Origin of the sequence: Streptomyces griseus subsp. griseus (assembly GCF_000720255.1) — a bacterium.
GTDB lineage: Bacteria > Actinomycetota > Actinomycetes > Streptomycetales > Streptomycetaceae > Streptomyces > Streptomyces griseus_I.
The window spans coordinates 339,169-453,985 of record NZ_JOJE01000003.1 but is presented as its reverse complement, the minus strand read 5'-3'; the positions used below and the strand labels follow the sequence as shown (position 1 = coordinate 453,985).

Annotated in this window: 103 protein-coding genes and 1 riboswitch (1 of these 104 cut by a window edge); of the genes, 22 read left to right on the top strand and 81 right to left on the bottom strand. The window is 71.0% G+C overall.

Annotated features, from left to right (window positions below; genetic code table 11):
* Nucleotides 1-10: 10 nt before the first annotated feature.
* Nucleotides 11-1,510 carry an SCO1417 family PLP biosynthesis transcription factor gene (locus tag IG99_RS07090; RefSeq protein WP_037670888.1) on the bottom strand — a complete coding sequence of 500 codons (1,500 nt, stop codon included), beginning with the start codon at nt 1,508-1,510 and terminating at the stop codon, nt 11-13.
* Nucleotides 1,511-1,540: 30 nt separating this feature from the next.
* On the opposite strand from IG99_RS07090, the gene yczE reads away from it, so the two are divergent.
* The 4 genes from yczE to IG99_RS07070 all read left to right on the top strand — a co-directional run bounded on the left by yczE (nt 1,541) and on the right by IG99_RS07070 (nt 5,100).
* A complete protein-coding gene (gene yczE, locus IG99_RS07085) occupies nt 1,541-2,275 on the top strand; it encodes a membrane protein YczE (RefSeq protein ID WP_234311761.1) in 735 nt (244 codons plus the stop codon).
* Nucleotides 2,272-3,039 carry a glycerophosphodiester phosphodiesterase gene (locus tag IG99_RS07080; RefSeq protein WP_037670884.1) on the top strand — a complete coding sequence of 256 codons (768 nt, stop codon included), beginning with the start codon at nt 2,272-2,274 and terminating at the stop codon, nt 3,037-3,039. The genes yczE and IG99_RS07080 overlap by 4 nt, the downstream gene beginning before the upstream one ends.
* Before the next feature lie 61 nt (nt 3,040-3,100).
* Nucleotides 3,101-4,447 (top strand): MFS transporter, encoded by a 1,347-nt coding sequence (locus tag IG99_RS07075; RefSeq protein ID WP_037670881.1) that lies wholly within the window; start codon nt 3,101-3,103, stop codon nt 4,445-4,447.
* Nucleotides 4,448-4,725: 278 nt separating this feature from the next.
* Complete coding sequence (locus IG99_RS07070) at nt 4,726-5,100, top strand: RNA polymerase-binding protein RbpA (protein ID WP_010357981.1); 375 nt, start codon at nt 4,726-4,728, stop codon at nt 5,098-5,100.
* A gap of 163 nt (nt 5,101-5,263) precedes the next feature.
* Here IG99_RS07070 and fxsA read toward each other — a convergent pair whose 3' ends face one another.
* The 4 genes from fxsA to IG99_RS07050 all read right to left on the bottom strand — a co-directional run bounded on the left by fxsA (nt 5,264) and on the right by IG99_RS07050 (nt 9,431).
* Nucleotides 5,264-5,836, bottom strand: coding sequence for an FxsA family membrane protein (gene fxsA / locus IG99_RS07065; RefSeq protein ID WP_037670878.1), 573 nt, complete (start codon nt 5,834-5,836; stop codon nt 5,264-5,266).
* 114 nt (nt 5,837-5,950) lie between these two features.
* Nucleotides 5,951-6,763: a polyprenol monophosphomannose synthase gene (locus tag IG99_RS07060; protein ID WP_037670876.1), complete on the bottom strand. Its 813-nt coding sequence runs from the start codon at nt 6,761-6,763 to the stop codon at nt 5,951-5,953.
* A 537-nt stretch (nt 6,764-7,300) separates the two neighbouring features.
* Nucleotides 7,301-8,920, bottom strand: coding sequence for an amidohydrolase (locus IG99_RS07055; protein ID WP_037670874.1), 1,620 nt, complete (start codon nt 8,918-8,920; stop codon nt 7,301-7,303).
* A gap of 70 nt (nt 8,921-8,990) precedes the next feature.
* The gene (locus IG99_RS07050) at nt 8,991-9,431 is read right to left on the bottom strand and encodes an Lrp/AsnC family transcriptional regulator (RefSeq protein WP_037670872.1); all 441 of its coding nucleotides are present in this window, start codon (nt 9,429-9,431) and stop codon (nt 8,991-8,993) included.
* 269 nt (nt 9,432-9,700) lie between these two features.
* Between IG99_RS07050 and IG99_RS07045 the strand changes: the two genes are divergently transcribed.
* Nucleotides 9,701-10,147, top strand: coding sequence for a uroporphyrinogen-III synthase (locus IG99_RS07045; RefSeq protein WP_037671016.1), 447 nt, complete (start codon nt 9,701-9,703; stop codon nt 10,145-10,147).
* Nucleotides 10,148-10,206: 59 nt separating this feature from the next.
* Here IG99_RS07045 and IG99_RS07040 read toward each other — a convergent pair whose 3' ends face one another.
* Nucleotides 10,207-11,322 carry an Rv3169 family protein gene (locus IG99_RS07040; protein ID WP_037670871.1) on the bottom strand — a complete coding sequence of 372 codons (1,116 nt, stop codon included), beginning with the start codon at nt 11,320-11,322 and terminating at the stop codon, nt 10,207-10,209.
* A 374-nt stretch (nt 11,323-11,696) separates the two neighbouring features.
* Nucleotides 11,697-12,869, bottom strand: a complete 1,173-nt coding sequence (locus tag IG99_RS07030) for an acyl-CoA dehydrogenase family protein (protein ID WP_037670867.1) — start codon at nt 12,867-12,869, stop codon at nt 11,697-11,699.
* A gap of 349 nt (nt 12,870-13,218) precedes the next feature.
* Between IG99_RS07030 and IG99_RS07025 the strand changes: the two genes are divergently transcribed.
* Complete coding sequence (locus tag IG99_RS07025; protein WP_037670866.1) at nt 13,219-14,451, top strand: glycoside hydrolase family 18 protein; 1,233 nt, start codon at nt 13,219-13,221, stop codon at nt 14,449-14,451.
* Nucleotides 14,452-14,502: 51 nt separating this feature from the next.
* Here IG99_RS07025 and IG99_RS07020 read toward each other — a convergent pair whose 3' ends face one another.
* From IG99_RS07020 to IG99_RS07015, 3 genes are all read right to left on the bottom strand, one after another.
* Nucleotides 14,503-15,162, bottom strand: a complete 660-nt coding sequence (locus IG99_RS07020; RefSeq protein WP_051864974.1) for a TetR/AcrR family transcriptional regulator — start codon at nt 15,160-15,162, stop codon at nt 14,503-14,505.
* A gap of 67 nt (nt 15,163-15,229) precedes the next feature.
* Nucleotides 15,230-15,364, bottom strand: a complete 135-nt coding sequence (locus IG99_RS47430; RefSeq protein WP_107055844.1) for an SCO1431 family membrane protein — start codon at nt 15,362-15,364, stop codon at nt 15,230-15,232.
* An 82-nt stretch (nt 15,365-15,446) separates the two neighbouring features.
* Nucleotides 15,447-16,871, bottom strand: a complete 1,425-nt coding sequence (locus IG99_RS07015) for a peptidase C39 family protein (protein ID WP_037670864.1) — start codon at nt 16,869-16,871, stop codon at nt 15,447-15,449.
* A 238-nt stretch (nt 16,872-17,109) separates the two neighbouring features.
* Between IG99_RS07015 and IG99_RS07010 the strand changes: the two genes are divergently transcribed.
* Together IG99_RS07010 and IG99_RS07005 are read left to right on the top strand one after the other, a co-directional pair.
* Nucleotides 17,110-17,733, top strand: coding sequence for a uridine kinase family protein (locus IG99_RS07010; RefSeq protein ID WP_078947568.1), 624 nt, complete (start codon nt 17,110-17,112; stop codon nt 17,731-17,733).
* 431 nt (nt 17,734-18,164) lie between these two features.
* Complete coding sequence (locus IG99_RS07005) at nt 18,165-20,027, top strand: AAA family ATPase (RefSeq protein ID WP_037670861.1); 1,863 nt, start codon at nt 18,165-18,167, stop codon at nt 20,025-20,027.
* A gap of 83 nt (nt 20,028-20,110) precedes the next feature.
* Here IG99_RS07005 and IG99_RS07000 read toward each other — a convergent pair whose 3' ends face one another.
* The 9 genes from IG99_RS07000 to IG99_RS06960 form a co-directional block, all read right to left on the bottom strand.
* Complete coding sequence (locus IG99_RS07000; protein WP_037670859.1) at nt 20,111-21,196, bottom strand: hemolysin family protein; 1,086 nt, start codon at nt 21,194-21,196, stop codon at nt 20,111-20,113.
* Nucleotides 21,193-22,521, bottom strand: a complete 1,329-nt coding sequence (locus IG99_RS06995; protein WP_037670857.1) for a hemolysin family protein — start codon at nt 22,519-22,521, stop codon at nt 21,193-21,195. Before IG99_RS06995 ends, IG99_RS07000 begins: the two co-directional genes overlap by 4 nt.
* 225 nt (nt 22,522-22,746) lie before the next feature.
* Nucleotides 22,747-23,202: a PH domain-containing protein gene (locus IG99_RS06990; protein WP_037670854.1), complete on the bottom strand. Its 456-nt coding sequence runs from the start codon at nt 23,200-23,202 to the stop codon at nt 22,747-22,749.
* Between the two features lie 19 nt (nt 23,203-23,221).
* The gene (gene hisG / locus IG99_RS06985) at nt 23,222-24,079 is read right to left on the bottom strand and encodes an ATP phosphoribosyltransferase (RefSeq protein WP_037670852.1); all 858 of its coding nucleotides are present in this window, start codon (nt 24,077-24,079) and stop codon (nt 23,222-23,224) included.
* Between the two features lie 54 nt (nt 24,080-24,133).
* Complete coding sequence (locus IG99_RS06980) at nt 24,134-24,406, bottom strand: phosphoribosyl-ATP diphosphatase (protein ID WP_031486114.1); 273 nt, start codon at nt 24,404-24,406, stop codon at nt 24,134-24,136.
* Nucleotides 24,407-24,439: 33 nt separating this feature from the next.
* Nucleotides 24,440-24,925 carry a 6,7-dimethyl-8-ribityllumazine synthase gene (gene ribH, locus IG99_RS06975; protein WP_037670846.1) on the bottom strand — a complete coding sequence of 162 codons (486 nt, stop codon included), beginning with the start codon at nt 24,923-24,925 and terminating at the stop codon, nt 24,440-24,442.
* A 21-nt stretch (nt 24,926-24,946) separates the two neighbouring features.
* Entirely contained in the window at nt 24,947-26,236 is a 1,290-nt protein-coding gene (locus IG99_RS06970) for a bifunctional 3,4-dihydroxy-2-butanone-4-phosphate synthase/GTP cyclohydrolase II (protein ID WP_037670845.1), read from the bottom strand.
* Nucleotides 26,233-26,874 carry a nicotinamide mononucleotide transporter family protein gene (locus IG99_RS06965; protein WP_037670843.1) on the bottom strand — a complete coding sequence of 214 codons (642 nt, stop codon included), beginning with the start codon at nt 26,872-26,874 and terminating at the stop codon, nt 26,233-26,235. The genes IG99_RS06970 and IG99_RS06965 overlap by 4 nt, the downstream gene beginning before the upstream one ends.
* Entirely contained in the window at nt 26,871-27,506 is a 636-nt protein-coding gene (locus tag IG99_RS06960; RefSeq protein WP_051864971.1) for a riboflavin synthase, read from the bottom strand. The genes IG99_RS06965 and IG99_RS06960 overlap by 4 nt, the downstream gene beginning before the upstream one ends.
* A gap of 141 nt (nt 27,507-27,647) precedes the next feature.
* Nucleotides 27,648-27,778: riboswitch (FMN riboswitch) on the bottom strand.
* Nucleotides 27,779-27,968: 190 nt separating this feature from the next.
* On the opposite strand from IG99_RS06960, the gene IG99_RS06955 reads away from it, so the two are divergent.
* Together IG99_RS06955 and IG99_RS06950 are read left to right on the top strand one after the other, a co-directional pair.
* Nucleotides 27,969-28,856: an RNA polymerase sigma-70 factor gene (locus IG99_RS06955; protein ID WP_037671010.1), complete on the top strand. Its 888-nt coding sequence runs from the start codon at nt 27,969-27,971 to the stop codon at nt 28,854-28,856.
* A gap of 91 nt (nt 28,857-28,947) precedes the next feature.
* Nucleotides 28,948-29,694, top strand: coding sequence for an SDR family oxidoreductase (locus IG99_RS06950; RefSeq protein WP_037670842.1), 747 nt, complete (start codon nt 28,948-28,950; stop codon nt 29,692-29,694).
* A 633-nt stretch (nt 29,695-30,327) separates the two neighbouring features.
* Here IG99_RS06950 and IG99_RS06945 read toward each other — a convergent pair.
* Nucleotides 30,328-31,731, bottom strand: coding sequence for an ROK family transcriptional regulator (locus IG99_RS06945; protein ID WP_037670841.1), 1,404 nt, complete (start codon nt 31,729-31,731; stop codon nt 30,328-30,330).
* 145 nt (nt 31,732-31,876) lie between these two features.
* Between IG99_RS06945 and IG99_RS06940 the strand changes: the two genes are divergently transcribed.
* Nucleotides 31,877-33,088, top strand: a complete 1,212-nt coding sequence (locus IG99_RS06940; protein WP_037670840.1) for an MFS transporter — start codon at nt 31,877-31,879, stop codon at nt 33,086-33,088.
* Here the strand turns inward: IG99_RS06940 and IG99_RS06935 are convergent.
* The gene (locus tag IG99_RS06935) at nt 33,048-33,506 is read right to left on the bottom strand and encodes an acyl-CoA thioesterase (RefSeq protein WP_037670839.1); all 459 of its coding nucleotides are present in this window, start codon (nt 33,504-33,506) and stop codon (nt 33,048-33,050) included. The genes IG99_RS06940 and IG99_RS06935 overlap by 41 nt on opposite strands.
* 177 nt (nt 33,507-33,683) lie before the next feature.
* On the opposite strand from IG99_RS06935, the gene IG99_RS06930 reads away from it, so the two are divergent.
* Nucleotides 33,684-35,105, top strand: coding sequence for a uracil-xanthine permease family protein (locus IG99_RS06930; protein ID WP_037670837.1), 1,422 nt, complete (start codon nt 33,684-33,686; stop codon nt 35,103-35,105).
* On the opposite strand, the gene IG99_RS06925 is transcribed toward IG99_RS06930, so the two are convergent.
* Nucleotides 35,087-36,229 (bottom strand): glycoside hydrolase family 6 protein, encoded by a 1,143-nt coding sequence (locus tag IG99_RS06925; protein WP_037671008.1) that lies wholly within the window; start codon nt 36,227-36,229, stop codon nt 35,087-35,089. The two genes, IG99_RS06930 and IG99_RS06925, sit on opposite strands and share 19 nt — an antisense overlap.
* Before the next feature lie 172 nt (nt 36,230-36,401).
* Between IG99_RS06925 and IG99_RS06920 the strand changes: the two genes are divergently transcribed.
* A complete protein-coding gene (locus IG99_RS06920) occupies nt 36,402-37,097 on the top strand; it encodes a DUF5995 family protein (RefSeq protein ID WP_037670835.1) in 696 nt (231 codons plus the stop codon).
* Nucleotides 37,098-37,199: 102 nt separating this feature from the next.
* Entirely contained in the window at nt 37,200-38,129 is a 930-nt protein-coding gene (locus IG99_RS06915; RefSeq protein ID WP_037670834.1) for an LLM class F420-dependent oxidoreductase, read from the top strand.
* 78 nt (nt 38,130-38,207) lie between these two features.
* Here IG99_RS06915 and IG99_RS06910 read toward each other — a convergent pair whose 3' ends face one another.
* Nucleotides 38,208-39,920 carry a flavin monoamine oxidase family protein gene (locus IG99_RS06910; RefSeq protein ID WP_037670830.1) on the bottom strand — a complete coding sequence of 571 codons (1,713 nt, stop codon included), beginning with the start codon at nt 39,918-39,920 and terminating at the stop codon, nt 38,208-38,210.
* A 62-nt stretch (nt 39,921-39,982) separates the two neighbouring features.
* The gene (locus IG99_RS06905; protein WP_037670828.1) at nt 39,983-40,771 is read right to left on the bottom strand and encodes a carbon-nitrogen hydrolase family protein; all 789 of its coding nucleotides are present in this window, start codon (nt 40,769-40,771) and stop codon (nt 39,983-39,985) included.
* A 230-nt stretch (nt 40,772-41,001) separates the two neighbouring features.
* Here IG99_RS06905 and IG99_RS06900 point away from each other — a divergent pair, with 230 nt between their 5' ends.
* Entirely contained in the window at nt 41,002-42,174 is a 1,173-nt protein-coding gene (locus IG99_RS06900) for a GDSL-type esterase/lipase family protein (RefSeq protein ID WP_037670826.1), read from the top strand.
* On the opposite strand, the gene IG99_RS06895 is transcribed toward IG99_RS06900, so the two are convergent.
* The 7 genes from IG99_RS06895 to rpe form a co-directional block, all read right to left on the bottom strand.
* Complete coding sequence (locus IG99_RS06895; protein WP_234311760.1) at nt 42,164-43,285, bottom strand: MFS transporter; 1,122 nt, start codon at nt 43,283-43,285, stop codon at nt 42,164-42,166. The genes IG99_RS06900 and IG99_RS06895 overlap by 11 nt on opposite strands.
* Nucleotides 43,286-43,417: 132 nt before the next feature.
* The gene (locus tag IG99_RS06890) at nt 43,418-43,870 is read right to left on the bottom strand and encodes an Lrp/AsnC family transcriptional regulator (protein ID WP_037670822.1); all 453 of its coding nucleotides are present in this window, start codon (nt 43,868-43,870) and stop codon (nt 43,418-43,420) included.
* A gap of 10 nt (nt 43,871-43,880) precedes the next feature.
* Nucleotides 43,881-45,350: an amino acid permease gene (locus IG99_RS06885; RefSeq protein WP_037670821.1), complete on the bottom strand. Its 1,470-nt coding sequence runs from the start codon at nt 45,348-45,350 to the stop codon at nt 43,881-43,883.
* Between the two features lie 225 nt (nt 45,351-45,575).
* A complete protein-coding gene (locus tag IG99_RS06880; protein ID WP_037670819.1) occupies nt 45,576-46,073 on the bottom strand; it encodes a GNAT family N-acetyltransferase in 498 nt (165 codons plus the stop codon).
* Between the two features lie 67 nt (nt 46,074-46,140).
* The gene (locus tag IG99_RS06875) at nt 46,141-47,583 is read right to left on the bottom strand and encodes a GuaB1 family IMP dehydrogenase-related protein (RefSeq protein WP_037671006.1); all 1,443 of its coding nucleotides are present in this window, start codon (nt 47,581-47,583) and stop codon (nt 46,141-46,143) included.
* Between the two features lie 243 nt (nt 47,584-47,826).
* The gene (locus tag IG99_RS06870; RefSeq protein WP_037670816.1) at nt 47,827-48,873 is read right to left on the bottom strand and encodes a sugar-binding transcriptional regulator; all 1,047 of its coding nucleotides are present in this window, start codon (nt 48,871-48,873) and stop codon (nt 47,827-47,829) included.
* Nucleotides 48,874-48,972: 99 nt separating this feature from the next.
* Nucleotides 48,973-49,659, bottom strand: a complete 687-nt coding sequence (rpe, locus tag IG99_RS06865) for a ribulose-phosphate 3-epimerase (RefSeq protein ID WP_037670815.1) — start codon at nt 49,657-49,659, stop codon at nt 48,973-48,975.
* Between the two features lie 92 nt (nt 49,660-49,751).
* Here rpe and IG99_RS06860 point away from each other — a divergent pair, with 92 nt between their 5' ends.
* Nucleotides 49,752-51,893: an MMPL family transporter gene (locus IG99_RS06860; protein ID WP_037670814.1), complete on the top strand. Its 2,142-nt coding sequence runs from the start codon at nt 49,752-49,754 to the stop codon at nt 51,891-51,893.
* A 345-nt stretch (nt 51,894-52,238) separates the two neighbouring features.
* Here the strand turns inward: IG99_RS06860 and IG99_RS06855 are convergent, their stop codons facing one another.
* Both IG99_RS06855 and fmt read right to left on the bottom strand, forming a co-directional pair.
* Nucleotides 52,239-53,657, bottom strand: coding sequence for an RsmB/NOP family class I SAM-dependent RNA methyltransferase (locus IG99_RS06855; protein ID WP_037670812.1), 1,419 nt, complete (start codon nt 53,655-53,657; stop codon nt 52,239-52,241).
* 110 nt (nt 53,658-53,767) lie between these two features.
* Complete coding sequence (fmt, locus tag IG99_RS06850) at nt 53,768-54,700, bottom strand: methionyl-tRNA formyltransferase (RefSeq protein ID WP_037670810.1); 933 nt, start codon at nt 54,698-54,700, stop codon at nt 53,768-53,770.
* A 264-nt stretch (nt 54,701-54,964) separates the two neighbouring features.
* Here fmt and IG99_RS06845 point away from each other — a divergent pair, with 264 nt between their 5' ends.
* Nucleotides 54,965-55,504 carry a hypothetical protein gene (locus tag IG99_RS06845; RefSeq protein WP_037670808.1) on the top strand — a complete coding sequence of 180 codons (540 nt, stop codon included), beginning with the start codon at nt 54,965-54,967 and terminating at the stop codon, nt 55,502-55,504.
* A 91-nt stretch (nt 55,505-55,595) separates the two neighbouring features.
* Here the strand turns inward: IG99_RS06845 and IG99_RS06840 are convergent, their stop codons facing one another.
* From IG99_RS06840 to pyrR, 14 genes are all read right to left on the bottom strand, one after another.
* The gene (locus IG99_RS06840; RefSeq protein ID WP_037670807.1) at nt 55,596-57,794 is read right to left on the bottom strand and encodes a primosomal protein N'; all 2,199 of its coding nucleotides are present in this window, start codon (nt 57,792-57,794) and stop codon (nt 55,596-55,598) included.
* A gap of 303 nt (nt 57,795-58,097) precedes the next feature.
* Nucleotides 58,098-59,306: a methionine adenosyltransferase gene (gene metK / locus IG99_RS06835; protein ID WP_037670805.1), complete on the bottom strand. Its 1,209-nt coding sequence runs from the start codon at nt 59,304-59,306 to the stop codon at nt 58,098-58,100.
* Nucleotides 59,307-59,542: 236 nt separating this feature from the next.
* Entirely contained in the window at nt 59,543-60,745 is a 1,203-nt protein-coding gene (coaBC, locus tag IG99_RS06830; RefSeq protein ID WP_037670804.1) for a bifunctional phosphopantothenoylcysteine decarboxylase/phosphopantothenate--cysteine ligase CoaBC, read from the bottom strand.
* A 94-nt stretch (nt 60,746-60,839) separates the two neighbouring features.
* Complete coding sequence (rpoZ, locus tag IG99_RS06825; RefSeq protein WP_003988945.1) at nt 60,840-61,112, bottom strand: DNA-directed RNA polymerase subunit omega; 273 nt, start codon at nt 61,110-61,112, stop codon at nt 60,840-60,842.
* A 51-nt stretch (nt 61,113-61,163) separates the two neighbouring features.
* A complete protein-coding gene (gmk, locus tag IG99_RS06820) occupies nt 61,164-61,757 on the bottom strand; it encodes a guanylate kinase (RefSeq protein ID WP_063768291.1) in 594 nt (197 codons plus the stop codon).
* A 60-nt stretch (nt 61,758-61,817) separates the two neighbouring features.
* Nucleotides 61,818-62,141, bottom strand: a complete 324-nt coding sequence (locus tag IG99_RS06815) for an integration host factor (protein WP_003977346.1) — start codon at nt 62,139-62,141, stop codon at nt 61,818-61,820.
* A 289-nt stretch (nt 62,142-62,430) separates the two neighbouring features.
* Entirely contained in the window at nt 62,431-63,276 is an 846-nt protein-coding gene (pyrF, locus tag IG99_RS06810) for an orotidine-5'-phosphate decarboxylase (protein ID WP_037670799.1), read from the bottom strand.
* Entirely contained in the window at nt 63,273-64,388 is a 1,116-nt protein-coding gene (locus IG99_RS06805; protein WP_037670797.1) for a quinone-dependent dihydroorotate dehydrogenase, read from the bottom strand. Before IG99_RS06805 ends, pyrF begins: the two co-directional genes overlap by 4 nt.
* 52 nt (nt 64,389-64,440) lie before the next feature.
* Nucleotides 64,441-67,749 (bottom strand): carbamoyl-phosphate synthase large subunit, encoded by a 3,309-nt coding sequence (gene carB, locus IG99_RS06800; RefSeq protein WP_037670794.1) that lies wholly within the window; start codon nt 67,747-67,749, stop codon nt 64,441-64,443.
* Nucleotides 67,742-68,899, bottom strand: a complete 1,158-nt coding sequence (carA, locus tag IG99_RS06795; RefSeq protein ID WP_037670793.1) for a glutamine-hydrolyzing carbamoyl-phosphate synthase small subunit — start codon at nt 68,897-68,899, stop codon at nt 67,742-67,744. The genes carB and carA overlap by 8 nt, the downstream gene beginning before the upstream one ends.
* Entirely contained in the window at nt 68,896-69,465 is a 570-nt protein-coding gene (locus IG99_RS06790) for a PH-like domain-containing protein (RefSeq protein ID WP_107055841.1), read from the bottom strand. Before IG99_RS06790 ends, carA begins: the two co-directional genes overlap by 4 nt.
* Nucleotides 69,462-70,748 (bottom strand): dihydroorotase, encoded by a 1,287-nt coding sequence (locus IG99_RS06785; protein ID WP_037670791.1) that lies wholly within the window; start codon nt 70,746-70,748, stop codon nt 69,462-69,464. Before IG99_RS06785 ends, IG99_RS06790 begins: the two co-directional genes overlap by 4 nt.
* 6 nt (nt 70,749-70,754) lie before the next feature.
* The gene (locus IG99_RS06780) at nt 70,755-71,744 is read right to left on the bottom strand and encodes an aspartate carbamoyltransferase catalytic subunit (RefSeq protein ID WP_037670789.1); all 990 of its coding nucleotides are present in this window, start codon (nt 71,742-71,744) and stop codon (nt 70,755-70,757) included.
* Nucleotides 71,745-71,831: 87 nt separating this feature from the next.
* Nucleotides 71,832-72,431, bottom strand: a complete 600-nt coding sequence (gene pyrR / locus IG99_RS06775) for a bifunctional pyr operon transcriptional regulator/uracil phosphoribosyltransferase PyrR (RefSeq protein ID WP_037670786.1) — start codon at nt 72,429-72,431, stop codon at nt 71,832-71,834.
* Between the two features lie 263 nt (nt 72,432-72,694).
* Between pyrR and bldD the strand changes: the two genes are divergently transcribed.
* Nucleotides 72,695-73,195 carry a transcriptional regulator BldD gene (gene bldD / locus IG99_RS06770; RefSeq protein WP_009313753.1) on the top strand — a complete coding sequence of 167 codons (501 nt, stop codon included), beginning with the start codon at nt 72,695-72,697 and terminating at the stop codon, nt 73,193-73,195.
* Between the two features lie 195 nt (nt 73,196-73,390).
* Here bldD and nusB read toward each other — a convergent pair whose 3' ends face one another.
* The 19 genes from nusB to IG99_RS06675 form a co-directional block, all read right to left on the bottom strand.
* On the bottom strand, nt 73,391-73,825 hold the full coding sequence (gene nusB, locus IG99_RS06765) for a transcription antitermination factor NusB (protein ID WP_037670784.1): 435 nt from the start codon (nt 73,823-73,825) through the stop codon (nt 73,391-73,393).
* Nucleotides 73,826-73,827: 2 nt separating this feature from the next.
* Nucleotides 73,828-74,394, bottom strand: coding sequence for an elongation factor P (gene efp, locus IG99_RS06760; RefSeq protein WP_037670783.1), 567 nt, complete (start codon nt 74,392-74,394; stop codon nt 73,828-73,830).
* Nucleotides 74,395-74,438: 44 nt separating this feature from the next.
* Nucleotides 74,439-75,545 (bottom strand): aminopeptidase P family protein, encoded by a 1,107-nt coding sequence (locus IG99_RS06755; protein ID WP_037670781.1) that lies wholly within the window; start codon nt 75,543-75,545, stop codon nt 74,439-74,441.
* 195 nt (nt 75,546-75,740) lie between these two features.
* Nucleotides 75,741-76,622: a Pro-rich N-terminal domain-containing protein gene (locus IG99_RS06750; protein WP_037670778.1), complete on the bottom strand. Its 882-nt coding sequence runs from the start codon at nt 76,620-76,622 to the stop codon at nt 75,741-75,743.
* Between the two features lie 217 nt (nt 76,623-76,839).
* Nucleotides 76,840-77,931 carry a 3-dehydroquinate synthase gene (gene aroB, locus IG99_RS06745; protein WP_037670777.1) on the bottom strand — a complete coding sequence of 364 codons (1,092 nt, stop codon included), beginning with the start codon at nt 77,929-77,931 and terminating at the stop codon, nt 76,840-76,842.
* A complete protein-coding gene (locus IG99_RS06740; RefSeq protein WP_037670774.1) occupies nt 77,928-78,443 on the bottom strand; it encodes a shikimate kinase in 516 nt (171 codons plus the stop codon). Before IG99_RS06740 ends, aroB begins: the two co-directional genes overlap by 4 nt.
* Entirely contained in the window at nt 78,440-79,624 is a 1,185-nt protein-coding gene (gene aroC, locus IG99_RS06735; RefSeq protein WP_037670773.1) for a chorismate synthase, read from the bottom strand. The genes IG99_RS06740 and aroC overlap by 4 nt, the downstream gene beginning before the upstream one ends.
* Before the next feature lie 182 nt (nt 79,625-79,806).
* The gene (locus tag IG99_RS06730; protein WP_037670771.1) at nt 79,807-80,199 is read right to left on the bottom strand and encodes a hypothetical protein; all 393 of its coding nucleotides are present in this window, start codon (nt 80,197-80,199) and stop codon (nt 79,807-79,809) included.
* 64 nt (nt 80,200-80,263) lie between these two features.
* Nucleotides 80,264-81,115, bottom strand: coding sequence for a shikimate dehydrogenase (locus IG99_RS06725; RefSeq protein WP_234311759.1), 852 nt, complete (start codon nt 81,113-81,115; stop codon nt 80,264-80,266).
* A 19-nt stretch (nt 81,116-81,134) separates the two neighbouring features.
* Nucleotides 81,135-82,877, bottom strand: a complete 1,743-nt coding sequence (gene mltG, locus IG99_RS06720; protein ID WP_078947563.1) for an endolytic transglycosylase MltG — start codon at nt 82,875-82,877, stop codon at nt 81,135-81,137.
* A gap of 123 nt (nt 82,878-83,000) precedes the next feature.
* Nucleotides 83,001-83,465 (bottom strand): Holliday junction resolvase RuvX, encoded by a 465-nt coding sequence (gene ruvX / locus IG99_RS06715; protein ID WP_037671001.1) that lies wholly within the window; start codon nt 83,463-83,465, stop codon nt 83,001-83,003.
* Between the two features lie 8 nt (nt 83,466-83,473).
* Nucleotides 83,474-86,146 (bottom strand): alanine--tRNA ligase, encoded by a 2,673-nt coding sequence (gene alaS, locus IG99_RS06710; protein WP_037670769.1) that lies wholly within the window; start codon nt 86,144-86,146, stop codon nt 83,474-83,476.
* Nucleotides 86,146-86,487: a hypothetical protein gene (locus IG99_RS06705; protein ID WP_037670768.1), complete on the bottom strand. Its 342-nt coding sequence runs from the start codon at nt 86,485-86,487 to the stop codon at nt 86,146-86,148. The genes alaS and IG99_RS06705 overlap by 1 nt, the downstream gene beginning before the upstream one ends.
* 8 nt (nt 86,488-86,495) lie before the next feature.
* The gene (locus IG99_RS06700) at nt 86,496-86,963 is read right to left on the bottom strand and encodes a DUF948 domain-containing protein (RefSeq protein ID WP_107055840.1); all 468 of its coding nucleotides are present in this window, start codon (nt 86,961-86,963) and stop codon (nt 86,496-86,498) included.
* 164 nt (nt 86,964-87,127) lie between these two features.
* Nucleotides 87,128-87,742 (bottom strand): 30S ribosomal protein S4, encoded by a 615-nt coding sequence (gene rpsD, locus IG99_RS06695; RefSeq protein ID WP_020138086.1) that lies wholly within the window; start codon nt 87,740-87,742, stop codon nt 87,128-87,130.
* A 280-nt stretch (nt 87,743-88,022) separates the two neighbouring features.
* On the bottom strand, nt 88,023-89,378 hold the full coding sequence (locus IG99_RS06690) for a replication-associated recombination protein A (protein WP_037670765.1): 1,356 nt from the start codon (nt 89,376-89,378) through the stop codon (nt 88,023-88,025).
* A gap of 43 nt (nt 89,379-89,421) precedes the next feature.
* Nucleotides 89,422-90,078: a vitamin K epoxide reductase family protein gene (locus IG99_RS06685; RefSeq protein WP_037670764.1), complete on the bottom strand. Its 657-nt coding sequence runs from the start codon at nt 90,076-90,078 to the stop codon at nt 89,422-89,424.
* Nucleotides 90,079-90,242: 164 nt separating this feature from the next.
* Complete coding sequence (gene hisS, locus IG99_RS06680) at nt 90,243-91,505, bottom strand: histidine--tRNA ligase (RefSeq protein ID WP_037670762.1); 1,263 nt, start codon at nt 91,503-91,505, stop codon at nt 90,243-90,245.
* Between the two features lie 13 nt (nt 91,506-91,518).
* Nucleotides 91,519-92,229, bottom strand: a complete 711-nt coding sequence (locus IG99_RS06675; RefSeq protein ID WP_037670761.1) for an MBL fold metallo-hydrolase — start codon at nt 92,227-92,229, stop codon at nt 91,519-91,521.
* Between the two features lie 167 nt (nt 92,230-92,396).
* On the opposite strand from IG99_RS06675, the gene IG99_RS06670 reads away from it, so the two are divergent.
* Both IG99_RS06670 and IG99_RS06665 read left to right on the top strand, forming a co-directional pair.
* Nucleotides 92,397-93,212, top strand: coding sequence for a peptidylprolyl isomerase (locus IG99_RS06670; RefSeq protein ID WP_037670760.1), 816 nt, complete (start codon nt 92,397-92,399; stop codon nt 93,210-93,212).
* 144 nt (nt 93,213-93,356) lie between these two features.
* Nucleotides 93,357-94,586, top strand: coding sequence for a DUF349 domain-containing protein (locus IG99_RS06665; RefSeq protein WP_037670759.1), 1,230 nt, complete (start codon nt 93,357-93,359; stop codon nt 94,584-94,586).
* A 95-nt stretch (nt 94,587-94,681) separates the two neighbouring features.
* On the opposite strand, the gene IG99_RS06660 is transcribed toward IG99_RS06665, so the two are convergent.
* The 15 genes from IG99_RS06660 to pgsA all read right to left on the bottom strand — a co-directional run bounded on the left by IG99_RS06660 (nt 94,682) and on the right by pgsA (nt 110,778).
* Nucleotides 94,682-97,252 (bottom strand): RelA/SpoT family protein, encoded by a 2,571-nt coding sequence (locus IG99_RS06660; protein WP_037670758.1) that lies wholly within the window; start codon nt 97,250-97,252, stop codon nt 94,682-94,684.
* A 189-nt stretch (nt 97,253-97,441) separates the two neighbouring features.
* A complete protein-coding gene (locus tag IG99_RS06655; RefSeq protein WP_037670757.1) occupies nt 97,442-97,981 on the bottom strand; it encodes an adenine phosphoribosyltransferase in 540 nt (179 codons plus the stop codon).
* Nucleotides 97,978-99,081: a protein translocase subunit SecF gene (gene secF / locus IG99_RS06650; protein WP_037670754.1), complete on the bottom strand. Its 1,104-nt coding sequence runs from the start codon at nt 99,079-99,081 to the stop codon at nt 97,978-97,980. The genes IG99_RS06655 and secF overlap by 4 nt, the downstream gene beginning before the upstream one ends.
* 2 nt (nt 99,082-99,083) lie before the next feature.
* Nucleotides 99,084-100,868 carry a protein translocase subunit SecD gene (secD, locus tag IG99_RS06645; protein WP_199815461.1) on the bottom strand — a complete coding sequence of 595 codons (1,785 nt, stop codon included), beginning with the start codon at nt 100,866-100,868 and terminating at the stop codon, nt 99,084-99,086.
* A 130-nt stretch (nt 100,869-100,998) separates the two neighbouring features.
* A complete protein-coding gene (gene yajC, locus IG99_RS06640) occupies nt 100,999-101,487 on the bottom strand; it encodes a preprotein translocase subunit YajC (RefSeq protein ID WP_037670752.1) in 489 nt (162 codons plus the stop codon).
* Nucleotides 101,488-101,721: 234 nt separating this feature from the next.
* The gene (gene ruvB, locus IG99_RS06635) at nt 101,722-102,792 is read right to left on the bottom strand and encodes a Holliday junction branch migration DNA helicase RuvB (RefSeq protein ID WP_037670749.1); all 1,071 of its coding nucleotides are present in this window, start codon (nt 102,790-102,792) and stop codon (nt 101,722-101,724) included.
* Nucleotides 102,793-102,817: 25 nt separating this feature from the next.
* Nucleotides 102,818-103,423, bottom strand: coding sequence for a Holliday junction branch migration protein RuvA (ruvA, locus tag IG99_RS06630; protein ID WP_037670747.1), 606 nt, complete (start codon nt 103,421-103,423; stop codon nt 102,818-102,820).
* The gene (gene ruvC, locus IG99_RS06625) at nt 103,420-103,968 is read right to left on the bottom strand and encodes a crossover junction endodeoxyribonuclease RuvC (RefSeq protein ID WP_037670745.1); all 549 of its coding nucleotides are present in this window, start codon (nt 103,966-103,968) and stop codon (nt 103,420-103,422) included. Before ruvC ends, ruvA begins: the two co-directional genes overlap by 4 nt.
* Nucleotides 103,969-104,103: 135 nt before the next feature.
* Nucleotides 104,104-104,856 carry a YebC/PmpR family DNA-binding transcriptional regulator gene (locus IG99_RS06620; RefSeq protein WP_037670744.1) on the bottom strand — a complete coding sequence of 251 codons (753 nt, stop codon included), beginning with the start codon at nt 104,854-104,856 and terminating at the stop codon, nt 104,104-104,106.
* 49 nt (nt 104,857-104,905) lie between these two features.
* On the bottom strand, nt 104,906-105,514 hold the full coding sequence (gene pdxT / locus IG99_RS06615; protein WP_037670741.1) for a pyridoxal 5'-phosphate synthase glutaminase subunit PdxT: 609 nt from the start codon (nt 105,512-105,514) through the stop codon (nt 104,906-104,908).
* A 14-nt stretch (nt 105,515-105,528) separates the two neighbouring features.
* On the bottom strand, nt 105,529-106,377 hold the full coding sequence (gene pdxS, locus IG99_RS06610; protein WP_234311763.1) for a pyridoxal 5'-phosphate synthase lyase subunit PdxS: 849 nt from the start codon (nt 106,375-106,377) through the stop codon (nt 105,529-105,531).
* A 200-nt stretch (nt 106,378-106,577) separates the two neighbouring features.
* On the bottom strand, nt 106,578-107,120 hold the full coding sequence (locus IG99_RS06605) for a LemA family protein (RefSeq protein WP_037670738.1): 543 nt from the start codon (nt 107,118-107,120) through the stop codon (nt 106,578-106,580).
* 816 nt (nt 107,121-107,936) lie between these two features.
* On the bottom strand, nt 107,937-109,106 hold the full coding sequence (locus tag IG99_RS06600) for a glycosyltransferase family 4 protein (RefSeq protein ID WP_037670736.1): 1,170 nt from the start codon (nt 109,104-109,106) through the stop codon (nt 107,937-107,939).
* Nucleotides 109,103-110,038, bottom strand: a complete 936-nt coding sequence (locus IG99_RS06595; RefSeq protein ID WP_037670733.1) for a phosphatidylinositol mannoside acyltransferase — start codon at nt 110,036-110,038, stop codon at nt 109,103-109,105. Before IG99_RS06595 ends, IG99_RS06600 begins: the two co-directional genes overlap by 4 nt.
* Nucleotides 110,035-110,778, bottom strand: a complete 744-nt coding sequence (gene pgsA / locus IG99_RS06590) for a phosphatidylinositol phosphate synthase (RefSeq protein WP_078947560.1) — start codon at nt 110,776-110,778, stop codon at nt 110,035-110,037. The genes IG99_RS06595 and pgsA overlap by 4 nt, the downstream gene beginning before the upstream one ends.
* Before the next feature lie 216 nt (nt 110,779-110,994).
* On the opposite strand from pgsA, the gene IG99_RS06585 reads away from it, so the two are divergent.
* Nucleotides 110,995-113,193, top strand: coding sequence for an elongation factor G-like protein EF-G2 (locus IG99_RS06585; RefSeq protein WP_037670731.1), 2,199 nt, complete (start codon nt 110,995-110,997; stop codon nt 113,191-113,193).
* Between the two features lie 250 nt (nt 113,194-113,443).
* Nucleotides 113,444-114,817 carry the 5' portion of a hypothetical protein gene (locus IG99_RS06580; protein WP_037670729.1) on the top strand. The gene runs 288 nt beyond the window's last position, so 1,374 of the gene's 1,662 nt are visible here — the first part of the coding sequence; it begins with the start codon at nt 113,444-113,446; the stop codon falls past the right edge of the window.

Sequence of the window (114,817 nt, the reverse complement as noted above, 5' to 3'; positions counted from 1 at the left end):
CGCCACTCCGCTATGCCACGAACGTCCGCGGCGCCTCCACTCCCGCGGTCCCTCCGCTCTCCACCACCCTCGCCGCGGCGGCCAACCGCACCGCCGCCTCCTCGGCCACCGCGCCCCCCACGGTGAACGGCAGCCGCACATACCCCTCGAAGGCCCCGTCGACCCCGAACCGGGGCCCGGACGGTACCCGTACCCCGACCCGCTCCCCCGCCTCGGCGAGGCGCGAGCCGGAGAGGCCGCCGGCCCGCACCCACAGGGTCAGTCCCCCCTTGGGCACCTCGAATTCCCACTCCGGCAACGTTCGCCGGACCGCGGCGACCAACGCGTCCCGGTTCTCCCGCGCCTGCCCCCGCCGCAGCTCCAGCGCCTGCTCCCACCCGCCGGTGCTGAACAGCCAGTTCACCGCCAACTGCTCCAGCACGGGGGTGCCCAGATCCGCGTACGCCCGCGCGGCGACCAGGCTGCGGATCACGTCGGGAGCCGCCCGCACCCACCCGATTCGCATGCCGGCCCAGAACGCCTTGCTGGCCGAACCGACGGTGATCACCGTCGAGCCGGCGGGATCGAACCCGCACACGGGCCGCGGCATCTCCACGTCGTCGTCCAGCCACAGCTCGCTCATGGTCTCGTCGGCGATGAGCACGGTCCCCGCGGAGCGGGCCGCCTCCACGAGCCTGCGCCGCTGGTCGTCGTCGGCCAGTGCGCCGGTCGGATTGTGGAAGTCGGCGACGACGTACGCGATGCGCGGCGCGGCCTCCCGCAGCACCTGGCGCCAGCGGTCGAGGTCCCACCCGGCGAGCCCCTCGGCCATGGCGACGGGCACCAGCCGTGCGCCCGCCTCCCGCATGAGCTGGAGGATGTTTGCGTACGACGGCGATTCGACGGCGATGCGCTCGCCCCGCCCGCCGAAGAGATGACAGATGGCGTCGATGGCGCCCATCGCGCCGGTCGTCACCATGATCTGCTCGGGCATCGTGGGGATCCCGCGCGCGGTGTAGCGCTCCGCGATCATCGCGCGCAGGGCGGGCAGTCCCGCCGGATAGTCGCCGTGCGTGTGCGCGTACGGCGGCAGTTCCTCCAGCGCGCCCCGCACCGCGCGGGTGAGCCACGGCTCAGGTGCGGGCAGTGCCGCGCAGCCCAGGTCGATCATCGAGCCGAGCGCCTCGGGCGGGAGCGGCTCCAGGCCGCGCGCGGGGAGGGGGTTTCCGGCCGGCACGGCGGTCCAGCTGCCCGCACCGCGCCGGGACTCCAGGAAGCCCTCGGAGCGCAGCGCCTCGTAGGCGGCGGCGACCGTGGTGCGGCTGACGGACAGGGACAACGCCAGCTCCCGTTCGGCGGGCAGCCGGGCGGCCACCGGAACGCGCCCCTCCAGCACCAGCAGCCGGATGCCGTCGGCGAGCGCCCGATAGGCGGGCGGGCGGCGCGTGCCGGGGCCCGCCGGGCGGTCCTGCTGGGAGGTGAGCAGCCGGGCGAGCTGCGCCGGCCCCACCGCCGAGGTCCACTGCGCCATGGTGATCAGTCCACCTTCCCCGAATTGGCCATGGATGCCATCACTTCTCAAGCCACAGAGTGGCATGAGCCAGGCCACTACCACCACCCGGGGGCCCACGTGTCCACGCAGAACTCCGCGCGGAGGCAGCTCCTCCGCCGGCTCGTCCAGCTCTACGCCGGTCTCGCCCTCTATGGGGCGAGCTCCGCGCTCCTCGTCGAGGCGGGCCTGGGTCTTCAGCCCTGGAACGTGCTGCACCAGGGGCTCGCCGAGCTCACCGGCATGTCGATCGGCGTCGTGTCCATCATCGTGGGCGCGGGCGTGCTGCTCCTGTGGATCCCGTTGCGCCAGCGCCCGGGCCTGGGCACGGTCTCCAACGTCTTCGTGGTGGGCGTCGCCATGGACGGCACGCTGGCCGCGGTCCCCGAGGCGCACGGCCTGGCCGTACAGGTGCTTCTGCTCGTGGCCGGCCTCGTGCTCAACGGTGCGGCCACGGGGCTCTACATCGCCGCGCGCTTCGGGCCGGGCCCACGGGACGGACTGATGACGGGGCTGCACCGGCGCACGGGCCGCTCGATCCGCCTGATGCGCACGGCGGTCGAGGTGGCGGTCGTCGTGACCGGATTCGTCCTCGGCGGCACGATAGGCGTCGGCACCGTCCTGTACGCGGTGTCGATCGGCCCGCTCGCACAGTTCTTCCTGCGGGTGTTCGCCGTGCCGAGGGCATCCGAGGGCAGCACGGTGGTTGCCGCGGGGACACCCGGGGGAGCGATACTGCGCAGGTGACCGCGCTGATACGCCACCCCTATCTAGACCATCCGGGCCCCATCGCCTTCGCCCACCGCGGCGGGGCGGCCGACGGACTGGAGAACACCGTGGCCCAGTTCCGGCGCGCGGTCGAGACGGGCTACCGCTACCTCGAGACCGACGTCCACGCCACGCTGGACGGCAGGCTCGTCGCCTTCCACGACGCCACGCTGGACCGGGTCACCGACGGCGCGGGCCGCATAGCGGACCTTCCGTGGAAGGACGTACGGCACGCGCGCGTGGCCGGCAAGGAACCGGTGCCTCTGTTCGAGGAGCTGCTGGAGACCTTCCCCGAGGTGCGCTGGAACGTCGACCTCAAGGCCGAACCGGCGCTGCATCCCCTGCTGGACCTGATCGGGCGGATCGACGCCTGGGACCGGATCTGCGTCGGCTCGTTCTCCGAGGCCCGCGTGATCCGCGCCCAGCGGCTGGCCGGCCCGCGCCTGGCGACGTCGTACGGCACCCGGGGCGTGCTCAACCTGCGGCTGCGGTCCTGGGGTGTGCCGGCGGCGCTGCGCCGCTCGGCGGTGGCGGCGCAGGTGCCCGAGGTGCAGTCCGGCATCCAGGTGGTGGACCACCGCTTCGTCCGGGCGGCGCACGCGCGCGGGCTGCAGGTGCACGTGTGGACGATCAACGAGCCGGATCGGATGCACCGGCTCCTGGACCTGGGAGTCGATGGCATCATGACCGATCACATCGACACGTTGCGCGGGGTCTTGGAGGACCGGGGCGTCTGGGTCTGAACACCCCGGCGGCCGCGCCCGACCCTTCGCACGGCACTTCGGCGGGGAAGCGAGGGCACGGGTGGGCACCGACACCGTGCGGACGGACGCGGCCGACGACGCCGCGGGGCGGCGGCGCGAGCAGCGCGGCTGGTACTTCTACGACTGGGCGTGCTCCGTCTACTCGACGAGCGTGCTCACCGTGTTCCTCGGCCCCTATCTGACGTCGGTGGCCAAGGCGGCCGCGGACGCCGACGGCTATGTCCATCCCCTGGGCATCCCCGTCCGGGCCGGATCCTTCTTCGCGTACTCGGTGTCCCTGTCGGTGATCCTGGCCGTGCTGGTGATGCCGGTGGTGGGTGCCGCCGCCGACCGCACGGGCCGCAAGAAGCCCCTCCTCGCGGCCGCCGCCTACACGGGCGCCGTGGCGACGACAGGCCTGTTCTTCCTCGACGGCGACCGATATCTGCTGGGCGGAGCGCTGCTGATCGTGGCGAACGCCGCGCAGTCGGTCGCGATGATGCTCTACAACTCCTACCTGCCGCAGATCGCCCCGCCCGAGGAACGCGACGCGGTCTCCTCGCGGGGCTGGGCCTTCGGTTACGCGGCCGGCTCCGTCGTCCTGATCGCCGATCTGGTCCTCTATCTCGCCCACGACACCTTCGGTGTGTCCGAAACCACAGCCGTGCGGATCTGCCTGGCCTCGGCAGGCCTGTGGTGGGGCGCCTTCACGCTCGTCCCGCTACGGCGGCTGCGCGACCGCCGCTCGCCGTCCCGGGAGGCCGCCCTGCCCGGGCTGCGGCAGCTCGCGGCGACCGTGCGCGACATGCGCCGACACCCCCTCACCCTCGCTTTCCTGCTGGCGTACCTCGTGTACAACGACGGCATCCAGACGGTGATCTCCCAGGCGTCGGTCTACGGCTCCGAGGAGCTGGGGCTGGGTCAGTCCACCCTGATCGCGGCCGTGCTGCTGGTGCAGGTGCTGGCGGTGGCCGGGGCGCTCGGCATGGGGCTGCTGGCCCGGCACTACGGCGCCAAGCGCACGATCCTGGGCTCGCTGGTGGCCTGGACGGTGACGCTCGGCGCGGGGTACTTCCTGCCTGCCGGGGCGCCGGCCTGGTTCTTCGTGCTGGCGGCCGGGATCGGACTCGTGCTGGGCGGCAGCCAGGCCCTGTCCCGCTCCCTGTTCTCGCATCTGGTGCCGCCCGGCAAGGAGGCGGAGTACTTCTCCGCCTACGAGGTGAGCGACCGAGGGATGAGCTGGCTCGGCCCGCTTCTGTTCGGACTCACTTATCAACTGACCGGAAGTTATCGGGACGCGATCATCTCACTGGTGATCTTCTTCGTCGTCGGGTTCGTGCTGCTCGCGCGGGTTCCGGTGCGGCGGGCGATCGGCGACGCGGGCAACCCCGTACCCGAAAGGATTTAGCACTCAGGGCGAAAGCGCTGTAGTGTACGCGTTTGGCCTGCCAGGCGTACCGTTACTGCGCGTCAAAGATGACGAAACGCTGGGTGACATCTGCTAGCAGACGTGACAAACCGGGCGACGGTGGGTACTGCACTGGTTGACAAGGCTGCGGCTACGACGGCGACGCATGACCCGAAACGGGACACGGGACGGGAATCTTTACCGCCGACCGGACGTTGACCGGATGACGACGACAGCGACACCTGTCCTGTGGGCGACAAGCCCGGGAGGCACGATTCATGAGTGAGCGAGCTCTTCGCGGCACGCGCCTCGTGGTGACCAGCTACGAGACGGACCGCGGCATCGACCTGGCCCCGCGCCAGGCCGTGGAGTACGCATGCGAGAAGGGGCACCGCTTCGAGATGCCCTTCTCGGTCGAGGCGGAGATCCCGCCGGAGTGGGAGTGCAAGGTCTGCGGGGCCCAGGCACTCCTCGTGGACGGCGACGGCCCTGAGGAGAAGAAGGCCAAGCCCGCGCGTACGCATTGGGACATGCTGATGGAGCGGCGCACGCGTGAGGAACTCGAAGAGGTCCTTGAAGAGCGGCTGGCTGTTCTCCGCTCCGGTGCGATGAACCTGGCGGTTCATCCCCGGGACAGCCGCAAGTCCGCGTAGCGGGAGACCGCGAGCAACGCGCCGACACAAGCGACCGTGGGCGCCGTACGTCCTCAGCACGTACGGCGCCCCCGGTCGTTTCGGCGTGCCCGCACCTCATCGGCTCCGCAACCGCCGAGATCCTCCCACCCGGCGTCGGGTGGGAGGATCTCGGCGTGCTCGATCAGTACGTCAGCGGCGGCCTGGGCTCCTGCGGCGCGTTGCCCTGGGCTCCCGGCTCGTCGCGGATGACCTCGCCCTGCACGACCTTGCCGTCGGGGCGGTGCATGCGGGCCTGCTGGAAGACGTCGCCCAGGCTTCCGGAGGCGGCCTCACGGAGCTTGCGGTCCACTGTGCGTTCCGCGTAACGGCTGACGGCCTTCTGGACCGGCGGGATCAGCAGGACCAGGCCCACGGCGTCCGAGACCAGGCCCGGGATCATCAGCAGCAGGCCGCCGAGCATCATCAGCCCGTTGCCGCCGCCGCCCTGCGGGGAGCCGCCGCGCTGCAGCGCCTCGTTCAGGTTCTGGAACGCGCGCCGGCCCGCCCGCTTGATGACGACCGAGCCGAGCACGAACCCGGCGAGCAGCAGCAGGAACACCATGAAGCCGCTCGTCGCGCCCGCGACCACGGTGAGCAGCCAGATCTCCAGCACCAGCCAGGCGGCGACGCCGAGCGGCAGGAAGGTGCGGATGCGGGAACGCCGGGGCCGGGCGGAGAAGGAGGGGGTCGAAGGGGTCGAAGCGCCTGTCGTCATGCGTCCAGTGTGCCCGGACACGGCTCAGCACCGCATAAGGGGTGTACGGCACTACGACTGCTGCGGCCTACCACTGCCGCGACCTTCGACCGGTACGGCCTACGCCCCCTGCGCCTACGACTCCTGCTGCGGTGCCGGTTTCGGCTTCTCCTTGCCCGTGATCCTGCCGACGCGCTCTCCCACGCCCCACGCAGTGACCCGCCACAGCGCCTCCACGAGGATGTCGCGGCTCATCTTGGAGTCGCCGTGTTCGCGCTCGACGAAGGTGATGGGGACCTCCACCACGTGAAAGCCGGCCTTGACCGCGCGGCGGGCCAGGTCGACCTGGAAGCAGTAGCCCTGGGAGGCGACCTCTTCGAGGCCCAGGCCTTCGAGGGTCTCGCGGCGGAAGGCCCGGTAGCCGCCGGTGATGTCGCGCAGCGGCAGGTCGAGGGCGAGACGGGAGTAGAGGCTGCCGCCGCGGGAGATGGCCTCACGGGACTTCGGCCAGTTCACGACCCGGCCGCCCGGCACCCAGCGGGAGCCCAGGACGAGGTCCGCGCCCTTGAGGGCGGTCAGCAGACGGGGCAGTTCCTCCGGCTGGTGGGAGCCGTCGGCGTCCATCTCGATCAGGACGCCGTAGCCCTCGTCGAGGCCCCAGCGGAAGCCCGCGAGGTAGGCGGCGCCCAGGCCCTCCTTGCCCTTGCGGTGCAGTACGTGGACGTGCTCGTCGTCGACCGTCAGCTCGTCGGCGAGCTTGCCGGTGCCGTCGGGGCTGTTGTCGTCGGCCACCAGGACGTGGGCCTCGGGGACCGCCTTCCGCACCCGGCCGACGATGGACTTGATGTTCTCCGCCTCGTTGTAGGTCGGGATGATCACCAAGGCCGTGCCGAGCGGGCCGAACTGCCTCCCCCGGTCCTGTGCCAGGGTCCCCTCGCCGTCGTTCACTGCTGCCCCTTCGTGTCCGTACGCACAGGACCACCATAGTGGCCACGGCCTGCGATGAAGCGACAAGACGTTCGTATGGTGGTGTCGTTGCCAGAAAACCGGGGTAAGAGTGTACTTTTCGCGTTGCATGAGTGCGGCGGATGGGGGCCCGGCGCCCTTCGGGCCGACCTGGGGCCCGCTGGCTGCGGGTCGACCGAAAGCCGTTGTCTACTGAGCGCCCGGGCCCCACCCGGGTCACACCTCCCCGACCGGCCGGAACGTTCGCTCGCCGCGGGGCGGGCGCTGTGCCTGGCTCCCAGTGACGGTGCCCCGGCGCGGCACACCGTCCCTGACCCAGCGGCGCCGCTGCGAGTGGGCGGACGTTCCCCGGTCGGGCGTCCAGTGGTGGACCCGGCCGAACCTACCGGCCTCCCGCAGTCGCCTGTCAACAGCCGCTTGACCTGCGGGTATGCGATCAAAGTCCTGGTCAGCGCAGAGGATGCGCAGGTAGCGCGGCAGCGGAGCGCCGGATGATCGGCGCCGCGCCACCCCGGTAGATCACTCGCCCGGCCGTACGAACACCGTCCGTCCGCCCACCACGGTGCGCAGACAGACGGGCAGGTCGTGGCCCGGAGTCAGGTCGGGAAGCCCCGGGGTGCCGGAGCGGGGGTCGGTGGACCAGCGGGCGACCCGGTCGTCGGGGGCCTGGACCACGAGCTCGTCGGTGCGCCACACCGCGTAGTCGGCGGGCGCGCCGGGCACCAGGATCCCCGCGTCGTCGCGTCCCACGGCCCGCCAGCCGCCGCGGGTGTGCGCGGTGAACGCGGCACGGACGGAGACGCGGTGCTCCGGGGTGCGGTGGAAGGCGGCCGCGCGGACCGTGCCCCACGGGTCCAGGGGGGTGACCGGGCTGTCGGAGCCGAAGGCGAGCGGGACGCCGGCGCGCAGGAGAGCCGCGAAGGGGTTGAGGGTCCGGGCCCGGGCCACGCCCAGGCGGTGGGCGTACATGCCCTCCTCGCCGCCCCACAGCGCGTCGAAGGCGGGCTGTACGGAGGCGGTCAGGCCGAGTTCCGCGAAGGCGGCGACGGTGTCCGGGGTGAGCATCTCGGCGTGCTCGACGCGGTGCCGGGCGGCGCGGACTCGGGCCAGGCCGACCTTCTCGGCGGCTGCCCGAACGCCCTCGGCCACGGCGGTCACGGCGGCGTCGCCGATGGCGTGGAAACCCGCCTGGAGGCCTTCCTCGGTGCAGGCGACGACGTGGGCGGCGATCGCCTCGGCGTCCAGGTAGGCGGTTCCGGAGTGGCCGGCGTCGGTGTACGGCTCGTGCAGGCAGGCGGTGTGCGAGCCGAGGGCGCCGTCGACGAAGAGGTCCCCGGCCGCGCCGGCCGCGCCCAGCTCCCGTGCCTTGCGGACGTCCCGCTCGGCCCAGTAGCCGACGACCCGTGGGCCGGACTCCTCGGCGGCGAGGCGCAGCAGTTCCGTGAAGTCGTCCTCGGAGGAGATCTGCGGGCCGGCGCACTCGTGGACGGAGCCGATACCGAGGGAGGCGGCGTGGGCGAGGGCGGCGCGCTGCGCTTCGAGGCGTTGTTCCGACGTCACAGCCGCGAAGGCCGCGGCGCGTACGGCGTGGTGGTCGTCGCGGGTGAGGGGGCCGTCCGTGCCCCGGGGGCCGGCCGTCGGGGCGAGGTCGGGGGTCATGTCGAGGAGCGCCGTCGTCACGACCGCCGAGTGGACGTCGATGCGGGAGAGGTACAGCGGGCGGCCGCCCGTGGCCTCGTCCAGCTCGGCGCGCGTCGGGGGACGGCCACCGGGCCAGCGGGCGGCGTCCCAGCCGTGTCCGAGCAGGACGCGGTCCTGCGGGCGGGCGGCGGTGAAGTCCCGGACGAGGGCGAGGGCCGCGTCCAGGGAGGGGGCGTCGGACAGGTCCAGGCCGGTGAGGGCGAGGCCCGTGGCGGTGGTGTGCACGTGGGCGTCGGTGAACGCGGGGGTGACGAGGGCGCCGTCCAGGTCGATCACCTCGTCGACGCCGTCCGCGAAGGCGTCCGCGGCGCCTTCCGAGCCGACCCAGGCGACTTGCCCTCGTTCCACGACCATCGCGGTTGCGAAGGGGTCTGCGGGGCTGTGGACCTCTCCGCGGCGGAGGAGGACGGTGGTGGGGTCGGGGGTGCGTGCACTCATGACGGACAGTGTGTCGTGCGGCGCGTGGCGAGCCGCACCTGGGCCGGGACCACCTCGTCCCGGGGGGCGGTCAGATCCGGGGCGGGCGGGCCTCGTAGGGCGTCGACAGGACGACCGTCGTGCGGGTGGACACACCTGCCAGGGTTCGGAGGCGTGCCAGCAGTTCTTCCAGCTCGTGCGGGGTGGAGACCCGGACCTTGAGGATGTAGTTCTCGTCGCCGGCGACGCTGTGGCAGGCCTCGATCTCGGGGACGCCGGCGAGGCGGTCCGCGATGTCGTCGGGGGCGCTCGGGTCGAACGGTTTCACCGAGATGAAGGCGGTCATGGGCAGCCCCACGGCCTCCGGGTCGACCACCGCGGCATAGCCGCGGATGACGCCACGCTGCTCCAGCCGTCGCACCCGTTGGTGCACGGCCGACGTGGACAGGCCCGTGGCCTTGCCCAGGTCTGTGTAGCTCATCCGCCCGTCCTTGACGAGCAGCTGCACGATCTGTCGGTCCAGCTCCTCCATGGCGCAAGAACCTACAGTGCGCCTGATCTCCTCCGGTACCCGAGCGGCCCAGGTCATGCCCGGTTTGTGATGTGGCTGAGAGTCGCTTGTGCGCCATCCGGGGGACAAAGCGGCCGCCAGGGGCATCTGCGATTGGCATGTGACGAACGCCACAGCTTTCGAAAAGGCTTCGTGATGCCCTCGTGATTACCGCCCAGACGGGACGGGAAGTGCTTGCTGTGGTCGAGGCCGCAGCAGCCTTCACGGCCCAGCCCGAGGGGGAGAAACCCATGCAGAGTCTTAAGCGCCCTGGTCGCACCGTGCCCAAGCGCCCGCAGTTGGTCGTCGAGCCCACGCCGGAGGGCGTCGAACCCGACGACCCCAACGACCTCGACGGCGAGGAACTGGACGCGTACGACACCTTCGAGATGTACCGGGTGATCTGCCCGGACTGCGCGCAGCCCATCGCCCTGCTGGCGGACGAGGAGGTCCTGCCGGAGCACGCGCTGTGCGCCTCGCCGTGGAACCCCTTCGGGCTCACGGTCTGCGCCGGTACGGGACGCCGGGCGTCCGAGGCCCGGCCCGCCGACGAGTCCGCGCATCCGCAGGAGCAGGACACCGCCCTGCTGTTGACGCTCCCTCAGGGACTCGACTGGCGGACTCAGCCCTTCTCGCACGTCGGCGGCCCGGGCTCGCGCCCAATGCGGGTGCCGACGATGCGACGCCAGGCCGCCTGAGCCGGCCTCCCACCCATCGAGCCGGCCGGGAGGGTGCCCGTCAGGGGCACCCGACTCCCCTACGGCGCGACCGAGTCGGCGTCCGTGAAGCCGCTCGGGTCATGGCGTCCGAACGAGCCGTGCTCGAAGATGCCGTAGCCGACCTGACCGTCCATTTGGAAGCGGGCGGTGTGGGCGGTGACCCCGGGGGCGGTCACGGGATGCCGTTCGGTGAGGGCGTAGGTGTGGCGGTCGGTCCGGCCGGAGGCGCGCCAGGTGCCGTACCGGCCGTCGTGGAACGGCGGTCGGCCGGTACCCGGGGTGAGCGGGGCGGAGGTGAGGATCTCCGCCTCCAGTTCCAGCGGCTTGCGGACGTCGCCGAGGTGAACGAGGGCGCGTTCGGGGTGCCGGGTGCCGGGCCGGTAGGTGATCTCCGTGTGCGGCCAGCCGAGTTGGCGGTCGCGCAGGCCGGGGCGTACGAGGGTCGCGTCGTTGAGCGAGCGGTGGCCGTCGGCGTCCTCCTGGGTGAGGACCATCAGGAAACGGTCGTCGAAGCGGACCGGACACCAGATGTGGTGGAAGCCCTCGGCAGGGCTGTCGTGCGCGGAAGGTCCGGCGTCCGCACCGGGGACGGGTCGCACGCCCCAGCCGCGACCGCGGGCACCCGACCACGCGCCGGGCGTGAGACGGATCCGCTCCCCGCCGGCCTGGATCCAGCCGACGCAGCGGCCGACCTGCACGAAACGCCTTTCCCGGACCGTGAGCCGCCCGCCGCGCCGCTGCTCGTGGTGCGGCTCCCACAGCGCCGGGAAGTCCGCCGACCACTGGATCTCGTACGACAGCCCGTCCGGGTCGTCCGGGTCCGCCGCGCAGCTCAGGACGATGTCCCGCAGCGGCCGCTCGACCGTGCTGCGCAGCGGTCCCACCTCGAGCCGGGTCCGGTCGTCGCCGAGCGCGTCCGAGGCCCGTACGGCGTGCACGGTGTCGCCGATGCGGAGGGTCGCGTAGGCGTCGATCACCCCGAGATTGGGGTACACGCCGAGCCCGGCGACCAGCAGGGCGCGGCCCTCGTGATCGAAGACGTGGAAGACGGAGCTGTCGTGGGCGTTCCGGTCGCCGGTCGCCACATGCCGCATCGACAGTGGCGCCTGGTGTACGGGGTACTCATCGAGCGGTATGGGACGGTCGTCGGACACGGGTGACACAATCCTCCCTGCCGGTAAGCGAGTTGACAGTACGTCAGCTGAGTGTCGGGTCACCAGACGCGGGTCGGACATCCCTCGGCTCAAAGCGGACATCCGTGAACTCACGCCCGATTAACGAGACCGGTGACCCGGCCGCATGTCGCCCCGTTGTCGCGGTATGACTTTCATTCATCCGGTGGAGGGGCGGCACAGGGTCTTCGTGCCGCCGCCCGTGGGATCGATGCCGTCGGCCGCTGCGCAGTCCCAGGACCCGCCGATCTACCGCTCTCTGATGCGCACCTGGGCCGACCGGGGGCGGACCCTGCCGGGCCGCCACGATGCGGAGTGGGTCAGGCTGGCGGCCCCGCAGGTGATGCTGGAGCAGCTCAGCGGCTCTCGGGACCCGCTACGTGACGGGCGATGACCATCCGCTGGATCTGGTTGGTGCCCTCGACGATCTGGAGCACCTTCGCCTCGCGCATGTAGCGCTCGGCCGGGAAATCGGCGGTGTAGCCGTACCCACCGAGGATCTGGACGGCGTCGGTGGTGACCTTCATCGCGGCGTCGGTGCAGTGCAGCTTGGCCATGGCCGCCTGCTTGGCGAAGGGCCGCCCGGCGTCCCTGAGGCGTGCCGCCGCGAGATACAGGGCACGGCCGGCCTCTATCTGGGTCGCCATGTCTGCGAGCATGAAGCGCAGCCCCTGGAAGTCGGCGATCGGCCGCCCGAACTGCCTGCGCCCGCTCGCGTACTCCACGGCCTCGTCGAGCGCCGCCTGGGCCACACCGATCGCGCAGGCCGCGATGCCCAGCCGCCCGGAGTCGAGCGCGGCCAGGGCGATCGCGAAGCCCTGACCCTCCTCCCCCAGGCGCCGGTCGTCGGAGACCCGTACGCCGTCGAAGTGGACCTGGGCGGTGGGCGAGCCCTTCATGCCCATCTTCTTCTCCGGCGCCGCCGCGCTCAGGCCCTCGGCGTCGCCGGGCACCAGGAACGCGGTGATCCCGCGCGAGCCGTCCTCGCCGGTGCGCGCCATGACGGTGTAGAAGTCGGCTACCCCACCGTGCGTGATCCAGGCCTTGGTCCCGGTGATCACCCAGTCTTCGCCGTCCCGGACCGCCTTGGTGCGCAGGGAGGCCGCGTCGGAGCCGGAGGACGGCTCGGAGAGGCAGTAGGCGCCGAGCATGCCGCCGCCGAGCATCGCGGGCAGGTGCTCGACCTGCTGCTCCTTGGTGCCGTAGGCGGCGAGCGCGTAGGAGGCGAGGGTGTGCACGCTGACGCCGAGGCCGACGGTGAGGCGGGCCGCGGCGAGCTCCTCCAGGACCTGGAGGTAGACCTCGTAGGGCTGGTCGCCGCCGCCGTACTCGGAGTCGTAGGGCAGACCGAGGAGCCCTGATTCGGACAGAAGGGTGAAGATCTCACGCGGGAAGCGTCCGGCGTCCTCCTCCTCGGCCGCCTTCGGGGCGATCTCGCGTTGCGCGATGTCCCGGACGAGCGAGATCAGATCCCGGGCCTCCTCCGTGGGCAGCTGACGGTCCACCGGCTGCGGGGCGCGGTCGGGCATGGCGACGCTCTCCTCCCTGTCGGGCGCATCGGCGGACGTGCGCCATGGGTTGGGGCGGCTCCGCCGGAGTCTCACTGGTGCCGGCCGAGGCCCGCCCTCCCGGGTCACGGAAGCGGCTGACCAGCGGCTCTGCGGTGAGTATGCCCGATGAGAGGCACCCCGTCACCGGTTAACGACCGCTTACTTCAAGAAAAGACGGAAGCCGCGAGAACCACAAACGCAACGCGCTCACCGGCATTGGTCCGAACCATTGACTCGACTGGTCTAGTCCTCCTAATCTCTCGCCCACTGCTTGACCGCGTCATGCCAATCGGCGCGCGTTCCCCTCACCCCCACGAGGAGACACCCGATGCAGACCCGTCACCGCCCCCGCGCCCTCTTCCGGGCGCTCCTGTCCGCAGTGTGTTGCGCCGTCCTCGGCGCCGGGCTGCTGGCCGGCGCAGGCACCGCCACGGCCGAGCCGACCCGGCAGCGGGCCGCCGGCTCCAAGGTCGTCGGCTACTTCACCGAATGGGGCACCTACGACCGCAAGTACTACGTCAAGAACATCGAGACCTCCGGCTCGGCGGCCCGGCTCACCCACATCAACTACGCCTTCGGCAACGTCACCGGCGGCAAGTGCGCGATGGGCGACTCCTACGCGGCGACCGAGCGCACCTACACGGCCGCCGAGTCCGTGGACGGCGTCGCCGACACCTGGGACCAGCCGCTGCGCGGCACCTTCAACCAGCTGCGCGAGCTGAAGAAGAAGCACCCCGGCCTCAAGGTCCTGTGGTCGTTCGGCGGCTGGACCTGGTCGAGCGGCTTCGGCGAGGCCGCGAGGAACCCGGCCGCGTTCGCCCGGTCCTGCTACGACCTGGTCGAGAACTCCAAGTGGGCCGACGTCTTCGACGGCATCGACATCGACTGGGAGTACCCGAACGCCTGCGGCAACACCTGCGACACCAGCGGCAAGGCGGCCTTCCGGAAGCTCATGGCCGCGGTGCGGGCCACGTTCGGCTCCACCGGTCTGGTCACCGCGGCGATCACCGCCGACGCCACGTCCGGCGGCAAGATCGACGCGACGGACTACGCGGGCGCGGCGCAGTACGTGAACTGGTACAACCCGATGACGTACGACTTCTTCGGCGCCTGGGACGCGACCGGCCCGACAGCCCCGCACTCCCCGCTGAACTCCTACTCCGGCATCCCGAAGGCGGGCTACTACACCTCCGCGACCATCGCCAAGCTCAAGGGCCTCGGCGTCCCGGCCTCGAAGCTGCTGCTCGGCATCGGCTTCTACGGCCGGGGCTGGACCGGCGTGACCCGGTCGGCGCCCGGCGGCACGGCGACCGGCCCGGCGGCGGGGACGTACGAGCAGGGCATCGAGGACTACAAGGTGCTGAAATCGAAGTGCCCGGTGACGGGGACGGTGGCCGGCACGGCGTACGCCAAGTGCGGCTCCGACTGGTGGAGTTACGACGCCCCGGCGACCATCGCGACCAAGATGACGTACAAGAACCAGCAGGGCCTGGGCGGGACGTTCTTCTGGGAGCTGAGCGGTGACACCGCCGGCGGTGAGCTGATCAAGGCGATCGGCTAGCCGGACCCACGGGGGGACTCGGGGCGGAGGACCACGAGCCTCCGCCCCTTGTCAGGCGTCCTGGCGGGCGGGCTCAGGGGCCGGATAGGAGGGGTCGAGGTCCTGGATGGCGCGCATGGTGCCGCCCAGGGTCCTCACCAGCAGTTCGCACATGGTGTCCCGGGAGAGCTCGGGGCGGTCGATCCAGTCGAGGGTGGCGCCCTCCACGCTGCACACCCAGCCGAGCAGGCCCATGCGGGCCACGGGCGCGATGTCACCGCGGCCGTAGGCGCCGTCGGCGATGGTGGCGACGATCGCCTCGCGCACCCCGTCCCGGATCGCGTGCACCTCGGTGTCGAAACCGACGCCCCCGCTGACGATCGTGCGGTACGCGGCCTGGTTGTGCTCGGCGTAGCGCAGGTAGCTGTCGATCGTGCGGTGGACGCGGTCCACGGCGGCCAGCTGGAGACCGCTCGCCGCGAGGGTGACCAGGTCGGCGACGGAGTCCTCGATGATCGCGAGGTAGTAGCCCCGTTTGGACTGGAAGTAGTAGTAGATCAGCCCCTTGGCGACATGCGCCTGCCGGGCGATGTCATCCATGGAGAGCGCGTCGTACGAGGTGTCTGCGAACAACCTCCGCCCGATGGTAATGAGTTCGGTACGGCGCACCAGGGAGCGCTCGGTACCGCGTGGCCGGGGGCGGGCGGCGTCGCGCTGTTGACTGATATTCAATTTCGACCCTGGTCTTCCAACGGGCGGCGGGACATCCGCAGTATGGCAGGTCGTAGCGAGAGTCAGGTCACAGCAGCCCCAGTCGCACCAAGAGCATCGCGACGACCACGACCAGAGTCCATCCCATGACGTGCTCGAGGATCTGCGGGCCGTCTTCCCGGGGGCCGCCGGTGCGGGCGGCGGTGGCTGCGTCTGTACTCATTGGCCCACCTTGCCACCGTCAGCGGCTTTTGCGGCCGAGAGCTTGGTCACAGGGCCCCGGCGGAGCGGGGCCCGGTGCCGGTTCAGCGCACGCCGACCGCCCCCAGCGCCGCCCGCTGGCGGGCGCTCGGGTGGGCCGGGAAATAGAGGTAGCAGACCCCGCCGGTGCCGGAGACGACCTTGCCGCTCGCGTTGTACCGCTTGGTCCGCAGCCAGATGTTCTCCCACTCCCGGCGCCTGTAGACGCGGCGCACCGTCGCGTCGTCCGGGGAGGCCGGGTCGTTGGCGATCACGTCGCCCTCGGTGGTGAAGCCGATCACGGTCATCAGGTGGCCGGAGGTGCCGTAGCCGGCTCCCGTGAGCTCCTCCTTGAGGAACGACTGGGACGTTATGGCCGGGATGCCCACCGCGATCAGTGTCTCCAGGTCGGTCAGGGAGCCGAGCCGGGTGACCACGCCCTGGAGGCCCTTGAAGGTGGCCGCGTAGGCGGCGTTGAACGGCCAGTTCCCGCAGCCCGCGTATTGGTAGTCGTATGTGTACCGGGCCGCGTGGCACACCTGCGGGTCGGCGTACGTGGGATCGACCCAGGCCGTCTGCTCCTTGCTGAGCCGGCCGCCCCAGTACTCGATGATCATCTGCGAGGAGGTGGGGCTGCACCAGGCCTCGCCGCCGTTGTCGTACTCCGGGTACTGGCCCGTATGGATCTCCTGCGAGTACCGCGGCACGGTCAGCTCCCGGGCCAGGCCGGGCACGGAGGCCGGGACGGTGAAGCGGTCCGGGACGTCGGAGCCCATCACGCCGAGCCGCCAGACGGTCGGCGTGAGCTTCGTGCCGGGCTTGCGGTAGAGGGTGAGGCGCAGCCGGTACGAGGCCAGGCGCAGCCCTGTCGCCGGGTCGTCGATCGCGAAGGTGTCCGTCCAGACCGCGCTCTTTCCGTCGGCCTGGTCGTCGACGGAGGTCCGCCTGATGTCCTGGTCGCCGGCCGCCCAGCGGCCCATCACGTACCACGGGGTGTCCGTGCCGTCGGAGTACGTTCCCGTGAGCTCGACCTGGATCCAGGTGCCGGCCGGGGTGCGCGCACTCCAGGAGGCGATCGCCTCGGTGGCGGGGACGGAGAGCCGGTGGACCGGGGACGTCCAGGTCGCGTACTCCCAGGTGGCGGTCCTCCCCGTGTGCGGGTCGGTGTACTCGCTGGTGCCGGCGGGCGCGCCGACCTCCACACCGGGACGCGCACCGGCGACGGCACGGGCGCCCCTGGCGGTGCCTCCGCGCCAGTCGGCGTACGTGGCCCAGGCACGGTAGTCGACCGGGCGGGCCGGTGTGTGGGCGGATGCGGCGGTGTCGGTCACGGCGTCGGGTGGGGTGCCGGGGGCGGCGGGATCGGGTGGGACGCTCGGGGTGATGCCGGGCGCGGTGGCGGCGACCGCCGGGCCGGCGCCGCCCGCCATCGTGGCGGCGACCGCGGCGGCCAGGACGGTTCTGCGGGACGGCTGTTCGGCTCTGCTCATGGGTGGAAGACCCCCAGGTGTCCGAGTCGGGGCAGGTCCTTTGCACGGCTGTGCGCCCACTATGGCGGCGACGACCCGCTCCTGCCAGCACTGCGGAGCCCGGGCGCGGCGAGCACCATGGGTCTCGGCCAGTGGCACGAGCCGCTTCCGCGGCGGCACGGCCCGGCCCCGAGTACGCGCACCCGCCTTCCAGGCCCGCCTAGAATCCCCCGCCCGCCCCGCCGCACCTCAGGGAACCATCATCGACGCCCTCGCCTCCCGGCTCCGCCGGCTCCCCCCGTCCTGCGGGCCGGTCCGTCTGATCGGCGTCGACGGGCATGCCGGGTCCGGAAAGAGCACGTTCGCGGAGGAGTTGGCGCGAAGGCTCGGCGACGCCCCGGTGCTGCACCTGGACGACATCGCCAGCCATGACGAGCTCTTCGCGTGGGACGCGCGCCTGCTGGCCCAGGTGATCAAACCGCTCACCCGGGGCGAGACCGCGTTCTACTCCCCCTACGACTGGCGGTCCCGCGACTTCGGCCCGAAGCGGGCGCTGCCACCGGCATCCTTGATCGTGATCGAGGGAGTCGGCGCCGGGCGCCGGGCCCTGCGACCGCACCTCGCGCAGCTGTTGTGGATGGAGCTGTCGCCGGAGGAGTCCTGGGAGCGCGGACGCGCGCGGGACGGGGAGGAACAGCGGGTGTTCTGGGAAGGCTGGGTCCGCGCGGAGCGACGCCACTTCACCGAGGACCCCTCCCGGCCGCATGCCGATCTTCTGGTACGTCAGTTGAAGGAGGGGTACGAGGTACTCGTGGGACCTGCTGGGGCCGTTGGACCGGACCAGATAATCACGTACGGTGACGACCCACCCGCATTGTGGTGAACCTGTGAAGGGACTTGCCGGACAACTTGCGGGAGTGCTCCAACTCGGCTTGACCGACGGCCCGTACAGGACTTACGTTCTGAATGTGCGGCAATCGAAGCCGCCCACAGACGCGAAGCCCCCGGTTGTTCCCCCGTGATCGGGGGCTTCGTTCTGTCTTCGTCCGGTTTTCCGGGCGCCGCGAGCTGCGATCCGCTCACCCTCGGTCACCGTGCCAGAGCCCCCGCCCCCGGGTCCCCACCTCGCCGAACGACCCGCACGCCACCCTTCGGCGGGCGACACCCCACGGGTACGATGCCCTCGGTGCGACCTACGGACGGCTGCTTCGCGCACTGTTGCAACTCCGCTCCGCGGTACGGCGGTTCGATCAAGGCGGCCGACGGGCGACGACCGGCGGCCTACCGACGGGGGCACGGTTTGTGGGGGACGTGATGGACTTCGGAACACAAGGCCCCGAGGCCCCGGCCGAGCTCGCCTGGCTGCGAGGCGTGGACGCCTACACCATGGGCGCCTATCCGCAGGCCGAGGAGGAGTTCCGCGCCGCGGTGCGGATAGACCCCGGGATGGCCGATGGCTGGCTCGGTCTGCACGCGCTGCGCGTCGACACGACGACCGCGCTGCTGCGGATGTTCCGCCACCGCGACCGCTTCGGCGAACAGCGCACCCGGCACCGTCGCACACTCAACTCCTGGTACTGGCTGGGCTGGTGGGTGCAGCCCGTGCTGGAACACCCGCGCGATCTGCTGCTCGCGCACGCCTCGCACTGGCTGGACGGCCGGCACGTCCCCGAGCTGGACCGGGCGCTCGCCGGTCTGCCACCCGTCGACACCGACCACCAGGTCCGCTTCCTGCACGCCTGCCGCGCCTACCTGGTCAAGGACTGGGAACAGCTCGTACGGCACACCGAATCGCTGCTCGACGATCCGCTGCTCGGCATCGAGGCCGGCCTGTTCGGCGGCATGGCCCGGGTCCGCCTTGAGATGTACGGGCAGGCCGAACCCCTCCTTTCGGCGGCGCTGATGCGCTGTCGCAGCGAGCAGCCGCAACGCAAGGAGCTGCGCTACTGGCTGGCCCGCGCGCACGAGGGCACGGGCCGCAGCGCGGCCGCACTGCCGCTCTACCGTGCCGTGCACCGCGTCGACCCCGCCTTCATGGACACCTCGGCGCGGCTCGCGGCGATAGCCGAGGGCGACGGCTACGACGACCCGGCCGGCCTCGCGGCGATCACGCTCACCGGAGTCGGACAGGACAGCGTGGACGGACCGGACACCCTCGACCCGCTGTTCGGCACGGAGGGGCGCGATCTGCGACTCCCCGAGGCCGAGCTGCCGCCGGCCACTCCCCTGCCGACGGTCACCGATCCGGCGGTACGCGAGAAGACCGTCGTAGCGTCGACGCTGCCCGCCGGGCCCACCGACCCCGAGTTACTGGAGGATGCGCTCGCCGAGCTGGAGCGCATGGTGGGGCTGGAGCCGGTGAAACGGCAGGTCAAAGCCCTGTCGGCGCAGTTGAACATGGCGCGGCTGCGGGCCGGGCAGGGGCTGCCGGTGCAGCCGCCCAAACGCCACTTCGTCTTCTCCGGCCCCTCCGGCACCGGCAAGACCACGGTGGCCCGCATCCTCGGCCGGGTCTTCTACGCCCTCGGTCTGCTGGGTGGCGACCATCTCGTGGAGGCGCAGCGGGCCGACCTGGTCGGCGAGTACCTGGGCCAGACGGCCGTGAAGGCCAACGAACTGATCGACTCGGCGCTCGGCGGTGTCCTCTTCGTCGACGAGGCCTACTCGCTGTCCAACTCCGGTTACGGCAAGGGGGACGCGTACGGGGACGAGGCGCTCCAGGTGCTGCTGAAGCGGGCCGAGGACAACCGCGACCACCTGGTCGTGATACTCGCGGGCTATCCGGAGGGCATGGACCGGCTGCTCGCCGCGAACCCCGGGCTGTCGTCACGCTTCACGACACGCGTCGACTTTCCCTCGTACCGGCCGCTCGAACTCACCTCGATCGGTGAGGTGCTCGCGGCGGAGAACGGGGATGTGTGGGACGAGGAGGCGCTCGACGAGCTGCGCTCGATCGCCGGGCATGTCGTCGAGCAGGGGTGGATCGACGAGTTGGGCAACGGGCGGTTTCTGCGGACGCTGTACGAGAAGAGCTGCGCGTATCGGGATCTGCGGTTGTCGAATTACCCGGGGTCGCTGACTCGGGATGACTTGTCGACGTTGCGGTTGGCGGATCTGATGCAGGCGTACGGAGAGGTGCTGTCGGGGCGGGGGCCGCAGGATCCGTCGGCCATGTGACACGTGTGGGCGCAGGCAGCACCTCGCAAGCGCGGGCGAGCGAATTCACCACCCGCCCGCACCAGCGTCGTGAGCGCAGTCGGCTAGGTGGCCATTGCCTGCTCCGGCTCCCCGCTCACCCGCGGTTCCGTCACCCGTACCTCCGGAATTTCCCGGTGGGCCGGGTCGCGGACCTCGCCGACCAGGAGTTCCAGGACGTCCTCCAGGGCGACCAGGCCCAGCACCTTGCCGGACGTGTCCGCCACCTGCGCGAGGTGGGTGGCGGCTCGCCGCATGACCGTCAGGGCGTCATCCAGCGGCAGCTCCGACCTGAGCGTGGTCATCGGCCGCCAGATCTGCTGCGGCACCGCGCGTTCGGAGTCCTCCAGGTCGAGTACGTCCTTCACGTGCAGGTAGCCCATGAAGGCACCGGTCTCGGCGGCGACGGGGAAGCGGGAGTAGCCCGTGCGGGCGGTCAGGGCGACGATCTGGCCCGGGGTGACCGACGGGCTCACCGTCACCAGGGACTCGCGCCTCAGCAGGACGTCCGTCACCGGGCGGGAGCCCAGCTCCAGGGCGTCCTCCAGGCGCTCCTGCTCCTCGGGGTCGAGCAGACCGGCCTGACCGGAGTCCTCCACCAGCCGGTTGAGCTGCTCACTGGTGAAGACGGCCTCGACCTCGTCCTTGGGCTCGACACGGAAGAGCCGCAGGATGCCCTGGGCCACGGCGCCGAGGGCCACGGTGATCGGCCGGCACACTCGGGCGAAGGCGACCAGGCCGGGGCTGAGCCACAGCGCGGCCTTCTCCGGCGCCGCCATCGCGAGGTTCTTCGGGACCATCTCGCCGATGACGAGGTGGAAGAAGACCACCGCGGCCAGGGCTATGACATAGCCCAGCGGGTGGATCATGCCGTGCGGCAGGTGGATCCACTCGAAGACCGGTTCCAGCAGCTTGGCGACCGTGGGTTCGGCCACCGCGCCGAGGGTCAGCGAGCAGATCGTGATGCCGAACTGGGCGGCCGCCATCATCTGCGGCAGGCGCTCCAGGCCGTAGAGGACCTGGCGGGCCCTGGCGGTGCCGAGAGGCTCGATCTGGCTGCGGCGGACGGAGACGAGCGCGAACTCGGCGCCGACGAAGAAGCCGTTGGCCAGGACGAGAAGCGCGGCGAAGAGAAGTTGGAGCACGCTCATCGGGCGGCCTCCACCACGACGGGGGATGTCCTGACCAGCCGTACCCGCTCGGCGCGGTAGTGACCGACCTGGCGGACGGTCAGCCGCCAGCCGGGCAGCTCGGCCCGGTCGCCCACGGCGGGAATGCGGCCGAGGAGGTCGGCGACCAGGCCGGCGACGGTCTCGTACGGCCCCTCGGGCACGTCGAGGCCGATGCGCTGGAGGATGTCGACGCGGCAGCTGCCGTCGGCGTCCCAGGCGAGCCTGCCGTCCTCGGGCGGAGCGGCGGCGAGTTCCGGCACGTCCTGCCCGTCGTGTTCGTCGCGGACCTCGCCGACCATCTCCTCGACGATGTCCTCCAGGGTGACGACACCGGCCGTGCCGCCGTACTCGTCGACGATCACCGCGATGGGCTGCTCGCTGCGCAGCCGGGCCAGCAGGGGCTGGACCGGGAGCGTCTCGGGGACGAGCAGCGCGGGGCGCGCGATGCGGTCGACGGGGGTGCGCAGCCGTTCGTGCGCGGGGACGGCCAGGGCGTCCTTGAGGTGGGCCATGCCGACGATCTCGTCGATCTTCTCCCGGTAGACGGGGAAGCGGGACAGGCCGGTGGCGCGGGTCAGGTTGACCACGTCCTCGGCGGTCGCCGTCGACTGGAGTGCGCTCACCTTCACGCGCGGGGTCATGACGTGCTGCGCGGTCAGCTCGGCGAGGGACAGCGTCCGCACGAAGAGGTCGGCGGTGTCCTGTTCGAGGGCGCCGGCCTGCGCGGAGTGCCGGGCCAGGGAGACGAGCTCCTCCGGGGTGCGGGCGGAGGCCAGCTCCGCGGTCGGCTCCACGCCCAGGGCCCGTACCAGGCGGTTGGCGACCGCGTTGAGGGCGGCGATGACCGGGCGGAACAGGCGGGCGAAGGCGTGCTGCGGGCCGGCCACGAAGCGGGCGACCTGGAGCGGCCGGGACACCGCCCAGTTCTTGGGTACGAGTTCGCCGACCACCATCTGGACGGCCGAGGCCAGCAGCATGCCGACGGCCACGGCGACCCCGGAGACGGCGCCCTCGGGGACGCCGATCGCGGTGAACGGGCCGTGCAGCAGCTGCGCGAGCGCCGGTTCGGCGAGCATGCCGACGACGAGGGAGGTGATGGTGATGCCGAGCTGGGTGCCGGAGAGCTGGAAGGACAGCTCCTTCAGCGACTCGACGACCGTACGAGCACGTTTGTCGCCCTCGGCGGCGGCCTTCTCGGCGTCCGGGCGGTCGACCGTGACCAGGCCGAACTCGGCGGCGACGAAGAAGCCGTTGGCGAGGATGAGCAGGAACGCGGCTGCCAGGAGCAGCAGGGGGGTGGTCATGATGCCGCCGCCTCCGCGTGGGCGCGGACACGGTCCGCGCTCGGTCGGGAGGGGGCGGCGCAGGTACTACAGGACGATCCGTCCATCGCCGGAGAGGGTCACTCCTCGGTTAGCAGGAACCCCTGTGCGCCGGGCGGCACGACAGGAGCGGAGGCGCGGGACGGCGCCTCCGCCCACCAGATTAATCAAGACACCGGCATGAGCGGCAGGGTGGAAGGCCCTGAGTCAGCCCCGATGTTCCTCGGGGTCCTGGATGGACCGGGCCTCGGCGAGGGCGCGCAGCGTCCGCGCGTCCTCGATGGCGCGCTGCTTGGCGATGCCCGGCTGGATGCCGAGCGCGGGCAGGCTGGTGCCGTCGCTGAGGTCGAGGAAGACCCAGGGGTCACCCGAACGGAGGTTCACCCGGACGATTTCCGCCCAGGCCAGGCGCCTGCGGCCGGCGATGTTCACCACGGTGACACCGGAGTCGTCGGCGACGACCTTCACCCGGGCGAGCAGGGCCAGCACGCCGAAGATGAGCGCGCCGGTGAGGATGAAGCTGAGGCGCTCCCCCGGGCCGAGCTGGTCGAGCAGCAGCGCGACGGCGGAGATCACCACGAAGATCGCGGCTCCGGCGGTGAGCAGAACCACACGGGTGCGGCCCGGCCGGAAAGTGACGGGCAGGGTCGGAAGATCGGACATCGGAGTACGGCCCCCCGGCTCAGAGGCGGCAGGCGTGGATGGCCGTGGTGAGGATGGCCCGGGCGCCGATCTCGTACAGGTCGTCCATGATCCGCTGGGCCTCCTTGGCGGGGACCATCGCGCGGACGGCGACCCAGCCCTCGTTGTGCAGCGGGGAGACGGTCGGGGACTCCAGGCCGGGGGTGAGGGCGACGGCCTTCTCCAACTGCTCGACCCGGCAGTCGTAGTCCATCATCACGTACGTCCGGGCCACCAGGACGCCCTGCAGGCGGCGCAGGAACTGCTGAACCTTCGGCTCAGCGGCCTCCTCGGTGTCCGCGCCGCTGCGGCGGATCACGACGGCCTCGGACTTCATGATGGGCTCGCCGAAGACCTCCAGGCCCGCGTTGCGCAGGGAGGTGCCGGTCTCCACGACGTCGGCGATGACCTCGGCGACCCCGAGCTCTATGGCCGTCTCGACGGCGCCGTCGAGGTGGACGACGGAGGCGTCGATGCCCTGGTCGGCGAGGTGCTTGGCGACGATGCCCTCGTAGGAGGTGGCGACCGTCTTGCCACTGAGGTCCGCGAGGCCGTTCACCGTGCCCGGCTTGGTGGCGTAGCGGAAGGTGGAGCGGGCGAAGCCGAGCGGGAGGATCTCCTCGCTGTTGGCGCCGGAGTCGATGAGCAGGTCGCGTCCGGTGATGCCGATGTCGAGGCGGCCGGAGGAGACGTAGATGGCGATGTCGCGGGGGCGGAGGTAGAAGAACTCGACCTCGTTCTCCGGGTCGACGATGCGCAGTTCCTTGGACTCGCGGCGCTGCTGGTAGCCGGCCTCATGCAGCATCTCCGCCGCAGGGCCTGACAGGGAACCCTTGTTGGGGACGGCGATGCGCAGCATGAGGTCGGCTTCCTTTGCGTGATGTGCGTGCGGGATGTCTGGTGGAACGGGGTTCTACAGGTGGGCGTAGACGTCGTCGAGGGAGATGCCGCGGGCGACCATCATCACCTGGACGTGGTACAGCAGCTGGGAGATCTCCTCGGCCGCCGCCTCCTTGCCCTCGTACTCGGCGGCCATCCAGACCTCGGCGGCCTCCTCGACGACCTTCTTGCCGATGGCATGGACGCCCTTGCCGACGAGTTCGGCGGTGCGGGAGGTGGCGGGATCGCCGTTGGCGGCCTTGTGCTGGAGCTCGGTGAAGAGCTCCTCGAACGTCTTCTTGGACATGGTGGTCCCACCCTACGCGTAGACGGGCATCCCTCAGCGCCAGGGTTCAGATACTGAGCGGAGGGTGGCCGCGGTCGCCACGGCCGCCGTCACCGCCTCGTGTCCCTTGTCCTCGTTGGAGCCCTCGATGCCCGCGCGGTCCAAGGCCTGCTCCTCGGTGTCGCAGGTCAGCACGCCGAAGCCGATGGGGACGCCGGTGTCGATGGAGACCTGGGTGAGTCCCTGGGTGACGCCTTGGCACACGTAGTCGAAGTGGGGGGTGCCGCCGCGGATGACGACTCCGAGGGCGACGATCGCGTCGTAGCCCCGGCCCGCGAGGACCTTGGCGACCACCGGGAGCTCGAAGCTGCCGGGGACCCTGAGCAGGGTCGGCTCGTCGATCCCCAGCTCGTGCAGGGCGCGCAGCGCGCCGTTCACCAGGCCGTCCATCACCTGCTCGTGCCACTGTGCCGCGATGACGGCGACCCGCAGGTCTCCGACGTTGCGTACGGACAGTTCCGGTGCACCCTTGCCGCTCACGTCTCTCCTCGTTGTTCTCTCTTACTGGTTGCCGCAGGTGGACACGGGGGCCGTGTCCAGCCAGGGCAGGTCGTGCCCCATCCGGTCCCGCTTGGTGCGCAGGTAGCGGAGGTTGTGCTCACCGGCCTGCACGGGCATCGGCTCGCGCCGGGTGACCTTGAGGCCGTGGCGCAGCAGCGCGTCGGTCTTCTCGGGGTTGTTCGTCATCAGGCGCAGGCTGTGCACACCGAGGTCGGCGAGGATCTGCGCGCCGGCGCCGTAGTCCCGGGCGTCGGCGGGCAGGCCGAGTTCGAGGTTGGCGTCGAGGGTGTCGTGGCCGCGTTCCTGGAGTTCGTAGGCGCGCAGCTTGGACAGCAGGCCGATGCCGCGTCCCTCGTGGCCGCGCAGGTAGACCACCACGCCCCGGCCCTCGGCCTGGATGCGCTCCAGGGCGGCGTCGAGCTGCGGGCCGCAGTCGCAGCGGGCGGAGCCGAAGACGTCCCCGGTGAGGCACTCGGAGTGGACGCGGACGAGGACGTCCTCGCCGTCGCCGATCTCGCCGTGCACGAGGGCGACGTGCTCGACGCCGTCGACGGTGGAGCGGTAGCCGTACGCCGTGAACGTGCCGTGCACGGTGGGGAGGTTGACCTCGGCCTCGCGGCGGACGGTGGGTTCGGCGGAGCGGCGGTAGGCGATCAGGTCCTCGATGGAGATGATCGTCAGGCCGTGCTTGCGGGCGAACGGGATCAGTTCGGGCAGGCGCAGCATCTGGCCGTCCTCACCGGCGATCTCGACGATCGTGCCGACCGGGCGCAGGCCCGCGAGGCGGGCGAGGTCGACGGCGGCCTCGGTGTGGCCGTTGCGTACGAGCACGCCGCCGGTCCTGGCACGGAGCGGGAAGATGTGCCCGGGGCGGACGAAGTCGCCCGGCTCGGCCGTGCCGTTCGCGAGCAGCTGGAGCGTGGTGGCGCGGTCGGAGGCGGAGATGCCGGTGGTGACGCCGTGCGCGGCGGAGGCGTCGACGGAGACGGTGAAGGCGGTCTTCATCGACTCGGTGTTGTCCTCGACCATCTGCGGCAGCCGGAGCCGGTCCAGCTCCTCGCCCTCCATGGGAGCGCAGATCAGGCCGCGGCACTCGCTCATCATGAACGCGACGATCTCGGGGGTGACCTTCTCGGCGGCCATGACGAGGTCGCCCTCGTTCTCACGGTCCTCGTCGTCGACGACCACGACCGGGCGGCCGGCCGCGATGTCGGCGATGGCCTGCTCGACCGGGTCGAGGGTGAGGTCCTCGACGTCTTCGGTGCTGTACAGAATCGTTGCCGCGCTCATGCCGGCGCTCCTTCCAGGGTGGGCCGCGCGGCCTTGCGGGAGCGCAGCCACCAGTCGCGCATGCCCCACAGGACGAGTGCGCCGTAGATGACGTAGACGAAGCCGGAGAATGCGTAGCCGTTGGCGAAGTTCAGGGGGACGCCGACGAGGTCGACGAGGAGCCAGGCGAACCAGAACTCGACCATGCCGCGGGCCTGGGCGTACATGGCGACGATGGTGCCGACGAAGATGTACGCGTCCGGCCAGGGGTCCCAGGACAGGCTCGGGTACGCCTTGAAGAGCAGGGCGACCCCGACCGTGCCCGCGGCGGCCGCGCCGACCATCGCCGCGCGCTCGGTCCAGGTGGCGAACCGCGGGACGATGTGGCCGTCCTCGGCCCGGCCCTTGTCGCGGTTCCACTGCCACCAGCCGTACAGGGCGACGACCATGACGACGACCTGCTTGCCGGCGCTGCCGGTGAGGTGGCCGAAGAAGGCTCCGAAGAGGATGAGGCCGGAGAGGAACTGCACCGGCCAGGTCCACAGGGAGCGGCGCCATCCGAGGGCGAGGGTGATCAGACCGAGGATGTTGCCGATCATGTCCGACCAGAGGATGTGCTGGTCGAAGGCGACGAACGCCTCGGAGTTCAGCCAGTTCATCGGCCCGCTCCCTGAGTGTTCGCTCCCTGAGTGCCCGCTCCCTGACTGTTCGCCAGCAGGCGCTCGACGTACTTGGCGACGATGTCGACCTCGAGGTTGACCGGGTCGCCGGGCTGCTTCACGCCGAGTGTGGTCAGGTCGAGGGTGGTGGGGATGAGGCTGACGGTGAAGTGGTCGGGGCCTGCCTCGACGACGGTGAGGCTGATGCCGTCGACGGTGATGGAGCCCTTTTCCACCACGTACCGGGAGAGGTCGGCGGGGAGGGAGATCCTCACGAGCTCCCAGTGCTCGGACGGGGTGCGTTCGAGGACGTGGCCGGTGCCGTCGACGTGGCCCTGGACGATGTGTCCGCCGAGGCGGGCGCCCACGGCGGTGGGGCGTTCGAGGTTGACCCGGGAGCCGACGGCGAGGGCGCCGAGGCTGGAGCGCTTGAGGGTCTCCGCCATGACGTCGGCGGTGAACTCGTCGCCCTCGTGCTCCACGACGGTGAGACAGACCCCGTTCACGGCGATGGAGTCGCCGTGCTTCGCGCCGTCGGTGACGACGGGGCCGCGCAGCCGGAAGCGGGCGGCGTCGCCGAGGTTCTCGACGGCGGTGACCTCACCCAGCTCTTCGACGATTCCGGTGAACACGTCCCGGGTCCTCCTGCCTCTTCGGGCACGGACTCCGGGGCTGTCGATGACGACAGAATGTACGAACCGGCACCGGGCGTCGCCGGACAGGCTCGTCCACATGGACGAGCACGGACGGCGGCGCGCACGAATGCCCGCCCGCCGCGCACTGCCTCCCATCCGGACTTTAACCGTCGGTCCAGGAATTTCACCTGGTCAACCGATCGCTGGAAGCGATCGGGTCGCGGACTGTAACCGCCGGTTCGGACTTTCACCGACCCCGGAGTGCGCTGCTTCTGGTACAAGGCCAGTGTGCCACGCCTGATCGACGCCCATACGGGCGAACCATGTGGGGTGAGTCACAGAACGTGGCACTGGACTTGGTCTAGTCCTTTCTGACTCCTTGGGGTGACGGCCCGGCGGCGGTGACGACGGCCCTTCCCCGCCGCCGGGTCTCCCGTGCCCTTCTGGCAGGGTGAACGCATGACGTCCGCCATTGCCGACGAGTTCGAGAGCCACCGGTCTCGCCTGTTCGGTCTGGCGTACCGCATGCTGGGCTCCGCCGACGAGGCCGAGGACACCGTCCAGGACGCGTACCTGCGCCTCAGCGGAGCCGAGCGCGAGGGCATCGATAACCTCGCGGCCTGGCTCGCGAAGGTCGTCACCAACCTCTGTCTGACCCGTCTGACCTCCGCCCGGGCACGACGGGAGCAGTATGTCGGGCCGTGGCTCCCGGAGCCGCTGATCACCTCCGACGGCGCACTCGGCCCCCTGGAGTCGGCCGAGCGGCGCGACGCCGTGTCGGTGGCGGTGCTGGTGCTGCTGGAGCGGCTGACCCCGACCGAGCGGGCGGTGTACGTGCTGCGGGAGGCGTTCGGGTACGGCCACCGGGAGATCGCCGGGGTACTGGACCTCTCCGAGGCCAACTGCCGTCAGCTGTACCGGCGCGCGGTGCGGCGGGTGGCGGCGCCGGAGAGCCGGTTCACGCCCGCTCCCGAGCGGCAGGAGGAGCTCGTCGCGTCCTTCCTCACGGCGGCCCGGGACGGCGACCTGGCCGGTCTCGAGAAACTGCTCGCGGCCGACGCGACCTGGTGGAGCGACGGTGGCGGCAGGGTCAGCGCGGCCCTGCGGCCGATCGAGGGGCGCGAGAAGGTCATCCGGTTCGTGGTGGGCGCGGCGCGGAAGTACGCGACGCGCTGGGACTTCACGATGGTCGAGATCAACGGCGCCAGCGGGGTGGCGGCATCGGCGGACGACACGCTGATCGGCGTGCTGGCGTTCGAGTACCGCGACGGGCTGATCGCAGGGATGCGGGCCGTGGTCAGCCCGGACAAGCTGGACTTCGTACGGCGTCAGCTCGGACGGTCGTAGCGGCCTGTCACATCGCGCGGGTCTGTTCGGTCTCCACTGACGAGGGGGCGTTCCGGACGGGAACGCCCGATGTTCGGAAGGACCGAGGACCATGACCACGATCCTGGTGACCGGCGGCACCGGAACGCTCGGCCGGCTCGTCACCGAGCGGCTGCGGACGGACGGGCACGAGGTGCGGGTGCTCAGCCGCCACAGCCGACCGTACGCCGTGGACCTGCGTGAGGGCGGGGGCCGGCTGGACGCGGCCGTCGAGGGCGTGGACACGATCGTCCACTGCGCGAGCTCGCCGCGTGGCGGTGACGAGCGTGCGGCGACCCATCTGATCGCGGCGGCGCGGCGGGCGGGGGTGGGCCATCTCGTCTACATCTCGATCGTCGGTGTCGACCGGGTGCCGTTCGGCTACTACCGCACCAAGCACACCGTGGAGCGGCTGGTCGAGGAGTCGGGACTGGGGTGGACGGTCCTGCGGACCACCCAGTTCCACGATCTGCTCGTCCAGATGTTCCAGGGGCTCGCCAAGTCTCCGGTGATGCTCCTGCCGGCCCACGTGCGGGACCAGCCGATCGAGGTCGGTGAGGTCGCGGCGCGCCTCGCGGAGCTCGCGACCGGCGCGCCGGCCGGCCGGGCCGAGGACATGGGTGGACCCGAGGTGCGGACGCTCAGCTCCCTGGCCCAGGCGTACCTCACGGCCACCGGCCGACGCCGAGCCGTCGTGAACGTCCCGCTCTGGGGCGCGGCCTACCGGGGCTTCCGATCGGGCGGCCACCTGGCCCCGGAACGAGCCGTCGGGAAGGGGACGTTCGAGGAGTACCTCACGAAGCGCTTCGGGCGGAGGTGAGGGGAGGGTGTGAGTGGGGGCGGCTGGGTAGGGCGGGGCGCCTGCCAGCGGGGTGGGGCCTGCCCGAAAGGGCGGGGCGGAGTGTGCGAGACGGGCGGCGCCCGCCCGGAGAGACGGGGGCCCGCCCGGAGAGACGGGGGCCCGCCCGGAGAGACGGGGTCCGCAGGAAGGGCGGGTTCTGCCATGGCGTGCCGGGCCTGCCGTGGCGGGCCTTCCAGCGGGGCGGGCCCGTGCGAGACGGGCGGCGCCCGCCCGGAGAGGCGGGCTCCGCCCGGAGAGACGGGGGCCCGCCCGGAGAGGCGGGGTCCGCAGGAAGGGCGGGTTCTGCCATGGCGTGCCGGGCCTGCCGTGGCGGGCCTTCCAGCGGGGCGGGCCGGCCTCTTGGCCGGACGGGGCCTGTGATCGGGTGGAGTCTGCCGTGGCCGACGAGAACTGCCGGACGGAGCGGGGGCTGCTGGGCAGGCCTGGCCTGTCTGCTGACGGGCCATGACGGGGCCGGGCTCACGACGCGGGCGAGACCCGCCGCCAGGGCGAGACCCGCCAGCCGGGACAGGGCCTGGCCGGCCGGGCTGGGCCTGCCGTCGCGGGCCGGGGGGTCCTTCTGCCCTCATCCGCCTGACAGCCGCCCGCCGGCTACCGCTCCGCCGGTGCGAACAACTCCTCCTGCGCTGTCTCCTGTGCCGTCAGCAGCGCGCCACGCAGGACCGCGCCGCCGCCCAGGGTGCTGGGACGTACCTCCGTGGGCAGGGGCGACAGCCGGCGGACTCGCTCCTCGACCAGAGCGGCGAGCACCTCTCCCCCGGCCTGGCCGATCTCCCCGCCGAGCACCACGCACCCGGGATCCAGGAGGGCGGCGACCGAGGCCACGCCGATCGCGAGCCGATCGGCGAGAGTGTCGAGGAAGCGGTCTGCTGCCACGAGATCAAACCCGGGGCCGGTGCCGGCATCCGTAGCCGCATAGCGCCCTGGCCGCGCCGTCACCCCGGCCCTCCGGCCGGTGCCGGCATCCGCATCCGCATCCGCAGCCGCAGCCGCAGCCGCAGCCGCAGCCGCCTCGTCGTACCGCCCTGACCTCGCCGCCGCCCCGGCCGCCGGGCTCGCCTCGACCCCGATGCCCGTCACAGCCGCAGCCGCGGCCCTCGCGCTCCACACGACGTCCACAGCCGCGCGCACCACCTCCGCCACCACGGCCCTCTCCCCCCGAACCCCGGCCCGCTCCGCCAACTCTTCGATCGCCCACGCCCCGGCCAGCGAATGGAAGCCCCCCTCGCAGTCGGTGGCCGACGGCAGTCCCGCTGTCCCCGGCACCGGGAGGAACCCGATCTCCCCCGTACCGCCTGAGGCACCGCGCCTCAGGCGGCCGTCGAGGACGACCGCCGCGCCCGTGCCCTGGCCCAGCCAGAGGAGGACGAAGGTGTCCCGGTCGCGAGCGGCGCCCTGACGCTGCTCGGCCAGCGCCGCGAGGTTCGTCTCGTTCTCGACGATCACCCGGGCCTGGGGCAGCCGATCCTGAAGGGCGGCGACCAGGCGCCGGTGCCACTCGGGCAGCCCCGTGGAATCGCGAAGTTCGCCGCTCGCGGGGTCGATGAGGCCGGGCGCACCGATGCCGACGGTGTGCAGCCGGTCCGCCCCCGCCTCCTTCACCGCCCGCTCGACGAGCGCCACCGCCCGCTCCACCGCGGGCCCCGTCCCCGTGTCGTCGCCGATCGGTACCGACGCCTCCGCCAACGCCCGGCCCAGCAGGTCGGACACGACCACCGAGACGCCCTCGGTACGCACGTCCAGGGCCGCCAGCTGAGCCCGGTCGGCGACGATCCCGTACAGCTTCGCGTTCGGCCCCCGCCGCTGCTCCCCCGCCTCCCCGACGACCGCGATCAGCCCGGCCGCGGCAAGCCGCTCGACGAGGTCGGCGACCGTCGGCCGGGACAGGCCGGTCAACTGCTTCAACTGCGCCGCCGTCAGCGGGCCTTCCCGCTGCAACAGGCGCAGGGCGAGCCGGTCGTTGATGGCCCGGGCGGTGCTCGGGGATGCGGGCATGCCGGGAATCCTCCCAGATCGGCGGAGCGGCACGGTTCCACGCCGGAGGCGCACCCGTCACCTATCTATCAGGCAGGGTCCCTGATAGTTTACGCCGAGCCAACGTACGGGAGCAGGGCGGACACTGCCGGGGAGGGGCCGGAGAATGACTGGAGTGGTCTACGAGCAACGTGAGGTCAGGCGCGCCCGGTACGCCGTGGCGGCCGTCTTCGCCGTGCACGGAGCCGTGACCGGGTCGTTCGCGACCCGCGTGCCGTGGATCCAGGACCACGCCTCGGTGAGCGCGGGCCAACTGGGCCTCGCCCTCGCCTTCCCCGCGCTCGGCGCGTCCGTGGCGATGCCGCTCGCGGGCAGCGTCAGTCACCGCTTCGGCGCCCGCAACGCCCTGCGTGGGCTGATCGGCCTGTGGACCGTGGCGCTCGTACTGCCGTCCCTCGCGCCGAACCTGCTCACGCTCTGCCTGGCCCTGTTCGTCTACGGGGCGACGGCCGGCATGGCGGACGTGGCGATGAACGCGCTGGGCGTGGAGGTCGAGACCAGAATCGGCCGGTCGATCATGTCCGGTCTGCACGGCATGTGGAGCGCGGGCGCCCTGGTCGGCTCGGCGGCGGGCACCTTCGCCGCGCACCTCGGGGCCGACGCGCGGCTGCACCACGCCCTGGCGGCGGCCGTGCTGACCGCCGTCGGCGTGGTCGCGTGCTCGTGGGTGCTGGACCTGCAGCCGGCCGAGGACGAGGAACCGCCGCCCCGGTTCGCCCTGCCGCCCCGGTCGGCGCTGCTCATCGGCGCGGTCGGCTTCTGCGCGGTGTTCGCGGAGGGCGCGAGCCTGGACTGGTCGGCGGTGTACCTGCGTGACCAGTTGGAGAGCTCGGCCGGTCTGGCGGCCGCCTGCACCACGGGCTTCACGCTCACCATGGCGATCGCCCGGATCGCCGGCGACCGGGTGGTGGACCGCTACGGTTCCGTGCGCACGGTCCGGGTGAGTGGTGTCCTCGCGGCCCTCGGCGGGGTGCTGATCGTCGTGGCGGACCAGCCGGCCGTGGCGATGGGCGGGTTCGCGCTGATGGGCCTCGGTATCGCCGTCGTCGTACCGCTGTGCTTCGCCGCGGCCGGCCGCAGTGGCCCGAACCCCAGTCTGGCGATCGCGGGCGTCGCGACGATCACGTACACCTCGGGGCTGGTCGCGCCCAGCGCGATCGGCACGCTGGCGCAGGTGACCAGCCTCGTGGTCTCGTTCGGCCTGGTGACGGTGCTGGCCTGCGGGCTCGCGGCGTTCGCGGGGGTTCTGCGCAGCGGCGACCGGGACCGTCCGAAGATCAGTCGGCCGAGCGCAGAAGTGTCCGACCCGCGGCCCTGAACTCCTCGCTCCACGGCGCGGGACGCATGGTCGTCGCGTCCAGCCGGACCAGCACCCGCGTCCCGTGCGCGTAGGTCTCGACGCCGTCGGTCGAGCAGAAGCGGAAGCCGTACGTCAGCCCGGTCGTGCCGAGCCGTTCCAGCCAGAGGTGGACGGCGTACGCGCCCGGCCGCGTGACCGGGGCCTCGTAGGTGATCCGCAGTTCCTTCACGGCGTTGCAGGCGTCGCCTGCGGTGGTCCAGTCGCCCGCGAAGCTGATGCCGTGCGCCTCCCAGAACTCCGCCCAGGCCCGCTCGACCATGAGCGGGTAGCGGGCGTTGTGGAGCAGTCCGAGGGCGTCCAGGTCGTCGAAGTGGACGGTGACGGGGATCAGGCGGCCGTACGACAGGGCGGGTGCGGACAGGGCTTCGGCGGTCACGGGTGGGGCTCCTGAGATGTATGGGACAACCATCCCCATCCTAAGCGGACGCTCACCCTCGATTCCGCCCTGACAATGGGTCCGAGCGATCGCCCCGGGCCATGGGTCCGGACAATGGTCCGGGCACCCGTACCGGTGCCCCGCAAGCCGCCCCCACGACGAAAGCGATACCGCACCATGGATCTTGGCGTCCGCTGGAAACTGCACGGCGACGGACGCAATCCGGCCCCAGGAGCCGTGGTCCGCCCCGACGAACGGCTCTCCTGGCCCCGCACGGTCGGGCTCGGCGCCCAGCACGTGGTGGCCATGTTCGGCGCCTCGTTCGTGGCCCCCGTGTTGATGGGCCTGGACCCGAACCTGGCGATCATGATGTCCGGCGTCGCCACCGTGATCTTTCTGCTCGCCACCCGCGGCCGGGTGCCGAGCTACCTGGGCTGTTCGCTCTCCTTCGTGGGAGTCGCGGCGGTCATCCGGGCCGACGGCGGGACCAGCGCCACCGTGACGGGTGCGGTCCTGGTCGTCGGCGTCGCGCTGTTCCTCGTCGGTGTCGCCGTGCAGCGCTTCGGGGCGCGGATCATCCACGCGGCGATGCCGCCGGTCGTCACCGGCGCCGTCGTGATGCTGATCGGCTTCAACCTCGCCCCGGTGACCGCCACCACCTACTGGCCCCAGGACCAGTGGACCGCCCTGCTGGTCATGCTGTTCACCGGTCTGGCGGTGGTCTGCCTGCGCGGTTTCTGGTCCCGCGTCGCGATCTTCCTGGGCCTGGTCTTCGGATACGGCATCTCCTGGGCCTTCGACCGGATCTTCGGCCGGATCCACTCGGCGGACGGCAGCGGCAAGGTCACCGACCACTGGCGGCTCGACCTGTCCGGGGTGGGCCACGCCGACTGGATCGGGCTGCCCTCCTTCCACGGGCCGTCCTTCGAGTGGTCCGCGATCCTGGTCGCCCTGCCCGTCGTCATCGCGCTGATCGCGGAGAACGCCGGGCACGTCAAGGCGGTCGGCGAGATGACCGGCGACGCGCTCGACGACAGGCTGGGTACGGCGATCTCGGCCGACGGCATCGGCTCGGTGCTGTCCACCGCGGTCGGCGGCCCGCCGAACACCACGTACTCGGAGAACATCGGCGTGATGGCCGCGACCCGCGTCTACTCGACGGCCGCGTACTGGGCCGCCGCCGGATTCGCCCTGCTCTTCGGTCTCTGCCCGAAGTTCGGCGCGGTCGTGGCCGCGATCCCGGGCGGAGTCCTCGGCGGCATCACCGTCATCCTGTACGGCATGATCGGCCTGCTCGGCGCCCAGATCTGGCTCAACGCCGGGGTGGACCTGCGCAATCCGCTGAACCTGGTGCCGGCCGCGGCGGGCATCATCATCGGCGTCGGCAACGTCACCATGAAGTTCACCGACACCTTCTCCCTCAGCGGCATCGCCCTGGGCACCCTGGTCGTCATCACTGGCTACCACGCGCTGCGCGCCTTCGCCCCGGCCCACCTCAAGACCCAGCACCCCCTCCTCGACGAGGGGACCAGCTCCTACGACAGCGAGGCCGACGAGACCGGCGAGACCGGTGACGGGGCTCAGCGCGCCAAGTCGTAGGCGTAGGAGGGCGAGAAGGTGCCCGGCGTGCCCTTGCAGCCGTCCGACTCCCCCGGCAGCTTCACCCACAGGTAGGCGTCGATCCGGGGCTCGCCGGTGTTCAGTGTGGGCGCCCGGCCGATCTTCCGCCCGGCCGGGTCGCACCACTGGCCGTCGGCCGGGGCGCCGTTGCCGTTGCGGCTGGTGTCGATGACGGCACCGAGGCTCGCGGGGCCGCCGAGGGCGTCGAGGACCTGTCGGTCATAGGCGATCTCGTCGGCCGTGCGGTGGAAGTTGGAGACGTTGCTGAAGATGCCGTCGGACCCGGCGGGCGAGGCGGCGCCGGCCTGCCTCAGCCAGGCCGCCTGCTTCGCGGGCGCGTTCCAGGCGGAGTGGCCGGCGTCGTAGTAGACCCGTGCCTTCGGTGCCGCGGCCTTCATCGCACGGCCCGCGCGGGCCAGCGAGGCGAATCGGGCGGCGCGTGGTCCGGCCGCGAGGCAGTCGGCCTGGGCGATGGAGTCGGGCTCCAGGACGACGACGACCTCGCCGGAGCCCAGCCCGGCGGCGAAGGCGTCGATCCAGCGGTCGTAGGCGTCCAGGTCCGGTGCCCCGCCCTCGGAGGCTCCGCCGCAGTCACGGCCCGGGACGGCGTACGCGACGACGACGGGCACCCGCCCCCGCACCGAGCCTGCCGCGGTGACCGCCCGCACCCGTGCGGTGATGGTCGCGGGGTCGAAGTCGGCGAACCACACCGCCGCCGGCCGGTCGGCGATCCGGGACCTGATGACGTCCTGGCGGGGGTCGTCGGGGTGGTCGCCGAGCCAGTCGAGGACCTGGGAGGCGGGGTGCCGGTACAGCCGGGCGGAGGCGGCGGACCGTGTCCCCGTCCCGGGCCGGGCCCCGGTCGCGGCGGGCGACGGCGTGCTGCTCGCCCGCTTCAAGGCATGCGAACGCGAGGTGGACGGCGAGGGGGTGACGGTCGGCGAGGGTGACGCCGACCGCACGGCCGGGAACGACTTCTGGCCCTCCGAGCGGCTCACGGCCACGCCCGGCGCGGCCTGGTCCGATCCCCGCCCGTCACCGAACGCGGCCAGCGTTCCGGTCACGGTGCCGACGGCGGCCACGATCGACGCCGCCGCCACCATCGCGGCGCGCCGCACGGCACGCCTGCGTTCCGCTCTGCGTGCGGCGAGACGCTGGGCGCGTAAGCCTGACACGGTGCTGCTCCCCTCCCCCACGGCGGGCGCGTTCCCCCGTTCTGGGGAAGCGTCGGGCCCGCCGGCACCCGGATCAGCGTAGGGCTGCGACCCTGCCGTCATGCCGCAATCGGAACAGTTCACCTCATCCGTGGACTCGGTCGACACCGTCCTGTCCCGCATGCGCGTCCTGGCCGCCGCACTGCCCGAACGGGACGGAATCGCGGTCTTCAACCGCGTCTACCTCACCGTCACCGAGGAGGTGGACCGGCACATCGACGCGGGCCGGTTCGCCGGTGCCCGGGCCGCGATCACGCTGGACGTACGGTTCGCGGAGCGGTACCTGGCAGCCGTGGACGCGGTGGCGGACGAGCGTCGCCCACCGGCCTGTTGGCGGCCGTTGTTCCAGTTCCGCCGCCATCCCGGCGTACGTCCGCTGCAGTTCGCGCTGGCGGGCATCAACGCGCACATCGGGCACGACCTGGCGCTCGCCGTCGTGGACGCCTGTCGTACGTTGCACTGCGAACCGGCCGACCTGGAGGACGAGTTCGACCGCGTGGGCGATCTCCTCGTCTCGCTGGAGGAGCGTATCCGCGAAGATCTGATGCCGGGCCCCGACCTCCTCCAGATCGCCGACCCGCTGACCCATCTGCTCGGTTCGTGGAGCCTGGAGCGCGCCCGGGACGCCACCTGGTCGGCGGCGCGTGCGCTGTGGGCCCTGCGCCGACTGCCGGACCTCGCCGCGGAGTTCGCCGAACGCCTCGACACGGCGGTCGGGTTCGCGGGCCGCATGCTGCTGACACCTCTGCCGGACTGAGCCGCCCGCCCGGTGGCCGATTCCCGCGCCCGCCCCGCCGAACTGATCAATGAAAGTTGTACGTTCGACAGAAATTGACCACGTGTCGAAGGAGCGGTGGGCATGGCGACCAGACTGGGACTCGGTCTCCCCCAGAACAAGCAGTACGACCTCGGACGCGACGTGCCCGACGTGGCACGCGCAGCCGAAGGGATCGGCTACAGCAGCCTCTGGGTGTACGAGCGCGCCCTGTTCCCCGAGCCCGCCACCCAGGGCCTGTACGGCATCGAGGGCCTGCCCTGGCCGGACGCCTACCGCGGTGTGGCCGAGCCCCTGGTCACCCTCACGCTCGCCGCTGCGGCCACCGAGCGGGTCCGGCTGGGCACGAGCGTCCTCGTCGCCCCCCTGCACATACCGTTCCAGCTCGCCAAGGCCCTCGCCACGCTGGACGCGGCGAGCGGCGGCCGGGTGGTCGCGGGCTTCGGCACGGGCTGGTCGCTCGACGAGTACGCGGCCGCCTCGGTCCGGCCCTTCGAGGAGCGTGGCCAGGTGCTGGACGAGCTGATCGAGGTGTGCCGCGCGGTGTGGGGCCCGGACCCGGTGGCGTACGACGGCCGGGTCACGACGATCGCGTCGGCCGTCGTCGGGCCGAAGCCCGCCCGGCCGATCCCGATCCTGCTGGCGGCCAGCTCGCCGAAGGCCCAGCGCCGGCTGGTCGACAGCGCCGACGGCTGGATGCCGGTGGGCATGGGCGCCGAGGCGCTCGCCAAGCAGTGGAAGCGGCTCCAGGACCTGGCCGCCGAGCGCGGACGCACGGAGCCGGTCCAGACGGTCCTGCGAACCAACCCGCACTACCTGGCCGGGGGGTACGACGGCCCCGACCGTCAGCCCTTCCAGGGCAGCGTCGACCAGATCGTCGAGGACCTCGCCGCCCACGCCGAGGTCGGCCTCGACGAGATCCTCATCGACCTCCAGGGCTCGACCCGCGACGCCCAGGAGCTGAAGGACGTCGCCGCCGAGGTGTTCGAGAAGGCGCGCGCGGCAGGGGTCTAGGCCTGTCGTTCGGATCAGGTCGCCGGGAAGCAGCGGTTTCTGGACCCCGCGGCTGCGGCGTGACCTGAACGACAGGCCCTAGTCCTCCGGGAGCTCGACCGGCGCGATCTCGTCGAACACGTCGCCCGGGCCCGGGTTGGTCGCGTCGGTTTCCCCGCCGAAGTGGTGCATGACGCCCCAGACCGCGTTCAGCGCGGTCTGGATCGCGCCCTCGGCCCAGCCGGCCGTCCAGGAGATGTCGTCACCGGCGAGGAAGATGCCCCGCTTGTCCTCGGGCAGCCGGTCCTGCACGAAGTGGGTGAACAGGCGCCGCTGGTAGCGGTAGTGGCCGGGGAGGTTGGCCTTGAACGCGCCCATGAAGTAGGGCTCGTTCTCCCAGGAGACGGTGACCGGGTTGCCGATGACGTGCTTCCTGATGTCGACGTTCGGGTAGATCTCGCCCAGCGACTTCAGCATGACCTCCATCCGCTCGCTCGCGGACAGCGGCAGCCACTTCAGGCTGTCGTCGCACCAGGTGTAGGAGAGGCAGATGACGGCGGGCTTGTCGGGGCCGTCGTCGAGGAGGTAAGTGCCGCGCGTCATACGGTCGGTGAGCGTCATCGACATGACGTCACGCCCGGTTGGATTTCCCTCGTCGTCGACGGCCTTGTCCAGCCAGAACGGCCGGTCGACCGGCACGAAGAGCTTCGAGCTCTCCATGTAGTGCGTCCGCTCGATCGCGGTCCAGTGGTCGATCGGGAAGAGCGAGTCGTCGCAGGCGATCTTCGACAGCAGCATCCAGGACTGGGCGGTGAAGATCGCCGCCCGGTAGGTGCGGATGTCGCCGTTCGCGTCCGTCACGGTGATCCGGTTGCCGGCGGTGCGGTGCAGCCGGGTCACGGCCGGGCGGGGCTCGCCGCCCTCGTGAAGGCTCGCCAGCGAGGTCCCCCGGGCCCAGTGCACGATCTTCTGGGGCTCGCGCTCCCAGAGCCGGAGCGGCAGCTGCTGGCTGCCGCCGACGATGCCGCGGTGGTGGTCGTCGGCCTCGGTGTAGACGACCCGGAGGATCTCCAGGATGGAATTCGGGAAGTCCGTGTCCCAGCCGCCCGTCCCGAAGCCGACCTGGCCGAAGATCTCACGGTGGCGGAAGGACTTGAACGCCTCGGAGTCGCAGAGGAAGCCGTAGAAGGTCTGGTTGTCGAGCTTCTCGACGAGCCGGGACCAGATCTCGCGGATGCGCGGCACGTCCCGCTCGCGCAGGGCGCGGTTCATGTCCGAGAAGTCGGCGCCCTCTTCGAGACACCGGTTCCAGGCGTCGGCGACGTCCCGGTAGACCTGCGGGAGGTCATCGATCGTCTCGGCGTAGTGCGACTCGCCCTTGAGGTCGACGACCGTCGAAGGGGTCGCCTCCGAGAGGGGGTTGGGGAAGGGCCGGGTCTCGAGTCCCACCAGGTCGATGTAGTGCTGCAGCGCCGTGGAGGACGGCGGGAAGCGCATCGCGCCCATCTCCGCGGTCAGCGACGGGTCGCAGCCGTCGAAGCCGACGGTCCGGAGCCGGCCGCCGATCCGGTCGGCCTCGTACACGACGGGCTTGAGGCCCATCTTCATCAGCTCGTACGCGGCCACGATGCCGGACAGACCACCGCCGATGACCGCGACCTCCGTGCCGTGCTCGGTCGCCGGGACCTGCCCCAGGCCCGCCGGGTGGGCGAGGAAGTCGTCGTACGCATAGGGGAAGTCCGGGCCGAACATGGTGATCGGCGGCTGCTGCTCGTCTGCGTGCTCGACGGCGTTGGGCACGGTGGACGTCATGGGGTACGGACTCCTTGCGCGAAAGGTACTGGGAGAAGCTCAGGGGGCGGCGAGGCGGCAACTCAGACCAGGGACCCGTAGAGCCCGGGACGGCGGTCCTTCAGATACGGGTTCGCCTCGCGGGAGGCGGCCAGGAGGGCGGGGTCGGCGTCGGCGGACACCAGCTCCTCGCCCCGGCCGGCACGGGCGCGGGCCACTCCGTCGGGGCCGGCCAGCGTGGAGAGCCCGACGAACTCGAACTCGCCCTCCGTGCCGACCCGGTTGACGTAGGCGACGTACATCTGGTTCTCGAAGGCGCGTACCGGGATCACCGACTCGGCCACGAACTGGAAGGGGTGCATCTGAGCCGTCGGCACCACCAGGAGGTCGGTGCCGGCGAGGGCGTGGGCGCGGACGTTCTCCGGGAACTCGACGTCGTAGCAGATCATCAGCCCGACGGTGAGGCCGTCGAGTTCGGCCTGGACGACCGGCTGGTCGCCCGGCACGAAGTGGTCGCGCTCGAAACAGCCGAAGAGGTGGGTCTTGCGGTAGTTGGCGAGCCGCGCGCCTTCGGCGGAGATCAGCTGGGCGGAGTTGAAGACGACGTCGGAGGAGCGCTCCGGGTACCCGTACGCGACCGCCAGCCGGTGCCGCGCGGCGATCTCGGCGACCGCGTCGGCGGAGTCGCCGTCGGCGGGCTCGGCGAGGCGGGCGATGTCGTCGCCGATCGCGTAGCCCGTGAGGAACATCTCCGGCGCGACCAGCAGTCCCGCACCCGCGGCGGCGGCGCGGTCGGCGGCCTCGTCGAGGACCTTGAGGTTCTCGACGACCGAGCCGGGCCGGCCGGAGCTCTGGAGCAGGGCGGTGCGCATGGGTGTCCTCACCGGGGCGAAGGGATGGTTGTGGGGGCCACGTAGACGGTACGGGTGGCGGAGTCGGGCGGACAAGAAGGAGCCGTTGCGCGCCGGTGAGCGGTTCGTTGCGTCACGAGGCACCTCTACGGCGATTCGTTGCGCGCCCGGTCCGGTACAACCGGCCGTGCCCCGGGCCCTGGCCGGAAAACTCCATGCGGAACCCGGTATGCGGTTGGCAGGCTGGGATCATGAACGCCCCGGACTGGATCACCACCCCCCTCACCGCCGACCTGCTGCGCGGCGCCCTCGACCTGGAGCACACCGAGCACGGCGTGCTGCCGCACCGACTGCCCGCCTGGGCGCGCGCCCAGAACTCCGACGGGCAGCTGGCCGGGGCGGAAGCCCAGCCCTCGGGCGTACGGCTGGCGTTCCGCACCCGGGCGACCGCGGTCGAACTGGACACGCTCCGCACCAAGTTGGCGTACGAGGGCGCTCCGCCCCGTCCGGACGGCGTGTACGACCTGCTCGTCGACGGCCGTCTCACCGCCCGGGCGAGCACGACCGGCGGCAACGTCCGCCTGGTGGACATGGCCACCGGGTCCGCGGAGACACGGCCCGGCCCGGTCGGCACCGTCCGCTTCCCGGGTCTTCCCGACGGTGAGAAGAACATCGAGATCTGGCTGCCGTACAACGAGACGACCCAGCTCGTGGCCCTGCGCACCGATGCCCCCGTCGAGCCCGCGTCTGTGGACGGCCGCAGGGTGTGGCTGCACCACGGCAGTTCGATCAGTCACGGCTCGAACGCGGCGAGCCCCACGACGATCTGGCCGGCGCTGGCCGCCTCGCTCGGCGGCGTGGAACTGATCAACCTCGGCTTCGCCGGCAGCGCCCTGCTCGACCCGTTCACCGCCCGGTCCATCCGTGACGCCTCCGCGGACCTGATCAGCCTCAAGATCGGCATCAACCTGGTCAACCTCGATCTGATGCGTCTGCGGGCCTTCGCCCCGGCGGTGCACGGCTTCCTCGACACCATCCGCGAGGGCCACCCGACCACTCCGCTGCTGGTCGTCTCGCCGATCCTGTGCCCGATCCACGAGGACACTCCTGGCCCCGCCGCCCCCGACTTCAGCAACGTCAGCGAGGGCGTGCTGAAGTTCGTGGCCATGGGCGATCCCGCGGAGCGGGCCGCCGGGAAGCTGACGCTCAACGTCATCCGGGACGAACTCGCCCGCATCGTGAAGCAGCGCGCGGTCGACGACCCGCACCTGCACCATCTCGACGGCCGTGACCTCTACGGCGAGGCGGACTCGGCCGAGTTGCCGCTGCCCGACCAGCTCCACCCGGACGCCGCCACGCACCGCCGCATCGGCGAGCGCTTCGCCGCGCTGGCCTTCGGCTCCGGCGGAGCGTTCAGCGCCTGAGACGCGCCCGCCCTCCGGTGACGATCACCAGCGCCGTGACCAGGTACGGCACCGCGAACAGTGCGAACGCGGTGCTGTGCGCGGCGACCGTGGAGACGAGTGCTCCGTAGCCGCCGTACACCGCGACCGTGGTCAGCTCGGTGCCCAGGCCCGCGACGGACGTCAGCGTGGCCCGGCCACCGCCGTCGATGCGCTGCTGGAGCCGCGCGTCCGCCAGCACCGTCGCCAGCTGGAAGCCGCCGAAGGCCAGCGCCACCAGGCCGATGCCGGCCGGTGTCCGCGCCAGCGCTCCGGCGGCGAGAGCGAGCGCGGAGGCCGCGAGCACAAGGGCGAGGCCGACTCGGCCGAGGCGTTCGGCGGTGCCGGCGAGCAGGCTGCCGACCGTCGCTCCCACCCAGACCAGCACCAGGAGGTAAGGCACCGTCCCGTCCGGGACGCCGGTGTCGCGGATCAGCAGCGGTGTGTACTCGTCGAGGGCGCCCCATACGGCGGTGACGGCGGGCACGAGCAGCAGGGCTCCGCGTACGGACCGGTCGCGGCGGGCCTCGGCGAGTCCGCCGCGCAGCGTCGCCGCCCAGCTGTCGCCGGCCTCCGCCTCGACCGCCGAGGCGGACCGCTGCTCGGGGAACCGGGTCGCCGTCAGCGCGGTGAGCAGGCAGGCCAGCACGCTCGCCGCACCCACGGCCAGGTAGCCGCCCGCCGCGAGGACCGGCCCGGCGAGTGCCGTCGCCGCCATCACGCCCACCTGACCGGCCGCGGCGGCCCGGCCCATGACGCGCGTGTACCGGTCGTCGGCGCCGAGCCGCTCCAACTCCTCGTAGACCAGCGCCTCCAGGGCGCCGGAACCGAGCGCTCCCCGCGCGCCCCACAGGACGAAGCCGAGGGCGAAGGCTCCGTACGAGGGGGTGAGCACCCACAGCGCGAAGCCGACGGCGGTCAGCAGCGGCCCCAGCCACAGCAGCAGCCGACGCGAGACCGCGTCGGCCCAGACGCCCGAGGGGACCTCCAGCACCATGCCCGTGACCGACCACAGGGCGAAGAGGGAGGAGATCTGCCAGACCGACAGGCCGGTGTCGCTGAAGAGCAGCGCGTACACCGGGTAGAGCAGCACGAAGTCGTCGAGGAAGGCGTACGTGTACAGCGTCCGGGTCAGTCGCCGGACGCGCGCGAAGCGTGTCGTGGATCAATGTCGCCGGGCCATGACATTGAGCGCAGACCCGCGTTCCCCGAGCCCACCAGCGCTTTACGTGGGCGACCCCGACGAGAACCGGCGCAGCAGCGGCGACAGCACCAGCACGGATCTCGTGCGCTCCACGAACGGCTCCCCGGCGATCCGCTCCAGGACCCTCTCGAAGTGCCGCATGTCCGAGGCGAAGACCTGGGCGACCGCGTCCGCGTCTCCCGTGACGGTGGACGCGGCCACGACCTCCTGGTAGCGCTCCAGGCCCCGCTGGATGATCTCCGGCGAGGTGTTGCGCCGGCAGTAGATCTCGACGAACCCCTCCGTCTCCCAGCCGAGGGCCGCCGGATCGACCCGCACGGTGAATCCGGTGATGGCTCCGGTGGCACGCAGCCTGTCCACGCGCCGCTTCACGGCGGGCGCGGACAGGCCGACGAGCTGCCCGATGTCCGCGTAGGAGCGGCGGGCGTCCTCGGCGAGGGCGTGCACGATGCGTTCGTCGAGATCGTTCAGCACTGCGGGTGGTTCACTTCGCTTCTGGTGTGGCAAGACGGGAACGGCGGTGGCCGTACAGGAAGTAGAACACGAGCCCGACGGCCATCCAGACCCCGAAGACGACCCAGGTGACGGCCGAGAGGCTGCCCATCATCCACAGGCAGAACGCGAAGCCCAGCGCGGGCAGGACCGGCGACAGCGGCACGCGGAAGGTGCGGTTCATGTCCGGGCGGGTCCGGCGCAGCACCACGACGGCGATGTTGACCAGCGCGAAGGCGAACAGGGTGCCGATGCTGGTGGCGTCGGCGAGCTGGCCGAGGGGGATGGCCGCGGCCAGGATGCCGCAGAAGAGGGAGACGATCAGCGTGTTGGCGCGGGGCGCGCCCGTCTTCGGGTGGACCTTGGCGAACACCTTGGGCACGAGCCCGTCCCGGGACATCGCGAAGAGGATGCGGGTCTGACCGTAGAGGACGGTCAGGACGACGCTCGCGATGGCGACGACGGCGCAGAACGCCAGCAGGGTGCCCCAGAACGTCTGTCCGGTGACGTCGCGCATGATCTGGGCGAGCGCGGCCTCGGAGTCGGTGAACCCCTGCCAGGGCTTGGCGCCAACGGCGACGGCGGCGACGAGGACGTACAGCGCGGTGACGATGACGAGGGAGAGCATGATCGCGCGCGGCAGGTCGCGCTGCGCGTTCTTCGCCTCCTCGCCGGCCGTGGAGGCGGCGTCGAAGCCGATGTACGAGAAGAAGAGCGTCGCGCCGGCCGCGCTGACGCCGGTCATTCCGAGCGGCATGAAGTTCTCGTAGTTGCCGGAGCGGAAGCCCTGGATGCCGATCGCGCAGAACAGCACCAGGGCGGCGATCTTCACGACGACCATGATCGTGTTGGCGCGGGCGGACTCGCGGGCGCCGCCGAGCAGGAAGGCCATGGCGAGCAGGACGACGATCAGCGCGGGCAGGTTGAACACGCCGCCGTCGCCGGGCGGAGCCGACAGGGCGGCGGGGAGGGTGACGCCTATGGTCCCGTCGAGCAGTTCGTTGAGGTACTCCCCCCAGCCGACGGCCACGGCGGCCACCGACACGCCGTACTCCAGGACCAGGCACCAGCCGCACACCCAGGCGATCAGCTCGCCCATCGTTGCGTACGCATACGAGTAGGAGGAGCCCGCGACGGGGATCGTGCCGGCCAGTTCGGCGTAGGAGAGGGCCGAGAAGAGGGCGGTGAGACCGGCGATCACGAAGGAGAGCGTGACGGCGGGGCCGGCCTTGGGCACGGCCTCGCCGAGGACGACGAAGATTCCGGTGCCGAGGGTGGCACCGATGCTGATCATGGTGAGCTGCCACAGCCCGAGGGAGCGCCGCAGGGAACCTCCCTCGCCCTGCCCGCCCTCCGCGACCAGGCGTTCCACGGGCTTGCGACGCATCAGGCGCGTGCCCAGCCCGGGGGACGGGGGCGCTGTCCGGTTGTGGTCCTTCGGGGGTGCGCCTTGATCGAGCACGCGCTGACTCCTTCGTCGCTGCCTCTCAGGGCGGCGGGGACCGGCGGCACCCCCGCTCGAGCAGGGACCCACCGAGCGGGGTCCCCGCCACGCCACGTACAGCGCAGCACCCTACGGGGCGGAGCGTTGCTGTTGAAATGCAGCAACCATGCACGTCCCCGCAAGATCATTGCGTTGCTCGCGGGTGACCGGACATTCGTTGCGCGGAGGCTTTGGACCCTTGCGTCAGCGCAGCTCTTTGACGAGGAAGGTGCACAGGTCGGCGCGCTCGTGCCGCACGCCGTCGGAGTCCAGGTACGCCCAGCGGTCGACGTACGCCACCGTGGGCCGGTAGCCGAGCCGCGCATAGAGAGCGGCCGCCCGCCGGTTGTCGTCGCCCACGCCGAGCCCCATCGCGCCGACGCCGCGCTCCCGCGCCAACCGCTCGGCGGCGCGCACCAGCGAGGTGCCGACGCCCTGGGAGCGGAGCGACTCGGGCCACACGAGAAGGCCGTTGATCTCCGGGCAGCCGGGCTGCGCCAGCCGTACCTCCGCCGCCTCGCAGCCGGTCCACCGGACCTCGGCGTGCCCGACGGGCCTGCCGTCGAGCCACGGGATCAGGTAGGTGCTCCGTCCCGCCTCCTGGCGCGCGAACCGGGCGGCGTGACACCCCTCGACGCTGGACGAGGGCATGCGCCGCTCCAGTACGGCGATGTCCTCCGCACGGCTCACGGTGATGTCCATACGAGGACCGTAGAGGCCCGGCGGGAGAACGGCCCCCGGTTTTCGACGGGGTCCCGCGGAGCCGGGGTCAGCTCCAGCTGGCGTGCAGAGCCTTGCCCTCCGCGTAGCCGGCCGCGCTCTGGACGCCGACGATGGCCTTCTCGGCGAACTCCTCCAGGGAGGCCGCTCCGGCGTAGGTGCAGGAGGAGCGGACGCCCGCGATGATCGAGTCGATCAGGTCCTCGACGCCGGGGCGGGCCGGGTCCAGGAACATGCGGGAGGTGGAGATGCCCTCCTCGAACAGCGCCTTGCGGGCCCGGTCGTACCCCGACTCCTCGGAGGTGCGGTTGCGCACCGCGCGCGCGGACGCCATGCCGAAGGACTCCTTGTACAGCCGCCCGTCGGCGTCCTGCTGGAGGTCGCCAGGCGACTCGTAGGTGCCCGCGAACCAGGACCCGACCATCACGTTGGACGCGCCGGCGGCCAGCGCCATCGCCACGTCGCGCGGGTGGCGGACACCGCCGTCGGCCCACACGTGCTTGCCGTACTTGCGCGCCTCGGCAGCGCACTCCAGCACGGCGGAGAACTGGGGCCGGCCGACGCCGGTCATCATGCGGGTGGTGCACATCGCGCCCGGGCCGACACCGACCTTGATGATGTCGGCGCCCGCCTCGACGAGGTCCTTCACACCCTCCGCGGAGACGATGTTGCCCGCGACGATCGGCACCCCCGGGTCGAGGTCGCGCACCAGCTTGATGGCGCTGATCATCGACTCCTGGTGGCCGTGCGCGGTGTCGATGACGAGCGTGTCGACCCCGGCGGCGAGCAGTTCCTCGGCCTTGCCCGCGACGTCGCCGTTGATGCCGACGGCGGCGGCGACGCGCAGCCGGCCGTCCGCGTCGGTGGCGGGGGTGTAGAGGGTGGCGCGCAGGGCGCCCCGGCGGGTGAGGATGCCGGCGAGGCGGCCCTCCTTGTCCACGGCGGGGGCGTAGCGGCGGTTGGCGTGGTCCAGCCGGTTGAAGGCCTCGCGCGGGTCGATGTCGGCGTCGAGCAGCAGCAGGTCCTTGGACATCACCACTTCGAGCTGGGTGAAGCGGTCAACACCGCTGAGGTCCTGGTCGGTGACGACACCGACGGGCCGCCGGTCGTCGTCCACCACGACACCCGCGTTGTGGGCCCGCTTGGGCAGCAGGGCCAGCGCGTCGGCGACGGTCTGGTGCGGGGCCAGCACGATCGGGGTGTCGAGGACGAGGTGACGGCTCTTCACCCAGGAGACCACGTCGGTGACGACGTCGTTCGGGATGTCCTGCGGTATGACGACGAGGCCGCCGCGCCGGGCCACCGTCTCGGCCATGCGGCGGCCGGCGATGGCGGTCATGTTGGCGACGACCAGCGGGATCGTGGTGCCCGTGCCGTCCGGGGAGCTGAGGTCCACGCCCTGCCGTGAGCCGACCGCGCTGCGGCTCGGCACCATGAAGACGTCGTCGTACGTCAGGTCGTACGCGGGCTGGATGTCATTGAGGAAACGCACGTGCTGCACATCCCAGTCGATCAGAGGTGGCCCCCGGACAGGTCAGCCAGGGGGAAGAGCACGTACTTCATTGTCCCATGTCGACCGGTACGCGGTCCCCGGTCGCATCATCCAAGCAGGTCAGGGGCGTATTCGGAGGAACCTCCAAGGGCTGGCGGCGACGGCGAGCGCCGGTGCCGGCCCTCCGTGTCGATGAACGAGGGGGCGGTGTGCACCGCCCCCTCATCGCACTCCCTCAGGCCCTCAGGCCCCGTCCGGGTCGGTCCGGTTGAGGGCCGGCTTCGGCGTCGGCCGCCCCGCCGTCATCAGGTAGTCCGCGGCCGACGTGTCCGTCACGAGGCTGGTGACGAGCCCGGACCGCAGCACCGCGTCGATCGCGGCCGCCTTGCGCTGCCCGCCCGCGATCGCGACGACCTCGGGGATACGGCGGAGCTGGTCGGCCTTGACCGTGATGCACCGCTCGCCCAGGTCCCGCCCCACCCGGCGGCCCTCGGCGTCGAAGAGGTGCGCGGACATCTCCGCCGCGACGCCGAGCGAGGCGTAGTGCGCCCGTTCCTCGTCGCTGAGCATGTCGTGCACCGTCGAGATGCCCGGCTCCCAGGAGCCGATGGAGACGCAGGCGACGGTGACCTTGTCGAAGTACTCGAAGGCCCGCGCGATTCCGGTCTGGTGACGCAGCGCGGCCGCGGTGGCCGCGTCCGGCAGCAGCATCGGCGCGTAGATGGGGTGCGCGTCGCCGCCCGACACCTGCGCGGCGCGGCGGACGGCCTCGACCGAACCGCGCTCGGCGGTCCCGGCGTCGTACACGCCCGTCAACTGCACCACCGTGCACGGCGGGAGCCGGTCGAGGGCGGCGGCCATGTGGATGGTGGACCGGCCCCAGGCCAGCCCGAGCACATCGCCCTCGTTGACGAGCTCACCGAGCAGGTCGGCGGCCACCTCGCCCAGGTTCTCCGGGTCGGGCGACTCCTCGACATCGGCCGGGGACTCGACCACCACGGCGTGCCTGAGGCCGTAGCGGGCGCGCAGCGCGTCGGAGCGCTCGGCGTCCAGCTCGGCCGGCACACGGATCTCGATACGCACGAGATCCCGTTCGAGGGCCGTCTCCAGGACCCGGGCCACCTTGAAGCGGCTGACGCCGAACTCCTCCGCGATCTGGATCTTGGACTTGCCCTCGAGGTAGAAGCGGCGGGCCATGGCCGCCGCCTGCACCAGCTCAGCGGGTCCCATCCGCATGGCTGACCGGCCCGCCGACATACCCGACACGGCGATCTCCTCACTGCTGTTCACACTCTGGATTCGCCGTTCATCCTTGCAGATCCGGCGTACTTGATCAGCCCGGATGGGCGCCGTTCACATTCCTTTGGCCTGAGGTCTGCCCAGTAACCCCTAGTGTGCGCAGGCCCACGACGCCTTGGCGGTCGCGGCGTCCGCCTGGCTGCGTAGTGCACGTACCGCCTCGGCCGGGTCGGACGCCCCGTAGACCGCCGACCCCGCCACGAAGACGTCCGCACCGGCGTCGGCGCAGCGCTCGATGGTGGAGGCCGACACTCCGCCGTCGACCTGAAGCCACAGCTCGAGCCCGTGCTTGCTGATCAACTCGCGGGTCCGGCGGATCTTCGGAAGCATGATGTCGAGAAAGGCCTGGCCTCCGAAGCCCGGCTCGACCGTCATGATCAGCAGCATGTCGAGCTCGGGCAGCAGGTCCTCGTACGGCTCGATGGGCGTCGCGGGCTTGAGCGCCATGGAGGCACGGGCGCCCTTCGCACGGATCTCCCGGGCGAGTCGCACCGGCGCGGCAGCCGCCTCGACATGAAAGGTGACGGACGAGGCACCTGCCTCGACGTACTGCGGGGCCCAGCGATCGGGGGCCTCGATCATCAGATGGCAGTCCAGCGGGGTGTCCGTCGCACGGGCCAGGGACTCTACGACCGGCACCCCGAGCGTGAGGTTCGGTACGAAATGGTTGTCCATGACGTCGACGTGGAGCCAGTCGGCTCCCTCGACCGCCTTCGCCTCGTCCGCGAGGCGGGCGAAGTCGGCGGACAGGATGCTGGGGTTGATCTGCGCGGCCATGACCCAAGAGTATGCGCTGCGCCGTGCTCGGTCGGTGGGGCCCCAAAATCGGTGTCCCGCGCCCCCTTCACGGCGCTCGTGCGGAGGTCTCCATGACGAGTAACCGAGGCATGGCGTATCTGGTCTGCGGGCGGCGTGCCAAGTGGCTGGTGCTGGCGTTGTGGGTGGTGGTGCTGTTTCTGACGGCGCCGTTCGCGCAGAAGCTCACCGACGCCCAGGACAACGACGCGGCCTCGTGGCTGCCGGGGTCCGCCGAGTCCACGCAGGTACTGCAGTTGTCGAAGGACTTCCGGCCCGAGCAGATCCCCGCCGTCGTCGTCTACGCCCGGGACGGCGGGCTCACCGCACAGGACCGGGCGCAGATCACCGCGGACGCGGCTCAGTTGCGACAGCTGCGCGACCACGGCATCCGGGGCGCGGAGACCCGTGGGCCCGTCTACGACCGGCCGGCCGGTCCCCGGGCGGCGGAGATCCTCGTACCGATCACGATGGACGAGAAGGGCTGGGAGCGGATCAAGCCCGCGGTCGACTCCATCCGGGACGTCACGGGCGAGAGCCGCGGCGGCCTGGCCGTGCACATCGCCGGCCCCGGCGGCACGTCCGCGGACTTCGCCAAGGCCTTCGAGGGCATCGACTCGACGCTGCTGCTGTCGGCGATGACGGTCGTCATCGTCATGCTGCTGATCACCTACCGCAGTCCGACGTTGCTGCTGGTCCCGCTGCTCGCGGTGGTCGCCGCCCTGTTCACCGCGCAGGCCCTGATCTACTTCCTGGCCACCCACGCGGGCCTTACGGTCAACGGCCAGAGCGCCGGAATCCTCACCGTGCTCGTCTTCGGCGCGGGCACGGACTACGCGCTGCTGCTGGTCGCCCGCTACCGGGAAGAGCTGCGCCGTCACGAGGACCGGCACGAGGCGATGGCACTGGCCCTGCACCGGGCGGGCCCCGCCGTCCTCGCCTCCGGCGCCACGGTCGTGCTGAGCATGCTGGTGCTGCTGGCGGCCGAGATGAACTCCACGCGGGGCCTCGGTCCGGTCGCGGCCATCGGCGTCGCGGTCGCCCTGCTCGCGATGATGACGCTCTTCCCTGCCCTGCTGGTCATCTTCGGCCGCTGGATCTTCTGGCCGGTGATCCCGCACCTCGGCACGCCCGACCCCTCCGAGCGCGGCGTGTGGGCCCGCATGGGGCGCCGTATCGCCCGGCGTCCGCGCATGACGTGGGCGGTGACGGCACTGGTGCTTGCGGTGTGCTCCCTCGGCCTGATCCAGCTGCGCGCCGCGGGCATCTCCAACGCGGACGCCTTCACCGGGAAACCGGACTCGGTCACCGGTCAGGAGGTGTCCGCGCGGTACTTCCCCGCGGGCAGCGGTGATCCGCTGGTCATCGTCTCCGACCAGGCCCAGGCCCGGCAGGTGGGCCTTGCGGTCGCGGCGACCCCGGGGGTCGTGCCGACCTCGCTCGGGCTGCCGCCGGGCACGAAACCGTTCAACGACGGCAAGGTGCTGTTCGAGGCCACGATGACCGCCCCCTCGGACAGCGAGGCGGCGAAACAGACCGTCGAACGGGTCCGGGACGCCGTCCACGCGGTGCCGGACGCCGACGCGAAGGTGGGCGGCGGCACGGCGGCCCTGCTGGACATGGACAAGGCGACCACGCACGACAATCTGCTGATCATCCCGCTGGTTCTGACAGTCGTGCTGCTGATCCTGTGCGCCCTGCTGCGGGCCCTGATCGCCCCGCTGCTGCTGGTCGGGACGGTGATCCTGTCCTTCGCGGCGGCGCTGGGCCTCAGTGCGCTGGCGTTCCGATACGTGTTCGACTACGCGGGCGAGTCGACCGACTTCCCGCTGTTCGTCTTCGTCTTCCTCGTGGCCCTGGGCATCGACTACAACATCTTCCTCACCACCCGCATCCGCGAGGAGGCGGGCCGTCAGGGCACCCGCCCCGGCGTGGTGACGGGCCTGGCGGCCACCGGCGCGGTCATCACCTCCGCCGGCCTGGTCCTCGCCGGCACCTTCGCCGCCCTCGGCACTCTCCCCATGGTGGCCTTCGCCGAGATCGGCTTCGCGGTCGCCCTCGGCGTCCTCATCGACACCTTCATCGTGCGGTCCGTGCTGGTCACGGCCCTGTTCCTGGACGTCGGCCCGAAGGTGTGGTGGCCGCACCGGCTGGCCCGGGACGACGGCGGCGCGGCCGCACGGGCCCGGGCGGAGGAGCGGGTCGGCGGGGCTTAGGGCTCCTTTCACCATGCCCACCCGGGCCGCGCGGCCTGGGCACCGCGCCTCGCCGCGTTGCCGAAGAGCCCCTAGTAGCTCCGCTACGAGGGCTCTCCGGCGCCTTGCGATGCACGGCGCCAGAGCACGCGGCCTGATCGGGTGCGCATAGTAAAGGACCCCTTGGGCGTTCGCGTGGCGCGCCCTGCCCATGTCGCCCGCTACACCTGGCAGCGCGTCGCGGACGGCGTGGAACACGTCTACCGGCTCGCGTCCGTCAGCCAGGGACGTTCGCCGAGCAGGGTGAGGCCCGTCTGGGCAGTTCCGGCGATCGCCGGCGCGTACCTGTTCGAGCCGCTCGACGGTTCAGCCGGTCCGTCGGATGACCGCCAGATACATCGCGTCGGTCCCGTGCAGATGCGGCCACAGCTGGACGTCGGGACCGTCCCCGAGGGCCGGGACTCCCGGGAACAGCGGCCGGGCGTCGACGAGTTCGGTCTGCGGGAACTGCTTGAGGAGGTCGGCGACGACGGCCCGGGTCTCGGCGAGGTGGGGCGAGCAGGTGGCGTACCCGACGACACCGCCGACCCGTACGGCCTCCAGGGCGCTGCGCAGCAGACCGCGCTGCAGCGGAGCGAACCCCTCCAGGTCCTCCGGCCGGCGCCGCCACCGTGCCTCGGGACGCCGCCGCAGGGCGCCAAGACCGGTGCAGGGCACGTCCATCAGGACGCGGTCGAAGCTCCCGGGGCGCCACGGCGGCCGGGTCCCGTCGGCGGCGATCACCTGGTACGGCCCGGGGTTCCCGTCGAGCGCCCTGGCGACGAGCCCGGCCCGGTGGGGCTGCTTCTCGGAGGCGAGCAGGAAGGCCCCGCGCTCGGCGGCGAGGGCGCCGAGCAGCGCCGCCTTGCCACCGGGACCGGCGCACCCGTCGAGCCACTTCTCGTCCGGACCCTCCAGGGGCGCGTTGGCCAGCGCCAGCGCGACGAGCTGGCTGCCCTCGTCCTGCACACCGGCCCGTCCGTCCCGTACGGCGTCGATGGCGCCCGGCTCACCGCCCTCCGTGAGTCGCACGGCATACGGCGACCAGCGGCCCGCCACTGCGGCCTCCTCGCGGAGCAGCTCCTCGGTCGTGGCCCGTCCCGGCCGGGCGACGAGGGTGACCTCGGGCCGCTCGTTGTCGGCCTCCAACAGGTCCTCGATGCCCGCCCGTCCGCCGCCCAGCGAGTCCCACAGCGCGGAGACGACCCACCGCGGGTGCGAGTGGACGACGGCGAGATGGTCCTCGGGGTCCTCGTCGTAGGGCGGCGCGATCTGCTCCAGCCACCCGTCCAGATCGTGCTGCGCGACCTTCCGCAGTACGGCGTTGACGAACTTGGCCCGCCCGTCGCCCAGCACCACCCGCGCCAGCTCCACGGACGCGGAGACGGCTGCGTGCGTGGGGATCCGCGTCCCGAGCAACTGGTGCGCGCCCAGGCTCAGCACGTCGAGCACCGGCGGGTCCACGTCCTTCAGCGGCCGGTCGACACAGGCGGCGATGACGGCGTCGTACGTCCCCTGCCGCCGCAGCGTCCCGTACACCAACTCGGTGGCGAGGGCCGCGTCCCGGCCGTCGAACGTGTCGGGCCCCTCCTTCTCCCGCGCCTTGCGCAGCAGCGGCGGCAGTACGAGGTTGGCATACGCGTCCCGCTCGTCCACGGCGCGCAGCGCCTCGAAGGCGAGGATGCGGACGGGGTCCTTCTGGGGCCGACGGTAGGGCTTGCGGGGCCGACGGGAGGTGTCGCTCACGAAAAAGGTGCTCCGGCTTGCTGGGTGAGAGGTGCACCCAGCGTACGTCGCACGCCCGACCCCGTGTGCGAGGTGTTTGCGAACCCTCTCCGAGGCCCTTCCCGAGCCGCTCAGCCCCCGAGCCGCTCCGTGTCCGCGATCCGCACCCCGCGGGCCCAGTCCGCCGCGCGCATCGGCTTCTTGCCCTGTGCCTGCACCCACAGCAGCTCCACGGCGTACGAGCCGGTGCCGACGTGGACACTGTTCTTGCCGACGGCGAGCGTGCCCGGTGCGAGGTCGTCGCGCTCCGGAACCGGCTTGACCTGGATGAGCTTGAGCCGCTCGTCCCGGAACGTGGTCCAGGCACCGGGTGCCGGAGTACACCCGCGCACCACCCGGTCCACCCGCAGGGCGGGGGCGGCCCAGTCGACCCGGGCGTCCTCCACGGTGATCTTCGGCGCGAGGGTGATGCCCTCGGCCGGCTGCGGTACGGCCTTCAGCGTGCCGTCCTCGATCCCGTCCATGGTCGCCGCGAGCAGCCCCGCACCGGCGAAGGCGAGCCGGGTCAGCAGGTCACCGCTGGTGTCGGTGGGCCGGACCGGCTCGGTCACGGTCCCGTACACGGGCCCGGAGTCGAGCCCCTCCTCGATCAGGAAGGTGGACGCTCCCGTGATCTCGTCACCCGCCATGACGGCGTGCTGCACGGGTGCGGCCCCGCGCCAGGAGGGCAGCAGCGAGAAGTGCAGGTTGACCCAGCCGTGAGCCGGCACATCGAGCGCGACCCTCGGCAGCAGGGCGCCGTAGGCGACGACGGGACAGCAGTCGGGCCCGATCTCCCTCAACCGCTCCAGGAACTCCGGGTCCCGCGGCTTGGCCGGCTTCAGGATTTCGATCCCGGCCTCTTCCGCCCGCTCGGCGACCGGCGACGCCACGAGCCGCCGCCCCCGCCCGGCCGGCGCGTCGGGCCGCGTCACCACCGCGGCCACCTCATGCCGCCCCGACTCGATCAAGGCGTCCAGAGCGGGAACAGCAACCTCAGGAGTACCGGCGAAGACAAGCTTCATGGGCAAGCGGACCCTCTCGAACGGACCGAGTAAACCGACGCACAAGTCTATGGCCGAACCCCCCGCCCGTTGACGGCCGACCTGACCGCCGCCGTGGGTGGTGCGCAGGGGGAGAACACCCCCAGGGGGCGTACGCATATGCCCATACGCCCCCACACCGTGACCAGCGAAGCTCATCCGCGTTGGTCAAGAACGAGTTGACCACAACGGGCCGCCTTCGCCGCCCGCCCCTTTCAATGCAACGCCGGTTCGAGAGGCTTGTTCATGGCCGACCACGCAACCCACGACGCCCAGGCCCGGGCCAGCCTGCACTTGCTGGTGCGGGACATCGAGCGGGTCCGCCGACAGGTGGACGCGCTGCGCACCCTCACCGCCCAACTGGGCAACGTCTACCGCCCACGCCGCTCCGGCCCCTCCACGGGCTTCGTCGTCTACGGACGCGCGCCCGCCCCGACGGTCCGTCTCGCCCAGGAACTGCGGGACAGCGTCGAGACCCTGGTCACGGCCGCGGTCGACTTCGACCGCTCACTCGGCTTCTCCTGGGACGCGGTGGGCTCCGCCCTCGGAGTCACCAAGCAGGCGGTCCACCGCCGCTACGGCGCCCGCCGTGCCGCCGCCCAGGCGGCCGCCGAGGCCGAGCGCGCCACGGAGCCGTCCGGCAGCCGCACGGTCAGTGTGGGCACCGGCATCCCGGCCCCCACGGTCCCCGCGGCCCGTGCCATGCCGACCCAGCCGACGGCGGGCAGCCCGTCCTTGCGCGACGAGACCAGGCCGACGGCCTTCCCGGGCCCCCGCAACGGCTGACCTGACGCGCACCCCTCATACCCCGCCCTCCCGAGACCCCCCGTGCCCGGGAGGGCGGACGCACATCACACCGCACATCCCGACGGTGGCGTCACCCGATGTCCGGCGGATCGATCCGCACCCACACCCGCAGCCCGGCCTCTCCCCCGCCCCGCGCCATCCGAGCCGCCTGCGCGGCCTTCAGCGCGGAGGCGAGGGCGGCACCCCTGCCCGGCGGCACCCGTACCAGCGCCCGCTCCCAGTGCTCCCCGGGAGGCGGCGCCCCGGGCCGCCGCGGTCGCCCCGCCTCGCTGACGGGCAACGGCACGGGCCCCAGCACCTCCGCCTGCGGGGGCAGTTCGACCGCAGCGAGGAACTCGGCGACGGCCTCCACCGTCCCCGACACGGCCGCCATCCGCGACACCGGCGGAAATCCCAGCTCGGCCCGCTCGCCGAGCTCCCGCACCGCATGCCCGACGGGATCCCACCGCACCAGCGCCTGCACGGGCCGCAACGTGGGCTCGGCGACGACGGCCACCGTCCCGCCGTCCCCCTGAGGCCGTACGAGCGCTGCGGCCGCGATCCACCGCCGCAGCGCGTCCTCCCCGGCCCGCAGATCGGGCCGCCCGAGCATGGCCCACCCGTCCAGCAGCAGCGCCGCCGCGTACCCGCCCTCGGCGACGGGCTCGGCCCCCGGTGTGCTCACGACCAGCGCGGGCGCCCCCGGCACGGTGTCCAGTACGTGTTCGCGCCCCGACGTCCGCACGGGCACGGCCGGAAACGCCCGCCCCAGTTCCTCGGCGGTGCGCCGCGCCCCCACGACCTGGGCCCGCAGCCGGAAGGCCCCGCACTCCGGACAGTGCCACGCGCTCTCCTCCCGCCCGCACCACCCGCACCACAGAGCACCACTGCCCGTGCCGACCGCACTCCCCGCGCCGCCCATGCCCCCCTCACGCGCCTCCAACGGCCCGGAACAGTGCCTGCACCGGGCCGGCGCCCGGCACTGCGCACAGGCCATCCGCGGCACGTACCCCCGCCGGGGCACCTGCACGAGTACCGGCCCGCTGCGCAGCCCGTCCCTGACCACCTGCCAGGCGAGGGTCGGCAGCCGGGCGGCCCGGGCGGCCTCGTCGCGCGCGAGATCCTGGTCGCCCACGGTCCGTACGAGCGGTGCCACGCGCCGCACCCGCTCCCGTGAAGCGACCAGCGGCCGGGCCCACCCGCTCTCCACGAGCTGGGCCGCCTCCACCGTGCAGCTCCAGCTCCCCAGCAGGAAACCGCACTTGTCCTGAGCGGCCCGCAGCAGCAGCACCTCACGGGCGTGCGGCTGCGGAGCGTGCTGCTCGCTGTGGCTGTCGTCCCCGTCGTCCCAGAGCACGACGAGCCCGAGATCCCCTACCGGAGCGAACATGGCGGCCCGCGTCCCCACGACGGCCCGTACGGACCCGCGCCGCACCGCGAGCCATTCCCGGTACCTCTTCTCGGGCCCGGCGTCGGCGGTCAGCAAGGCATGCCGGCCCTCCCCCAGGAGCGAGGTCAACGCGGCGTCGACCCGCGTGGCGGCCCGTCCGTCGGGCACCACGACGAGTGCCCCGCGCCCGGAGGCCAGCGTGGCCGCGACGGCTCGCGCGATCTCCTCGCTCCACTCCGGCCCGGGCAGCGCGTTCCAGACGGCGCGGGGAGTGTTCCCGGAGGCCAGCGCCTCGAGAAACGCGCCCCCGCGCTCGTACCGCGCCCAGGACCCCACCGTCGGCGCCCCCGGCGGGGGCAGGGGCGCGGGTGAGGGCCGCTGCTCGGCCCGCGCGCTGCGCGGCGGCACCGCCAGCTGCAGCACATCGGCCAGGCTTCCCGCATACCGGTCGGCAACGGCCCGCGCCAGCCCGAGCAGTTCCGGACCCAGCACGGGCTCGGGCGAGACGACCTGGGCGAGCGCGGCCAGCGGCCCGGAGTAGTCGGACTCGGCGAGCCGCTCGACGAGGAACCCGTCGATGAGCCCCCCGCCCTCGCGCCGCCCGTCCCGCACCCGATGCCGACCGGCCCCGAACCGCACCCGCACCCGGACACCGGGCTGGGCCTCGGCGTCGAGCTCCTCGGGGACGGCGTAGTCGAAGTACCGGTCGAGATGCAGCACACCCTTGTCGACCAGTACCCGAGCGACCGGCAGCTCCTTGGCCAGCGCGGCCCCCCGCCACGTCCGCGGCTTGGCCCGCGGCGCCTTCGCCTTGCGCACACTCTCCCGGATGAACGCGAGCTGCTCCGGCGGCGCGCCCTCCACGGACCCGCCGTCCCCCTGCCCGTTCTCGCTGCTCACACCTGCATTCTTACCAAACCGCACTGACAACCAGGGGCGCCCCGAGGCGCCCCGGCGTCGTCCCTCCCGAGATCAAGTCGGCGGCGGCACAGACCTGCTGAGTTTCACCGCACGCCCGAAGACGCGCTCCACCGAAGTAACCGCGACCTTCGCACCGGGAGAGCGCCGGCGTACGAGCCCCCGGTCCGCGCCACCAGCGAATTGCGCTGAGCGACTTCCGCTGCACGCCGTGCGCACGCAAACGCACCGGGGCCCGGCCTCCTCCAGGAGACCGGGCCCCGGCATGTCGCTCGGTGCGGGTGACTACAGGCCCGCGGCCTCACGCAGCGCGTCCACGCGGTCCGTGCGCTCCCAGGTGAACTCGGGGATCTCGCGGCCGAAGTGGCCGTACGCGGCGGTCTGGGCGTAGATCGGGCGGAGGAGGTCGAGGTCGCGGATGATGGCGGCCGGGCGGAGGTCGAAGACGTCGTCGATCGCCTTCTCGATCTTCTCCACGTCGATCTTGGCGGTGCCGAAGGTCTCGACGAAGAGGCCGACCGGCTCGGCCTTGCCGATCGCGTAGGCGACCTGGACCTCGCAGCGGGACGCCAGGCCCGCGGCGACGACGTTCTTCGCGACCCAGCGCATCGCGTACGCCGCGGAGCGGTCCACCTTGGACGGGTCCTTGCCGGAGAAGGCGCCGCCGCCGTGGCGGGCCATGCCGCCGTAGGTGTCGATGATGATCTTGCGGCCGGTGAGGCCGGCGTCGCCCATCGGGCCGCCGATCTCGAAACGGCCGGTCGGGTTGACCAGCAGGCGGTAGTTCTCGGTGTCCAGCTTGATGCCCTCGTCCAGGAGCGCCTTCAGCTCCGGCTCCACGACGAACTCGCGGATGTCGGGCGACAGGAGGGAGTCCAGGTCGATGTCGGAGGCGTGCTGGGAGGAGACGACGACGGTGTCGAGACGGACCGCCTTGTCGCCGTCGTACTCGATGGTGACCTGCGTCTTGCCGTCGGGGCGCAGGTAGGGGATCGTGCCGTTCTTGCGGACGTCCGACAGGCGCTTCGAGAGTCGGTGCGCGAGGAAGATCGGCAGCGGCATCAGCGTGGGCGTCTCGTCGGCGGCGTAGCCGAACATCAGGCCCTGGTCACCGGCGCCCTGGCGGTCCAGCTCGTCCTCGTCGCCCTCGACGCGGGACTCGTACGCCGTGTCGACACCCTGCGCGATGTCCGGGGACTGCGAGCCGATGGAGACCGACACGCCGCAGGAGGCGCCGTCGAAGCCCTTCTTGGAGGAGTCGTAGCCGATCTCGAGGATCTTGTCCCGCACGAGCTGGGGGATCGGGGCGTAGGCCTTGGTGGTGACCTCTCCGGCCACGTGCACCAGACCGGTCGTGATCAGGGTCTCGACGGCGACCCGGGAGGTCGGGTCCTCGCGCAGAAGCGCGTCGAGAATGGTGTCGCTGATCTGGTCAGCGATCTTGTCGGGGTGACCCTCGGTCACGGACTCCGAAGTGAACAGGCGACGGGACACAACGCTCCCTGGGGTTGCAGCGGCTGCTGGCTGATCATTGGTGGACGGGGCGGGAGCTGCGCCCGCCGTCGTCCAAGAACAGTTTATCGGTCGAGCTCGGCCACGGTCCTCCCTGTCTCGCCTCTCGGAAGTGCTGTGACCTGCGGCACAGGCATTCTGCACAATGGCAAGCGTCCTTGGCCAGGGGCGCCACGCCAGTATGCAAGGTTCGCAAGGGCCGTGGAACTGAGGAACGCTCAGCTCAGGCGTCCCACCACAAGGTCCCACACGGTGTCCGCCAGGTCCTCCTTCGGGCCGTGCGGCACGGGGGTCTCGCTGCCGTCGGCGCCCAGGACGACCGCCTCGTTCTCCTCGGAACCGAAGGTCTTGCGCTCGCCCACTTCGTTCACCACCAGCAGGTCACAGCCCTTGCGGTCGAGCTTCGACCGACCGTTGGCCAGGACGTCGTCGGTCTCGGCGGCGAAGCCGACGATCACCTGTCCAGGGCGGGCCCGTTCGGATGAGATCTCCGCGAGGATGTCTGGATTACGCACGAGGACGACGGGTTCCGGGTCCTGGCCGTCCTTTTTCTTGATCTTCCCGGCCGCGTACGTCTCCGGGCGGAAGTCGGCGACCGCCGCGGCCATGACGACGGCGTCGGCGTCGGCGGCCGCCTTCAGCACCGCCTCGCGCAGCTGCACGGCCGTGCCGACCGGGACGACGTCCACGCCGGCCGGGTCCGGCAGGCTCGCGTTCGCGGCGATCAGCGTGACCCGGGCGCCCCGCGCGGCGGCCGTACGGGCGAGGGCGTAGCCCTGCTTGCCGGAGGAGCGGTTGCCGAGGAAGCGGACGGGGTCGAGGGGCTCGCGGGTGCCTCCGGCACTGACGACGACGTGCCGCCCGACGAGGTCCGGTCCGCTCACTCCGCGCGCGAGTACCCGGCGGCAGACCTCGAAGATCTCGCCGGGATCGGGGAGCCTGCCCTTGCCGGTGTCGACGCCGGTGAGGCGGCCGACGGCCGGCTCGATGACGACGGCGCCACGGCGGCGCAGCGTCGCCACGTTCTCCTGGGTGGCCGGGTGCTCCCACATCTCCGTGTGCATGGCCGGGGCGAAGACGACCGGGCAGCGCGCCGTGAGCAGCGTGTTGGTGAGGAGGTCGTCGGCCAGACCGTGGGCGGCCTTGGCGAGCGTGTCGGCGGTGGCCGGGGCGACGACGACGAGGTCGGCGTGCTGGCCGATGCGGACGTGCGGGACCTCGTGGACGTCGTCCCACACCTCGGTGGAGACCGGGTTGCCGGAGAGCGCGGACCAGGTGGCGGCGCCCACGAAGTGCAGGGCGGAGGCCGTGGGCACGACCCGGACGTCGTGACCGGACTCCGTCAGCCTGCGCAGCAGCTCACAGGCCTTGTACGCGGCGATGCCACCGCTGACCCCCAGGACGACCTTCGGCTTGTCCACCGTCTCTCCCCGGCTCGGAAACGTATGACGTCCATGACACACCACAGGCCCGGCAGCACGACTGCCGGGCCTGTGGAAAACCAAGCTGAAAAAACTACTGCGCCGGGCCCTCGACGGCCTCGGAGGTCAGCAGCCCCGCGTTGATCTCGCGCAGGGCGATCGAGAGCGGCTTCTCGTGTACGTGGGTGTCGACGAGCGGACCGACGTACTCGAGGAGACCCTCGCCGAGCTGCGAGTAGTACGCGTTGATCTGACGGGCACGCTTGGCCGCGTAGATCACGAGGCTGTACTTCGAGTCGGTGGCCTCGAGGAGCTCGTCGATCGGCGGGTTGATGATGCCCTCGGGCGCGGAGATGGAAGAGGACACGCTCTACCTTCCGATGGATGGGAAAGAATCAGGGAAGTGTGACCTTCACGATCACACGACATCCATCAAGGCTAGCAGCTCGCGCGCCACATCCTCGACGGAGGTGTTGACCAGGGTCACGTCGAACTCCGGCTCGGCCGCCAGCTCGATCTTGGCGGCTTCGAGACGGCGCTCGATCACCTCGGGCGGCTCGGTGCCCCGTCCGGTGAGCCTGCGCACCAGCTCCTCCCAGGAGGGAGGAGCCAGGAACACGAGCTGGGCCTCCGGCATGGTCTCGCGGACCTGCCGGGCGCCCTGGAGGTCGATCTCCAGGAGGACGGGCTCCCCCGCCTCCAGCCGCTCCAGCACGCCACCACGCGGTGTGCCGTAGCGGTTGCCGGCGAACTCGGCCCACTCGAGCAGTTCGCCGTTGGCGATCAGCTTGTCCATCTCGTCGTCGGTGACGAAGAAGTAGTGGACTCCGTGCTGCTCGCCGGGGCGGGGCTTGCGGGTCGTCGCCGACACCGAGAGCCAGACCTCGGGGTGTTCCTTGCGCATATGGGCGACGACCGTGCTCTTGCCGACCCCTGAGGGGCCGGAGAGCACGGTCAGCCGCGGACGTACGTCCGGGGGCTCGGGGGTCGCCCCCCGGAATGTTGCAGCCATGCAGCGATTATTCCAGCAATCCCGGAGTGCCCGGGACTCCCTTCCGGGTGGTGCCCGGGATCAGGAGCCGGTACTGCCGAACTCACGCTCCAGGGAGGCGATCTGGTTGGACCCGAGACCGCGCACGCGGCGGCTCTCGGAGATACCGAGTCGCTCCATGATCTGCTTGGCGCGGACCTTGCCCACGCCCGGCAGGGACTCCAGGAGGGCGGAGACCTTCATCTTGCCGATGACGTCGTTCTCCTGGCCCTGCTTGATGACCTCGTGAAGGGAGGCGCCGGAGTGCTTCAGTCGATTCTTGACCTCGGCCCGCTCCCGGCGAGCCGCGGCGGCCTTTTCGAGCGCGGCTGCGCGCTGTTCGGGGGTAAGGGGCGGAAGAGCCACGCCTACGTCACCTCGGATGTCGAACTGTCGGATACGGACCGGTGAGGAACCTAGTCGCCCCACACCTGGTGAGCCACGAGCAACACGCTTGCCCGTTGACTCTCGTCGGAGACTAGCGGGCAAGTCCGCCGGAGTCAGCGAGAACAGCGGAAAAGTCCTGGTCAGCCTCTGTCAGGACAGGATATTTCAGACATACTGCCCTGGATTTGAGGATGTATCCAGCCTCAAGCCGACCACGGGGACCTGCGACACCACCCGCCCGAGGCCTCGAACAGGTGGCCGCAACCCCTCAGCCGGCCGTCACCGCGGCCCGGATCTCCTCAGCGAAACGGTCCGCGGCGTCACGCAGAGCGACCACGTCGGGACCCTGGCGCAACACTCCCCGGCTGACGTTCGGCACCACATTGCGCACGGCCCCGCCGAAGACCGCTGGCAGATCCGCCGGGGTGGCCCCCTGCGCACCGATGCCGGGCGCGAGGAGTGGGCCGTTGATGTCGAGGTCGTACGACGACAGGTCGCCGAGCGTGGCGCCGACGACCGCGCCGAAGGACCCCAGGGGCGCCTCCCCCGCGTTCTCGGCCGCCAGGTGTCCCAGCATGGTCGCGCCGATGTTCCGGCCGTCCGCCCGCACCGCGTGCTGGACCTCGCCGCCCTCCGGGTTCGAGGTCAGCGCCAGCACGAACAGGCCCGTACCGCTCTGCCGCGCCAGCGCGACGGCCGGGCTCAGCGAGCCGTAGCCGAGGTACGGCGAGACGGTGAGGGCGTCCGAGAACAGCGGGGCGTCCTTGTGCAGGAACGACTCGGCGTACGCGGCCATGGTCGAGCCGATGTCGCCGCGCTTGGCGTCCATCAGCACCAGCGCGCCGGCCGCCCGGGCCTCCTGGACCGACTTCTCCAGCACGGCGACGCCTCGTGATCCGAAGCGCTCGAAGAACGCGCTCTGCGGCTTCAGCACGGCGACCCGGTCGGCCATGGCCTCGACCACGGTCCGGCTGAACCGCTCCAGGCCCGCCACGTCGTCGTTCAGGCCCCACTCCGCGAGCAGGGAGGCGTGCGGGTCGATGCCGACGCAGAGCGGGCCGCGCTCGTCCATCGCGCGGCGCAGCCGGGCGCCGAAGGGTTCGAGAGCGCTCATGCGGCCTTCCCCGCCTTCCTGACGTCCGCGCCGACCGCGTCGGCGAGGGTGGCGTACGGGCTCGTGCGCAGGCGCGCGGCGAGCCCCTTGTGGATGGCCCGGCCCCAGAGAGGCCCCTCGTAGACGAAGGCGCTGTAGCCCTGGACCAGGGTGGCGCCCGCCAGGATGCGCTGCCAGGCGTCCTCGGCGTTCTCGATGCCGCCGACGCCCACCAGGGTGATCCGGTCGCCCACGCGCGCGTAGAGGCGGCGCAGCACCTCCAGGGAGCGCGCCTTGAGCGGTGCACCGGAGAGGCCGCCGGCCTCCTTCACCAGCGAGGGTTCGGATTCCAGACCGAGCCCCTCGCGCGCGATGGTGGTGTTGGTGGCGATGATCCCGTCCAGGCCGAGCTCCACCGCCAGGTCGGCCACCGCGTCGACGTCCTCGTCGGCGAGGTCCGGGGCGATCTTCACCAGCAGCGGCACGCGACGGGACGGCACCGTACGGTCCGCGGCCTCCCGGACGGCGCTCAGCAGCGGCCGCAGCGCCTCCGTGGCCTGGAGGTTGCGCAGACCCGGCGTATTGGGCGACGACACGTTCACGACCAGGTAGTCCGCGTACGGCGCGAGCCGCTCGGCCGACTTCACGTAGTCGCCGACGGCCTCCTCCTCGGGCACGACCTTGGTCTTGCCGATGTTGACCCCCACGACGGTCCTGAAGACGGGCGTACGGGAGGCCAGACGGGCCGCGACGGCCAGCGAACCCTCGTTGTTGAAGCCCATGCGGTTGATCAGCGCCCGGTCCTTCACGAGCCGGAACAGCCGCTTCTTCGGGTTGCCCGGCTGGGGCTCCCCGGTGACCGTGCCGATCTCGACGTGGTCGAAGCCGAGCATCGACATCCCGTCGATGGCGACCGCGTTCTTGTCGAAGCCGGCGGCGAGCCCGAAGGGGCCGTGCATGCGCAGCCCGAACGCCTCGGTGCGCAGCTCCTTGTAGCGGGGTGCGAGCACCGCCGCGACGAAGGTGCGCAGCACGGGAACGCGGACGGCCAGGCGGATCCAGCGGAAGGCCAGGTGGTGGGCCTGCTCGGGGTCCATGCGCCGGAAGACGAGACGGAAGAAGAGTGTGTACATGGTGTCCTCACGAAGAGGGGGACACCGTCTGACGGTGTCCCCCTCAGGGCTGCTAGTCGCGGGCCGCGGTCAGGTGTTCCGCGTGTTCCTGGAGCGAACGGACGCCCACGTCGCCGTGGTTGAGGGCGTCGATGCCCTGGACGGCGGCGGCGAGCGCCTGGACCGTCGTCAGACACGGCACGGACCGCGCCACGGCCGCCGTACGGATCTCGTAGCCGTCGAGGCGGCCGCCGGTGCCGTACGGGGTGTTGACGATGAGGTCGACCTCACCGTCGTGGATGAGCTGGACGATGGTCTTCTCGCCGTTCGGACCGGTGCCCTCGTACTGCTTGCGCACGACCGTGGCCTTGATGCCGTTGCGCTTGAGGACCTCGGCGGTGCCGGAGGTGGCGAGCAGTTCGAAGCCGTGCGCGACCAGTTCACGAGCGGGGAAGATCATCGACCGCTTGTCGCGGTTGGCGACGGAGATGAAGGCACGGCCCTTCGTCGGCAGCGGACCGTACGCGCCGGCCTGCGACTTGGCGTAGGCCGTGCCGAAGACGGAGTCGATGCCCATGACCTCGCCGGTGGAGCGCATCTCGGGGCCGAGGACGGTGTCGACGCCGCGGCCGGAGGTGTCCCGGAAGCGGGTCCACGGCATCACGGCCTCCTTGACGGAGATCGGCGCGTCCAGCGGCAGCTCGCCGCCGTCGCCGGTCGCCGGGAGGAGTCCCTCGGCGCGCAGCTCGGCGACGGTCGCGCCCAGGGAGATCCGGGCGGCGGCCTTCGCCAGCGGCACCGCGGTCGCCTTCGAGGTGAAGGGGACGGTGCGCGAGGCGCGCGGGTTGGCCTCCAGGACGTAGAGGATGTCGCCGGCCATCGCGAACTGGATGTTGATCAGGCCGCGGACGCCGACGCCCTTGGCGATGGCCTCGGTCGAGGCGCGCAGGCGCTTGATGTCGAAGCCGCCGAGGGTGATCGGGGGCAGGGCGCACGCCGAGTCGCCGGAGTGGATGCCGGCCTCCTCGATGTGCTCCATGACGCCGCCGAGGTAGAGCTCCTGGCCGTCGTAGAGCGCGTCGACGTCGATCTCGATCGCGTCGTCGAGGAAGCGGTCGACCAGGACCGGCCGGGAGGGGCTGATCTCGGTCGACTCCTCGATGTAGGCCGACAGACGGGTCTCGTCGTAGACGATCTCCATGCCGCGACCGCCGAGGACGTAGGAGGGCCGTACGAGGACCGGGTAGCCGATCTCGTCGGCGATGGTCTTGGCCTCGGCGAAGGTGGTGGCGGTGCCGTGCTTGGGGGCCGGCAGGCCGGCCTCGGCGAGGACACGCCCGAAGGCTCCGCGGTCCTCGGCCGCGTGGATGGCCTCGGGCGGAGTGCCGACGACCGGCACGCCGTTGTCCTTGAGCGCCTGCGCCAGGCCCAGCGGGGTCTGGCCGCCGAGCTGCACGACGACACCGGCGATCGGGCCGGCCTGCGCCTCCGCGTGGACGATCTCCAGCACGTCCTCCAGCGTCAGCGGCTCGAAGTACAGCCGGTCGGAGGTGTCGTAGTCGGTGGAGACGGTCTCCGGGTTGCAGTTGACCATCACGGTCTCGTAGCCCGCGTCGCTCAGCGCGAAGGAGGCGTGGACGCAGGAGTAGTCGAACTCGATGCCCTGGCCGATGCGGTTGGGGCCGGAGCCCAGGATGATGACCGCGGGCTTCTCGCGCGGCGCGACCTCGCTCTCCTCGTCGTAGGAGGAGTAGAAGTACGGCGTCCTGGCGGCGAACTCGGCGGCGCAGGTGTCGACCGTCTTGTAGACCGGGCGGACGCCCAGCGCGTGCCGGACCTCACGGACGACGTCCTCGCGCAGGTCGCGGATCTCGGCGATCTGCTGGTCGGAGAAGCCGTGCCGCTTGGCCTCGGCCAGCAGGTCGGCGTCCAGCCGGTCTGCGGCGGCCAGCTCGTCCGCGATCTCCTTGATCAGGAAGAGCTGGTCGACGAACCAGGGGTCGATCTTCGTGAACTCGAAGACCTCCTCGGGCGTGGCGCCCGCGCGGATGGCCTGCATGACGGTGTTGATACGGCCGTCGGTGGGCCGGACGGCGTCGCGCAGCAGCTCGTCCTTGTCGCCCGGGTCGCCGACGAAGGTGAACTGGCTGCCCTTCTTCTCCAGCGAGCGCAGCGCCTTCTGGAAGGCCTCGGTGAAGTTGCGGCCGATGGCCATGGCCTCGCCGACCGACTTCATGGTGGTCGTGAGGGTGGAGTCGGCGCTGGGGAACTTCTCGAAGGCGAACCGCGGGGCCTTGACCACCACGTAGTCGAGCGTCGGCTCGAAGGAGGCCGGGGTCTCCTGCGTGATGTCGTTGGGGATCTCGTCGAGGGTGTAGCCGACGGCGAGCTTGGCCGCGATCTTGGCGATCGGGAAGCCGGTCGCCTTGGAGGCGAGGGCCGAGGAGCGCGACACACGCGGGTTCATCTCGATGACGATCACGCGGCCGTCCTCGGGGTTCACCGCGAACTGGATGTTGCAGCCGCCGGTGTCGACCCCGACCTCGCGGATCACGGCGATGCCGATGTCACGCAGGATCTGGTACTCGCGGTCGGTCAGCGTCATCGCGGGGGCGACGGTGATCGAGTCGCCGGTGTGCACGCCCATGGGGTCGAAGTTCTCGATGGAGCAGACGACCACGACGTTGTCGTGCTTGTCGCGCATCAGCTCCAGCTCGTACTCCTTCCAGCCGAGGATGGACTCCTCCAGGAGCACCTCGGTGGTCGGGGACAGCGTGAGGCCCTGTCCTGCGATGCGGCGCAGCTCCTCCTCGTCGTGCGCGAAACCGGAGCCGGCGCCGCCCATGGTGAAGGACGGGCGGACGACGACGGGGTAGCCGCCGAGTTCCTCGACGCCCCGGAGGACGTCGTCCATGGAGTGGCAGATGACCGAGCGGGCGGACTCGCCGTGCCCGATCTTCGCCTTGACCGCCTCGACGACCAGCTTGAACTGGTCGCGGTCCTCGCCCTTGTGGATGGCCTCCACGTTGGCGCCGATCAGCTCGACGCCGTACTTCGCCAGGACGCCGTTCTCGTCCAGCGAGATGGCGGTGTTGAGGGCCGTCTGACCGCCCAGGGTGGGCAGCAGCGCGTCGGGGCGCTCCTTGGCGATGATCTTCTCGACGAACTCCGGGGTGATCGGCTCGACGTAGGTGGCGTCGGCGATCTCCGGGTCGGTCATGATCGTCGCCGGGTTGGAGTTCACGAGGATGACCCGCAGGCCCTCGGACTTCAGCACGCGGCACGCCTGGGTGCCGGAGTAGTCGAACTCGGCGGCCTGGCCGATGACGATCGGGCCGGAGCCGATGACCAGGACGGACTGGATATCGGTGCGCTTAGGCACGCTGGCCCTCCATCAGGACGGTGTTCATCAAAGACGTGAAGCGGTCGAACAGGTAGGCGGCGTCGTGCGGACCGGCGGCCGCTTCGGGGTGGTACTGGACGGAGAAGGCCGGCTGGTCGAGCAGCTGGAGCCCCTCCACGACGTCGTCGTTCAGGCAGACGTGCGAGACCTCGACGCGCCCGAACCGCGTCTCGCTGACCTTGTCGAGCGGCGCGTCCACGGCGAATCCGTGGTTGTGCGCGGTGACCTCGACCTTGCCGGTCGTACGGTCCTGCACCGGCTGGTTGATGCCGCGGTGGCCGTACTTCAGCTTGTAGGTGCCGAAGCCGAGGGCGCGGCCGAGGATCTGGTTGCCGAAGCAGATGCCGAACAGGGGCGTCCTGCGCTCCAGCACCTCGGTCATCAGCGCGACCGGGCCGTCCGCGGTGGCCGGGTCGCCGGGGCCGTTGGAGAAGAACACGCCGTCGGGGTTGACGGCGTACACCTCGTCCGCGGTGGCCGTCGCGGGCAGCACGTGCACCTCGATGCCGCGCTCGGCCATGCGGTGCGGGGTCATGCCCTTGATGCCCAGGTCGATGGCGGCGACGGTGAACCGTTTCTCGCCGACCGCGGGGACGACGTACGCCTCCTGGGTGGCGACCTCCTCGTAGAGGCTCGCGCCCTTCATGTGCGGCTGGGCCTGCACGCGCGCGAGGAGCTCGCTCTCCGGGGCGATCGCCTCGCCGGAGAAGATGCCGGCCCGCATCGAGCCGCGCTCGCGCAGGTGGCGGGTGAGCGCACGGGTGTCGATGCCGGAGATGCCGACCACGTTCTGGGCGACCAGCTCGTCGTCGAGGGAACGCTTGGCGCGCCAGTTGGAGGGCACGCGCGCGGGGTCGCGGACGACGTAGCCGGAGACCCAGATGCGGCGGGACTCGTCGTCCTCGTCGTTCCAGCCGGTGTTGCCGATCTGGGGGGCGGTCGCGACGACGATCTGCCGGTCGTACGACGGGTCGGTGAGGGTCTCCTGGTAGCCGGTCATGCCGGTGGAGAACACCGCTTCGCCGAAGGTCTCCCCCACGGCCCCGTAGGCACGGCCGCGGAAGACCCGGCCGTCCTCCAGGACGAGTACGGCGGGAACCTTCGAGGTTCCCCTGGTGGAGGTCGTCATCGTGCGCCTTCCGTCGTGTTGTCATTGATCATGGAGTTGATGGCGGCAACCCACTCGTTGTGCTCGGCCGCGTGGTCGGAGCGGAAGCCGGAGTCGATCAGCCGGTCGCCGTGCGCCCAGGTCACCACGAGCAGACCGCCCTCGGTGAGGACCTTGCCGGCGATGCCCTTGCCGAGCAGGGCCTCGCGCAGCGCGCCGACCGGGATGAAGAAGTCGGTCGCGCCGGGGCGTACGACGTCCAGGCCCGCGTCCGTCAGGGTGAGCTCGGCGCGGCTGCGGGTGCCGAGGCCGTGGGCCACGATGCGGTCCAGCCACTGACCGGCGGTGGTCGAGCCGTGGTAGCGGCCGCTCATCGTGAGCTTCGCCGCCCCCGGCTCGTCCGGCGCCGTCGGCAGCTCGGGCAGGTCGCCCTGGAGCGTGCCGCGCCACTTCCAGCCCTCGCGCATCAGCCAGTAGACCAGCGCGACGAAGAGGCCGAGGCCGACGACCCAGCCGACCCGCGCGGCCCAGTCGGTCACTTCGGCCGATTTCTGTTCGGCCGCGAGCAGTAGTGCAGCAGATGTCACGTCAGCTTCCCGTCCACGAGCGTGGCCTTGCCCCGGAGCCACGTGTGGGTGACACGGCCCGGCAGCTCACGCCCCTCGTAGGGGGTGTTGCGGCTGCGTGAGGCGAAGCCCGCGGGGTCCACCTGCCCACGGTATGCCGTGTCGACGAGCGTGAGGTTGGCGGGCTCACCTGCCGAGACGGGACGCCCGTGGCCCCCGACCTGCCCGATCCGGGCGGGCTTGAAGGACATGCGGTCGGCGACCTGGGCCCAGTCCAGCAGGCCCGTCTCGACCATCGTCTCCTGGACCACGGAGAGCGCGGTCTCCAGGCCGACCATGCCCATGGCGGCCGCGGCCCACTCGCAGTCCTTGTCCTCGTGCGGGTGCGGGGCGTGGTCGGTGGCGACGATGTCGATCGTGCCGTCGGCGAGCGCCTCGCGCAGGGCGTGCACGTCACGCTCGGTGCGCAGCGGCGGGTTGACCTTGTAGACGGGGTTGTACGTCCGGACCGACTCGTCGGTCAGCAGCAGGTGGTGCGGGGTGACCTCGGCGGTGACGTCGATACCGCGGGACTTGGCCCAGCGGACGATCTCGACGGAGCCGGCGGTCGACAGGTGGCAGATGTGGACGCGGGAGCCGACGTGCTCGGCGAGCAGGACGTCCCGGGCGATGATCGACTCCTCGGCCACCGCGGGCCAGCCGCCGAGCCCCAGCTCGGCGGAGACGATGCCCTCGTTCATCTGGGCGCCCTCGGTCAGCCGCGGCTCCTGCGCGTGCTGGGCGACGACCCCGCCGAACGCCTTCACGTACTCCAGGGCCCGCCGCATCATCACGGCGTCGTCGACGCACTTGCCGTCGTCGGAGAAGACGGTGACGCCGGCGGCCGACTCGTGCATGGCGCCCAGTTCGGCGAGCTTCCTGCCCTCCAGGCCGACGGTGACGGCGCCGATGGGCTGCACATCGCAGTAGCCGTGTTCCTGGCCGAGCCGGTAGACCTGCTCGACGACGCCGGCGGTGTCGGCGACCGGGAAGGTGTTGGCCATGGCGAACACGGCGGTGTAGCCGCCGGAGGCAGCCGCGCGGGTGCCGGTCAGGACGGTCTCGGAGTCCTCACGGCCGGGCTCGCGCAGATGGGTGTGCAGGTCGACCAGGCCCGGCAGCAGCACCTTGCCCGCCGCCTCCACGACCTCCGCGCCCTCGGCGTCGAGGCCGGTGCCGACCGCCTCGATGACCTCGCCGTCGATCAGCACGTCCTGCGGCTCGCCGCCGAGCACCTTCGCACCACGGATCAGGATCTTGCTCATGGTCGCTTACTTCTCCTCGGTGGAAGCGGTGGTACGGGCGTGGCTGACGGCGGGTTCGTTGCCGCCCAGGAGCAGGTACAGGACGGCCATGCGGATCGAGACCCCGTTGGCGACCTGTTCGACGACGGTGCAGCGGTCGGAGTCGGCGACCTCGGCGGTGATCTCCATGCCGCGGACCATCGGGCCGGGGTGCATCACGATGGCGTGCTCGGGCATCCGCGCCATGCGGTCGCCGTCGAGGCCGTAGCGGCGGGAGTACTCGCGCTCGGTGGGGAAGAACGCGGCGTTCATCCGCTCACGCTGCACGCGCAGCATCATCACCGCGTCCGACTTGGGCAGCGTGCTGTCGAGGTCGTAGGAGACCTCGCAGGGCCAGGTCTCGACGCCGACCGGCACCAGGGTGGGCGGAGCGACGAGGGTGACCTCGGCGCCGAGGGTGTGCAGCAGGTCGACGTTGGAGCGGGCGACCCGGCTGTGCAGGACGTCTCCGACGAGGGTGATGCGCTTGCCGGACAGGTCCTGCCCGATCCCGGCGTCCCGGCCGACCAGGCGCCGTCGCATCGTGAAGGCGTCCAGCAGGGCCTGGGTGGGGTGCTGGTGGGTGCCGTCGCCGGCGTTGACGACGACCGCGTCGATCCACCCGGAGTTGGCGAGGCGGTACGGCGCTCCGGAGGCGCCGTGCCGGATGACGACGGCGTCGACGCCCATGGCCTCCAGGGTCTGGGCGGTGTCCTTCAGGGACTCGCCCTTGGAGACGCTGGAGCCCTTGGCGGAGAAGTTGATGACGTCGGCGGAGAGACGCTTCTCGGCGGCCTCGAAGGAGATCCGGGTGCGGGTGGAGTCCTCGAAGAAGAGGTTGACGATCGTGCGGCCGCGCAGGGTCGGCAGTTTCTTGATCGGCCGGTCGGCGACCCGGGCCATCTCCTCGGCGGTGTCGAGGATGTGGACGGCGTCGTCGCGGGTGAGGTCGGCGGCCGAGATGAGATGACGCTGCATCTGTCAGGCTCCGTAAGGCAGTTCACGTATACAGGGAGGTTCCGGGCAGACTGGGGCGCGCCGGGACCGGCGTACCCGCTCGGCCTGCTACGGGGTCTGCTTGGCGCCGAGCAGCACGGTGTCGCGACCGTCCTCCTCGGCGAGCTGGACCTTGACCGTCTCCCGCAGCGACGTGGGGAGGTTCTTGCCGACGTAGTCGGCGCGGATGGGCAGTTCGCGGTGGCCGCGGTCGACGAGGACCGCGAGCTGCACCGCGCGGGGGCGCCCGATGTCGTTCAGGGCGTCGAGGGCCGCGCGGATGGTGCGGCCGGAGAAGAGCACGTCGTCGACGAGGACGACCAGCTTGCCGTCGATGCCGTCACCGGGGATCTCGGTGCGGGCCAGCGCACGCGGCGGGTGCATGCGCAGGTCGTCGCGGTACATGGTGATGTCGAGCGAGCCGACCGGGATCTTGCGGTCGGTGATCTGCTCCAGCTTGGCGGCGAGCCGCTGGGCGAGGAAGACGCCCCGGGTCGGAATGCCGAGGAGCACCACGTCGTCGGCGCCCTTGGCGCGTTCGACGATCTCGTGGGCGATGCGGGTGAGCACCCGTGCGATGTCAGGGCCTTCGAGGACGGGCCTCGCGCCTGACGCCTGCGGGTCCTGGTGCTCGTCGAGCTGCGGGTCCTGCTGGTCGTGCTTGTCCATACGAAACGGACCTCCTTCTCCGCCTCACGGGACGGACCTTAAAGGACGTCGGATTTGCGCCATCCACGGTAGCAGGCCGGTGCGACACGCCTGATCACCCCCCTGCCGCACCACTGTCACCCTCTTGGCCCAACCGATCACCGATACCACGGAAGAGTCGGTGTGGACCATTCGGCTTGACGCAGAAGAATCACGCTGCGTAACCTCACAGTGAGTTACCAGCCGCGCGGCCCTGCCGCGTCGACACAGTGCCGGGGAGCTATATGTCCAGCGAATACGCCAAACAGCTCGGGGCCAAGCTCCGGGCCATCCGCACCCAGCAGGGCCTTTCCCTCCACGGTGTCGAGGAGAAGTCCCAGGGACGCTGGAAGGCGGTCGTGGTCGGTTCGTACGAGCGCGGCGACCGTGCCGTGACCGTACAGCGCCTTGCCGAGTTGGCGGATTTCTACGGTGTCCCGGTTCAGGAGCTGCTGCCGGGCACCACGCCGGGCGGCGCCGCCGAGCCCCCGCCGAAGCTGGTCCTGGACCTGGAGCGTCTCGCCCACGTCCCGGTCGAGAAGGCGGGCCCCCTCCAGCGCTACGCGGCCACGATCCAGTCCCAGCGCGGTGACTACAACGGCAAGGTCCTCTCGATCCGCCAGGACGACCTGCGCACACTCGCCGTCATCTACGACCAGTCGCCCTCGGTCCTGACCGAGCAGCTGATCAGCTGGGGCGTCCTGGACGCGGACGCGCGTCGCGCGGTCTCCCACGAGGAGAGCTGAGCCCTTCCGCGGGCTGCGCAGAAACGTGCCGCCGGGGTGGCCGGAACTTGACGGTTCCGGCCACCCCGGCGGCGTTCTACGGGCCTGTGGGGTGCCAGGGGTACGGGGATGAGCATGGACACGCCGGAGGGCCCGCAGACGTGACGCTGCGGGCCCTCCGGCGTTCGTAGTACCGCTGACTGCTTGTACCGCTGCCTAGGCCTCGTCGCGGCGCAGGGACGGCTTGAGCTCCTTGAGACGGCCGAGCAGGCCATTGACGAACGAGGGCGACTCGTCCGTGGAGAACTCCTTCGCCAGCTGCACCATCTCGTCGAGGACGACGGCCTCCGGGGTCTCGTCGGACCAGATCAGCTCGTAGGCACCCAGGCGCAGGATGTTGCGGTCGACGACCGGCATCCGGTCGAGCGTCCAGCCGACCGAGTACTGGGCGATCAGCTCGTCGATGCGCGTCGCGTGCGCCGCGTACCCCTCGACCAGCTGCATCGTGTACTCGCTCACCGGCGGCTGCCGGGTGTCGGACCGGGAGAGCCGGACCCAGTCCGCGAGGACCGTCAGGACGTCGGCCCCGCGCTGGTCGCCCTCGAAGAGGATCTGGAAGGCACGCTTGCGGGCCGTGTTGCGGGCAGCCACGGTTAGCTGTTCACCCGGCCGAGGTAGTCGCTCGTGCGGGTGTCGACCTTGATCTTCTCTCCGGTGGTGATGAAGAGCGGGACCTGGATCTGGTGGCCCGTCTCCAGCGTGGCGGGCTTGGTGCCGCCGGTGGAGCGGTCGCCCTGGACGCCCGGCTCGGTGTCCTGGATCACGAGCTCGACGGCGGCCGGCAGCTCGACGAAGAGCACCTCGCCCTCATGCTGCGCGACGGTGGCCATGAAGCCCTCGATGAGGAAGTTGGCGGCGTCGCCGACGGCCTTGCGGTCGACCATGAGCTGGTCGTAGGTCTCCATGTCCATGAAGACGAAATACTCGCCGTCCATGTACGAGAACTGCATGTCGCGCTTGTCGACAGTGGCCGTCTCGACCTTGACGCCGGCGTTGAAGGTCTTGTCGACGACCTTGCCGGAGAGCACGTTCTTGAGCTTGGTGCGCACGAAAGCCGGGCCCTTGCCGGGCTTGACGTGCTGGAACTCGACGACGGACCAGAGCTGGCCGCCTTCGAGCTTGAGCACCATGCCGTTCTTGAGGTCGTTCGTGGAAGCCACGGTTGCGGAATCTCCTGGACTGACGTACGACCCCGGGGCAAGCGCTAGAGCGCGAGCAGCTCCTTGGTCGTGATGGTGAGTAGCTCGGGTCCGCCGTCCGCCTCGGGGCGTACGACGAGCGTGTCATCGATCCGGACACCGCCCCGGCCCGGGAGGTGGACCCCCGGTTCGACGGTGACCGGCACGCAAGCGTCCAGTTTACCCATGGCCGCGGGACCCAACTGCGGGTCCTCGTCGATTTCGAGCCCGACCCCGTGACCAGTCAGTTCGGGAAGGCCCGCCGCGAACCCCGCGGAGTCGAGCACCTGACGTGCCGCGTGGTCCACGTCACGGTACGCGGCGCCGGGCGCGAGGGACTCCCGTCCGGCGCGCTGGGCTGCGAAGACCAGGTCGTACAGCTCGATCTGCCAGTCCGCGGGCGAGGTGCCGATGACGAAGGTCCGGCCGATCTCGCAGCGGTAGCCGCGATAGGTCGCCCCCAGACAGACGGAGAGGAAGTCGCCCTCCTCGACCCGGCGGTCGGTGGGGCGGTGGCCGCGGCGGCCGGAGTTCGGGCCGGTCGCGACGGAAGTGGGGAAGGCGGGGCCGTCGGCGCCGTGGTCGACGAGACGGCGCTCCAGTTCCAGGGCGAGATGCCGTTCGGTACGGCCGACGAGGATGGATTCGAGCAGTTCACCGAGGGCCTGGTCGGCGATCTCGGCGCCGATGCGCAGGCAGGAGATCTCCTCCTCGTCCTTCACCACCCTCAGCTGCTCGACCGCGCCCCCGAGGTCGGCCAGGCGCAGGCCCGGGGCTACGGAGCGGATGGCGCGGTGCCGGGCCACCGTGAGGTGGTGCTCCTCCAGGGCCAGGGAATCGGTGCCCTGCGTCACGAGGAGGCCGACGGCCGCGACGGCGGGGTCGCCTCCGGCTCGGGGCAGGGCGTGCACCCGTAGCGCCTCGTCGAGGCGACCTTCGGCGGGCCGGTCGTTCGGCGGGCCCGCACTCACCAGCAGTTCCTCGCGCTTTCCCAGCAGCAGGACGGCACCGGGCGGGGCGATGCCCGCGAGGTACCGCACATTGGCTGGACGGGAGATCAGCGCTGCCGCGCTGCCGGCCGCGCTGCAGCGCTCCCGTAGGCGATTTCGGCGGGACGCGTACACCTCTGACATGTGCCGAGCGTATGAGCTCCGCGGGGTTGGCGCCGGTTGGGGAGGCCGAGTGGGGCAACGGCGCGTTGTCGGGTGCGGGTGCGTGGGGGTTGTTCGCGCCCACGCGGCGAAGCCGCATATCGACACGGCCCCGCGCCCCTGGGTGAGTGCGGTCCCCCGCGTCAGCAGCTCGGGGCGATTGCCCTCCCCCTGTCTCTACCAGTTCGGGGGGCTGGTGATGGATCTTGCCAGGACCTCGTTCAGGAGGTGGGCGGTTTGGGGGACGTCGAGCTGGGAGTTGTCGATGATCGGGAGGCCCGAGCCGTACCAGCCGGCCATGCGACCGTGGATGCGGGCGACCTCCTCGTCGGTGAGGCGGCGGTTGCCGGAGCGTTCGGCGTTGCGTTCCAGGACGATCTCCAGGCCCGGGAGGAGGACGACGGGCAGGAGGCCGGGGCCCACGTGGCGCTTCCAGCCGCCGAGGCCGACCACGGGGCGGTCGGGGAAGACGGCGTCGTCGAGGATGCAGGAGATGCCGTTGGCGAGGAAGTTGCGGGCGGCGAACCCGCAGGTGCGGCGGGCCAGCCGGTACTGCGCCTCGGAGTGGTCGTTCCAGCCGGACTGGGGGTCGGCGAAGCCGGAGCGGACCCATTCGCGGACGTCGTCGAGGCTGATGTGCGCGGTGGGGACGCGGCGGTGGTCGGCCCAGTACTTGGCGACGCTCGTCTTGCCGGCGCCCGCGGGTCCGATCAGGAGGACGGCCAGGGTGGTGGTCGTCGGGTCGGGCGCGGCCGGTGTCGGGGGCGCGCTGGGCGCGGCCACCGGGCCGCCCGGCGGGAGCGGGACGTGGCCGGTGGTGTCGGGGGCCGGGACGGGCGGCGCGGGCGGTACCGGGGGGAGCGGCACGGTGGGCGGCCCTCCGGTGAAGCCCGGGGGCGGCGGGGGCACGGGGGCGGGCCCTTGCTGGGGGCCTGGGCCCGAGGGGTGCGGACCCGGATGATGCGGGCCCGGGTGGTGCGCGGCCGGCGACCAACCGTGGGCCGGACCGTGCCCCGGCTGAGGGGGCTGCGGCAGCGGAGACCCCACTGCGTGCTGCATCCGGTGCCACTCCGTCTCGTTCTTCTGGGCTCGGTTCGCCGCGGGCGAGGGACGCCGGCGGCGGGGGTGAACCCGCTTTCCTCCACACCCTAAAGGGCGTGACGGGGGGGCGTTGTCCGAACCGTACCGCCCCTGGTCGTTGTTCTGGGAACGGCCGGGGGCGGCACCAAGTGCCCGTGACGGGAGGCGAATCGGTAAGAAGTCCGCGTGCGGGGACTTACTGACCGACTTCGCCGTAGGCGGCCAGCAGGACCGCCGGGTCGGGACCCTCCAGGACGGTCGGCTTGGCGAGACCGTCGAGGACGATGAAGCGGAGCAGGTCGCCCCGGGACTTCTTGTCGACCTTCATGGTCTCCAGGAGCTTGGGCCACTGGTCGTAGCGGTAGTGCAACGGCAGGCCCACCGACTCCAGTACCGTGCGGTGACGGTCGGCCGTCGCGTCGTCCAACCGGCCCGCGAGACGGCCGAGTTCGGCGGCGAAGTGCATGCCGACGGCGACCGCGGCTCCGTGCCGCCACTTGTAGCGCTCGTTCTTCTCGATGGCGTGCGCGAGGGTGTGGCCGTAGTTGAGGATCTCCCGCAGACCCGACTCCTTCAGGTCGGAGGAGACGACGTCCGCCTTCACCTTGATGGAGCGCTCGATGAGCTCCGCGGTGTGCGGGCCCGCCGGGGTGCGGGCGGCCTCGGGGTCGGCCTCGATGAGGTCGAGGATCACCGGGTCGGCGATGAAGCCGGCCTTGATGATCTCCGCCAGACCGGACACGTAGTCGTTGACCGGCAGCGAATCCAGCGCGGCCAGGTCGCACAGCACGCCGGTCGGCGGGTGGAAGGCACCCACGAGGTTCTTGCCCTCGGCGGTGTTGATGCCGGTCTTGCCGCCGACGGCCGCGTCGACCATGGCCAGCACGGTGGTGGGGACGGCGATCCAGCGCACACCGCGCAGCCAGGTCGCCGCGACGAAGCCGGCCAGGTCGGTGGTCGCGCCGCCGCCGACGCCCACGACGACGTCGGTGCGCGTGAAGCCGGACTGGCCGAGCGCCTTCCAGCAGTAGGCGGCGACCTCGGCGGTCTTGGCCTCCTCCGCGTTCGGCACCTGGATGGCGACGGCCTCGTAGCCCTGCTCGGCCAGGTCGGCGCGGAGCGCGTCGCCGGTCCCGGCGAGCGCCTCGGGGTGGATGACGGCGACCCGCTTGGCCCTGGCGCCGATCAGCCCTCCGAGTTCACCGAGCAATTGACGGCCGATCAGGACCTCGTACGGCTCGGAGCCCGCGCTGCCGCCTACCCGGATCCGCGTCACAGACTCGCTCATGCTTCCTTCAACTCCAGTGCGTCCAGGGCGGCTTGCGTGACCTCTTCGGGCGTACGGCCGTCCGTCGGTACGACGGCCGTGGCGACCTCCTCGTACAGGTGCCGCCGCGCCTCCATCAGCTCGCGCCACTGCTTGCGCGGGTTGACGGCGAGCAGCGGCCGGGCCGCGTTGAGGCCGGTGCGCTTCACCGCCTCCTCGACGTCCATCGAGAGGTAGACGACGCGTCGGCCGGAGAGCAACTCGCGGGTGTCGGCGTCCAGAATGGCGCCGCCGCCGAGGGCGAGGACGCCGTCGTGCTGGACCAGTGCCTGCGCGACGGCCTCCTTCTCCAGCGCGCGGAAGGCGGGCTCGCCCTCCTCGACGAAGATGTCGGCGACGGTCCGGCCCTGCGCGGCGACGATGTCGGCGTCGGTGTCCCGGTAGCCGACCCCGAGCCGCTCGGCCAGCAGCGCGCCCACAGTGGTCTTGCCGACCCCCATCGGGCCGACCAGCACGACCAGGGGAGCGCTCATCGGACGGTCAGGTTGTCGAGGTAGGACCGCACGTTGCGGCGGGTCTCGGGGACGCTGTCACCGCCGAACTTCTCGGCGACCGCGTCGGCGAGGACGAGGGCGACCATGGCCTCGGCGACGATCCCGGCCGCGGGCACGGCACACACGTCGGAGCGCTGATGGTGGGCCTGGGCGGCCTCGCCGGTGGCGACGTCCACCGTCTGCAGGGCACGCGGCACGGTGGCGATCGGCTTCATCGCGGCCCGCACACGCAGCAGCTCACCGGTGGTCAGACCGCCCTCGGTGCCGCCGGAGCGGCCGGTGGCCCGCCTGATGCCCGCGGGTGTGGTGATGATCTCGTCGTGGGCCTTGGAGCCGGGCACCCGGGCCAGGTCGAAGCCGTCGCCGAGCTCCACGCCCTTGATCGCCTGGATGCCCATGAGCGCGGCGGCCAGCCGGGCGTCCAGCTTGCGGTCCCAGTGCACGTGCGAGCCGAGGCCCACGGGCACGCCGTACGCCAGCACCTCGACGACGCCACCGAGGGTGTCACCGTCCTTGTGGGCCTGGTCGATCTCGGCGACCATCGCCTTCGACGCGTCGGCGTCCAGGCAGCGCACCGGGTCGGCGTCGAGCTTCTCGACATCGGCGGGGGTCGGGTACACGCCGTACGGGGCCTTGGCGGCGGCCAGCTCGACGACGTGCGAGACGATCTCGATCCCGGCCGTCTCCTTGAGGTACGAACGGGCCACCGCGCCGAGCGCCACGCGGGCCGCGGTCTCCCGGGCCGAGGCGCGCTCCAGGATCGGCCGGGCCTCGTCGAATCCGTACTTCTGCATGCCGGCGAGGTCGGCGTGGCCGGGGCGCGGACGGGTCAGCGGCGCGTTGCGGGCGAGGCCCGCGAGCACCTCGGGGTCGATGGGGTCGGCCGCCATGACCTGCTCCCACTTGGGCCACTCCGTGTTGCCGACCATGATCGCGACCGGCGAGCCCAGGGTGAGGCCGTGCCGCACTCCGCCGAGGAAGGTGACCTCGTCCTGCTCGAACTTCATCCGGGCACCGCGACCGTATCCGAGCCGCCGCCGTGCCAGATGGTCCGCGACCATCTCCGTGGTGATCGGCACGCCGGCGGGAAGGCCCTCCAGCGTCGCCACGAGTGCGGGACCGTGGGACTCCCCCGCGGTCAGCCAGCGCAACCTGCTCAACGGTGCTCCTCAGTATCCGCGCCCTGCTGCTGCCCTGCGTACGCGCGTCCTCGCGTACGGCGACGGCGCGACCGGGTGCGCGACCCTGGCCCGCCACCTCCGATCCTCCCACGTTCGCCCCGCGGACCCGGCCGCCGGTCCACAAGACGGACGCGAGCGACGGGGCGGGACGGCACCGCGGATCAGGCCGAGCCCTCCCGCTGCGGCTGCTGCGGTGCGTAGGAGCCGAGGAAGTCGGCGCCGCTGGGCTGCCGGGGCTGTGCCTGCTGTGCCTGCTGTGTCTGCTGTGCCTGCTGTGCCTGCTGTGCCTGCTGTGCCTGCTGCGGGGCGTACTGCCCCAGGTAGTCCGCGCCCCGCCCCTGGCCCTGCGCCTGCTGCGCCACCGCGACGGCCGGCGCACCGGACCGCACCGCGCGCCGGTGGGAGATCCAGCGCTTCAGCTTGAGCAGCCACGACAGGACGACGATCCCGATGATCAGGCAGAGCACGGGCACCTGGATCCAGTCCGGCATGAATTTCAGGACGATCTCGAAGATTTCGCCCTTTCCGGACGCGAGTGGCACAGCTGTGGTCATGAGTGGTTACCCCCCTGGTACGGCCCCCGTAGCTGTTCCGCCCCCTGCGGAACAGCAGCGGATCTTACCGGGCCTCGAGCGCATGTTCGCCCGCTTTTCGCATCACGTCCACGGGAGCCGGCCTACGGCCCGTCATCTGCTCCACCTGGAGGACAGCCTGGTGCACCAGCAGGTCCAGCCCGCTGACCACGGCACCGCCGTACATGGACCAGCGGGCGGCGAGTGCGGTCGGCCAGGGGTCGTAGAGCACGTCGAAGAGCGTGGCGGGACGCTCCGGCACGGCGGCTGCCAGGGCGTCGGTGGTACCGGCAGGGGTGGTGGCGATCACCAGGGGCGCACGCAGCGCCTGCTCCGCGTCCGCCCAGTCCGCCGTACGGACCTCGACGTCGAGCCGCTCGCCCCACTGCCGCATCTCGGCGGCCCGGGCCTCGCTGCGGACGTAGGCGACGACCTCGCCGGTGCAGACCCGCGCCAGGGCGGCGAGCGCCGAGGAGGCGGTCGCGCCGGCGCCCAGGATCGCGGCCGAGTCCACCTGTTCGATGCCACGTTCACGCAGGGCGGCGACCATGCCGGGGATGTCGGTGTTGTCCCCGACGCGGCGGCCGTCCTCGGTGAAGACGACCGTGTTGACCGCCTCGACGGAGGTCGCCGTCTCGCTGATCCCGTCGAGCAGCGGGATGACGGCCCGCTTCAGCGGCATGGTCAGGGACAGCCCCGCCCACTCGTCGTCCAGCTCCGCGAAGAACCCGGGCAGTGCCTCCTCGTCGACCTCGAAGCGGTCGTACGACCAGTCGGCGAGCCCGAGTTCCCGGTAGGCGGCGCGGTGCAGCACCGGGGAGAGGGAGTGGGCGATGGGGCTGCCGAGCACGGCGGCCCGGCGACGCCGGACGCCCTCCGTACGCATGGTGTCGCTCATTGAAATCCGTGATCCGAAATCAGTTGGCGGATGCTTCGTTGAACTTGTCCTTGAGCCGCTGGAATTCCGCGTACGTCTTGGCGAATTCGGTGTTGTTCTCGCCGTCGGTCGCCACGAAGTAGATCCAGCCGTCGTGCGTCGGATTCATTGTCGCCTTCAGCGCGTCGTCACCGGGATTGCCGATGGGTCCGGGCGGGAGACCCTTCTGCGTGTACGTGTTGTACGGGTCCTGGTTGCTGTTGATCTCGGACTCGCTGATGTTGATGTTGCTCTCGTTCTTCAGGTAATTGAAGGTCGAGTCGAACTGAAGCTTCTGGTTGGTCTCGGTGTTCGTGGGCTTGAGGCGGTTGTAGACGACCTCCGCCATCTTGCGGAAGTCGTCGTGCGTCTTGCCCTCGGCCTGGACGAGGCTGGCGACCGTGATGACCTGCAGCGGGCTCTCCAGCTTGAGTTCCCGGGCCTTCGCCTCCAGGTCGTACTTGCCGTACGCCTCGTTGGCCTGGGACACCATCTCCTTCAGGACCGTCTCCGGCTTCATGCCCTTGGCGGCGGGATAGGTGCCCGGATAGAGGAAACCCTCCAGCGGCTCCTTTATGTCCTTGTTGTCGTTCGCCCAGTCGGGCAGGCCGAGGCTCTTGTACTCCTTTTCGGCGGCCTTCTGGGTGGCGCCCGAGGCGAGTTCGAGTTTCTGGTCGATCGCCTTGTACACCTGAACGTTGCGCTCCCCCGGCCTGACCAACACATTGGCCTGGCTCTTGCGGTCGAGCATCATGTCCAGCGCACTGGCGGCCGACATCTCCTTTTTCAGGATGTAGGCGCCTGCCTGGATCTTGTTGCCATCGGGATTGTTCGCCTGAGCCGAGACGAAGGCGTCCACGCTCTTGACGACGCCGGCGGCCTTCAGTTTCTGGCCGATGACGTAGCCTTCCGCGCCCTTCGGGATCTCGACGGTCACCTTCTGGTCGGTGCCGCTGCCCGCGAAGTCCGGCGCCGGGGCGAAACGATTTTGGTAGAACTGGTAGCCGAAGTACCCGACGCCGGCCAGACCGCCGCCCAGGACGACCACGACCAGCAGGCAGGCGGTCCCGTTGCGGCCCTTCTTGCCCTTGCCGCCCTTGCCCTTCCCACCCGTGCCCTTGTCGCCGCGCCCTCGCCGGTCGCCGCGTCCTCGGCGCTCTCCCGGCTCGTCGTCCTCGTCATCGCCGCCCGCGAAGAAGGCGTGCTCGCCCTGGTCGGGTCCCGGGTCCCAGTCGGTCTCGGGCTCCGGTTCGGTGCGGCGCCTGCCGGGCGGTTCCGGCGGCGGATAGGCGTCCTGAGTGCCGTAGAAGTCGGGCTGTTCACCGCCGGGGCCGACGGGCTGCTGCCCATAGAGGTCCGCCGGGTCGGCGGGGTACGGGACGTGCGGCTGCTGCGCTCCGGTGCCGTCCCCCCAACCGCCCTGGTCGTACGGCTGTTGGCCCTGTCCCTGAGCGGCGTAGTTCTGCGGGTCGTAGTGCTGCTGGTGCTGCGGGTCGTACTGCTGCTGCTGGTCGTACTGGTGCTGCTGCGGGTCGTACTGGTGCTGCTGCGTCTGTCCGTACGCGGCCTGCTGGTCGTCCCAGTCGCCGAATCCCGGCTGCTGCGGATAGTGGTGCTGCTGCTGGCCGCCGTAGGCAGACTGCTGACCCACGTGGGCCTGCTGCCCTTCCCATCCGCCGTCCCCGTACAACGGGTCCTCCGGATGCCACGGTTCGGAGCCTGGGCCCCGGCCATACTCAGTCATCGATCCCCTAGAGCCGCGAGGCGGCGGTCGCTCGGTGTTCACGCCCCGGCTCCCGTCCCGCCTCTCTCTGTGCGGCGGCTGTTCGAACACCACCGCATCGCGCGGAACGTTACCGTATCGCGATCAGATGACCACTTCGACGCCCTCGCCGGGTGCTTTACCTGACACCCGTTCGGATTCGAGGGCCTGCTGCAGGATGACCACGGCCGCCGCCTGGTCGATCACCGAGCGGCCCTTCTTCGTCTTCACTGCTGAGGCGCGCAGTCCCTGACTGGCCGTCACGGTCGTCATCCGCTCGTCGACGAGCCGGACCGGGACCGGTGCGATGCCCTTCGCCAGCTCCTGCGCGAATCCGCGAACCTTTACCGCGGCCGGGCCCTCGCCCCCCTTGAGGGAGCGAGGGAGACCGACGACGACCTCGATCGGCTCGTACTCCTCGACCAACTGCCTCAGCCGCCGGTGAGCCGTCGGAATGTCCCGGCCGGGGACCGTCTCCACGGGAGTGGCGAGGATCCCGTCGGGGTCGCACGAGGCGACCCCGATCCGGGCGTCCCCGACATCGATCGCGAGTCGACGGCCCCTCCTCATCGACTGGCTCACTTGGCTGTTTCCGCCACGAGGCGCTCGACGGCGTCGACGGCCTCGCCGACGGCGGCCGGGTTCTGGCCACCGCCCTGGGCGACGTCCGGCTTGCCGCCACCGCCGCCGCCGAGGGTCTTGGCGGCCGTGCGGACCAGGTCACCGGCCTTCAGGCCGCGCTCGCGGGCGGCCTCGTTGGTGGCGATGACCGTCAGCGGCTTGCCGTTGTTGACCGTGAACAGGGCCACCACGGCGGCCCGGCCGCCCTGGATGCGGCCGCGCACGTCGAGGACGAGCTTGCGCAGGTCGTCCGGGGTCGTACCGTCCGGCACCTGGCCGGTGACGAGCGCGACACCGCGCACGTCCTTGGCCGACTCGACGAGACCGGCGGCGGCCTGGAGAACCTTCTCGGCGCGGAACTTCTCGATCTCCTTCTCGGCGTCCTTCAGCTTGCCGAGCATGGCGGAGACCTTCTCCGGGAGCTCCTCCGAACGGCCCTTGATCAGCTCCTGGAGCTGGGCGACGACCGTGTGCTCACGCGCGAGGAAGTTGTAGGCGTCGACACCGACGAGGGCCTCGATACGGCGCACACCGGAACCGATGGAGGACTCGCCGAGCAGCTTCACCAGTCCCAGCTGGGCGGTGTTGTGCACGTGCGTGCCACCGCACAGCTCCTTGGAGAAGTCGCCGATGGTGACCACGCGGACGCGCTCGCCGTACTTCTCGCCGAACTCGGCGATGGCGCCCTGCTTCTTGGCCTCGTCGATGCCCATGACGTCGGCGCGGACGTCGAGGTCGCGGGCGAGCACCTCGTTGATCTTCTGCTCGACGTCGGTCATCACGGCCGTGGGAACGGCGGACGGCGAGCCGAAGTCGAAGCGGAAGCGGCCGGGCTGGTTCTCCGAACCGGCCTGGGCGGCCGTCGGGCCGAGGGCGTCACGCAGGGCCTGGTGCGTCAGGTGCGTGGCCGAGTGGGCGCGGGCGATGGCCGTGCGGCGGCGGGAATCGATCGAGGCCTGGGCCTTGGCGCCGACGGTGACCTCGCCGACCTGGACGACACCCTTGTGGACGTAGACGCCGGGCACCGGCTTCTGGCAGTCGCGGATCTCGATGACGGCACCGGTGTCGACCTTGATGCGGCCGGTGTCGCCGATCTGGCCGCCGCCCTCGGCGTAGAACGGGGTGCGGTCGAGGACGATCTCGACCTCGTCGCCCTCGCCGGCAGCCGGGGAGGAGACGCCGTCGACGAGGATGCCGACGATCGTGGTCTCGCCCTCGGTGTCCGTGTAGCCGATGAAGTCGGTCTCACCGGTCCGGTCGGCGATCTCACGATAGGCACCGGCGCCGGCGTGGCCGGTCTTCTTGGCCTGGGCGTCGGCCTTGGCGCGCTCCCGCTGCTCCTTCATCAGGCGGCGGAAGCCATCCTCGTCCACGGACAGCCCCTGCTCGGCGGCCATTTCGAGGGTGAGGTCGATCGGGAAGCCCCAGGTGTCGTGGAGCAGGAACGCCTTGTCGCCGGCCAGAACCGTGCCACCGGACTGCTTGGTCTCGGTGACGGCGGTGTCGAGGATGTTGGTGCCGGCCTTCAGCGTCTTGAGGAAGGCGTTCTCCTCGGCGAGGGCGACCTTCTCGATGCGCTCGCGGTCGGTGACCAGCTCCGGGTACTGCTGGCCCATCATGGCGATCACGGTGTCGATCAGGTCGAGCACGACCGGGCCGGTGGCGCCGAGCAGGCGCATGTTGCGGATGGCACGGCGCATGATGCGGCGCAGGACGTAGCCGCGGCCCTCGTTGCCGGGGGTGACGCCGTCGCCGATGAGCATCACGGAGGTACGCATGTGGTCGGTGACCACGCGCAGGGAGACGTCCGAGTCGTGGGCGTCGCCGTAGGCCACGCCGGTCAGCTCGGTGGCCTTCTTGATGACGGCCATGGAGGTGTCGATCTCGTACATGTTCTGCACGCCCTGCAGAATCATGGCGAGGCGCTCCATGCCGAGGCCCGTGTCGATGTTCTTGCTCGGCAGCTCGCCGAGGATCTCGAAGTTGTCCTTGCCGATGCCCTCGCCGCGCTCGTACTGCATGAAGACGAGGTTCCAGATCTCCACGTACCGCTCGTCGTTGACGGCGGGGCCGCCCTCGGCGCCGAACTCGGGGCCGCGGTCGTAGTTGATCTCGGAGCAGGGGCCGCAGGGGCCGGGGACGCCCATGGACCAGTAGTTGTCCTTCATGCCGAGGCGCTGGATGCGCTCCTTCGGCACACCGACGACCTCGTGCCAGATGCGCTCGGCCTCGTCGTCGTCCTTGTAGACGGTGATCCAGAGCTTCTCCGGCTCCAGGCCGTAACCGCCCTTGTCCTGGGGGCTGGTGAGCAGCTCCCAGGCGTGCTTGATGGCGCCTTCCTTGAAGTAGTCGCCGAAGGAGAAGTTGCCGCACATCTGGAAGAACGTGCCGTGGCGGGTGGTCTTGCCGACCTCTTCGATGTCGGGGGTGCGCACGCACTTCTGCACGCTGGTGGCGCGCGCGAAGGGCGGCTTGACCTCGCCCAGGAAGTAGGGCTTGAAGGGCACCATGCCGGCGGGGACGAGGAGCAGAGTCGGGTCGTCCGCGATGAGCGACGCCGAAGGGACGACGGTGTGCCCGCGCTCCTCGAAGAAGCTCAGCCAGCGGCGGCGGATCTCAGCCGACTCCATCAGTGGTCCTCATTCCGGTTGTACGAGTACGTCGGGTCGACGTACTTCGGGTCGTTGCGGTTCTCGATCGCGGCGAACCGCCGGGGGGCGGGGAGTTCGGGGTCGGTGTCGATCCCGAGCGCGTCTCCCAGCTCGGCCTCCCGCTGGGCCATGTTGTCGCGGACGTCGAGTGCGAAGCCCACCGCGCGGTCCTTGAGCCGGTGCCCTGTCTCGAGCGCCTTGTTGGCCGCGGTCGCGGCGAGGCTCTCGGGGGTCAGCGCCCTCAGCTTGCGGTTGACCTTGGTGGTGGCCCACACCCCGGCGGCGACGCCGGAGGTGAACCAGAACGTACGGCGGAACATCGGTTGCCTCAGTCCTTCTTCCGCTTGCCCCACCGCGAGGCCGAGACCGTGCGGCCCACGATCACGGTGCTGCGGGGCGCCTTGGCCGGCACGTCGTCCTTGCGGCCGCCGAGGGCCCGGCGCACGCCGTAGCCGAAGGCGGCGACCTTGACCAGGGGGCCGCCGAAGGTGGAGGCGACGGTCGTCGACAGCGCGGACGCGTTGGAGGTGACCTCCTGGACGTCCGACGCGATCGCGTCGACCCGGTCGATCTGGGTCTGTGCGGAGCGCACCGCCGCGGAGGCGTCGGCCAGCAGCGGGACGGCCTGGTCGGTCACGTCCGCCACGAGCTTGGTGGTCGCCTTGAGCGTCTGGGCCAGCCTCGCGAGGGCCACCGCGAGGAAGGAGACCAGGATCGCCCAGAAGACGGCCACCAGGATCCCGGCCACCTCTCCACCGGACACTGCGCACCCGCTCCCTGAAACGTGCCTGTACATCGGTCTACTGCATCGAAAAAGTCGTGCACCGAGCCTATCGCGCCGAGGATGGGGCTCCGTACCGGATTAGGGGCCGGTGCATGCACGAACCCGCCGCCTCGCCCACCGGTGAGGGTGGGGAGACGGCGGGCCGAGTGGTGCGTGGTGTTACGACCGGCTGGTGATCAGCGGGCGTAGTACTCGACGACGAGCTGCTCGTCGCAGATCACCGGGATCTCCTTGCGGTTCGGCTCGCGGTCCAGGCGGAACGCCAGGGCACCGAGGTTCACCTGGAGGTAGCGCGGGGTCTCGCCGTCGGGGGCGAAGCCACCGGCACGGGCGACCTCGAACAGCGTCTTGCTGCGGCTGCGCTCGCGGACCATCACGACGTCGTCGGGACGGACGCGGAAGGAGGGCTTGTCGACCTTCTGGCCGTTGACCTCGATGTGGCCGTGGACGACCATCTGACGGGCCTGGTAGATGGTGCGGGCGATGCCCGAACGCAGGACCAGGGCGTCGAGGCGGCGCTCGAGCTCGATGATCAGGGCCTCACCGGTCTTGCCCTGCACCTTGGAGGCACGCTCGTAGGCGCGGACGAGCTGACGCTCGGACACGTCGTACTGCGCGCGCAGACGCTGCTTCTCGAGCAGACGGACCTTGTAGTCCGAGTTCTGCTTGCGGCCGCGGCCGTGCTCACCCGGCGGGTAGGGGCGGGCCTCGAAGTACTTGACGGCCTTCGGGGTCAGCGCGATGCCGAGCGCACGCGACTTCTTGACCTTGGGGCGGGACTGGTTCGCCACAATCTCTCATTTCTTGGTGTTCGGCTCGTCAGAGTTATGGGAGGTCGCAATCCGCAGCCGGGGAAACCCTTGGACCCGCACGGGGTCTTCCGGGCAGCCGCTCCCCTGGTCTGGGCACATATGTGCAGCACGCGAGTGGCCCACCTACCGTGATGGTGGTGGGCTGCCCGCGACACCATTCGAACGGTGCGCGACGCTCCTGGAACCCGCTGAGGGTTCCGGCCGGCTGTCCCGTTCTGACTGCACGGGACTCGGCACTTCGAGCGATTCTACAGGGTGCTCAGGACCGCCTTCGACCGAGGTGCTTCCTGGTCCACTCCACGGCGTCCGCGTACCGCGCCTCGGCGCCGTGCCGGGTCGGGGTGTAGTACTCGCGGTCCTTGATCTCGTCCGGTGCGTACTGCTGCTCGGCGATGCCCTCGTTCAGGTCGTGCGGATACACGTACCCCTGGGCATGCCCCAGCTTGGCCGCGCCCTTGTAGTGCCCGTCGCGCAGGTGCGGCGGGACGGGTCCGGCCAGTCCCTTGCGTACGTCGTCCAGGGCGGCGCCGATCGCGGTGGTCGCGGAGTTGGACTTGGGGGCCAGGGCGAGGGCGATGGTGGCGTGGCTGAGGGTGAGCGCGGCCTCGGGGAAGCCGATCATGGCGACGGCCTGGGCGGCGGCGACGGCGACGGGCAGCGCGTTCGGATCGGCGAGGCCGATGTCCTCGCTGGCGGAGATCATCAGTCGGCGGGCGATGAAGCGGGGGTCCTCACCGGCCTCGATCATGCGGGCCAGATAGTGCAGCGCGGCGTCGACGTCGGAGCCGCGGATGGACTTGATCAGGGCGCTGGCCACGTCGTAGTGCTGGTCGCCGTCGCGGTCGTACTTCACGGCGGCCCGGTCGACGGTCTCCTCGAGCGTCGTCAGGCCGATCTCGGTCTCGTCCTTGTCCAGCGCGGCCCCGGCGGCGGCCTCCAGCGCGGTCAGGGCGCGGCGGGCGTCACCGCCGGCGATGCGCAGGAGGTGTTCCTCGGTGTCCTCGGGGAGGGTGACGGCGCTGTTCAGGCCGCGTTCCTCGGTGAGGGCCCGCTTCAGCAGGGCCCGGATGTCGTCGTCGGTGAGGGGTTCGAGGGTGAGCAGGAGGGAGCGGGAGAGCAGGGGGGAGATGACGGAGAAGTAGGGGTTCTCCGTGGTCGCGGCGATCAGGGTGACCCAGCGGTTCTCGACGGCGGGGAGCAGGGAGTCCTGCTGGGCCTTGCTGAAGCGGTGGATCTCGTCGAGGAAGAGGACGGTCTCCTTGCCGTAGCCACCGGACGCGCGGCGGGCGCCGTCGATGACCGCGCGGACCTCCTTGACGCCCGCGGTGATCGCCGACAGTTCGACGAAGCGCTTGTTGGTGGCCTTGGAGACGACGTACGCCAGGGTCGTCTTGCCGGTGCCGGGCGGCCCCCAGAGGATCACGGAGGAGGGTCCGGCCGGGCCCTTCGCGCCCTCGCCGACCAGACGGCGCAGGGGTGATCCCGGCTTCAGCAGGTGCTGCTGGCCGACCACCTCGTCGAGGGTGCGCGGGCGCATCCGGACCGCCAGGGGGCTGCCGGTCGGGTCCTTCTCCTGGCGTTCTTCTGCTGCGGCGGTGAACAGGTCGGGCTCCACGCTGAAACCCTAAAACACCGTACTGACAATCCCTCGGGGACGGTCAGCTGGTCCAGAAGTCCCACCAGCGGGTGAGGATCAGCATGCCGATGATGCCGATGTGCAGCACCGGCATGACCCAGGTGAACTCGCCGAAGAAGCCCTTCAGCCAGCGCGGGGCGGGGAGGAAGCCGTTGCGGACGTTGAACGAGGTCACGTACCAGAACATGATGATCGTCGCGACCCAGGCCAGGGAGCACCACAGGCACAGGGCGTTGATCCGGTACAGGGACTGGAACATCAGCCAGGCGCAGAAGCTCACGCCGAAGAGCGTGCCGGCGTTGAAGGTGAGCCAGTACCAGCGCGGGAAGCGGGCGCGGGCCAGCAGGCTCATGCCGACGCAGATGACGATGCCGTAGCAGACCAGGCCGAGCATCGGGTTGGGGAAGCCGAAGGCGGCGGCCTGCTTGCTCTCCATCACGCTGCCGCAGGAGACCACGGGGTTGAGGCTGCATCCCGGGGTGAAGGTCTTGCCCTCGACCTTGGCCTCGAGCAGCTTGAACTTGTCGATCGTGATGACCCACGCGGCGAGCAGGCCGGCCGCGCCGGTGATCACCAGCATCAGCGCGAAGGCACGGCTGCCGCCGACCGTGCGCGGCGTGGCGGGTGCGCGCTCCGGCTCCGGCTCGGTGGAGACGTCTTTGACTGTCGTCTTGCTCATCACGCCGATTCCGTCACTTGAGAGTGGGATCTTCTCCGGGCACGGCCCATTCTGCCGCACACACCCGTCGGCTCACCGTTCGCTCGACATAAATGCCGGGCCGCGCCGCGACGAAGGCGCCGGTCACCAGGAAGGCACCGGCGCCTCGTCACCCGCAGGAGTGACTAGCCCAGACGGGATTCCAGCTCCGCGACGATCTCGTTGACGCCGACCGCCGTCTGCTCGCCGGACGCCATGTCCTTGAGCTGGACGACGCCCTCCGCGAGGTCGCGCTCGCCGGCGACGACGGTGAACCGGGCCCCGCTGCGGTTGGCGTTCTTCATCGCGCCCTTGAGGCCCTTGGCGCCGTAGGAGAAGTCGGCGGCGATGCCGACCTTGCGCAGTTCGGTGACCTTGGCGAACAGGATGCGCCGGGCCTCTTCGCCGAGCGGAACCGCGAACACCGTGGTGGACGCGGGGATTTCGAGTTCGACGCCCTCCGCCTCCAGGGCGAGGACCGTACGGTCGACGCCCAGCGCCCAGCCCACCGAGGGCAGCGCGGGGCCGCCGATCATCTCGGACAGGCCGTCGTAGCGGCCGCCGCCGCCCACCGCGGACTGGGACCCCAGCCCGTCGTGGACGAACTCGAAGGTGGTGCGGGTGTAATAGTCCAGGCCGCGCACCAGCTGCGGGTCGTCCTCGAAGGCGACGCCCGCGGCCGTGATCAGCTCACGGACCTCCTCGTGGTACGCCTTGCAGGCGTCGCAGAGGTAGTCGCGCAGCAGCGGGGCGTCCCCGAGCTGCTTCTGGACCGACTCGCGCTTGTCGTCCAGCACGCGCAGGGGGTTGATCTCCGCCCGGCGCAGCGTGTCCTCGTCGAGGTCCAGGCCGCGCAGGAAGTCCTGGAGGGCGGCCCGGTAGACCGGCCGGCACTCCTTGTCGCCCAGGGAGTTGAGCAGGATGCGGAAGTCGCGCAGCCCCAGCGAGCGGTACGCCTGGTCGGCCAGGATGATCAGCTCGGCGTCCAGGGCGGGGTCCTCGGCACCGATGGCCTCTGCGCCGACCTGGGAGAAGTGCCTGTAGCGGCCCTTCTGGGGACGCTCGTAGCGGTAGTACGAGCCGGAGTACCAGAGCTTGACCGGCAGGTTGCCCGCCTTGTGCAGGCTGGCCTCCAGAGCCGCGCGCAGTACGGAGGCCGTGCCCTCGGGACGCAGGGCGAGCTTGTCGCCGCCCTTGGTCTCGAAGGCGTACATCTCCTTGGTCACGATGTCGGTCGACTCGCCCACGCCGCGCGCGAACAGCTCGACGCTCTCGAAGCCGGGCGTCTCGACGTAGCCGTAGCCGGAGTTGCGCAACGGCGCGGCGATCGCCTCACGGACGGCGAGGTACTTGGCGGAATCGGGCGGCAGGAGGTCGTACGTGCCCTTGGGGGCCTTGAAGGTGCTCACGGGAAGTCTCTCGTCACATTCCTCGTCGGGGAGCCTGGGTCGCTCCCTGGCCGCCGGCGGCCACCTGCCGCAGATACGGGTTGGTGGCGCGCTCCTGGCCGATGGTCGTCTGGGGGCCGTGGCCGGACAGCACCACGGTCGAGTCGTCGAGCGGCAGGCACACGCGGGCCAGCGAGTCGAGCATCTCGGCCATGTCACCGCCGGGCAGGTCGGTGCGTCCGATGGAGCCGGCGAAGAGCAGGTCGCCCGAGAAGAAGACCGACGGGACGTCGGCGGCCTCGGGCATCCTGAACGTCACCGACCCCTTGGTATGGCCGGGCGCGTGCGTGACGGACAGCTCCAGACCGGCCAGTTCCAGCTTCGCGCCGTCGGCCAGCTCCTTGACGTCGTCCGGCTCCCCCACGGTGAGCTCGCCCATCAGCGGCATCCCGATGGAGCGGCCGAGCGCCTTCTCCGGGTCGCTCATCATGTAGCGGTCCTCGGGGTGGATCCAGGCCGGTACGTCGTGCGCGCCGCACACCGGGACGACCGAGGCCACGTGGTCGATGTGGCCGTGGGTGAGGACGACGGCGACGGGCTTGAGCCGATGCTTCTTCAGCGTTTCCTCGACGCTTTGGGTGGCCTGGTGGCCAGGGTCGATGATCACGCACTCCTCACCGGCGGCGGGGGCGACGAGATAACAGTTCGTCCCCCAGGCCCCGGCGGGGAACCCGGCAATGAGCACGATCGTCCTTCGTTGTGTCGATTCGGGCGGCTACAACTGTCGTCAGAGCCTACCGGCGCTGCCGATTCCTCAGCGAACCCATATACGGTACGGGGCACACGCAGGCGGTCGGCTCACAAGACGCACGCGTCCCAGTCGACGTACGAGACGCACGAGGAGAGAACCCGGTGGTCACCCAGGAACAGCGGAAGCGTCAGCTCGCCCGGGAGAAGTTCTTGCGGCAGCAGCAGCGGCGCACTGCCGCGCGGCGCAAGGCGCGTGTGCGCAACTCGGTGATCGCGTCCGTGCTCGGCGTGATCCTGATCGGCAGCCTGGCCCTGTACACGACGGGCGTCCTCAAGGACGACGACAAGGCGAACGCGAGCTCGGAAGCGAGCCCGTCCGCCTCCCCCAGCGCCGCGAAGGACCCGTGCGCGAAGCCGGCCGCGGGCAAGGTCAAGACGGAGAGCTGGAAGAAGGAGCCGGCGCTCACGATCGACAAGTCGGCGAAGTACACGATGAAGCTCGCCACGACCTGCGGTGACATAGACATCGCCCTGAAGGCGTCGGCGGCCCCGCACACCGTGAACTCGTTCGACTTCCTCGCGGGCAAGGGCTACTTCGACCACACGAAGTGCCACCGGCTGACCTCGAACACCATCTACGTGCTCCAGTGCGGCGACCCGACGGGCAGCGGCAGCGGCGGTCCCGGCTACACGATTCCGGACGAGAACCTGAAGGACAAGAGCCTCAAGGGCAACGTCTACCCGGCCGGCACGGTGGCGATGGCGAACACCGGGCAGCCGCACAGCGGCGGCAGCCAGTTCTTCCTCGTGTACCAGGACAGTCAGCTTCCGCCCAGCTACACACCGTTCGGTACCGTTTCCGAATCAGGCATGGCCGTTCTGAAGAAGATCGCCGCCGCGGGTGAGAGCACCGGCCAGGGGGACGGCGCCCCGAACGCGACGGTCGTGATCAACAGGGCGACGGTCTCGAAGTCCTGACGACCAGGACGGCCAACTGCGCAATTTCGGTCGCGCTGGATGCGGACAGGTAACCCGCTGGTCGCCTATGTTGGCCGTGACGAAACTGTGGACGATGCCCGGGGGTGCTGAGGCCCTCCGCAGGCATCATGTGGAGGAGGCGCTGTGAGCAGCGACCCGTGGGGCCGCGTCGACGAGACGGGGACCGTGTACGTGCGTACGGCCGACGGCGAGCAGGTCGTCGGTTCCTGGCAGGCCGGCTCCCCCGAGGAGGCGCTGGCCTACTTCGAGCGCAAGTACGAGGGCCTGGTTGTCGAGATCGGCCTCCTCGAAAAGCGAGTGCAGACCACCGATCTGTCGGCCAAGGACGCCCAGGTCGCCATCGACCACATCCGCGAGCAGGTCGACGCGCACCACGTGGTGGGCGATCTGGACGCCCTGCGGACCCGGCTCGACAAGCTCGTGCGGACCGTCGAGGCGCGCCGTGAGGAGCGCAAGGCGCAGCGGGCCAAGCAGTCCGACGCGGCACGCCAGGCCAAGGAGGACCTGGTGACCGAGGCGGAGCAGCTGGCCCAGTCCGACCAGTGGCGGGCCGCCGGTGAGCGGCTGCGCTCGCTGGTGGACACCTGGAAGTCGCTGCCGCGGCTCGACCGCAAGTCGGACGACGAGCTGTGGCACCGCTTCTCGCACGCGCGGTCGGCGTTCTCCAAGCGTCGCAAGGCGCACTTCGCGCAGCTGGACGCGCAGCGCGAGGAGGCACGCAGGATCAAGGAGCGGCTGGTCGCCGAGGCCGAGTCGCTGTCGAACTCGACGGACTGGGGCCCGACGGCCGCCCGCTACCGCGAGCTGATGGCGGAGTGGAAGGCGGCGGGCCGTGCCCAGCGCGAGCACGAGGACGACCTGTGGAACCGCTTCCGCGGCGCCCAGGACGTCTTCTTCGCCGCGCGCAGTTCGGTGTTCGCCGAGCGGGACGCCGAGCAGGCCGAGAACCTGAAGCTGAAGGAGGAGCTGGCCGAGGAGGCCGAGAAGATCCTCCCGGTGTCGGACCTCAAGGCCGCCCGCGCCGCGTTCCGCTCGATCAACGAGCGCTGGGAGGCCATCGGCCATGTCCCGCGGGACGCCCGGCCGAAGGTCGAGGGCCGTATGCACTCGGTCGAGCGGGCCATTCAGGAGGCCGAGGAGGCCGAGTGGCGCCGGACGAACCCGGAGGCACGCGCGCGTGCCGAGGGTCTGACCGGCCAGCTCCAGGCCGCCGTGGACAAGCTGACGGGCCAGATCGAGACCGCGCGGGCGCAGGGCAACACCGCGCGGGCCGAGAAGCTGGAGCGTGAGCTCGAGGGCCGTCAGGCGCTGCTCGACCAGGCTCTGAAGGGCCTGCAGGAGTTCGGCGGCTGACCTCCGGACCGCCACGGGCGACGAAGAGGCCCCCGTACATCGTGTACGGGGGCCTCTCGCGTTGCCGGAGGTGCTACGGCGTTTTTCCGACAGCCCTACGACGGCCTGCGCGCCGACGTCACGCGGTACACGTCGTAGACGCCCTCCACGCCCCGTACGGCCTTCAGGACGTGCCCCAGGTGCTTCGGGTCGCCCATTTCGAAGGTGAACCGGGACGTGGCGACCCGGTCGCGGGAGGTCTGGACGGCCGCGGAGAGGATGTTGACGTGCTGGTCGGACAGGACGCGGGTGACGTCCGACAGGAGCCGGGAGCGGTCCAGGGCCTCGACCTGGATGGCGACCAGGAAGACCGAGGACTGGGTCGGCGCCCACTCGACGTCGAGGATGCGCTCGGGCTCGCGGGACAGTGACTCCACGTTGACGCAGTCACTGCGGTGAACCGATACTCCGCTACCCCGCGTGACGAAGCCGATGATCGGGTCGCCGGGGACGGGCGTACAGCAGCGGGCCAGCTTGACCCACACGTCGTCGACGCCCTTGACCACCACACCGGGGTCGTTGCTGCTGCGCCGCTTGCGGCCACGGGTACGGGACGGCGGGACCGCCTCGTCGATCTCCTCGGTGGCTGCCTCCTCGCCGCCGAGGGCCTGCACCAGTTTCTGCACGACGTTCTGCGCGGCCACATGGCCCTCGCCGATGGCCGCGTACAGCGAGGAGATGTCCGGGTAGCGCATCTCGTGCGCGAGCGTGACCAGCGAGTCGCCGGTGAGGATGCGCTGGATCGGCAGGTTCTGCTTGCGCATCGCCCGGGCGATGGCGTCCTTGCCCTGTTCGATCGCCTCGTCCCGGCGCTCCTTGGAGAACCAGGCGCGGATCTTGTTGCGGGCGCGCGGCGACTTGACGAAGCCCAGCCAGTCGCGGGAGGGGCCCGCGCCGGGCGCCTTGGAGGTGAAGACCTCCACCAGGTCCCCGTTGTCCAGGGTGGACTCGAGCGGGACGAGCCGGCCGTTGACCCGTGCTCCGATGGTCCGGTGGCCGACCTCCGTGTGGACCGCGTACGCGAAGTCCACCGGCGTGGCCCCGGCCGGCAGCGCTATGACGTCGCCCTTCGGCGTGAAGACGAAGACCTCGTTGCGGGACAGGTCGAAGCGCAGGGACTCCAGGAACTCTCCCGGGTCCTCGGTCTCCTTCTGCCAGTCGAGCAGCTGGCGCAGCCACGCCATGTCGTTGAGGTGGTCGTCCTTGGCGCCCTTGCCGGACGTCTTCGGCGCGTCTGTGCGGATCTTCGAGGCGCCGGCTACGGCCTCCTGCTTGTACTTCCAGTGCGCGGCGATGCCGTACTCGGCGCGGCGGTGCATGTCGAACGTGCGGATCTGGAGTTCGACGGGCTTGCCGTTGGGGCCGATGACCGTCGTGTGCAGCGACTGGTACATGTTGAACTTGGGCATCGCGATGTAGTCCTTGAACCGGCCGGGGACCGGGTTCCATCGCGCGTGCACGGTGCCGAGGGCCGCGTAGCAGTCGCGGACGGTGTCCACGAGGACGCGGATGCCCACCAGGTCGTAGATCTCCGCGAAGTCACGGCCGCGGACGATCATCTTCTGGTAGACGCTGTAGTAGTGCTTGGGGCGGCCGGTGACGGTCGCCTTGATACGGGCGGCGCGCAGGTCGGCCTGGACCTCGTCGGTCACTATGGCCAGGTACTCGTCACGCTTCGGCGCCCTCTCGGCCACCAGCCGGACGATCTCGTCATACATCTTGGGGTAGAGGATCGCGAAGGCGAGGTCCTCCAGTTCCCACTTGATGGTGTTCATGCCCAGGCGGTGGGCGAGCGGCGCGTAGATCTCCAGGGTTTCGCGCGCCTTCTTCTCCTGCTTCTCGCGCTTGAGGTAGCGCATGGTGCGCATGTTGTGCAGGCGGTCGGCGAGCTTGATGACGAGGACGCGCGGGTCCTTCGCCATCGCCACGACCATCTTGCGGACCGTCTCGGCCTGCGCGGCCTCACCGAACTTGACCTTGTCCAGCTTGGTGACGCCGTCGACGAGCAGGGCGACCTGGTCGCCGAAGTCACGGCGCAGGTCCTCCAGCCCGTACTCGGTGTCCTCGACGGTGTCGTGGAGCAGGCCCGCCATGAGGGTGGCCGGATCCATGCCCAGCTCGGCGAGGATCGTGGTCACCGCGAGGGGGTGGGTGATGTACGGGTCGCCGCTCTTGCGCTTCTGGCCGCGGTGCCAGCGCTCGGCGACCTGGTAGGCGCGCTCGATCTGACGCAGCGTCGCCGTCTCGATCTTGGGGTCGTTGCTGCGCATTATCCGCAGCAGCGGTTCCAGGACCGGGTTGTACGGGTTCGCGCGCTGCACGCCGAGCCGGGCCAGCCGGGCTCGGACACGGTTGGAGGATCCGGAGCGGGCGGGCTGGCCGGCGGACGGGCGGGTACCGGATGTGGCGCGCTCGGGCGCCGGGGGTCCCCCCGCTCGGGCGGAGTCGGTGGGGGACGGCTTGGGGCGCGTCTGCTCGGCCGGCTTGTCGACGGGCGCGGACTGGGCGTGCTCGACCGGCCCGCGGGTGTCGTTCGTCGCGTGCGGCGCGTTCGGCGCGGGCTTGGCCGCGGGTCCCGGGGCGGGCTCGGGCTTGGCGGCGGTCAGGTGCTGGGCCTCGTCTGGCAAGAGGACTCCTCGTGCGCGATCCGGGTCCCCCGGTCAGGCTCCGGAGAACCCATCGTAGCGATCCTGGGCTCCAGGGTCCCCTTCAGGCTGATGTGAGGGCCGTCTACCCAAGAAACACAAGAGGCGGACGCCGGATTCCTCCGGGTCCGCCTCCGCGGTGTACCTGGCGCGCGGCTGTCGTGCCGGTGATCAAATGGTGAGCAGCGACTCCAGCGGCGCACCGTCGAGGGCCGCCTCCAGCCTGGCCCGTCCGTCGAGGAAGCTGAGCTCCATCAGGACGGCGACGCCCGCGACCTGGGCACCCGCGCGGTGGATGAGCTTGATCGACGCCTCGGCGGTCCCGCCGGTGGCCAGCACGTCATCAACCACCAACACGCGATCGTCCCCGCAGAGGTCCTCCGCGTGCACCTCGATCTCGGCGGAGCCGTACTCCAGGTCGTACGCCTGGGCCAGGGTGGCTCCGGGGAGCTTGCCCGCCTTGCGTACGGGGATGAAGCCGAGGCCCGCCCGGACGGCGACCGGGGCACCGAGGATGAAGCCGCGGGCCTCCAGGCCGACGACCTTGGTGGCGCCGGTCCGTTCGGCGATCTCCGCGAACGCGTCGGTGAGCGCGGTGAACGCCCCCGGGTCCGCCAGGAGCGGGGTGATGTCCTTGAACATCACGCCCGGCTCCGGGTAGTCCGCCACGTCACGGATTCGGCTGAGCAGCAGTTCCTTGACGTCGGTCATCGGCGCTTCCCGGAGGGGCGACCGCGGCCGCGGTTGCGGGCGGCGGGCTGGTTGCGGGGCCCGACGACCGCGGGAGCGGCGTCCTCGGAGTCATCGGCGACGGGACGCGACGTCTCGATCTCCTCGTCGGTGGCGGCCTGGGCCCGCTTGGCCAGGACGCGCTTCCTGAGGGCCTTCATCTGCGGCTCGCGCTCCTTGAGGTCGGCGACGAGCGGGGTGGCGATGAAGATCGAGGAGTACGCACCGGCCGCGAGGCCGACGAACAGCGACAGCGAGATGTCGTTGAGCGTGCCCGCGCCGAGGACACCGCCGCCGATGAACAACAGGCCAGCCACCGGCAGCAGCGCGACCACCGTGGTGTTGATGGAGCGGACCAGGGTGCTGTTGATCGAGCGGTTGGCGACGTCGCTGTAGGTGAAGCGGGTCTGCTTGGTGAGGTCCTTCGTCTGCTCCTTGAGGCTGTCGAAGACGACGACCGTGTCGTAGAGCGAGTAACCGAGGATCGTCAGCAGACCGATGACCGTGCCGGGCGTGACCTCGAAGCCGACGAGGGCGTAGATGCCGACGGTGATGGTGATGTCGTGGATCAGGGCGACGAGCGCGGCGATGGCCATGCGCCACTCGAATGCGATCGCCAGGTAGATCACGACCAGGACCATGAAGATCCCCAGGCCCTGCCAGGCCTTGTTGGCGATCTGGTCGCCCCAACTGGGACCGACGAGGTCGGCGGCGATCTTCTCGGAGTCGACCTTGAAGTCGGCGGCGAGCTTGTCCTTGATCTCGTCGGACTGCTGGGTGTCCATGCCGGCGATCTGGATGCGCAGCGTGTCGTTGCCGAGCTTCTGCACGACGGCGTCATGGCCGGACGCGTCCCGCGCGTAGTCCTCCGCCTGGGCGACGGACACGCTGGTCTTCGGGGTGGTGAAGACGGCACCGCCCTGGAAGTCGATGCCCATGTTCAGGCCTCGCACCGTCAGGCCGAGGATGGCCGTGATGGTGATCAGGATCGAGATGCCGTACCAGAGCTTGCGGTGGCCGATGAAGTCGTAGCTGATCTCACCACGGTGCAGACGGGCGCCGATGCTGCCGAGTTTCGACACGCTCACGCCTCCTTGGTCTCGACGGGGCCGGCGGCGGGACCGGCGGGACGGCGGGTACGGCGCAGGGGCGGCTTGGCACCCAGGCTCTTCGGGTCGAGGCCGGACCACTTGTTGCCGTCCGCGAAGAACTTGCGGCGGGCCAGCAGCGTCATCAGCGGCTTGGTGAAGAAGAAGACCACGACGACGTCGAGGACGGTGGTCAGACCCAGCGTGAACGCGAAGCCCTGGACCTTGCCGACGGTGACGATGAACAGCACCGCGGCGGCGAGGAACGACACGAAGTCGGAGACCAGGATGGTGCGCCGGGCGCGCGGCCAGGCCCGCTCGACAGCGGGGCGCAGGGTGCGGCCCTCGCGGATCTCGTCCCGGATGCGTTCGAAGTACACGATGAACGAGTCGGCGGTGATACCGATGGCGACGATCGCACCGCAGACGGCCGGCAGGTTCAGCGCGAAGTTGATGGCCGGGCCGAGCAGCGACATGATCACGTAGGTCAGGGCCGCGGAGACGAGCAGCGAGGCGATCGCGATCATCGACAGGCCGCGGTAGTAGGCCACCAGGTAGATGACGACCAGCGCGAGGCCGATCGCGCCGGCGAGGAGACCGGCGTGCAGTTGCTCACCGCCGAGGGCCGCGGTCACCGTGGTCACACTCTGCTCCTTGAAGGAGAGCGGGAGCGCGCCGTACGACAGCATGTTGGCGAGGTTCTGGGCTTCTTCCTGCGTGAAGCTGCCGGAGATCTGGGCCTGACCGCCGGTGATGGCCGTCCTGACGGTCGGGCTGGAGACGACCTGACCGTCGAGGACGATGCCGAACTCGTTCTGCGGCGGGGCCGGGTTCTTCGCGAGCTGGCCGGTGACGTCGCCGAACTTCTTCGCGCCCTTGCCTGTGAAGGTCATGTTGACCTGCCAGCCGGCGGCCGTCTGGGTGTCGAAGACCGCCGAGGCCTTCTTCACCTCGGTGCCGTCGACGGCGGCCGGGCCGAGCACGTACTTGTACCAGACCTTGTCGACCTCACCGCAGGCCACGGTCGGGTCACCCGGCTTGGCGTTCTTGCCGGCGGTGGCGCGGACCGACTCCTTGGAGCAGTCCAGTGCGGCGTACTGCGCCTGGAGCTTGGCGGTGGCGTCGTTGCCGGCGCCGCCGCTCGCCGAGGCGGAGGGGCTGGGAGAGGCCTTGCCACTGGCCGATGCGGACGCCGACGGGGTGGAGTCGGCCTTCAGGGCGTCGGTGACGGAGCGGCCCTGTGAGGTGGCGGAGGCCGACGGGGAGGGCGATGCGGAGGAGGACGCCTTCTCCTTCGGCGAGGCGCTGGCGGAGGGGCTCGGAGACGCGCTGGACGAGCCGCTCGCGGAGGGGCTCGGCGAGGGGCTCGCCGCCGAACCGGTCGCCTCCTGGGCGAGGACCGGACGGAAGTACAGCTTCGCGGTGGTGCCGACCTGGTCCCGGGCTTCCTTGGAGTTGGTGCCCTTGGGGATGTTCACGATGATGTTGCGTTCGCCCTGGGTCTGCACCTCCGCCTCGGAGACGCCCAGGCCGTTGACACGGCGGTTCATGATCTCGACCGCGGTGTCCATGTTGGCCTTGTTGATCGCGGACCCCTGGTCGGCCTTCGCCTCCAGCGTGATGCTGGTACCACCGGCGAGGTCGATGCCGAGGCGCGGGGTCGTGTGCCCGGCGGCGAACATGCCTCCGGTGAGCGCCACGATGGCGATCAGGATCAGGGCCAGCGAGCGCCCTGGCTTGCTCTGGGCACTCGCACTCCGGCCCTTCTTGGGTGCTGCCACCTTCTCGTACTCCCTCTCGGGCCGCCCGGCGCCGAGTCAGCGCGGTGGCGGCCATGACATGGTGTCGGGATCCCGTGCGGGAGGCACGTCGTGGGGCGCGCCAGACCGGCCCGCGCGCCCCGGGACATGACTACTTCGCGTCGGAGTCGCCCTCGGTCTTCTTCGGCTCTTCGTCGGCCTTGGCCTCGGCGGGCGTCTCCTCGGCCTCGTCCTTCTTGCCGAGGTCGACGGACTTGTCGTCGGAGGCGGCGGCAGCTTCGTCGGCGGAGCCGTCGGTCTCGGTGAGGGAGGAGGCGTCGTCCGGGATGATGTCGGTGTCGGACTTCAGGTCGTGCTCGACGCCGTGGACGATGCGGTTGTACTCGTCGTCGGACAGCACGGCACCGATGGCGTTCTTGGCGAAGAGCAGTTCCACACCCGGGCCGGCGTCGACGAGGACCGTTTCCTCGTTGACCTCCTTCACCGTCGCGTAGATGCCCCCGATGGTGCGGACTCCGCTGCCTGGCTGCATCTGGTTGCGCATGTCGGCGGCCTGCTGCTGCTTCTTCTTCGCCGACCGAGTCATCAGGAACATGGCCCCGATGAGCACGATGAACGGGAGGAGGGTCACGAGACTCACGGGTCGGTACTTCCTTCACGTGACCGCGATGATGAGCGGCCTGGATGATTGGGGTGTGGGTGCCGCCGACAAAGGCGGCATCGGCGGAGTCTAAGCGAGTCCGCGTGCAAGGAACAACGCTCAGCATGGCACCCGGGTTCCTGACCCGGCCGATGTCGCCACCATTGTTCTGCCGGTGTCACGGCCACTGTACGGCCAGGTCCCGGGTCGGCGACGGGGACACCCTGCGGACTGTCAGGTTCCGAACAGGTCCTGCTGGCCGTTCCCCCCGGTGGCGGAGCGGGGCGGGGTCAGGCCGAGGTGCGCCCATGCGGCCGGGGTCGCGACCCGTCCGCGCGGAGTACGGGCGAGCAGGCCCTCCCGGACCAGGAAGGGCTCGGCGACCTCCTCGACGGTCTCTCGCTCCTCCCCCACCGCCACGGCCAGCGTCGACAGGCCGACCGGGCCGCCGCCGAAAAGCTTCAGCAGGGCCTCCAGGACGGCGCGGTCCAGCCGGTCGAGGCCTCGGGCGTCGACCTCGTAGACGGCGAGGGCGGCCCCCGAGATCTCGCGCGTGATGACGCCGTCGGCCTTGACCTGGGCGTAGTCGCGCACGCGGCGCAGCAGGCGGTTGGCGATCCGGGGCGTGCCGCGCGAGCGGCCGGCGATCTCGGCGGCGCCGTCGGTGTCGATCTCGACGTCGAGCAGGCTCGCCGAGCGGTGGATCACCCGCTGGAGCTCGGCGGGCTCGTAGAACTCCATGTGGGCGGTGAAGCCGAAGCGGTCGCGCAGCGGGGGCGGCAGCAGGCCCGCGCGCGTGGTGGCGCCGACCAGGGTGAAGGGCGGCAGCTCCAACGGGATGGCGGTGGCGCCGGGGCCCTTGCCGACGATGACGTCGACGCGGAAGTCCTCCATCGCCATGTAGAGCATCTCCTCGGCGGGCCGCGACATGCGGTGGATCTCGTCGAGGAAGAGGACCTCGCCCTCCTGGAGGGAGGAGAGGATCGCGGCGAGGTCGCCGGCGTGCTGGATGGCGGGGCCGGAGGTGATGCGGATGGGGGCGCCCATCTCGGCCGCGATGATCATCGACAGGGTGGTCTTGCCGAGCCCCGGGGCGCCGGAGAGCAGCACGTGGTCGGCGGTGGCGCCGCGCGCGCGTGCGGCGCGCAGAACGAGGTCGAGCTGTTCGCGGACCTTCTCCTGGCCGATGAACTCGTCCAGGTCCTTGGGGCGCAGGGCGGCCTCGACGGCCTGGTCCTCGCCGTCGGCAGACGCACCGACCAGCCGCTCGGGAGCGGGGGTGTCGGTCGTGTCGTCCCAGTTCATTGCGTATGCCTCGGGGGTCGTGGGGTCAGCGGGCGCGGTTCAGGGTCTGCAGGGCAGCCTTCAGCAACTGCCCGACCTGGGGCGTGCCCCCGGCGGCCTCGGCCTGCGGGGCCACGGCGGTCACGGCCTCGTCGGCCTCGCGGGTCGCGTACCCCAGGCCGATCAGGGCGGCGTGCAGCTGGTCGCGCCAGCCCTGGGTGACCGGGGCGCCGATCGCGGGGGCGCCGATGGGCTCGCCCAGGCGGTCCTTCAGCTCCAGGAGCAGCTTCTGGGCGCCCTTCTTGCCGATGCCGGGGACGGCGATCAGCGCCTTCTCGTCAGCGGTGGACACGGCCCGGCGCAACGCGTCCGGCGAGTGCACCGCGAGCATCGCCTGGGCCAGACGGGGGCCGACGCCGCTCGCGGTCTGGAGCAGCTCGAAGGTCTGCCGCTCGTCGTCGTCGGCGAAGCCGTACAGGGTCAGCGAGTCCTCGCGGACGACCAGGGAGGTGGCCAGCTTGGTCTGCTGTCCCATGCGCAGCCCGGAGAGGGTGTTGGGAGTGCACTGGACCGCGAAACCGATCCCACCCACCTCGACCACCGCGGAGTCGGGGGCGAGGGCGGCGACCGGGCCGCTGACGAAGGCGATCATGCCGTACGGCCTTTCGATGGGAGCGTTGCTCTGGTGGCGTGCAGGGCGACGGCCTGCTGGAGGCGATTCTGCGCGGGGGCGCGCCAGATGTGGCAGATGGCGAGCGCGAGGGCGTCGGCGGCGTCGGCGGGCTTCGGCGGCGCGTCGAGCCGCAGCAGCCGGGTGACCATGGCGCCCACCTGTGCCTTGTCGGCGCGGCCGCTGCCGGTGACGGCGGCCTTGACCTCGCTGGGCGTGTGCAGGGCGACGGGAATGCCGCGGCGGGCGGCGCAGAGCATGGCGACGGCGCTGGCCTGGGCGGTGCCCATGACCGTACGGACGTTGTGCTGGCTGAACACGCGCTCCACTGCGACGACTTCGGGCCGGTGTTCGTCCAGCCACCGCTCGATGCCCTGTTCGACGACGACGAGGCGCTGCCCCAACTCGGCGTCCGCGGGGGTGCGGACGACACCGACGCCGAGCATGGTGAGCGGCCGCCCCGCGACCCCCTCGACGACACCGACACCGCATCGCGTCAGGCCGGGGTCCACCCCGAGTACCCGCACCGCGCCCCTCCCTCTCGCTCGCCTGTTTGTGCAGGCTATCGGGTGCCACTGACAACGGATGCCACTGACGACGGCTGACATGGCGACGGGCCGACGGGTGTGTCCCGTCGGCCCGTTCGAAGTGTGAGCGTCGGCTCAGGCGTCGACCTTCGCCATGACCTCGTCGCTGACGTCGAAGTTGGCGAAGACGTTCTGGACGTCGTCGCTGTCCTCGAGGGCGTCGATCAGCTTGAAGATCTTCTTGGCGCCCTCCTCGTCCAGCTCGACCTGCATGGTCGGGACGAAGTTGGCCTCGGCGGAGTCGTAGTCGATCCCGGCGTCCTGCAGGGCGGTGCGGACCGCGACGAGGTCGGTGGCCTCGCTGAGCACCTCGAAGGACTCACCGAGGTCGTTGACCTCCTCGGCACCCGCGTCCAGGACGGCGGCGAGGACGTCGTCCTCGGTCAGCTCGCCCTTGGGGACGATGACGACGCCCTTGCGGTTGAAGAGGTACGACACCGAGCCCGGGTCCGCCATGGAGCCGCCGTTGCGGGTCATGGCGACGCGGACCTCGGAGGCGGCGCGGTTGCGGTTGTCGGTGAGGCACTCGATGAGCACCGCGACGCCGTTCGGCCCGTAACCCTCGTACATGATCGTCTCGTAGTCGGCACCGCCGGCCTCGAGACCCCCGCCGCGCTTGACCGCGGAGTCGATGTTCTTGTTCGGGACCGACTGCTTCTTCGCCTTCTGGATGGCGTCGTACAGAGTCGGGTTGCCCTCGATGTCGACACCGCCCATGCGGGCCGCGACCTCGATGTTCTTGATCAGCTTCGCGAAGAGCTTGCCGCGCTTGGCATCGATGACGGCCTTCTTGTGCTTCGTCGTGGCCCATTTAGAGTGGCCGGACATCTGCCTGTCTCCTTCGCGTAACCCATCTCAATACCGAACCCCAGCGATCCTACAAGGAGTCCGGCGTCCGGTTGGCGCGCACCATGTCGACGAACAGGGAGTGCACGCGGTGGTCGCCGGTCAGTTCCGGGTGGAACGACGTGGCCAGCGCGTTGCCCTGGCGGACCGCGACGATGTGGCCGTCGTGTTCGGCGAGCACTTCGGCCCTGGCACCGACGGACTCGACCCAGGGGGCGCGGATGAAGACGCCCTCCACGGGGGCGCCGTCGACGCCTCGGACGTCGACCGCCGCCTCGAAGGACTCGTTCTGCCGGCCGAAGGCGTTGCGCCGCACGATCATGTCGATGCCGCCGACGGTCTCCTGGCCCGAGCGCGGGTCGAGGATCTTGTCGGCCAGCATGATCATGCCGGCGCAGGTTCCGTAGACGGGCATGCCGTCTCGCACGCGCGCGCGAAGGGGCTCCATCACGCCGAAGAGGACGGCCAGCTTGGAGATGGTCGTGGACTCGCCGCCGGGGATGACGAGGCCGTCGACCTCGGCGAGTTCTTCGGGGCGCCGCACCGGCCTGGCCACGGCATCGGCCGCGGCCAGGGCGACGAGGTGCTCCCGTACGTCGCCCTGGAGGGCCAGGACGCCGATGACAGGGGCTTCAGTCATGTTTCCGACGCGCCTTACCAGCCGCGGTTGGCGTAGCGCTCGGTCTCGGGCAGGGTGTCGCAGTTGATGCCGACCATGGCCTCGCCCAGGTTGCGGGAGGCGTCCGCGATGATCTTCGGGTCGTCGTAGAAGGTGGTCGCCTTCACGATGGCGGCGGCGCGCTTGGCCGGGTCGCCGGACTTGAAGATGCCGGAGCCGACGAAGACGCCCTCGGCCCCGAGCTGACGCATCAGCGCGGCGTCGGCCGGGGTGGCCACACCGCCGGCGGAGAACAGCACCACCGGGAGCTTGCCGAGCTCGGCGACCTCCCTGACCAGCTCGTACGGGGCGCGCAGCTCCTTGGCGGCGGCGTACAGCTCGTTGTTGTCGAAGCCGCGCAGCTTGGCGATCTCGTTCTTGATCTGGCGCAGGTGACGGACCGCCTCGACGACGTTGCCGGTGCCGGCCTCGCCCTTGGAGCGGATCATCGCGGCGCCCTCGGCGATGCGGCGCAGGGCTTCGCCCAGGTTGGTGGCACCACAGACGAACGGGGTGGTGAACGCCCACTTGTCGGAGTGGTTGACCTCGTCGGCCGGGGTGAGGACCTCGGACTCGTCGATGTAGTCGACGCCGAGCGACTGCAGGACCTGGGCCTCCACGAAGTGGCCGATACGCGACTTGGCCATGACGGGGATGGAGACGGCCTCGATGATCCCCTCGATCATGTCCGGGTCGGACATGCGGGCGACGCCGCCGTCCTTGCGGATGTCGGCGGGGACCCGCTCCAGGGCCATGACGGCGACGGCGCCCGCGTCCTCGGCGATCTTGGCCTGCTCCGGCGTGACGACGTCCATGATCACGCCGCCCTTGAGCTGCTCGGCCATGCCGCGCTTCACGCGCGCGGTGCCGGTCTCGGGGGTCTGGTTGTCGGAGAGCGTGCTGGACACGGGTTGACCTCGCTCGGTGGAAGGGGGTTGCTGCAAGCACCGAGGAAACGTGAGGGCCACAGGCCACAGCAAGGGCCAATGGTGAGCCGGTGGATCGTTTTCGGCCCCGGGCGCGTGGGCCGTCCCCCGGGAAAGTCCTACGCGGCGCGCTCCGCCAGGGCCGTCGGCGGCTCGTCGTCCATCTCGAAGGCCAGCGGGAACGGGGCGTGTCCGGCCAGCCGGAACCAGCGCACCTTGCGGTGCTCCCGCAGCCTGCGGGCCGCGCCCACCGCGTCGTTGTGGAAGCGCCGGGCCATCGGGACCCGCCGTACGGCCTCCGCCAGCTCGCGGGCCGCTGCCTCGCCGCCGGGTGCCTCGCGTACGGCCTCCACCTGCTGCGGATCCGCGAACACGGCCCGCAGCGCCTGGCTCAGTTCACTCTCGGCCACCTCCCGCTGTTCCTCCTCCGCCTGCCGGGCGGCGTGCGCGGCCTCGTACAGCACGATCGAGGCGGCCGGGTCGAGCACGCCCGAGGTGGCCAGTTCCTGGACCACGGAGGCCCGGCGCAGCAGCTGCGCGTCGAGCGCGGCACGGGCGGCGTCGATCCGGGCGTGCAGGCGGTCCAGGCGCCCCGCGGTCCAGCTGAGGTACAGGCCGATCGCGGCGAGGACGACGAGGATCCAGATGAGGGTTGCGGTCACGGGCGGCAAGGCTACCGGGGCGCTCCGCTTGGGGTGCCGTGGGTTGTGCGGGGCGTTTCTGCCGGGTCTGCTGGGGGCTGCCGCCCTCCGACCCCTGCTTCGGCTCGAACGGCCTCGTCCTCAAACGCCGGACGGGCTGGGATTGCCCGGACCGGCCTCGAAAGGCCCGGGACCAGCTGGGGATACTCGGACGGGCTCCGAAGGCCCTCGGTCCAGCTCGGATCACCGATACCGACCTCAAAAGCCCCCAGGCCCAGCCGGCATTACCGACACCGACTGCAAAAGCCGCCTAACCGGCTGGGGTTGCCTTGACCAGCCTCAAAGGCCCGCCGGACAGCCGAAATTGACCGAGCCCGCCTCGAAAATTCGCGCCGGACCAGCCGAAATTGATCGAGCCCACCTCGAAAATTCCCGCCGGACCAGCCGGGATGACCAGACCCGGCCTCGGCGGACCCCCGGACCAGCCGGCACGGCCTGGAAACCCCCTCGCGCACCCAAAATCGCCCGACCCGCCCCACAGTTCCCCCGGACCAGCCGGTATCGGCTGAACCGCCCCCGGCAGACCCCCGAACCAGCCGACACAGCCTGGAAACCCCCTCGCGCAGCCAAAATCGCCCGACCCGCCCCACAGTTCCCGCCGGACCAGCCGGGATGACCTGGACCCGGCCTCGGCAGACCCCCGGACCAGCCGGGATGACTTGGACCGCCCTCCGCAGACCCCGGGCCGACTGGGATGACCTGGACCCGCTTCGAAAGGCCCCGCATCCTCGAACGCCGGACTGAGATCAATGGAGCCCGGGCACGAACCCCGCGCTCTCAGTCCCGTGCCAAGCCGAACCGGCCCCGCAGGCCCGGTGTGCGGTCGTCGTCCGCTGCCGCTACCGCTGCCGCGCCGGCCGTGACCGTCTCGTACACCGACAGGATGTCCGCGCCGACCGTGGACCAGTCGAAGCGACGGACGTGGGAACTGCCCCGCTCCCGCAACTCCGCACGTCTCTCCGGGTCTGCCAGCAGGCGTACGGCCGCGTCCGCCAGGGCCCGCGCGTCCTCGTTGGCGAAGAGTTCGCCCGCCGTGCCGTGGTCGAGGACCTGGGCGAAGGCGTCGAGGTCGGAGGCGAGGACGGGGGCGCCCGCGGACATCGCCTCGACCAGGATTATGCCGAAGCTCTCGCCGCCGGTGTTGGGCGCCACGTACAGGTCGACGCTGCGCAGGAAGCGGGCCTTGTCCTCGTCGCTGATCATCCCGAGGAACTCCACGCGGGGGCGCAATTCGGCGGGGAGCGAGGCGACGGCCTCCTCCTCGTCGCCGCGTCCGGCGACCAGGAGCCGGGTCTGCGGGCGCTCGGCGAGGATCCTGGGCAAGGCCCGCATCAGGACGGGCAGGCCCTTGCGGGGCTCGTCGATGCGGCCGATGAAGCCGATGGTGTCGCCCTGCCACTCGGGCTTGGGCTCGGCCTTGGCGAAGAAGTCGACGTCCACACCGTTCGGGATGACGACCGCGTCGCCGCCGAGGTGTTCGACGAGGGTGCGGCGCGCGTACTCGCTCACCGCGATCCGCGCGTTGATCTTCTCCAGGGCCGCCTGGAGGATGGCGTACGCGGCGATCATGGCGCGCGAGCGCGGGTTGGACGTGTGGAAGGTGGCCACGATGGGGCCCTGGGCCGCCCAGCAGGTCAGCAGGCCGAGGGAGGGCGACGTGGGCTCGTGGATGTGGATCACGTCGAACTTGCCGTCGTGCAGCCAGCGTCGTACGCGCGCGGCGCTGAGGAAGCCGAAGTTCAGACGGGCCACCGAGCCGTTGTACGGGACGGGTACGGCGCGGCCCGCGGAGACGACGTAGGGCGGGAGCGGGGTGTCGTCGTCGGCGGGGGCGAGGACGGACACCTCGTGGCCCAGGCGGATGAAGTACTCGGCGAGGTCGCGGATGTGGAACTGAACGCCACCCGGCACATCCCAGGAGTACGGGCAGACGATGCCGATTCTCACGCGGCCCCTCCGGGAGCGGTGGCTTCGCCGGGCGCGGACGCGGGGTCCAGGTCAGCGAGCCACAAGCGCTGAAGCATGTGCCAGTCCTCCGGATGGTCGGCGATCCCCGTGGCGAAGGCGTCTGCCAGCGCCTGTGTCATGACAGACGTCTTTTCGGCCCGCGTACCTGCCTCGGGTACCTCGATCGGGGGATGCACACGACCCCGCATGACGGGTGAGTCGTCGTACCAGAGCGTGACGGGCAGCAGGAGCGCGTCCGTCTGCTGGGCGAGGAGGGCGGGTCCGGCGGGCATCCGGGCCGTCTCGCCGAAGAACTTCACCTCGACGCCGGAGGCGGACAGGTCGCGGTCGGCGACCAGGCAGACCAGGCCGCCGGCGCGCAGCCGCTGGGCCAGCGTGCCGAACGCGGTGCCGCCGCTGTGCGGGAGGACCTCCATGCCCAGGCCCTCGCGGTAGGCGACGAAGCGGTCGTAGAGGGTCTCCGGCTTCAGGCGCTCGGCGACCGTCGTGAAGGGCGTTTGGAGTTTGGTGGTGACCCAGGCGCCGGCGAGGTCCCAGTTGCCCAGGTGCGGCAGCGCGAGGATCACGCCCCGGCCGGCGGCGAGGCCGTCGGTCAGGTGGTGCAGGTCCTTCGGCTCGAAGCCGCTCTTGACGCGCTCGGCGCTCCAGGCCGGGAGCCGGAAGGACTCCATCCAGTAGCGCAGGTACGAGCGCATGCCCGCGCGGGAGAGCTCGGAAAGCCGCTGCGGGGTGGCGTCGGGAACCACGCGCGCGTAGTTGCGCTCCAGCCGTCGTACGCCCTTGCCGCGGCGCTTCCAGGCGAGGTCGGCGATGGACTGGCCGAGCCGTACTGCGGCCGGCTCCGGAAGCTTCTTGACCACGCCCCAGCCGGCGCCGTAGAGGGCGTCGGTGAGCCGTTCCTGGACGCTCACTTCGCTGCCTCGCTCCCCCGCGAGGTGTTCTCCTGCGGGGCCTCGGCTGCCTCGGCTGCCTCCACCTCGGCCGATTCGCGACGGACCGTGACGACCCGCTGGATCAGCGTGACCAGGCTGCCGACGGCGACGATCCACAGCGCGATGGGCAGCAGGTACTGGATGCCGGGCACCCCGAACTTGTGCAGGCCCGCGAGCCCGGCCGCGACCAGCGAGACCACCAGCCGCTCGGCGCGCTCCACCAGCCCGTTCACGGCGACCGGCAGGCCGATCGACTCGCCGCGGGCCTTGGTGTACGACACCACCTGGCCGCTGGCCAGGCAGAAGATCGAGACGGCGCACAGGATGTTGTCGTTCCCGTTGCCCGCGTACCACAGGGCGAAGCCGCCGAAGATGGCGCCGTCGGCGACCCGGTCCAGCGTCGAGTCCAGGAAGGCGCCCCAGCGGCTGGAGCGGCCGAGCTGGCGGGCCATGTTGCCGTCGACCAGGTCGGAGAAGACGAAGAGCGTGATCACGACCGTGCCCCAGAAGAACTCGCCCCTGGGGTAGAAGACCAGCGCGCCCGCGATGACGCCGGCGGTACCGAGGAGTGTGACCGTGTCGGGGCTGACGCCCCGCCGGATGAGAAACGCGGCGAACGGTGTGAGGACACGCGTGAAGAATGCACGCGCGTACTTGTTCAGCATGGCCTTCCCGACGGTCGGTGTCGCCGCGGCCCTGCTGGCCACCGGCTGGCCCATCGTAGCCACGCCCGCGCGTGGACGGCCGTCGGGCACCCGGACCCCCGGGTCACGGCCTGACGGCATCCGGGTCACGGGGCGATCGCGTCGTTCGTATGGACGCACCGTGACGACAGTGGAAAGCTCGAAGGACCGCGGGCGTCATCGGAGCCGCACCGCACGCGGGTCCGCATGTCCGCGCCCACAGTGACCTCACCGTGCACGGGAGGCAGGATCATGGGCGACAAGGCGAACGCACACCCCGGAGCCGCCGGCAGGGCTACGGCGGCCGACCACCCCGCGTCCGTACGGAATGTGGTGCTGGTCGGCCACAGCGGATCGGGCAAGACGACTCTGGTGGAGGCTCTCGCGCTGACGGCGGGAGCGGTGAACCGGGCGGGCCGCGTGGAGGACGGCGGCACCGTCTCCGACTACGACGACATCGAGCACCGCCAGCAGCGGTCGGTGCAGCTGTCCCTGGTGCCCGTCGAATGGGACGGCATCAAGATCAACCTGCTCGACACCCCAGGATACGCCGACTTCGTCGGTGAGCTCAGGGCCGGTCTGCGCGCCGCGGACGCGGCCCTTTTCGTCGTCTCGGCCTCGGACGGCGTGGACGGCTCGACCCGCATGGTGTGGGAGGAGTGCGCGGCCGTCGGCATGCCCCGCGCGATCGTCGTCACGCACCTGGAGTCCGCCCGCGCGGACTTCGAGGCCATGACACGGACGTGCGCGGAGGCGTTCGGCGGCGACGACCCCGACGCCGTACTCCCCCTGTACCTGCCGTTGCGCGGCCCCGCGGGGCCCGACGGGCACGCGCCCGTGACCGGTCTGACCGGGCTGCTGTCGCAGAAGCTGTTCGACTACTCGTCCGGCGAACGGAAGGAGTCGGAACCCGGCGAGGACCAGCTGCCGGACATCGAGGAGGCCCGCAACCGGCTCATCGAGGGAATCATCGCCGAGAGCGAGGACGAGACCCTCATGGACCGCTACCTCGGCGGCGAGCAGATCGACTTCAAGACGCTGGTGGAGGACCTGGAGCGGGCCGTCGCGCGCGGCACGTTCTTCCCGGTCCTGGCCGCCGCCCCCGCGGCCGACGGCGCCCGCCAGGGCCTCGGCACGGTCGAGGTGCTCGAACTGGTCACCAGGGGCTTCCCGACCCCGCTGGAGCGCGAGGCACCCCAGGTCACCACCGTCGACGGCAAGCCGCGCGCGCTGAAGCTCTGCGACCCCGAGGGACCGCTGGTCGCGGAGGTCGTGAAGACCTCCTCCGACCCCTACGTCGGCCGCGTCTCCCTGGTGCGCGTCTTCTCCGGCACCCTGCATCCCGACGAGACGGTCCACGTCTCCGGGCACGGCCTGGCCGACCGCGGCCACGAGGACCACGACGTCGACGAACGCATCGGCGCCCTGTCCGCGCCGTTCGGCAAACAGCAGCGGCCGCTGACGCACTGCATCGCCGGCGACCTGGCGTGCGTGGCGAAGCTGGGCCGCGCGGAGACCGGTGACACCCTCTCGGCCAAGGACGACCCCCTCCTCATGGAACCGTGGCAGATGCCGGACCCGCTGCTGCCGTTCGCCATCCAGGCGCACAGCAAACCGGACGAGGACAAGCTGTCCCAGGGCCTGAGCCGGCTGGTCGCCGAGGACCCGACCATGCGGCTCGAACAGAACCAGCACACCCACCAGGTGGTCCTGTGGTGCCTGGGCGAGGCGCACGCGGACGTCGCCCTGGAGCGGCTGCGCAGCCGCTACGGCGTCCAGGTCGACGTCGTCCCGCACAAGGTCTCCCTCCGGGAGACGTTCGCGACCCGGTCCGCCGGGCGGGGCCGGCACGTCAAGCAGTCCGGCGGGCACGGCCAGTACGCCATCTGCGAGATCGAGGTGGAGCCGCTGCCGGGCGGCTCGGGCATCGAGTTCGTCGACAAGGTGGTCGGCGGCGCGGTGCCCCGGCAGTTCATCCCGTCCGTCGAGAAGGGCGTGAGGGCCCAGGCCGCCAAGGGAGTCGCCGCGGGTTACCCGCTGGTCGACGTGCGGATCACGCTGCTGGACGGCAAGGCGCACTCCGTGGACTCCTCCGACGCCGCGTTCCAGACCGCCGGCGCGCTGGCGCTGCGGGAGGCGGCCGCGGACACCCGGATCCATCTGCTGGAGCCGGTCGCCGAGGTGAGCGTCCTCGTCGGGGACGACTACGTGGGCGCCGTGATGAGCGACCTGTCCGGACGGCGCGGCCGGGTCCTCGGCACCGAACAGACGACCGGCGGACGCACCCTCGTCCGCGCCGAGGTGCCCGAGATCGAGATCGGCCGCTACGCCGTCGACCTGCGGTCCCTCTCGCACGGCACCGCCCGCTTCAACCGCGCCTACGCACGGCACGAACCGATGCCCGCGCAGGTCGCCGACCGCGTCCGGGGCGAGGAACGCGCGGCGTCGTAGGGCCACTTGAAGAGAGGGAACGTGCGCGCGCCCCTATCGTTCGCAAGGGGCGCGCGCCGTCGTGCGGTTGGCGCCCGGCGCGCACAAGTCGCCCGCGGGGAACGCTCCCTTCCGTCTCCGCGGACGGCTGGGACCGCCCGCAGACGGAACACGGTGCCTGCGGATACGCTGATGACCTGATCAACAGGTGTGCGGAGCACGGAAGTCGGGAAGGCCGCAGGAGCGAGCATGGCGGCGATCGGGGGCGGTAATGACCGTTGACGGCGGTTACGCGGACATCTTCGGACCTCAGGTGCCGCGTACGGGCGACGAGGGGCAGACGGCGACCTTCGCGCTGGCCTCGGCGGCCTACCGGGACAGCCCGGTCGAGGAGATCAAGAAGGCCGACAACGAGTGGCACCAGTCGGCCGTGAGCCCCGGCCGCAAATGGGGCACGATCTTCCGGCCCAACCTCGGCGAGGCCTTCGCCGGCGCGGTGGTGGGCCGGATGCTGGGCAGCGGCCGCAAACCGCTCATCCAGTCCTTCGGGACCGAGCCCCAGGTGGTCGTCGAGCACTGCCTCGCGGCCAACAACATCCGCCGCGACCGCGACAACAAGCTCATCGTCGTCATCGTGCTGTGCGGGCTGCTGTTCCTGCCCGGATTCCTGGTCTGGCTGCTGGTGTTCACCGCGCGCACCCAGATCGACCGGCGTGACGACAAGCGGGCCTCCGCGCTCGGCACCACCCTGCTCGTCGCCATGGGCGCACTCGCCGTGGTCGCCCTGCTGAAGATGCCGTTCACCGGTTTCTGGGCCTTGTACGCGCGCGCGTGCGTCGTCGCGCCCGTCCTGGGCTGGTTCTGGGCCCGCCAGATCTGCGAGCGCACCGCCAGGGACCTGCGCGGACGCTGGGACAGCCTGCTGTCCGGCAGCAGCGTGGGCGCCAAGGTCCCCGAGGCGGTCCCCACCAGTCAGCGCGACACCGCCGCCGAACAGATGCGCCAGTCCCTCGGCAAACTCAGCGCCGAGCAGCAGTCGAACTCCGTCTTCTACGCCGGCCCCAAGGGCATCCTCGGCATGGGCACCCGCTGGGGCTCCTGGCAGCTCGCCGAGGACCTGGTGCCCGCCGACCCCGGCCGGGAGATCCACCCCTTCCGCAGCTGGGACGTCGTGCGCTCCATCCACGACCAGCTGCGCATGCTGGAACGCGGCCCGCTGAACACCGGTGGTTTCCCCAAGCCGTCGATACGGCACTGGATCGTCACCCCGATCGGAGAGGGCGCGAAGGCGGTCTCCCGCCCCGAGGGCACCGACGTCGACGCGTACCAGGTCAAGTCGCACGCCATCCAGGACATCTGCAACAAGCAGCAGTTCGGTGCCGGTGACCGCCACTACCTCGGGGTGCAGTGGACCCTGTGGGACGGCCAGCTCATCATCACCATGATGATCACGGTGACCGTGCTGCACTCGACCCTGCGCATCGAGGTCACCGGCCACGCGCTGGGCCCGGTGAACTCCCTGTTCACCACCAAGCCGGAGGCGCCGACCAGGGAAGTCGCCAAGCAGTTCAAGCCCTGGGAGAACCGCACGATCAAGCTCCCGCTGGTCAACACCAACGAGGTGGTACGACTGGCGGTCCGCGCC

Excerpts from the sequence above, each read along its gene's own strand:
- IG99_RS07050 (WP_037670872.1), bottom strand. The coding sequence starts at position 9,431 with ATGGAGGAGCTGGACCGACAGATCGTGCAGCTGCTCGTCAAGGACGGG.
- IG99_RS06860 (WP_037670814.1), top strand. The coding sequence starts at position 49,752 with ATGACGAGTAACCGAGGCATGGCGTATCTGGTCTGCGGGCGGCGTGCC.
- IG99_RS06955 (WP_037671010.1), top strand. The coding sequence starts at position 27,969 with ATGACGTCCGCCATTGCCGACGAGTTCGAGAGCCACCGGTCTCGCCTG.
- IG99_RS07055 (WP_037670874.1), bottom strand. The coding sequence starts at position 8,920 with ATGAGTGCACGCACCCCCGACCCCACCACCGTCCTCCTCCGCCGCGGA.
- fmt (WP_037670810.1), bottom strand. The coding sequence starts at position 54,700 with ATGAAGCTTGTCTTCGCCGGTACTCCTGAGGTTGCTGTTCCCGCTCTG.
- ruvA (WP_037670747.1), bottom strand. The coding sequence starts at position 103,423 with ATGATCGCCTTCGTCAGCGGCCCGGTCGCCGCCCTCGCCCCCGACTCC.
- IG99_RS06685 (WP_037670764.1), bottom strand. The coding sequence starts at position 90,078 with ATGAGCAAGACGACAGTCAAAGACGTCTCCACCGAGCCGGAGCCGGAG.
- IG99_RS06980 (WP_031486114.1), bottom strand. The coding sequence starts at position 24,406 with ATGTCCAAGAAGACGTTCGAGGAGCTCTTCACCGAGCTCCAGCACAAG.
- IG99_RS06910 (WP_037670830.1), bottom strand. The coding sequence starts at position 39,920 with ATGACGTCCACCGTGCCCAACGCCGTCGAGCACGCAGACGAGCAGCAG.
- IG99_RS06995 (WP_037670857.1), bottom strand. The coding sequence starts at position 22,521 with ATGACCACCCCCCTGCTGCTCCTGGCAGCCGCGTTCCTGCTCATCCTC.
- IG99_RS06940 (WP_037670840.1), top strand. The coding sequence starts at position 31,877 with ATGACTGGAGTGGTCTACGAGCAACGTGAGGTCAGGCGCGCCCGGTAC.
- IG99_RS06880 (WP_037670819.1), bottom strand. The coding sequence starts at position 46,073 with ATGGACATCACCGTGAGCCGTGCGGAGGACATCGCCGTACTGGAGCGG.
- pyrF (WP_037670799.1), bottom strand. The coding sequence starts at position 63,276 with ATGAGCGCTCTCGAACCCTTCGGCGCCCGGCTGCGCCGCGCGATGGAC.
- IG99_RS06740 (WP_037670774.1), bottom strand. The coding sequence starts at position 78,443 with ATGAGCGCTCCCCTGGTCGTGCTGGTCGGCCCGATGGGGGTCGGCAAG.
- IG99_RS07015 (WP_037670864.1), bottom strand. The coding sequence starts at position 16,871 with ATGAGCAGAGCCGAACAGCCGTCCCGCAGAACCGTCCTGGCCGCCGCG.
- alaS (WP_037670769.1), bottom strand. The coding sequence starts at position 86,146 with ATGGAGTCGGCTGAGATCCGCCGCCGCTGGCTGAGCTTCTTCGAGGAG.
- pdxS (WP_234311763.1), bottom strand. The coding sequence starts at position 106,377 with ATGGCCGAGCAGCTCAAGGGCGGCGTGATCATGGACGTCGTCACGCCG.
- IG99_RS06920 (WP_037670835.1), top strand. The coding sequence starts at position 36,402 with ATGCCGCAATCGGAACAGTTCACCTCATCCGTGGACTCGGTCGACACC.
- IG99_RS06915 (WP_037670834.1), top strand. The coding sequence starts at position 37,200 with ATGGCGACCAGACTGGGACTCGGTCTCCCCCAGAACAAGCAGTACGAC.
- IG99_RS06750 (WP_037670778.1), bottom strand. The coding sequence starts at position 76,622 with ATGCAGCACGCAGTGGGGTCTCCGCTGCCGCAGCCCCCTCAGCCGGGG.
- IG99_RS06925 (WP_037671008.1), bottom strand. The coding sequence starts at position 36,229 with ATGGTGGCGGCGGCGTCGATCGTGGCCGCCGTCGGCACCGTGACCGGA.
- IG99_RS06990 (WP_037670854.1), bottom strand. The coding sequence starts at position 23,202 with ATGTCCGATCTTCCGACCCTGCCCGTCACTTTCCGGCCGGGCCGCACC.
- IG99_RS07045 (WP_037671016.1), top strand. The coding sequence starts at position 9,701 with ATGCAGAGTCTTAAGCGCCCTGGTCGCACCGTGCCCAAGCGCCCGCAG.
- bldD (WP_009313753.1), top strand. The coding sequence starts at position 72,695 with ATGTCCAGCGAATACGCCAAACAGCTCGGGGCCAAGCTCCGGGCCATC.
- rpe (WP_037670815.1), bottom strand. The coding sequence starts at position 49,659 with ATGGCCGCGCAGATCAACCCCAGCATCCTGTCCGCCGACTTCGCCCGC.
- ruvB (WP_037670749.1), bottom strand. The coding sequence starts at position 102,792 with ATGAACTGGGACGACACGACCGACACCCCCGCTCCCGAGCGGCTGGTC.
- IG99_RS06725 (WP_234311759.1), bottom strand. The coding sequence starts at position 81,115 with ATGAGCGACACCATGCGTACGGAGGGCGTCCGGCGTCGCCGGGCCGCC.
- IG99_RS06845 (WP_037670808.1), top strand. The coding sequence starts at position 54,965 with ATGGCCGACCACGCAACCCACGACGCCCAGGCCCGGGCCAGCCTGCAC.
- IG99_RS06930 (WP_037670837.1), top strand. The coding sequence starts at position 33,684 with ATGGATCTTGGCGTCCGCTGGAAACTGCACGGCGACGGACGCAATCCG.
- IG99_RS06805 (WP_037670797.1), bottom strand. The coding sequence starts at position 64,388 with ATGTACACACTCTTCTTCCGTCTCGTCTTCCGGCGCATGGACCCCGAG.
- IG99_RS07005 (WP_037670861.1), top strand. The coding sequence starts at position 18,165 with ATGGACTTCGGAACACAAGGCCCCGAGGCCCCGGCCGAGCTCGCCTGG.
- carA (WP_037670793.1), bottom strand. The coding sequence starts at position 68,899 with ATGACGACCTCCACCAGGGGAACCTCGAAGGTTCCCGCCGTACTCGTC.
- IG99_RS06900 (WP_037670826.1), top strand. The coding sequence starts at position 41,002 with ATGAACGCCCCGGACTGGATCACCACCCCCCTCACCGCCGACCTGCTG.
- IG99_RS06905 (WP_037670828.1), bottom strand. The coding sequence starts at position 40,771 with ATGCGCACCGCCCTGCTCCAGAGCTCCGGCCGGCCCGGCTCGGTCGTC.
- gmk (WP_063768291.1), bottom strand. The coding sequence starts at position 61,757 with ATGGCTGCAACATTCCGGGGGGCGACCCCCGAGCCCCCGGACGTACGT.
- mltG (WP_078947563.1), bottom strand. The coding sequence starts at position 82,877 with ATGACTGAGTATGGCCGGGGCCCAGGCTCCGAACCGTGGCATCCGGAG.
- IG99_RS47430 (WP_107055844.1), bottom strand. The coding sequence starts at position 15,364 with ATGAGTACAGACGCAGCCACCGCCGCCCGCACCGGCGGCCCCCGGGAA.
- IG99_RS07070 (WP_010357981.1), top strand. The coding sequence starts at position 4,726 with ATGAGTGAGCGAGCTCTTCGCGGCACGCGCCTCGTGGTGACCAGCTAC.
- IG99_RS06785 (WP_037670791.1), bottom strand. The coding sequence starts at position 70,748 with ATGAGCAAGATCCTGATCCGTGGTGCGAAGGTGCTCGGCGGCGAGCCG.
- pyrR (WP_037670786.1), bottom strand. The coding sequence starts at position 72,431 with ATGGACAAGCACGACCAGCAGGACCCGCAGCTCGACGAGCACCAGGAC.
- IG99_RS06945 (WP_037670841.1), bottom strand. The coding sequence starts at position 31,731 with ATGCCCGCATCCCCGAGCACCGCCCGGGCCATCAACGACCGGCTCGCC.
- IG99_RS06585 (WP_037670731.1), top strand. The coding sequence starts at position 110,995 with ATGGGCGACAAGGCGAACGCACACCCCGGAGCCGCCGGCAGGGCTACG.
- IG99_RS06755 (WP_037670781.1), bottom strand. The coding sequence starts at position 75,545 with ATGTCAGAGGTGTACGCGTCCCGCCGAAATCGCCTACGGGAGCGCTGC.
- ruvX (WP_037671001.1), bottom strand. The coding sequence starts at position 83,465 with ATGAGGAGGGGCCGTCGACTCGCGATCGATGTCGGGGACGCCCGGATC.
- IG99_RS07030 (WP_037670867.1), bottom strand. The coding sequence starts at position 12,869 with ATGCCCGACCGCGCCCCGCAGCCGGTGGACCGTCAGCTGCCCACGGAG.
- fxsA (WP_037670878.1), bottom strand. The coding sequence starts at position 5,836 with ATGACGACAGGCGCTTCGACCCCTTCGACCCCCTCCTTCTCCGCCCGG.
- IG99_RS06620 (WP_037670744.1), bottom strand. The coding sequence starts at position 104,856 with ATGTCCGGCCACTCTAAATGGGCCACGACGAAGCACAAGAAGGCCGTC.
- hisG (WP_037670852.1), bottom strand. The coding sequence starts at position 24,079 with ATGCTGCGCATCGCCGTCCCCAACAAGGGTTCCCTGTCAGGCCCTGCG.
- IG99_RS06705 (WP_037670768.1), bottom strand. The coding sequence starts at position 86,487 with ATGTTCCGCCGTACGTTCTGGTTCACCTCCGGCGTCGCCGCCGGGGTG.
- IG99_RS06965 (WP_037670843.1), bottom strand. The coding sequence starts at position 26,874 with ATGAACTGGCTGAACTCCGAGGCGTTCGTCGCCTTCGACCAGCACATC.
- IG99_RS07090 (WP_037670888.1), bottom strand. The coding sequence starts at position 1,510 with ATGGCGCAGTGGACCTCGGCGGTGGGGCCGGCGCAGCTCGCCCGGCTG.
- IG99_RS06950 (WP_037670842.1), top strand. The coding sequence starts at position 28,948 with ATGACCACGATCCTGGTGACCGGCGGCACCGGAACGCTCGGCCGGCTC.
- IG99_RS07025 (WP_037670866.1), top strand. The coding sequence starts at position 13,219 with ATGCAGACCCGTCACCGCCCCCGCGCCCTCTTCCGGGCGCTCCTGTCC.
- pgsA (WP_078947560.1), bottom strand. The coding sequence starts at position 110,778 with ATGGGCCAGCCGGTGGCCAGCAGGGCCGCGGCGACACCGACCGTCGGG.
- IG99_RS07000 (WP_037670859.1), bottom strand. The coding sequence starts at position 21,196 with ATGAGCGTGCTCCAACTTCTCTTCGCCGCGCTTCTCGTCCTGGCCAAC.
- IG99_RS06780 (WP_037670789.1), bottom strand. The coding sequence starts at position 71,744 with ATGCAGCGTCATCTCATCTCGGCCGCCGACCTCACCCGCGACGACGCC.
- pdxT (WP_037670741.1), bottom strand. The coding sequence starts at position 105,514 with ATGACTGAAGCCCCTGTCATCGGCGTCCTGGCCCTCCAGGGCGACGTA.
- IG99_RS06970 (WP_037670845.1), bottom strand. The coding sequence starts at position 26,236 with ATGAGCGCGGCAACGATTCTGTACAGCACCGAAGACGTCGAGGACCTC.
- IG99_RS06700 (WP_107055840.1), bottom strand. The coding sequence starts at position 86,963 with ATGTACAGGCACGTTTCAGGGAGCGGGTGCGCAGTGTCCGGTGGAGAG.
- IG99_RS06730 (WP_037670771.1), bottom strand. The coding sequence starts at position 80,199 with ATGACCACAGCTGTGCCACTCGCGTCCGGAAAGGGCGAAATCTTCGAG.
- yczE (WP_234311761.1), top strand. The coding sequence starts at position 1,541 with ATGGATGCCATCACTTCTCAAGCCACAGAGTGGCATGAGCCAGGCCAC.
- IG99_RS06655 (WP_037670757.1), bottom strand. The coding sequence starts at position 97,981 with ATGACCGACGTCAAGGAACTGCTGCTCAGCCGAATCCGTGACGTGGCG.
- aroB (WP_037670777.1), bottom strand. The coding sequence starts at position 77,931 with ATGAGCGAGTCTGTGACGCGGATCCGGGTAGGCGGCAGCGCGGGCTCC.